Source organism: Arthrobacter sp. SAFR-044, assembly GCF_051965175.1.
Lineage (GTDB): Bacteria > Actinomycetota > Actinomycetes > Actinomycetales > Micrococcaceae > Arthrobacter.
On sequence record NZ_JBQCMK010000004.1, the window covers coordinates 130711 to 243091 of the forward strand.

Sequence of the window (112381 nt, forward strand, 5' to 3'; positions counted from 1 at the left end):
CGCCGTTCAGCCAGGAACGTGGCACAGGCGCCCGGCTCCCCAAGGTGACCAGTTGGGGCTGCAACGGAACTTTGACGCCCTGCGGCACCTCGTGGACCAAGCACGACGGCGACGGGCAGCCTGGGTGCTGAGCGTACCGGTAGTGGTCTTCCTGGCATTGACGAACGGGGCACACCTTGGCGCCGCCATCCTCCAGGGACTGGGCGGGCGCTGACGGGTTCCCACGGGACATTCGGCCCTGGAATCAGGCAGGACGTCGTTGCCAGACTGGGCGGATGCGATCCGGCATGCGATTGGTCCCTGTCCTGGTGGTTGCGGCTGTCATCTATGTCCGCTGGGTTCGCCCATGGCAGCTCACCTGGGGTGCAACGCCGGAGGAGGTTTCCAGGCAGCTGCCCGGCGATGACCTCGTGCCGAAACCAACCTTCAATGCCACCAGGGCCATCACCATCACCGCGCCGCCGGAGAGAATTTGGCCATGGCTGGTGCAGGCCGGAGTGACCCGCGGCGGCTGGTACAGCTATGACCTCCTCGATAACCTCGGCCGGCCAAGCGCACGCCGCATCATCCCGGAGCTGCAGAACCTGGCGGTGGGCGACATCGTGCCGATGAGTCCCGACGGCAAACACGGCATCCCGGTCCGCGCGATGGAACCTCCCCGGTCCATGGTCTGGGGCACGCCGGGGGACACCAGCTGGACGTGGCAGCTTGACCCCGCCGGCGCGGGCTCAACGCGGCTTATCAGCCGCATCCGCTCGCGGTACCGGTGGTTCTCACCGGCCATTGCCTTCTCTGCTCTCGTCGAGTTTGGTGACATCTGGATGATGCGCAGGATGCTGCTCAATATCCGCGAGCGTGCGGAAACTGTGCCGCAACAGGGCGGCGGGCCCGGGGGACCGGTTACGCGTTCCCGTCCTTGGCATAGAGGGCAAGGAGATCGCGGCTGAACTCGTGCGGGGATGTTTCGCACGGACTGTGCCCGCCCCTGTATACCCCTATCCGTGCGCGGATTGCCTGGGCAAACAGCCGGTGCAGCTGGAGCGGCCACAGGTCATGTTCGCCCACGGCCACGAATTTGGGAAGCGGCGCCTCCGCCAATTGGGCCCGAAGGTCGGGAACGCTTTGCATCAGGGTGTAGATATCGCGGACGGAAGCGCGGCGGGTGAAGCGGAAGCGGTAGTTGACGAACCGCTGGCGTCCTGGCGGTACGTGTGCCACCCTGCCGCTCCGGATCCCCCAAATCAGCAGGGCTGCTCCGGCCCGGCCGTTCACCCACGTGCTGAAGCGGCCGATGCGGCTCACGCCGCGGAAGCTCTGGCCAGGTTCCGGCGGGCACCCAAGGAACGTGATGGACCGGAACAGTTCGGGCCGCTGCGCGTAAGCGAGCTGGGCGATGATGCCCGCGAAGGAATAGGCCACAACGTGGGCGGGGGTGGCTGTGGTTTCCAGGACGGCCAGGAAGTCGTCCACGAACAGCTGGTAGTCATAATGCTTCCTGGGCGGCACCAGGTTCTCCGGCCCGGCGCCGGCTGACTGGTACTGGCCCGCCAGATCATAGGCCAGCGGGTAGTAGCCGGCCCCGGCGAGGTCCGGCATCATAAGCGAAAAATCCTCTTTCGACCCCGTGGCACCGGGAACCAGGACGACGCAGGGGTCATCCGGATTGCCCAGCGCCAAGGCGGCCAGCTTCCCGCTGGGAACGTCGATGGTGAACTGCACGGCGCCCGGTGGCGGGACCGACCAATCGACGTCGCCCAACCCGGCATCCAGCAGGGCGGCCGCATCCACGCGGGCAGAACCGAACTCCTCGGGGTCAACCCCGTACTCTTTCCGGCCCGGCTCCGCCATGGTCCCAAGATAGTCCAACAACCCTACATCTGGCCGCCATCGAGGATCCGCCGCGCATCCTCCTGCGCCCGGAGTGCCACGTCCGTGACCACCTCACCCTTCATATGGCCGCCCCCGGAGATGATGCTCCGGAGTTCGGTTACGGTCAGTGGCGGGCTGGCGCTGTGCGCCACGGCATGGCAGTTGTGGCAGAGCGGAACGAGGTCTGCAATGGGGTCAAGCTGGTAAGGGCCGTCAAGCATCGATGGGGGAGCCAGATGGTGGACGCCCATCACCCCCGTCCCGGCTGCACCGTAGGCGGACTCGAAAGAGAAGCCGCAGGCGGCGCAGGAGGTGCCATGGAACGCCAGGCAAGCCCGGCGCGCATCGGCATCCCGCTCGTAGCGGTTTACCTGCATGGTGCTGACGGCCTCCGGCGGAATGGTTCCGCCCGCCACCCCCGAAGGGTCCGCCGTGGAGGGCCCGTGGTCCCGCCACAGCCGGCGCAGTACAGGCACGGACGACGGCGGCAGGGTCACCAGGGACGCGCCCTTGACCCTGGTACGCAGGTCATTGGGGAGGGCCCCGGCCAGGATGCCGGGACGGATCTGCTCGCCGAGCGGCAGGAGTGAATCCAAAGCCAGCGCGAAGAACCAGCCAGCGGGGGCGGCGTCCGCGCGGGCGGCAGCCTGGTACGGCTCGGACGTCACGAACCCGTGGCCGATCAGGCCGCTGGCGGCGTCGGTCCCGCCCTCCAGGAGGAGCCATGCCTCGGTCCCCGGGCTGACGTCAGGATAAAAGTCTGTGCCCCAACGGTCCAGGAACGTGCCGGACCGGGCCACCAGCGCGACGGCGGCACCGTAGTTCCAGCGGCGCAGCAGCTGTGTGTCGCAGCCGAGAATTACTGCATGTCCACCGAACCCCAGACCACCAAAGGGTTGTCCACTCAAACCCGCCACGCGCCGTCGACCCCCAAACCCAGGCAAGGGGACTTAGATCGGTTCCTTGGCCAGCGCCTTGGTCTTTGCGGGCGTCTCGCGTCCCAGGCGTTCATCAAGCGTGACGCGCAACCGCGCGGCGGCAACCTGGACACGGTGCTCGGCCGGGGTGGCCTTTTTCTGGACGGGCTTGCCGGCGCTGTTCCGCGGAGCATGGACAAAACGGTGTTCAGGCGACGTTGCGCTCATGGTCCAACCTCCTTGGTACTGTCTTCATCCGTCACTCCATTCTCGCCTAAGTCGTGGCGGTCGTCCACGAAGGCCGGCTCCTGCCCGGAACCGGCGTCGGCCTCAGCCTCGTCCCCGTTCTCGTCGCCGGACACGCTCTTCCAGGCAATGTCGAACAGCTCGAGCTCCTCGTTGCGTGCCAGTTCGCTCCTGGCCAGGACTTCCAGCGTCGCCAACCCAAGCGCCTTGGTCCCTTCATCGGGATCCAGCGCCCGGTCCAGCGCCCACTGGGTCCGGCGCCACCATTCCGCTCGGCTGTCCGCCTCGGTCTTTTGCTGCAGGGCGTTGGCATCGGCTTCGCGGTTTTGTTCCAGTGCGGTTTTGTCCGCGGCGGTGCGCTGCTTCAGGGTGCGCCAGTTGATGTAGAAGGCCAGCAGGGCAGCGATGAGGACAGCCAGGGGTCCCAGCCCGGCCAGGATGACCCACCAGTCCGCCGGTCCGGAATGGACCACGACGTCCAGCGGGCCGGGGGAGGGAACAGGGGTCATCGGACCAGCTTAGGCGGGGGCCCGTTCGGCAGCCGGCTGACACTCGCAGCCCGTTGCATCAGCCGCCATGCCGTGAAATGAGGACCGGCCCGCGGGCGTGGTGCAAAACCGCGTGGGCGGTGGACCCGAGGGTCTCCCTGAGGATGCCGCGGCCCTGGGAGCCCACCACGACAATTCGGGCTTCTTCAGCGGCTTTGAGGATGGCGTGCGGGACCGAGCTGTCCGTGAGCACTGCACCGTCAATGCGAAGAGCGGGCGCCGCGTCAGCTGCGCGCTTCAGGGCTGACGCCAGGATGTCCTCGTCCTGGGCCGCGTCCTGTCCTTCCGGCAGCTGATAGCCGGCGGGCTGGTGCCGGACGTGGACCACCCGGAGGGGTGCCTGCCACGCCGACGCCAGGGCGCACGCATCGTCCAGTGCTGCGGGGGAACCTGAGGCATCGACGGCGGCGACGACGGGCCCGTCCGGATGGAGTTCCTGCCGGATCACGGCAACAGGGCAGGTGGCCGTGGCTGCCAGTTCCAGGCTCACGGAGCCCACGAGGAGGCCAAGGAAGCCGCCCAGCCCGCGGCTGCCCACCACGAGCATCCGTTCACCGGTGGAGATCCCGGCCAGGAGCTGTGCAGGCAGTCCATGGAGCAGGGTGCTCCTGATCTGAAGCCCGGGTACTTCCGCGGCCGCCAGCGCCACCCCGTCCTCGAGGATGGACCTGGCCGACTGTTCAAGGCCGCTGCCTGACACGCCTGGAACCGGACCAAGGTGCCGGGTCAGCAGCGGCCATAGCGAACAGTGCACCACATGGAGGGGGCAGTTGGTTGCCTGCGCGTGGCGGGCCGCCCAGCGGATGGCGGCCGCAGCCTCATCAGAGCCGTCAAAGGCCGCCACAATGGATCCTGAATTCTGCGTCATGTCACAGCGCTCCTGATCATCACGATCCCCACCGGCGGGACCTTCGGCCCTTTGGCGGCCTGCTCCTTGGTTTCATGCTGATTCTAGACAGTGGGGAGGGACATGGGCAGCATAGCGGGCCGGATCGCCGTGATGGTGCTCGCTTTGGCCGCCTTGCTGGTGGGGGTTGCGGCGCCAGGCATCGCTGTGGCACCGGTCGCTGTCATTGTGGAGGACACGGCAGGGGTGCTGGACCGGAACACCCTGGTTCCCGCCGTCGAACGAATCCAGTTCTATGAGCCCACCCGCGTTGCCGTCTTCACCTATAACGGCAAGCCGGAGGACAACCTCAATGAAGAGGTCCTGAAGTTCGCACGGTCCAGGCATCCGGAGTGGATCAGCCCCGACGGGCAGAAATGGGCTGACGGATTGTTCATCTTCGCGCTCGATCCGGTGGGCCGGCATGTGGGGACGTACATGGGGGAGGACCGGAAAGTATCGCTGGAGCAGCGCAGCGACATCCAGGACGCGTCCAAGGACCTGTTCCGTGACGCTCAGTGGACCGACGGCACCGTGGCCGGCATCCGCCGCGGCGCAGAGCTCATCAACCAGCCCTGGTACCGGTCCGCAGCTTTCCTGGTCACCGCGTGGGTCACCGCGGGAATCGCGGCCCTGGGCGCGGCCGCATGGCTGATTGTCCGCACCGTGACCAGGACGGGGTGCCGCCGGCAGATCGAACGCGGCGACCGCAGCTACTCCAACGTCAGTATGGACCTGGACGTCACGGAACTGAATGCCGGCACCATCCCCGAATCCTCCCGCTACGGCAGCCAGGTCCTGGAGAAACACCGAACCTTCCTCAGCCGGTACGCCGCCGTTACGGAGCTGTCCAATCAGGTGCACGCGTTGGGCGGGCGGGCATTGAGCAGCCGGAAGAACCTCAAGCTTGCCCGGAAGTTCGCCGACAGCGCCGCCGAGCTGGATGCGCTGGATGACGTCATCGCGGACAGCAATGCTTTACTGAACCGCGCTGACACTTGGCCCACTGCCTGGGACCGGCAGCTGGCGCCTTTCCGCAAGGACCTGGCCGGACTGGAACAGCTCCTTGCCAAACGCCACGGGCAGGGGGACTCGGCCACGGCGACGGCGTTGCGGTCCTTCCGGGACGAAAGCCTGCGGGAGATCGAGCGGTGGACCGCTGAACTGGCCGACCGGCGGATCACGCCGGAAGAGGCGCTTGACCGGCTCTATGCGGCACGTTCGCGGCTCTCGGAGCTGCTGGAGAACCATGCCGAAACAGTCATCCAGGGATTCGCCAGGAATGACCGCGAAGCACGCCTGATGCGCGAACAGATGGAAACGGCCCACGGGGGCATGGACCACCACAGGCAGCGCACCTACGAACCGAGCATCCTGGGCACGGTGTACCCGTCCTACACGTTCTTCTCCGTGGCCACCTTCAACTCCGGCTTCAATACCGGGGTCAGCAGCGTCAACTCGGCCAGGGGCGGCGGCAGCACCACCGGGTATGGCAGCAGCGGTGGCAGCTTTTCCGGTTCCGGCAGTTCTTCCGGCTTCTAGTACAACAAGACCTGCGCAGTGCCGCCGCACGCCCCCAAGGGTGCCACGCACACAGGAGCCGCCCGCACACAGGAGTGGGGCCCGTCGTTGGACGGGCCCCACTCCTTCAATGTGTGCGCGGACTATACGCCTATGGCACGGCGGGTGCCGCCGCCGAACCGACGTGGCCCGGCTTTATGCGGCTCCAACGGAGTTGAGCCTCCGGGCCCTGCGACGGACGGCGTAGCGCAGGTGCGGTGGGGAAGCGAGGAGAACGCCTTGCGGAGGCGGCGCCACGTCCTGGATTAAGCCGGTGCCTGCGCATTCACGTACCTCTTCGATGGCGGCGGCCGCCGCATGCTTGTCGGTGAACTGCCCGGAAACAGCCAGCACATGTCCGCCGGGCATCACAAGCCGGAACCGAATCTGTGCATCATCATCGACAAACAGTTCGAACGTACCTGCCATAAGCCTTGTTCTCCTCAATCATCCTGCCTCCGGTGAGGCGCGCGGTGCCCGGATCCGGCACAGCAAAAACCCAAGGCGCACAACCCCAGCGTGGTGCACCTTTCGACCTCATCCACCATCTCAAACACTCCGGCCCGCTTTTAGGGACCAAGGTCCCTGATCGCAGGCGCGCGGGAGACGCTAGTCAGCCCTGCGCGACAGGCGGATCAACGCAATTCCCGTGGCGATGAACCAAACCCACAGCAAAACGCCGTAGCCCCAATAGAAGCCGGGGGCTGCGTGGCGAAGCACTTCGCTGACCACTCCCAGTGCGCCGGTGGCAATGCCAATCCACGCGAGGTACCGGGGGAAGGATGCCTTGTCGGCCCGGAGCATCGCCAGCCCCATCAGGAGGATCCCAAGGGCGGAGAGGGCGCCAACGATGGCGGGGGTATTGTTCTCGGCAATGATGGCTTCAGCCGCGGTGGCGTAGGTCCTGCGTTCGTCCTCTGTCCCGGCAGCCATGAAGCGGTCGCTCAGATAGACCAGGTTGAGGGAGCCGCGGCTGCTCACCGGTACGGCAAGCAGCAGCGCCCACGGCAGGGCACCGAAGACCAGCGCTATCAAGGGCAGGCTTTTCCGGTAGGCCGACAGGGCCACGAAGAGGGCTGCGAAAACAAGCACGGGGAAGATGTTCGGCAGGATCCACAGGATCTGCTCGGCCACATAGCCGGCCTTGTTCGACGCGATGAACTCAAGGGTGGCCGCTCCGCCGTGAACGGGCGGGGGAGCCATGAAGTCGATCACCAGGGCAGTGATCAGCAGAAACACAAACAGGATCGACGACGCCCCCGCGACGAGGTAGAGGAGCTTCCAGCCCTGGTGGTCGCCAGCTTGGCTCGCGCCACCGGCTGCAGATGGCCCACGGGCTGCAGATGGCCCGCGCCGGACGCCTGGACGGCTGGTCATGATGGACGGTTCCCGGTCATGCCTTGACTCTGCTACCCGTCCCGCGCGCCAGATAGTGCCATTCGGCCCGGCCCAACCCTGGGTTGGTCCGGCTTCCGTGACCAAGGACCCTGGGCGGCGGAGCGGGCTTCCGGAAGACTGCTGGGTTGAATCATGATTTCGCGCCCGGAGGAAGACATGGCGACAAATACCCCGCAGCCAGGAGACGGCACGGAGGAACGGTTACGGATAGAACTGGAGGACGCCGCATCGAGGAAATGGTGGGCGCGCATCCTGTATACACTTGGTTCGCAGTACGGGCGGACACAGCTGCGGTTCGTGGGAAAGGCGGAGGACGGCCGGCGGCTCTACACCGGTGATACTTTTCCCGGACCGCCGCTGAACCCGACACCTCCCGAGGAAGCGTGGGCACCTGGTCTGCAGGCCAGCCTCGGGCGGCTGCGGCAGGAGATTGCCGGCGACGGATGGGCTGAAACCAGCCGCGGCGCGCAGCCCTGGGAACTGACGTTCAGCCGTCGCCGGGTTTCCTAGCCGCCGGGCTTCCCCGGCCCGTACCCTGTCCGGGCCGGTCCTGCAGTCCCGGCCTCAGGCGACCGGCCAGACCACCCTGGTCTGCCAGGTGGCCGGATCCGGCTGCTGTTCCGGGTCGGTCAGGTAGTACTCCCACATCGAGTCGGCAGGAGAGGCGCCGTCCGCTTCCATGCTCTTCTTTATGGCATCGTACGTGCTGCCCAGGGTGTCATAGGGACCCGTGTGGATGGCTTCATAGGCGTCGGTATCAGGAAGTGCTCCGCTGGCCACTTCGCCGGTGCCGTGGAAGTCCCCGGCGACTGGGAAGCCGGCTTCGACATCCACCGTTTCGCCGGGCATTCCATGGTAAAGCGCGAACGGCGGGCCGGCAGGGCTGCCGCCCTGTACCTGGACCGCTGCCATCACGGCACCGAAGGCCCGGCCGAAGAAGCTGGTGAGTGCGTCCATGGGAACGCGTTCACGGACGACGGCGACTGGTTGCCCGGTGATATGGATCTTTCGCGGCTGCCCATTCTCGGTCATGGCTTCAACCTTGCCACCCGGACCGCGGCGTGACAGGGCCATAGGACCCTACAGTCCAACCCTTTGATCAGCCGGCGGCGTCGTACGCTTCCAGCATCCAGCGGCGGACCTCGGCATCGAGCTGCGTGCTTTCCGTGAGCTCCAGGTGGTGCATCCAGGTTCCCGGGGCCGGATGGACAACCTGCTTGAAGCGCGGCGAGTCCAGGTTGCGGGGCAGTGCGAGGGACAGCACCAGCGGAACCGTGGATTTCACGTAAACCCCCGGCCTCCAGAGGTAGGCGTACCCGCGGCGCCGGCGGAAAGAGATCTGGCTCTTGCTGACCCGGATCTCATGGGGACCCAGTTCCGCTGCCAGCCGCTCCGCGGCCCGGTAAAGCTCCTGGGCGTCCGGTGCGCCGTCGAAGAACCGCTCCACCGTCCAGGGCATGGCTTCCATGGGAACTCCGGGTGTGTGCGGCGTGGTTTACCTTCAGCTTTCCCCGTGACCCGGCGCCCCGGCAGGGCCAAAGGTCATACGCGGGCTGCCGGGGCCAAATGCCCTAGCCCGATTGGTTGCCTCAGGGTAGGTTCAGCTTTATGCGCGATGACCATCATCATGCCCTGCCAAGGGGTGCTGGATGAGGAAGCAGGCAGCCCCGCCTGCGGCAACCGGTGGGAGCCCCCGCAGCTTTGACGCCGAGGAATCCGCCGGCTCGCCCGTTGAACATGCTTGGGGCTCCGTCAGGCGGTACCCCCTCGTCGCACTGACCTGCCTGGTGCTCCTGGCCACGTTGGTGCTGCTGCAGTTCAATCTGGAACTGCAGGTCCGCGTGCTCGCATCGGCCTACGCAGCCGTCATCGTGGTGGCCCGTGCGGCGGGCATGGTCCGGTCCCTGCGTGAGGGACGCTGGGGGATCGACCTCCTGGCCCTGACGGCGATCGCCAGCACCGTGGCGGTAGGCGAGTATCTCGCCGCCCTGGTGGTAATCCTGATGCTCACCGGCGGGGAGGCCCTGGAAAACTTTGCCCAGGGACGCGCGGCGCGTGAACTGCGGTCACTGCTGGACAGGGCGCCGCGTTTTGCCCACCGCGAAGGGGCTGGTGCAGTACTCGAGGACACCCCCATCGGCGAGGTTGCCCCGGGCGATGTGCTGGTGGTCCGGCCTTCGGAGCTGGTACCCGTTGACGGCGAACTCCTGTCCGATTCAGCCAGCCTTGACGAATCATCGCTCACCGGCGAAAGCCTGCCGGTGGAACGCACGCGGGGGCAGGCCCTGCTCAGCGGGGCGGTGAACGGCGTTGCGGCCATTCGCATGCGTGCCTCGGCCACTGCCGCCGATTCGCAATACAGCCGGATCATCGCCTTGGTTGAGGAGGCGTCCAACAGCCGGGCGCCGGTGGTCCGCCTCGCCGACCGCTACGCCGTTCCCTTCACCCTCCTTGCCCTGGCCATGGCGGGGACAGGATGGTTCCTGTCCGGCGAACCGCTGCGCTTCGCCCAGGTCCTGGTGGTGGCCACGCCCTGCCCCCTCCTCATCGCAGCGCCGGTGGCATTCCTTGCCGGTACCAGCCAGGCCGCCCACAAGGGCATCATCATCAAAAACACCCGGACCCTCGAGCAGCTTGCGAAAGCCCAGACAGCTGTCTTCGACAAGACCGGAACGCTCACGTCCGGTAGCCCCGTCCTGGACAGCATCCAGGTGGCACCGGGCTACGGCGAGGCCCTGGGCAGCCAAAGGATCCTGCAGTTGGCTGCCTCCGCGGAGCAGTACTCCTCGCATGTGCTGGCAGGCTCCGTGATCGAAGCCGCCGGGGCAGCCGGCCTGGGACTCCTGACGGTGCAAGAGGCCAGGGAGAACGCCACCCACGGCGTGGAAGCCGTCTGTGACGGCCAGCGGGTAGTGGTGGGTAAGGCCGGCCTGGTGCGCAGTTCATCAACCGGTTTCCGGGAGGCTGCAGTCCGCAGCGGCCAGCTGGCTGTATATGTGGCAGTGGATGGCAGGTACGCCGGCGCATTGGTCATGAAGGACCCGCTGCGCCGCAATGCCGTGGACACCCTGTCACGCCTTAACAGCCTGGGTGTGCGGAACACCATGCTCCTGACCGGTGACGCCCACGCCACGGCCGCGCATATCGCCGAAGAAGCGGGAATCGGCCGCATCCAGGCTGAATGCCTTCCGGAGGACAAGGTCAACGCCGTGGCCGGCATCCTGGAACGGCCGGTCCTGATGGTGGGCGACGGCGTCAACGATGCCCCGGTCCTTGCCGCAGCGGACGTGGGAATCGCAATGGGCGCCAAAGGTGCCACCGCAGCGAGTGAGTCCGCGGATGTCGTGGTCATGTTGGACGACGTCTCGAAAGTTGCCCAGGCCGTGGCCATTGGAAAGCGGACCGTGGCGGTGGCGTTGGTCAGCATCTGGACCGGGATAGGACTCAGCCTGGTGCTGATGGCCATCGCCATGACGGGGTACATTCCCGCCGTCGCCGGTGCCCTACTGCAGGAGCTGGTGGATCTGGCCACCATCCTGAACGGCCTGCGGGCTCTGCACGGCGAGGATCGGACAGGCAAAGCGGACCGGAAACAGGCAGCGCAACCAGGGCCGGCCACTTCCGCTTGATACCGCCGGAATGGCACCTGCGGAGGCCGGCGGGCATGACCTTTGGCCCTTCCCGCCGTAGTCCCCAGCCGGGATCGTGGTGTCCATGAATGCAGAAACAGGGGCCAAGCCCGTCATCGTGGGTGTTGACGGTTCCGAGTACTCCTCCGCCGCCCTCCGCTTCGCGGGCACGCTGGCAGCCCGGCTGGGCACGCGGCTCGAAGTTATCTCCTGCGTCGGGATGCCGGACTACCTGGTGATGTCACGCCTGGAGGGGGCGGACCGGCAGTTCACCGCCAGGCTTGAAGATGCTGCAGGGCGGCTGGTCGAGGATGCCCTGGGCCGGGCCTTTTCCGGCGAACGGCCGGAAAACATCGACATCACCATCAAGTTCGGCCCGCCGGCAAAGGTGCTGGTGGAGGAGAGCCGGCGTGCACAGATGCTGGTGGTGGGAAGGCACGGGGAAGGCGGCCTGCTTAAGTCGGCCATGGGCTCTGTCAGCATGGCCTGCGCAGCCCACTCCAACTGCCCCGTGCTCCTGGTAGGGCAGGAGGCGGACGCTGTGTGAGGGCCGCGGAGGGCCTGAGCTCTGAACAGGCGGCGCAACTCCTGAAGCAGGCGGGGCCCAACCAGCTTCCCACGGAAAAACCCGTATCCCAGTGGCGGAAGCTCTGGGGGGAGATGACGCACTTCTTCGCCCTCATGCTGTGGTGCGCCGCCGGGCTGGCCTTCATCGCAGACATGCCGCAACTGGCAGTGGCGATCATCGTCGTCGTCATTGTCAACGGGGTGTTCGCCCACATCCAGCAGGAACGTGCCCAGCACGCCGCCGCGAGGCTGCGGGGGCTGCTGCCCGCCGACGTCGTGGTCCGGCGGGACGGGACGGTGCGCAAGGTGCACGCCAGCGAACTGGTGGTTGAGGATGTGGTGCTGCTGGCCGCCGGGGACCGGGTGCCGGCAGACCTGGTCCTCCTGGCGGCCTCGGCCTGCGCGGTGGACGAATCGATGCTGACAGGCGAAAGCGATCCGGTGCCGAAAGCGGCCGGCGACCAGGCATGGGGCGGAACCTTCCTGGTCAATGGCTACGGGGAAGCCACCGTCTCCGCGACAGGTGCCAGGACCAGGCTGGCAGGGATCGCAGCCCTCACCAGTGGGGCGGTTCCTCCCCCCACACCGCTTTCCCTGGAACTGCGGCGGATTGTCCGGGTCACGGCCGGCATGGCCCTGGGGATTGCGGCGGTCTTCTTCCTGGCTTCGCTGCTGGTGGGTTTCCAGTGGCGCGATTCGTTCCTGTTCTCCATTGGCGTTGCCGTGGCGCTGGTCCCCGAAGGGCTCCTTCCCACCGTCACACTGTCCCTGGCCATGGGCGCCCAACGCATGGCATCACGCAATGGATTGGTCCGCAACCTTGAAGCCGTGGAAACCCTGGGCTCAACCACCTTCATCTGCACCGACAAAACAGGGACCCTGACGCAGAACCGGATGAACGCCGTCGAGGTTTTCACGCCGGAAGGGGCCATCCAGGTGACGGGCCAGGGGTACGCCCCCGAGGCGCATATCGAGGGCCGCGGCGTGGAGCTGGCAGCCCAGGCAGCGCTCGCCGCCCGTACCGCTTCCCAGGGCCGTGCTGAACTGCACGACGGAGAATGGCGCGCCCAGGGTGACCCGATGGAAGCTGCCATGGACGTCCTGGCCCGCAGGCTGACGGGTACGGTGTCCGGTCCTGCACCGTCCCGGCGTCTGCCATTCGATCCAGTGCGCCGCAGGGAGTCCGCCATTGTGGGGCCGGACCTGTTCTGCAAGGGCGCCCCCGAGACCGTCCTTCCGGTGTGTGAGTCCGTGCCGGGACCGGTCAAGGAACAGGTGGAGGTGATGGCAACACGCGGACTGCGCGTCATAGCGGTGGCACGGCGACGGCTCGGTGGAGTCCCAGAGGAATGGCAGTCCAATTCCGCAGCGGAGCTCGAGACGGGCATGGAACTCCTGGGCCTGATCGGGCTGCAGGATCCACCCCGGCCGGATGTTGGAGACGTGATCCGCGCAGCGCGGCAGGCAGGGCTGAGGGTGGCCATGATCACCGGTGACCACCCTGCCACTGCCGCCGCGATTGCCCGGCAGATCGGCCTGACCGGGACACCGCAATACGTGCTGGAGGGCGCCGACCTTCCGGAGGACGAACAAATGCTGGGAGCCCTCCTGGACCGTGACGGCGTGGTGGTCAGCCGGGTTTCACCGGAGCAGAAGCTTCGGGTGGCCAAGGCGCTGCAGTCCCGCGGGCACGTGGTGGCCATGACGGGCGACGGCGTCAATGACGGTCCTGCGCTCAGGGAGGCGGACATTGGGGTGGCCATGGGCCTGAGCGGAACCGACGTGGCGCGTGAAGCCGCCGACCTGGTCCTCCTCGATGACCATTTCGGCACCATTGTGGCCGCCATCGAACAAGGCAGGGCTACCTACGCCAACATCCACCGGTTCCTCACCTACCACCTGACCGACAACGTGGCAGAACTGACCCCCTTCGTCATCTGGGCGCTCTCCGGGGGCCACTTCCCGCTTGCCCTGGGCGTGCTGCAAATCCTGGCCCTGGACATCGGCACCGATCTGCTGCCGGCTTTGGCCCTTGGCGCCGAACCTCCGGGCAAGCGGGTCCTGGCCCGTCCGCCCGAACGCAGGCACCTGATGGACCGGCAACTGATCATTCGCGTCTTCTGCATCCTGGGCCCGGTGGAGGCGGCCATGGAAATGGCCGTTTTCTCCGCGGTCCTGGCCGGTGGCGGCTGGACCCGGGGAGAGGTTCCGGAGGCATCGCTGCTGATGGCCGCCTCCGGCGCGGCCTTCACCGCCGTCGTCCTGGGCCAGCTCGCCAACGCCTATGCCTGCCGGAGCGCCACCGTGCCCCCCTGGAAGCTGGGGTGGGGGACCAACAGGCTCCTGGTGTGGGCCGTGCTGGCTGAAGTGGCCATCCTGGCCGTGTGCCTGTACGTGCCGTCCCTCGCCGCATTGCTGGGCCAGTCCCCGCCGCCGCCGGAAGGCCTCCTCCTCGCGGTTCTCGCAGCCCCCGCCGTCCTGTTGGCGGATTGGATCCACAAATCCTTCCGGGCGCACCTGCGGCGCAGCAAGGACCAAAGCCTCTGACTGCCCCGGGAGCCCCGGGCAAGAATCGAGCCATGAGTGCCACCGCTGAATCCTCCCTTACAGACACGAACGTCATGTGGATCGAAGACACCGGGATCGCGGACATCGCCTCGGTGGGAGGGAAGAACGCTTCGCTTGGTGAGCTCAGCCGGGCACTGAAGTCCGCCGGCGTCAAGGTTCCCGAAGGGTTCGCCACCACGGCCTCCGCCTACCGCGCTTTCCTTGCCGCCAACAACCTGGAACCCCGGATCCGGAAGCACATCGAGGACCAACGCGCCGGGCGGTCGACCCTTCGCCAGGCCGGGGCGGCGATCCGGGAGCTGTTCCTGCAGGCCACCTTCCCGGCGGACATTAGCGCCGGCATCCAGGAACATTACCGGACCCTGTGCCGGCGCGCCGGGCAGGCCCAGGCAGCCGTTGCGGTCCGCAGCAGTGCCACGGCCGAGGATCTTCCGGACGCCAGCTTCGCCGGCCAGCAGGAAACCTTCCTGAACGTGGCAGGGGAACGCGGCGTCCTGGAGGCCTGCCGGCGCTGCTACGCTTCCCTTTTCACGGACCGGGCCATCAGCTACCGCGAAATGAAGGGCTACGACCACCTGGACGTTGCCCTGTCCGTGGGGGTCCAGCGGATGGTCCGTTCGGACCTCGGCGCCTCCGGGGTGATGTTCTCGATCGACACCGAATCCGGCTTTCCGGGCGTGGTGGTGATCAGCGCCGCCTGGGGGCTGGGGGAGACCGTGGTCCAGGGGACCATCAACCCGGACAAGTACCAGGTGTTCAAGCCGCTGCTGGCGGACCAGCGCTTCAGCCCGGTCATCGAACGGGAAGTGGGCGCCAAGGAACGCAAGATGGTTTACAGCCAGGGCGGGGATGCCCGGACCCGGATGGTCGAGACCACTGAGCGGGAGCAGCGCTCGCTGGTGCTGGCGGACGGGGAGGTGGTCCTGCTGGCCCGCTGGGCGGTAGCGGTGGAGGACCACTACGGGCGTCCGATGGACATGGAGTGGGCCAAGGACGGGATCACCGGCGAACTCTTCATGGTCCAGGCCAGGCCGGAAACGGTCCAGGCGCGGCGCAGCACCTCCGTCTTCCGGACCTATCATCTGGCCGGGCCCGGGCGGGTCCTGGTCACCGGCGCGGCGATCGGCGACTCGATTGCGCACGGCCGGACGTGCGTGGTCAGGGATGCGAAAGACATCGAATCATTTGTTGACGGCTCGGTGCTGGTCACCCGGATGACGGACCCGGACTGGGTGCCCGTGATGAAGCGGGCCGCGGGCATCATCACCGACCATGGCGGCCCCACCAGCCACGCCGCGATCGTCAGCCGCGAACTGGGGGTGCCCGCCGTCGTGGGGACGCGCAACGCCACCGAGGTACTTCCCGACGGCGCCCAGGTCACCTTGTCCTGCGCCGAAGGGGAGGACGGCCGCGTCTACGAGGGGCTGCTGGAGTTCTCCGTGGAGGAAGTGGACATGCAGGCACTCCCCGCTACCCGCACGGCCGTGATGATCAACATCGCCAGCCCGGCAGCCGCCTTCAAGTGGTGGCGCCTGCCCGCAGCCGGCGTGGGCCTGGCCCGGATGGAGTTCATCATCAACAACCTGGTCCGGATCCATCCCATGGCCCTGGTCCACCCGGAAAGGGTGGCGGACCCGGAGGAGGCGGCACTGATCCGGCAGCTCACCAGCGGCTACGACGACCCGCAGGAGTACTTCATTGACGTGCTGGCCACGGGAATCGCCAAGATCGCCGCGCCGTTCCATCCCAAGCCGGTGATCGTCCGGCTCAGCGACTTCAAGAGCAACGAGTACAGCCACCTGATCGGCGGCAGCGCCTTTGAGCGGCCGGAGGAGAACCCCATGCTGGGGTTCCGCGGGGCTTCCCGCTACTACAGCAGCCACTACCGGGAGGGGTTCGCCCTGGAGTGCAGGGCCCTCAAACGGGTACGGGAACAGGTGGGGTTCGGCAATGTCATTGTCATGGTTCCCTTCTGCCGCACGGTGCAGGAAGCGGACCAGGTCATCCAGGCAATGGAAGAGCACGGGCTGGTGCGCGGCGCCGAGGGGCTGCAGGTCTACATGATGTGCGAGATTCCTTCCAACGTGGTCCTGGCGGAGGAATTTGCCAAGCGCTTTGACGGCTTCTCCATCGGGTCCAACGACCTCACCCAGCTGGTGCTTGGCGTGGACCGCGACTCGGAAGAGCTTGCGGGATTGTTCGATGAGCGGGACCCTGCGGTGATGTCCATGATTGCCCAGGCGATCAGCAAGGCCCACGCCGCCGGCATCAAAATCGGCATCTGCGGGCAGGGGCCCAGCAACCATCCGGACCTGGCCGAATTCCTGGTCAGCCAGGGGATCGATTCGGTGTCCCTGAATCCGGATACCTACGTCAAGACACTGCCGGTCATTGCGGCAGCGGAAGCCGCCGCAGCCACGGTCCACGCCGCTGACCGCGCTGGCACCTGATTGCCCCTCGCCTGACAGTGCCTGGCACCCAGGGGATCAGTCCCGGGGAGCCAGGCGCCGGCGTCGTACTTTGGCTGTCCCTAACCCCTGCTGATGGGGATCTTCGACGCCCCGGTTCCCTGTCCCTGCTCGGGCAACGGAGCCCGGACTTCGAGAACGCCGTCCTTGTAGGAGGCGCTGATGTCACCCTGCTCAACGCCGCTGGGGAGGGGGATCCGGCGCATGAACGAGCCGTAGCGGAACTCGGACCGGTAGCTGTCCTTGTCCTTTTGCTCCTTCCTCTCCTGCCGTTCGCCCTTGATCGTCAGAACGCCGTTGGCAACCGTCACATCCACGTCCTTCTCCGGATCGATGCCGGGAAGTTCGGCCCGGACCACGAGCGTGTTGCCGTCCACCATCTCTTCAACCCGGATGGCCGAGGAACCCGTGTCGCCTTCGAAAAGCCTTTCGATGACATCCATCGGGGAACGGCGGCTATCGAACCATTTCATCAGGTCAGTCATTCTTTGCCTCCTGCTCATGTGGACGCCCTGCCATCGCGGTGCCCGGCATTTCCACCATCCCCTTCCCGTGACGCCGGTTCCAGAGTCCAAGGTCCCAGCCCCGGTTCGCCGGGGGCAACGGACGGGCGGCGGGTGAAACGGCCAATGAATTCAATGGCCACGCATCCCGCCGCGGCCACTGCAACCGCGGCCACCAGCAGGCCTGCGGGCGGCCACTCCACGCGAAAAAACTCCTGCGTCAACGGCACGGTAAACAGCAGGGCCAGGCCCGCATACATTCCGGCAAGGATCAGGACCTTGGTCCAGTTGAGGGGACGGGACGCCATCACCAGGATCCACGCCGCCACCAGGCCCAGGGTCACAGTGGCCGCCGACTGCCCTGCTTCCTGGCTGTAGCCACCCCAGGACTGGGCGTAGCCGCTGACCGCCAGGACGCATAGGGCCGTGCAGATGCCTGCCGGTACAGCGAAGGAAAGCGAGCGCCGGAGGAAGCCGGGCGCGTAACGCTGGCCGCCGGGCTGCAAGGCCAGGAAGAACGAAGGCAGGCCGATGGTGAGTCCGTCCAGCGCGGACAGTTGCCGGGGCAGGAACGGAAAAGCCAGCACCAGGATGCCGGTCACCACGGAGATGACCGTGGCGTAGACGGTCTTGCTGAGGAAGACCAGGGAGACACGCTCGATATTGCTGATGGCCCGGCGCCCCTCGTCCACCACCGCCGGCAGCCTCTCGAACCGCCCGTCCAGGAGTACCAGCCTGGCCACGGCCTTGGTAGCCGGCGAGGCGGAGTCCATGGCAATGCCCAGGTCCGCCTCCTTGAGGGCCAGGACATCGTTCACCCCGTCCCCGGTCATCGCCACCGTGTGCCCCCGCCGCTTCAGGGCCTGGACCAGGTCCCGTTTCTGGGACGGTGTCACACTTCCGAAAAGGTGGCAGGACTCTACGGTCTCCTCCAGCTGGAACGGGTCATGGGGCAGTCTGCGGGCGTCGTAGGCAACGCCGGTTCCAAAGCCCACGGCGCGCGCCACGGCTGCCACCGTCCGGGGATCATCGCCGGAAATGATTTTGACCGTAACGCCCTGGCGCCGGAAATAGTCGAGCGTTGCGGCGGCATCCTGCCGGATGCTCTCGCGGAAGGTCAGCAGCATGACCGGCACCAGCTCCGGCGGCAGCCCCCGGTCCGGGGCGTCGGGCCGAAGGGGCGCAGTGAGGTGAGCCAGGGCCAAGGTCCGGAGGCCGGTGGAGGCAAGGGCCGCGGCCTTGCCGTGGGCGCGGGCGCTGCCGGGGGAGCCGAGCACCGCATCGGGTGCTCCAAGGATCCAGGTGCCGGAAGCGGCTGACCCCGGCCCGAACGTTACCGAGCTCCACTTGCGGGCTGAAGAAAACGGGACCGACTCCTGGTGCTGAAGTGGAAGCTGCACCGGAAACGCAACCCCGATGGCCGCGGCGGTGCTGCTGGCGTCCGCGTTGGCGCCGAACCATTCCAGCGCCGCCCGCCAGCCGGCAGCCCGGACCGTCCCGGCATCGTGGATGGCGTCGAACACAAGGGAGCCGGAGGACAACGTGCCGGTTTTATCCAGGCACAGGACGTCCACCCTGGCCAGGACCTCCACCGCGGCAAGTTCCTGGATCAGGACATCCTGCCGGGCCAGCCGAAGGCCGCCGACGGCAAACGCCACGCTGGTCATCAGGAGCAGGCCCAGGGGGATCATGGCCATGATGCCGGCGATCGCCCCCACGGCGGCCGGGATCCACCGGCCCGATCCCAGGGCTCCAGCCCAGCCGCCCTGATCCTGCATCTGGGCATTCGTGAGCAGCAGGGCGGTGGGAAGGAGCAACCAGGTAACGACCGTAAAGACTTTTTCCAGGCCCCTGCGGATTTCAGAGGTGACGAGGGAGAACCGTCGCGCCTCGGCTGCCAGCCGGTAGGCGAAAGTGTCCGGCCCCACCCGGAGCACCCGGGCCCTGCCGCTGCCTGCAAGGATCAGTGAACCGGACAGCAGCACGGCGCCGTCCGTTTTGGGGACCGGCTCGGATTCGCCGGTCAGCAGGGATTCGTCCACCTCCAGCGGGCTTTCCCCCAGAAGCAACATGTCCGCCGTGACCTGGTCTCCGGCGTTGAGGACCACGAGGTCGTCCGGCACCAGCTCTTCGGAGGGAATGGTTTCCCTGGCGCCATCCCTGACCACCGTGTTCCTGGCGGCCTGCAAAATCGCCAGTTGGTCGAGTGACCGCTTGGCCCGGTACTCCTGGACGATGCCGATGAGGGAATTGGAGACGGCTGACAGGCCGAAGAGCGCATCACGCCACTGGCCAAGGACCAGGAGCAGGAGGAAGCATCCCCCCACTACGCCATTGAAGAGGGTGAACACGTTGGCCCGGACGATCTCACCGACACTACGGCTGGTGGCGGTGGGCACGCTGTTGATGCGGCCGGCAGCTCTCCGCTCGCGTACTTCGGCAGTTGAGAGCCCGTCCCGGGCATGGCGAAGATCCACTCCCGGGACCGGCGCCCCGTTTTCCCCAGCTATTGACATGGTGCGGCCAGGCAGCAGGCCCGGTCAGTCGTTGTGCTGCTTGTGCATGCGGGTGATCACGGTTGGGCACGGCGGCTGGCTCAGCACCGCATGCGCCGTGGACCCCAGGAAGAGTCTCTCGAAGCCGCCCTTTCCGCGGCTGCCCAGGACCAGCAGCCGGGCGCCGGCGGCTGCGCGGAGCAGGGCGTCCGCCGGCTCCAGTACGGTTTCCATCACGGTGTGCACCACAAGGTCCGGGTAGTCCTGCCGAAGGCCCGCGTCGGTTTCGGACAGCACGATCTGCTCTTCCTCGACAACATGGGTGGCAAAGCTGCTCTGCGGGAGCCCGGCCGCGATCCACCGGTTGGGGCCGGTAAAAGCGTAGAGGACCGTCAGTTCCTCGCCGAGCGCGTCAGCTTCGGCGGCTGCAAAGGCCACTGCCTGGGTTGATTCACGCGACCCATCCACGCCGACCAGGATGCCGCGGCCCTCCGACTGGCCGTCACCGATGACTGCCACGGGGCACTCGGCCGTGGCAGCAGCCTGGAGTGCCCGGTCCGTCAGGGCGCCGCGGTTGTGCCCGCTGGTCCCCAGGACAAGCATGGAGGCGTTCCTGGAATAGTCACCCAGTGCCGCACCCACACCTCCTTCGAGGAGCTGGAGCGAGACCTGCAGGCCGGGTTCGGCGGCGGTGGCCTTTTCACCGGCTTCCTTCAGCAGGCCCAGGCCTGATTCGCGCAGGACTTCGAGGTAGGGCAGGACTTCGGCTGCCATCCAGCGGTCGTCCACAACGTTCACGACGGCGAGGGGGCACTTGAGCCTGTTGGCCCGGGCTGCTGCCCACAACAGGGCGGCATTGGACGCCGAAGTGTCTGAGATGCCGACGGCGATTGGCTTGGCAGGTGCCATTGGGGACCATCCTTTGTGGTTTCTTGTGAGGGGTGACGGGTCGTAGCTGGGGGCCTAGCCTGCGGTGGGCTCCCGGGGCGGCCACCAATGGGTTGGGGCGGCGATGACGAACCTCCGGCCGCTGATGTCCTCCGGCGTGATCCGGATCAGGATGTTTTTTTGGCCCGGTTGCCAGGGGGACAGGCCCGCCTCCATGGCATCCCTGGTTTCCTCTTCGTCGGACACCACCATGGCATGGCCCTTGAGGATGACGCTCCAGGCAATGGTGCCGTACTGGTTCATGCCGTCTGCCTCGACGGCTACGGCTTTGCGGTCGGTCAGCGAGGCAAGCTTCGTTCCTTCGCCGGTGCGGATGAGCAACGTGCCGTTGGTGGGGACGAAATTCACCGGGTAGTTCTCCACGGCGGCGCCGTCGGTGAAGGCGATCCTGCAAATGGACGTTGATCGGAGGTACCGCCAGCAATCGTGGACGCCGAGTTCCTTGATTTCCGGTTCTGTCGCTGCGCTGTTCATGGCCGTAGCCTAGGGCCGGCAATGCGCCGCGGATAGGGAAGAAGGTCCCGCGCAACCGCGCCCCCGCGCGATACCAAGGTTACTGAGGGTATTTTCCGCCGTGCTCTCCTACCATTGAGTAGAAGCGTCTTCATGCTCATGTGGAGGCGGTATTGGGGGCGGAGGCCGGCACTTCCGTTTCGGGCATTTAGACCGCGCCAGGGATCCGCAGCGCCGCAGGTTCCTGCCGCAGGAGGTGGGACGTGAGCACTGAGCAGTCTTGGCATTCTCCAATGAAGGACGGGGTGGAGGATCTGCTGCGGGACTTCGCCGTCCGGGGAGACGAACTGCCGGATGACCAGGAACGGATCAACGGCTTGTTGGCTGCGGTGGTGGCCCTTGCCGAGGACCTAAGCCTGGAAGCGGTCCTGGACCGTCTGGTGCGGTCCGCCTGCGCGCTGGTGGGCGCCAGGTACGGAGCTTTGGGCGTCATCGGGGAGGACCGGCGGCTGAGCCACTTCATCACTGTGGGCATCGATGAACAGGGCATCCGTTCCATCGGCGAGCTGCCCACCGGCAACGGCGTCCTGGGCCTGCTCATCCGCGAACCAAAGCCGCTGCGTCTCCATGACCTCGGCCGGCATCCCATCACCTCCGGTTTTCCTCCCAACCACCCGCCCATGAGGACGTTCCTGGGCGTGCCCGTCCGCGTTCGGGACGAAGTCTTCGGAAACCTCTACCTGACCGAGAAGCAGGGCGGGCAGGACTTCACCGTGGAGGATGAAGGCCTTGCCGTTGCCTTGGCAGCCGCGGCCGGGGTTGCAATCCAGAACGCCCGCCTTTTTGAAAACAGCAGCCGTCGGCAGAGATGGCTGGAGGCGGGCATGGAGCTGAGCGGCCGGCTGATCATGACGTCCCAACCGGGTGAGGCGGACAACCTGGACGCCGTTGCCGACACCGCCTTGAAGGTGTCCGATTCGGCGCTTGGTGTGATAGCCGTGCCGGCGGGCGATGGAGCGCTGCGGTGCAGGTCATGCGTGGGCATCCAGGGCCTGCAGGCAGGCCACGAACTACTGGCCTCCAGTGCGGTCTCCGGTGTCATCCAGAACGGGGGGTCTTTCGTGGCACGGGACCCGCGGCAGGTTTTCGAAGACGCGATGGCGGAGAAGCTGGGCTCAGTGCTGGTGTGTTCGCTGGGGCACAGTTCCGGCGCCAACGGTGTTCTCCTGCTGGCGCGCGCCCAGGGAGGCCCTGTGTTCACCCAGGCGGAGGCGGAATCCAGTGCCATCTTCGGGAGCCGGATTGGGCTGGCACTGGATCTGGCGCGGGTGAACGCCCTGCGCGAACAGAACCTCCTTTTCACCGACCGGGAACGGATTGCCCGGGACCTTCATGACCTGGTCATCCAACGCTTATTTGCTGCCGGGCTCAGCATCCAGAGCCTGCGCCGCTACACCATGGACCCGGTAGCACACGAGCGGATCGCCGCAGTCACCACGGAACTCGACGACACCATCCGCAAGCTGCGGGACACCATCTACTCGCTCAGGACCGCGGACGAGGAACGGGAGCCGCTGACGGGCCGCATACTGCGCGTGGTCCGGGAGAGTTCCCGCAGCTACGCCGTCACGCCCAAGGTGTCCCTGGATGGACCGGTGGATTCGATCGGGGAAGACGTGGCTGTCCACCTGCTGTCGGTGGCGTCTGAGGGACTCAGCAATGCCTTGCGGCATTCCGGCAGTGAGGAAATCCAGGTCTCGGTGGCCGTGGGCCAGGACCAGGTGCAGCTTCTGGTCAGCGACAACGGCCAGGGCTTCGCCGAACCCGTGCATATCAGCGGCCTGGCGAACATGCGCCACCGCGCCGGGCAACTGGGGGGCAGCTGCACCATCGACAGCGTCCCCGGCGGGGGCACCTGCGTGAAGTGGTCCGTCCCGCTCACGTAGCCCGGGAAGGAGGGGATCAGGCAGAGTCCGCAGAGCTCTTGGTGACGTACACGGCGGCCTGCGTCCGACGCTCGAAGCCCAGCTTGGCCAGGATGGACGAAACGTAATTCTTCACGGTCTTCTCCGCCAGGAACAGGTCATCGCCAATCTGGCGGTTGGTCAACCCCTGTCCGATCAGGGCCAGCACCTTTTTCTCCTGCGCACTCAAGCCTTCCAGCCGTGGGTCGGTGGGTGCCGTGGACAGCCCTGCGAGGATCTGCTGCTCGACTCCCGGATCAAAAAGGGATTCGCCCGCAGCAGCCCTCCGGATACCGGCAAGGAGGTCATCACTCCTGATTTGTTTCAGGATGTACCCGGATGCGCCGGCCAGGACCGCGCCACGAAGGGCTTGTTCGTCGTCGTAACTGGTGAGGATCAGGCAGCGCAGGCGGGGATCAAGCGAGCGCACATCCCGGCAGACCTCAATTCCCGTGCCGTCCGGCAGCCGGCCGTCGAGGATGGCGATATCAGGATGCAGGGCGGGAATGCGTCGCGTGGCCTCGGCCGCCGATCCGCTTTCGCCCACCACAAGGAACCCTTCGCCTTCCAGCAGGTCCTTCAGCCCCTGCCGGACGAGTTCGTGGTCATCAAGGATGAAAACGCGGACCTGCCCGGAAGATCCTGCCGCTTCATCAGCCCGAGTTTCATGCATTTGCACTGAACGCTCCCAAGATCGTCACCACCGAATCCCCGCTGGGCGCGGGGCGGCCCCCGGGAAGGGCCTGGTCCCATTGTTACGTGTCCGGCGTTATGCCGGAAGGGACCAAAGTCCGCCCGGCGCCCATGTCGCCGCCGGTGTTGTGCTCGGCGCGGAGGTACTGGTTCTCCCGTGATGACCTTTGGCCCTGTTGCCCGCAGCGGTTCCGGTGCACGCTGAGGGGGGACAGCAACAGGAGGCAACGTGGCAACAGCACGGAACGGGGCAGCGGTGCCCGGCTCCGGTCAGCGTCCCAGGATCATTGTGGGGGTGGACGGATCCGAGGCATCCATCGCCGCGCTGCGGGTGGCCAGGGCCCTGTCGGAGCCGCTGGCGGCACCCGTGGAGGCCTGGGCATGCTGGGACGTTCCAGCCGGCTACGGGGTGTACCTGGCCGTGGGGATCGAGGGCTTCAAATATGCTGCCGACCATGTACTCCAGCAGACGCTGTCGGACGCTTTCGGTGAGGTACCGGCCTTCGTGCACCCCCGCCTGGTGCGGGGCAGGCCCGGTCCCGCGCTCATCGATGCCAGCCGCAACGCGTCGCTGCTGATCGTCGGCAGGAGGGGGCACGGGAACTTCGTTCCCGGATCGGTCAGTTCGGCGTGCGTGAGCCACGCACACTGCCCCGTGCTGGTGGTGCACGCCCCGGAGTCGGGAGCTGCGGATGATGCCGCGCAGGCCCAGTCCGCTGCTGTGCCTTGACGCTCGCGAACCTGCCCCCACGCTGCCGGGCCCTGGCTCTGAAACCCGGCCCGCCGCCGTCGTCCGATCGCTTGCCGCTCCTAGTGCCCGTGGTGGCCCGCCCCATGATGGTGGGCCGCGCCTTCTCCCACCAGTTGGTGTAGTCCTTCGACAGCGTGGGCGAGTGACAGGCCGGGGGATTCGACGATGAACGGCATCAGGAGCCGGTTCTCCTTGTCCAGGTGGAGGGCAAAGATCCGCTGGATGGCGCCCGCGGCCACCGCCGCAGCAACGCCATCGGCCGTCCTGAGCTCATCGACCAGGCCCACGATGACCTTGTGCTCGGCCAGCATGCCGTCCACCAGCAGCCGGGCCTCCGGCGTGCCGTGCGGCCCGCTGTAGAGGGGGCCCTCTTCTGCCAGCGCGTGCGGCACCAGCTCCTTGTCGCACCAGTCCAGCAGGGCCGCCTGCGATTCCTCCGCGCTGGGATCGCGCGATTCCACGGCCTCTGTCAGCAGGCCCACCAGCCCGTTCAGGTGCCGCAGCATGTCGGCATGGTGCGCCTCGACGGCTTGCAGTGCCCGCGACTCTGCGGAGGCATCTTTACCGGTTCCCTGCAGCTCGTTCATTCGTTGTTGCCTTCCAGTTGGGTGACGTGCCGGTTGGTGTTGCGGAGGGACCAGCGGAGGTCCTTGATTGCCCAGTAGGCCGCCCCGTTCATGACGGCAAAGCCCGCGATTCCCAGCAAGGGGACCCGGACCACCAGCCCCAGGAGCAGTACGCAGGCGCCCGCTGCGACCAGGACGAGGCCCCGCCGGAAGCGGGTACGCAGTGACGACGCAAAGGCGTCCTTGTTCAGCAGGGCCGCCAGCCTGGGATCTTCCATTTCCAGTCCGTGGCTGATCAGGTCGAGTTCGCGTTTCTCGAATTCAGAGAGTGGCATGGCCGCACCCCACTGTCCCTTGCCTTCGGACGCCACGAACTCAGGTACCCGGCTGGCCGCGCAGGACAGCCAGCCTGTTCTGGTACTCCGCGGCGTCGATCTCTCCGCGGGCGAAACGCTCAGCCAGTACGTCTTCTGCCACCCGGGGGGACTGGGGGTGGGTACTGTACGGGGAGGGTGCCCGCAGGGAACGGGCCAGCAGCACAATGCCGGTGATGATTGCTCCCCAGACCACCACCATGCTGATGCTCATCAGGACATAGCCCCACAGGCCCATGCCATCGTTCCAGCCGTACACTTCCACGACCTCCGGTCCCAATGAAGGCAGGCGCCAGCCGTCCGCTTTCGGTTCCAGTATTGGTCCCAGCCGGAGCCGGGGGGAGAGTCATTGGTCCCGTTTCAGCCCTTGGCTGCCTGGCCAGTTGGGGATACTAAAAGCCGCTGCGCCGCAGTCGCTTGTCCACGGCGACGGCCAGGGACGCGAGCAGGGCCAGGCCGAAGATGCGCAGCCACGCGTCCACGCCGATGGGGGCGGTGTGGAAGAGTTCGTTCATCAGCGGTGTGTAGGTGAGGGCCAGTTGGCCGGCCGCCTGGACCACGACGCCGAGGAGCAGCCAGCGGTTGCCGAACGGTCCGATGCGCCAGGCCGGCCGGGTCAGGGACCGGCAGCTGAAGAGGTAAAAGATTTCCACGGCCACGAACAGGTTGACGGCGGAAGTACGGGCCTGGGCAACAGATGCACCGACGGACACCTCGTGTTCAAAGAGCCACCACGCCCCGGCCACCAGGAGGACTGAAACGAGGAGGACCCGCACGGTGAGTGCCCAGGTCAGCAGGGGGCGGTCCGGTGCTCGCGGCGGACGGGACATCAGCCCTGGTTCCTTTGGCTCGAAGGCGAGCATCAGTCCAAGGGCAACGGCGGTGGTCATGTTGATCCAGAGGATCTGGGTGGGCAGGATGGGCAGCGTGGCCCCCAGCAGGATGGCCACGAGGATGACCAGCCCTTCGGCCATGTTGGTCGGCAGGGTCCAGACGATGAACTTGGTCAGGTTGTCGAAGACGTTCCGGCCTTCCTCGACGGCTGCCTCGATGGTGGCAAAGTCGTCATCGGTCAGGACGATGTCCGATGCCTCCTTGGCAACTTCCGTTCCGCTGCGTCCCATGGAAATGCCTACGTTTGCCTGGCGAAGGGCAGGCGCGTCGTTGACGCCGTCCCCGGTCATGGCGGCCACATGTCCCCGGGATTGCAGGGCATCGATGAGGCGAAGCTTCTGTTCCGGCGATACCCGGGCGAAGACCGTGGCCCGCTCCACGGCATCCGGAAACTTTTCCGCCGGGATGGCATCCAGCTCCGCGCCGGTCAGGGCTGTCCCGGCGGCCCTGTCAGCGGCCAGTCCTACTGCGGCGGCAACGGTCACCGCCGTGCGTACATGGTCCCCGGTAATCATCTTCACGCCCACGCCGGCGCGCTGGCAGGCCTTCACCGATGCCGCGGCTGCTTCCCGCGGCGGGTCGTGCATGGCGTGAAGCCCGGTCAGGGTCATCCGGCCGCGCAGCTCTGTCGCGGAGAGGGGGCGGGAGCCGGCGGGAAGGCTCAGCATGGCCGTGGCAAGGACCCGGAGCCCTTTGTCTGCGAGCGCGTGGGCGGCACCGAGCGCACTGTGCCTGCGAACGGGCCTGCCGGCGCCCTGCAGGTCCATTTCGTGGGAGCAGAGTTCCAGGACCCGTTCGACAGCGCCTTTGACAAACACGATGGCGCCGCCCTCCGGGAGCGTCGAAGCGTGCAGCGTGGCCATGAACTGCCGCTCGGACGTAAACGGCAGCTCCTCCTGCCGCGGGTTGGCTGCCAGGAAAGCCTGCACCCTGATGCCGCCTTTCCCCGCCGCCACCAGCATCGCGGCCTCGGTCGGATCGCCGCGCACCTGCCAGCCGGACCCCTCCCTGTGCACGCTGGCGTCGTTGCAGGCTGCACCGCCCAACAGGGACCAATGCAGCGCAGCATCGTGGGGACGTGGCGGCGCCGCGGGCAGGTTCCGGCCGCCCGGGTGCTGCGCGGCGGACGGGGTGATGTGTCCGTCCGGACCGTAGCCGGAGCCCGTGACGTCGTACAGGCCGGTGGGTGTCCACAGGGCACGGACCGTCATCTGGTTCTCGGTGAAGGTGCCTGTCTTGTCCGAGCAGATCACCGTGGTGCTGCCCAGCGTTTCCACCACGGGCAGCCGGCGGACCACGGCGCGGCGCCGGGCCATGCGCCGGACGCCGATGGCAAGCGTGACCGTCACGGCGGCGGGAAGTCCTTCAGGGATGGCTCCCACGGCCAGGGCGACGGCGGCAGTGAACATTTGCCCCGGTTGCTCGCCATGTGCCAGGCCGGCGAGGAACGCCACGGCGGCGAGGCCCAGGATGGCTGCGGTGAGCGTGGTGCTGAACCGGGCCAGTTTCAGGGTCAGCGGCGTGGCGACGGGCCGGACCGCACCCATGAGGCGGTGGATCTCGCCAAGTTCGGTTTCGCCGCCGATGGCCACGACGATTCCTGCGCCGGTGCCCGCGGTCACCAGGGTGCCGCTGTACAGCATGTTCCTCCGGTCCGCCACAGGCGTGATCCGGGGCAGCACCACCTCGTCCTTGGCGACGGGGTCGGACTCTCCGGTCAGCGCGGATTCGTCCACCCGGAGGGCGGACAGGCGGACCAGTCGAAGGTCCGCCGGCACCTTGTCGCCGGCTTCGAGCAGGACAAGGTCCCCGGGGACCAGGTCTTCGGAGGGGATATGCTTCCGTTCACCGCCGCGCATCACGGCGGCATGCGTGCGGACCAGTGAGTGGAGGGCGTCAAGGGCCGCTTCGGCCCGGACCTCCTGGATGAATCCGATCAGCGTGTTGACCAGGACCACCGCGAGGATGACGGCGGAATCCAGGAACTCGCCCAGGAATACGGTGACCACGGCGGCGGCCAGCAGGACGTAAACCAGCGGGTTGTTGAACTGGCGTCCGAGTTTGCGGGCGATGCCCCCGCTGCGTGACCGGGGCAGTTCGTTGGCACCGAACTGGGTGCGGCGGCGCTCCACCTCGTCCTGGCCCAAGCCCTTGGCGGCATCCGTTTCCAGCAGCAGGACTACCTCATGGACAGGGAGTCCATGGTGGGCCGGATCGTTGGCGCTTACGGACCGGCGGCCGGTTCCGGGCGGATCCGGCCGCCGGGCCTTCGCCTGGCCGTTCCGGAAGGGCCTGGTCTTCGCCATGGCTGCCACGGCCCCGCGTCAGTGACCCAGCAGGGCGTCGAGGGTGGTGAAACCGTACCCTGCAGCCGTGATGCGGTCGATGACCTGGGGGAGGGCGTCCGCGTCCAGCGTGGTCCCGTCGTCGGGGTTGGACCCGATGTGCATGAGGACGATTTCACCCGGCTGCAGCCCTGCCTGGACGCGGTCCGCCACACTCTGGACGCTGGCGCCCCCGCTGGTGCCTTTCCAGCCCAAGGTGTCCACGGTCCACCTTACGGCCACGTACCCCAGGGTGTTGACCGCCGCGATGGTGCGGGGGTCCCGTTCCCCGTACGGGAAGCGGAACAGCGGCCTGGGGTCGGCGCCGGCCGCGAGGATGGTTTGCTCGGCACCGCGCACCTGCTGGGCGATCTGGTCATCGCCCAGGCCAGTGAACCCGGGATGTGTCATGGAATGGTTCGCCACGCGGTGCCCGGCGGCCACGATCTGTGCCACCGCGGGCGGGTTGTTCGCTGCCCAGTTGCCGGTCAGGAAGAAGGTCCCGGCAACGCCCCGGGCGGTGAGCGCGGACAGGATCTTCGGCAGTCCTGCCGCGTTGGCTCCCGCGTCGAAGGTAAGGGCCACAACACGGCCGGCACCCGGAACGACCGTCAGGTCCTGGCCGCGGAGGGACTCCGGAAACGGTGCCGGCTGCGCAGGAATGCCCGGTTCCTCCGGTGCCGGTGGCTGGTCAGGTGCTTCGGTGGGCACCGGTTCGGGGACCGGCGGCACAGGAACCGGCGGCACGGTCACGGGAGGCTCCAGCGGAGTCTGGCCAGCTTCCGGTGTGTCAGTTTCCTGCGGCTCCTGCGCTGGCGGGGACCCGCCCGGGCTGGACGCGCCCGGGAGCGGCGACGAAAGCGCCGGCGACGGGGACGGAGAGGCCGACGGCGGCCCGGCCGTGGGTGCGGGAAGCAGCAGGGCAAGGACGATGGCGAGGACCGCCAGGGCGGCGGCGAGCGCTATGGCAGGCGCCCGCCGTCGTGCTTCACTGGCCGGCACCAGCGTCACCCGCCCCGGGGTTTAGTAGCCTCGTGGCCGGTGTTCCGTTCAGGAACCCTGGGAACCGCCGGCTTCGGTCACCGGCGAGTGGACCACCAGGACGGGGCAATGGGCGTGCGCCACGATGGCGGAGCTGACCGACCCCAGCAGCAGGCCGCCGAACCCGCCGTGCCCCCGGCGCCCCACCACGATCATGTCGGCGTCGCGGCTGGCATCGATCAGCGCCTCCCGGGGATGGCTGCGGACAAGGGTTGAGGTGACGTTGGCCGGCGTTTCGGTTCCGAAGGCCTGCACCATTGCATCGTCCAGCACTTTCCTGGCGCCTTCCTCGAAGCCCTCGACGCCCATCATCACGTAGCCGCTGTACATCTGCGGGTACTCCCAGCAGGCGATGGCCTGGACCTTGGCGCCCAACGGAGTAGCCATGCGCTGGGCCTGCCGGAGTGCCTGCACGGACGCCTCCGACCCGTCGACGCCGACCACGATCCTGGTTATTGGTGCCCCGGCAATGCTCATGTCTGCTCCCTCGTCGGACCCGCGTTGTCACCGCCCATCCTGCCTGCCGGCGTGCGGCGGGGCTAGGGCCGAAGGTCATGGCGCGCCGGCGGGTGGAACGCCTGCCGCCGGGACGGGCTCTCCTGGCCACCCCGGCTCCATGGCGCCCTGGTCCAGCCGGAACGGCGGATATTCGTCCCGCATCAGGGCGGTGTACACCAGGACGCGGTAGATCCAGCGGTTGATGCCCAGGATGAAATCGAACAGCGGGCGCTGGTAGCGGCCGGTGAACAGCAGGATCACGGCCGCGATCAGGACCAGCAGGCCCAGCAGGGACGGTCCGGATGCCCGTTCGTAAGTGGCGCCGATGACGTTGTCGTCTCCCTGCCACCGCCACACGGTTCCCGTGCTTCCTGCGAAGGCAGCAACCAGGAGCAGGTGCGGGATGGACAGGAGCCACCATTTCACCAGGACCAGCCCGCGTGAGAGCCGCTGCGGGTAGTCCACGTCAAAATCGGCCGGGTAATTGGCGCGCTTGAGCGTAAATGGCGGGTAGAGGTCAGTGCCTACGGCGGCGTAGGCGTAGAACGCGACACGCCAGTTCCACCGCAGGACGCCCACGTTGAAGTCGAAGAGTGCCCGCGGGTACCGGCCGGTGAAGAGGATGGCGAATCCCGCCACGATGGTGGTGATGGCGAACGCGAACCAGAGGAAGAAGAGCAGGATGAAATGCGGGATGGCCAGGAACCACTTGACCAGCCACATCCAGCGTGACAGGCCGGGATCGAGGTCGCCAAGGAGCCGTGAGGGGTAGCCGGGGCGCCCTCCAGCCACCATGGCGGTTGGCTGCGGCGGCGAAACAGCTTCTGGGACGGCCCCGGCCCCCGGATAGCCGGCTCCTGGATAGGCGGTTCCCGGGTACGCCGCTCCCGGGTACGCCGCTCCCGGGTACGCCGCTCCCGAAGAGGGCGGCGCGCCCGTCCCCGGTCCGCCCACCGGGGGACCGCCCGTCCCCGTACTGCCGCCCGCAGGGCCGCCCGCCGGGGACGCGGCGTGCCGGCCCAGGCCCGCAGCCCCAAAAATAATGAGGGGAATGCCGATCAGCAGGGCAATGATCCCTCCCACCAACAGGCCCGTGGCTGCCGGCTGGATCAGGTCCGAACGGAAGCCGGCCTGCGCCTGGACATCAACTCCGGAGGAGGCATCGGCGTTCATGACCACCACTTCCCAGGTACCCGGCGTGATGTTCCAGGTGAGCTCCTGCTGTCCCGCGCCTGACACTGAAGCGGTCCAGAAGCGCTGGTCCGCCGGTGGCGATGCCGGATTGCCGCCCGGTACGTCCCGGTATTCGGCACGGAACGGCCGCTGGCGGATGTTGAGCAGCTCGGAGTGGTGCACACCTGACAGGTACTGTTCGACGTCGGCCTGCGGGCCGATGCCGATGAACACCGGTTTGTCCGGGGTCACTGATTCAACGCGCAGCCGCAGGGTGCCGACGTCGAAGGGCAGCCTGCCGGGAACATCCTCGCCAATGGCGTCCGCCCGTGGCGAGGTCAGGGCGAAGGAACTGACGGAGAAGCGCGATGTGCCCGACGTCAGGTACCCGTCCCCTTGGACTGTTCCGACTGCTGACGCCACGGCTCCGCCCGCCAACGCGGCCAGGCCAGGGAGCGTTATCAGGATCCCGAGGATCAGCAGGATGATGGCTGCGGGCTTCTTCATGGCTTTGAACCTTCCGCGGGGAGGCGGGGCGGGGCGGTGGGAGGGGCGGCAGGTGCGGCTGCCTAGATGGCGTTCGTGGCGGCCTGGGTCCGGGTGATGATGGTGGGGCAGGGCAGGTGCTTCAGGACGCCGTGGGCGGTGGAACCGAGCAGGAGGCGTTTGAAGGCGCCCCGGCCCCGGCTGCCAACCACCAGGAGCCGGGCGCCTGCGGCGGCGTCGACGAGGGCGTCCACGGGGCCTTTGTCAGTTTCCAGCCGCTGGTGCACGGTGAGGTCTGGATAGTCTTCCTTCAGCCCTGCCACGGTTTCGGAGAGGACAACCCGGTCCTCATCCACGATGAGGTCCGCGAGCGCGCCCGGCGTCAATCCGGCGTCGATGATGGGGTCCGGCACGCTGACGGCGTACACCACCGTGAGTTCATCTCCTTCACGGTCAGCTTCGGCGGCTGCGAAGGCAACGGCCTGGGTGGCCTCGGGTGACCCGTCGACGCCCACCACCACTCCTGACCGGCCCTCGAGGTCCTGGGTTCCAACGACGGCGACAGGTACTTTGGCGGCGGTGGCCACCTGCAGTGCGCGGTCGGCAAGGGCGCCGCCGAGATGGCCGCTTCCGGAACCAATGACCATCATCGAGGTCTTCTTGGAGTACTTGGCCAGGGAACCGCCGACACTTCCGGTGAGCAGTTCCGTGGCGGGGGTGACTGGAACGGACCCCTCCAGGCGGCCGGCCGCGGTTTTGAGGAGTTCCTCGCCCGCCTGCTGGAGTGTTCCGAACCACGGATAGGGCTCGGCAACCCAGCGGTCGTCCACCACATGGAGGACCACGAGAGGCAGGCCGGCCCGGTGGGCGCGGCGGGCTGCCCACAGGACCGCGGCCTGGCTTTGGGCGGAGTCGTTGGTGCCCACACCTATGGGTTTCTGGGATGTCATGGCCGCACTTCCTGCTCGTCGTGAACTGGTTTTCCTGCCTTTCAAGACTGGCCCGGGTTCCGGCGGCCCTGTAGGGCCAAAAGTCACGGAAGCGCTGTTCAGGCGCTTTTACGCCCCCGGTTCGGCCGGAGCAAGGGGCCTGGTCCAGGGGTGTCCCTTCCCGCGAGGGTCTTGTAGATGGTCCAGCCGACGGCGGTGAGCGGCACCGCCAGCAGCGCACCGATGACGCCCGCCAGGGTGGCCCCCGCGGCCAGGGCGAGGATGATGACCAGTCCGTGGATCCGAAGGACCCGGCCCATGAACAGGGGCTGGAGGATGTGGTGCTCAAACTGGTTTGCGGCCACCAGGATCACCAGGACAATGAGCGCGGTAACCGGACCGTTTTCCACCAGGGCCACCAGCACGGCGAGGCTGCCGGCGGTGGTTGCACCGATGATGGGAATGAAGCCGCCCAGGAAGACCACCGCGGCCAGCGGAACTGCCAGGGGGACCCGCAGGACCAGGAGCCCGATCAGGACAAGCACGGCATCAATGGCGGCGATGATGAGCGTCCCGCGGACGTAACCGCCCAGCACCACTATGCTGCGTTCAGCCGCGAGCCGCGCCTTGCCCTGGCGGGTTGCGGGGAGGAATCCGATCAGGAAGGACCGGATCTTCTCGCCGTCTTTGAGGAAGAAGAACAGGATGACGGCCGTCAGGACTGAACCGGCCGCAATCTCTCCGGCAGTCCTCAGCCCTGTCAGCGCGTCCGCACCCAGGCTGCCGCCTGCAAGGAATTTCTGGAACTCGCTGCGGGCGGCATTGATCTGGTCGTTTGTCAGCGCCACGGGACCGGTGGTGATGAATTGCTGCAGTTGGCCGACTCCTGCTTCAGCCCGCGCTGCCAGGACGGAGGCCTGCTGCCTGACCAGTGCGATGATGCCTCCCACGACGCCGGCCGCTACTGCCAGGATCAGCAGGAAAGACGACAGGACGGCCAGCGCGCGGGGCCACCCCCGGGCCGCCAGCCAGCGGACCGCGGGAGCCATCGCCGAGGCCAGGATCATCGCCACTAGAACCGGGATGGTGACCAGCGGAACCCGGGTGGCCGCCGTCACCACTGCCCAGGCGAGCGCCAGCAGGGAGAGCGTCTGGACCGCCCGTATGCTTGCCCGGCCCAGGCCGTCGGTCAAAAGGAGGGACATTCTTCCCGCCAGGGACCGGGGACCGGACGGTTCTGCCGCCCCGCCGTTCGCGGGGACATTGCGTTCCATGGATTTTCTCCTTGCCTGCCGCTCGAAGCCGGCTCGAACAGCACGTCTTTGCGGTCTCTGTTACCCCTTATAGTGCGCGCTGGTTATGGTGCGCACTGGACTTCTGATTTTCCGCGATGAATAACGTCAGCGGTGGTCAGCCGGGAAATCGCAGAATGCTTGGTCAAGGTTCACATTCACCGCGCTTCGTCAGTATGCTTACTAATATCTGTCCAACGGCCAACGAGAAAGGCACCATCATGACTGAACAGAACGTCCCCGACGATGAGCTGGAAGTTGTGGAGCAGGAAGACGTGCTTCTCGACGAGACTCCCGGCGCAGCATCGTCCCTGGAACTGGACCCCGTATCGGGGGAGCCGGACAGCTACCCTGGCGCCGCCGAAAACAACCCCGACCGCTGGCAGGAGGACCCGTTGCTGCAGGATGAAGCCCTCTCCGGTGAAGAGGAAGACTTCCTGAGCGACCAGACCTTGCGGGACGAAACCGCCGAGGCGCGGTACCGCTCCGGTGATGAGCAGGTGCCTCCGGACGCCCCTACTCTGGGCGAAGCCGCAGCGGATGTCGATTTTGGCGAAGCCCCCACCGGCCTCGAGGCGGACGCCAGCGACGACGAGGAAAACTTTGGCGGCTCGCCGCTCAGTGAGTTCGAGCCTGACGACCTGGAACGCTAGCAACCCTGCCGGCCGGGCCGGACTGGCCCGGCCGGCAGGGGAGGGAGACCCATGCAATCCAAAGAACTGCTGCTGGAGGCCTTTGACCGGATCCCGGGCCTGGTACGGCAGGTGCTCGACGGGCTCGACCCCGCGCGGCTGCAGCACCGTCCGGCCGGCAACGGCAACTCCATCGCGTGGTTGATCTGGCACACCGGGCGGGTGGAGGATGCGCAGGTTGCGTCCGCTGCGGGCCTCGAACAGGTCTGGACGGCGGAAGGGTTCGTTAATAGGTTCGGCCTTCAGCTGGGGGAGCGTGACACGGGCTACGGGCACTCCAGTGAGCAGGTGGACGCCGTCAGGGCGCCCCGCGAACTCCTGCAGGAGTACTACGAGGCCGTGCACCGGCAGACCGTGAAGGTCCTGGACGACGTCGACGATCCGGGCCTGGACCGCGTGGTGGACAGGCACTGGAATCCGCCGGTCACACTTGGTGTACGGCTGGTCAGTATCCTGGGGGACTGCCTTCAGCACGTCGGCCAGGCCGCATACGCCAAGGGGCTGCATTCCGGGACGGCAGATACCAGCGGTGCGTGAACTGGTGGTGCTGGGCACCGCCTCCCAGGTACCCACCCGGACCCGGAACCACAACGGGTACTTCCTGCGCTGGGACGGCGAGGGCCTGCTTTTCGATCCCGGCGAGGGCACCCAGCGCCAGATGATCCACGCCGGGGTGGCGGCCAGCCACATCACCAGGATCTGCCTCACCCACGTGCACGGAGACCATTGCTACGGCCTGCCCGGGGTCTTGTCCAGGATGGCCCTTGACGGTGTGGCCCACCCTGTCCATTTGCACTATCCGGCGTCCGGTGACCCGGTGGTCCGCGCCCTTGTGGCGGTCAGCTCACCCGGCATCGACCTGCGGCTCCACCCGCATTCCGGCACCGGTCCCGTGGCGGAGGGCCTGGAGGTCCGGCCCTTGAAACACCGCATCGAGACGCACGGCTACCTGCTTACAGAGCCTGACGGACGCACCTTCCTGCCGGAGCGGCTCCGGGCGGCAGGAATCGGAGGCCCGGACGTGGGAAGGCTGCAGCGCGATGGCGTCCTCGGGGCAGTCAGGCTGGAAGACGTGAGCATTCCCAGGCCGGGCCAGCGCTTCGCCTTCATCATGGACACCGCGCCGTGCCCGGGCGCCGAGGAATTGGCAGACGGGGCAGACCTGCTGGTTGCCGAGTCAACGTTCAGTGACGACGACGGCGGTTTGGCGCATCAATACCTGCACCTTACCGCCGGGCAGGCCGGAGAGTTGGCCGCGTCCGGCAGGGCACGCACCTTGGTGCTTACCCACTTCTCGTCACGGTACGGGGACGACGTCCTGCTGCTGGCGGAGCAGGCGCGGGCCCGGGCTCCAGGGGTTACCGTTATCACTGCCCGCGACCTGCAGCGGATCCCGGTTCCGCGGCGCCGGCAACCGGCACGGGAGGCATCAGTCCGCACTACGGCGATAGGGTTAAACCATGACGGCAGCAGCTGAATCCACGGTCACGTTCGGTGGCCTTTTTGCCCGGGAACTGGCCGAACTTGCCGTCCCGTGGCAGGCCGAGGAAGCACCCAGCCCCGCGCTCCTCGTCCTGAATGACAAGCTGGCCATGGACCTGGGCCTTGACCCGCAATACCTGCGCAGCCCTGAGGGGGTGCGGCTCCTGGTGGGAAACCACGTTCCCGCCGGGGCCACCCCCGTGGCGCAGGCGTACGCCGGACACCAGTTCGGCGGCTACTCACCCCTGCTCGGTGACGGACGTGCCCTGCTGTTGGGGGAGGTTACGGACCATAACGGCCGCCTCCTGGACGTCCACCTCAAAGGCTCGGGGCGCACGCCTTTCGCCCGTGCCGGGGACGGCCGTGCCGTCGTCGGGCCCATGCTGCGTGAATACATCGTCAGTGAGGCCATGCACTCACTGCACATTCCCACCACCCGTTCGCTCGCCGTCGTGGCCACCGGGCGGCAGGTCCGGCGCGATGACATGCTGCCCGGCGCTGTCCTGGCGCGGGTGGCAAGCAGCCACCTTCGCGTAGGCAGCTTCCAGTACGCGCGGGCAACCGAAAATGCGGACCTTCTGAAACGGCTGGCGGACCACGCCATCAGCAGGCACTACCCGCGCGCCGCTGACGCCGCCAACCCCTACCTGGCACTGTTTGGTTCTGTCGTCTCCGCCCAGGCGGAGCTGGTGGCCCGGTGGATGCTGGTGGGATTCGTGCACGGGGTCATGAACACGGACAACATGACCATCTCCGGGGAAACCATCGATTATGGTCCGTGCGCGTTCATGGACGCCTTTAATCCGGAGGCCGTCTACAGCTCCATCGACGTCGGCGGGCGCTATGCCTACGCCAACCAACCAGTCCTGGCCGAATGGAACCTGGCCCGGCTCGCCGAGGCCATGCTGCCGCTCATCGATGAGGACCAGGAGAAGGCGGTTGCCCCGGCGGTGGAGGTGCTGCGTGGTTTCCGCGGTCAATACAGCCGGGCATGGACCAGCGGAATGACAGCCAAGCTGGGCCTGAAGAGCGGCGGGGGAACCGGCGATGAAGCCGCTGCTTCCTCTCTGGTGGACGATGCCATCGGCATCCTGAAAGACGGTCCCGTGGACTACACCCTGTTCTTCCGAAACCTGGGGAAGGCAGCCCGTGGGGAACTGCGCCCCGTGCGCGCCATGGTCCTTGACCTGGCCGCGTTCGATGCGTGGCTGGAACGGTGGCAGGCGCTCCAGCCTGACCCGGAGCTGATGGACAGCGTAAACCCCGCGTACATTCCCCGGAACAACCTTGTGGAGGAGGCGCTGTCCGCTGCCACTGGCGGAGACATGGGTCCGCTGCAGCAGCTGCTGGAGGCGGTCACTGATCCTTTCAGCGAACGGCCCGGGCTGGAACGCTACATGCAGGGCCCGCCCGAGGACTTCGGCAGCTACATGACCTTCTGCGGGACCTGACCGCGGCGGGACGCCGCTCAGCAAAACGGCAGGAGGGTGGCAGCCGGGTTTCCCGGCTGCCACCCTCCTGCTTCAGTCGGCGCCGCTAAGCGCGCCGGACAATGCGACGACTAGGCGACGCGTACTGCGGAGTAGCCGCCGAGCCAGCTGATGGAGTGCACTTGCGTATCGAAGCCGTTGACGCCGCCGCTAACAACCTGGCCGTTGCCCGCGTAAACGCCCACGTGGCCGGAGGTGATGATCAGGTCGCCGGGAGCGGGAGAGCCTACAACGGTGCCGTACTGGAAGAACTGGGTGGGGGCAAGGTCGCCCACGGACTTGCCGACGGAACGCAGCGCCTTTTCAACCATGGCAGTGCAGTCCTGCTTGACGCCCACCTGGCCGTAGGCCGAGGCGAGGATCGCTGCGCCGGTGCCCGTACCGGTGGTTGATGCCACGGGGGTAGCGGAAGCGTAGGACATGTTCATGCCGGTGTTCGCCGGTGCGGTGGCGGCTGCGGCCTGCACGGGGGCCGCTGCGGGTGCGGGTGCCGGAGCTGCGGTGTAGCCTGCACCGGGGATCTGGATCTGGTCGCCCGGGTAGATGACCGAGGACAGTCCCAGGCCGTTGGCCGACAGGACGTCGTTCAGGCCTGCGCCGTAGGCCGCAGCGATAGCGCCAAGGGTGTCGCCCGAAACCACGGTGTGGACAGTCGCGGCCGCTGCGGCGGGGGCTGCAGCAGGGGCAACGGGTGCGGAGGCGGCCTGGACGGTGGTCTGCTCAGTGGTGTCCGGGGCGGTTACACCTGCGTGGGCCGGGGCGCCGACTCCGAAGGCAATGCCGGACGCTGCAGCAACGGCGAGCGCCGGGCGGCCCAGCGAGCGGGCCTGGGACTTGGCTGTGACGGCGAGGCCCTCGAGCACAATGGAGCGGGCCGGAGTCGCGCGGTGACGGGCTGAAATGGAATTTTTTGACACGGTTGATCGCCTCTCCCATGCCTGCGGGGTGAGCTGTCGGGTTCGGGCTGGAGATACCCGGCCGGAAGCAGCTCCGCGATGAGCGGAGGGACTTTCGACTTAACCCCTAGGCCAACATGTGGCCGTGGAAACTTGGTTCCCCCGTCCCTGCCAACTGGAGCGGTTGGATCCCATGATCAGCGGCAGGGCTCGGCATGCTGACGGGAATGTCCCGTCTGAGAGGGACACCAGACGACCATAACCCACCCTCAACGCCATTGTCACATTTAGATAACATACGAGGTCCTTCTCTCGAATTGCGCAAACGTCTGGACGTTACCCCGGTTCCCGGGCCGACCTCGGCTGATACTTCACCTTCCTGCCTGGTAACAAAGCGGACACGAAATTCTGTTTCATCCTGAGCGCGTGGCGGTCGGCTTCGGGACTGGGCCCCTGTTTGTGACCATCGCAACCCGTTGCCGCTACGCTCCCACGTGCCCGCCTGGAACCACCCGGTATCCCTGAACCGGCACCGGCTGACTCACGCGTTAGGCTGTCTCCATGCAGGATTTCGAACGGTTCCGTGCGCTGCTCGAAGAGGAGCGGGCGCGGCGCCTGGCACTGTTGCCGGCACTGCGGGCGGACATCGAGGCTGCGAACTCGGCGCGCCAGGATTCCAATGTCGACGACGAGCACGATCCCGAGGGCGCCACCATCGCCTTCGAACTCTCGCAGGCCTCCGCGCTCCTGAAACAAAGTTCGGCGGGCCTGGACCAGATTGAAGCGGCCCTTGCCCGGCTGGCGGCGGGATCCTATGGAACCTGTGCCGTGTGCGGGGAGCCTATCGCCGAGGGAAGGCTGGAAGCCCGGCCGTGGACCCCGTTCTGCATCCTGCACGCGGCGTCCGGGCGCGGGCGATGACGGGTGCGGCGGACGTGGTGTCCGCGGCGGCGGATTTCGTGGACCGTACGCTGCAGAACGAGGGCACCTGGTACCATGCGGACGACGTCGGGGCACGGCTGGAAGGGATGCTGGCCTCTTATGGTTCGTCTGTGGGGGCCGTCCGCGGGACTGTCCGTGATGCGCTGCGGAAATTCAAGGACCTGGACCATGACGGCACGGTCATGCTGGCCTCCGCTTTATGGGGTCAGCCGAGGCCCGGTTCCCGGCCGGTGTTCGAGCGCCGCCTGGCAGCGGTGGTGCTCCTGCAGACAAGGGTGCAGTTGCTCCGGCATTCTGACTTGACCCGCCTGGAGGGCTTCCTTCGCTCCGCACAGGCAGTGGAGCTGGCCGAGCCCCTTCTCGCCGACGTCCTGGTCCCATTGCTGGCGGGGCTGGGGGAGCGTGAACGGCAACGGGCGGGCGTTGTCCTGGCACGGTGGCAGGAAGACCCGGATCCCCGGCTGCGGGCGGCGGCCCTTGCCCTTGAAAAGGACTTGCCCATTGGAAACGTACCGAGGAGATCTCCATGAATGAGCCGTTTGACCTTGAGCGTTTTGTTGCTGCCCAAAACACCGGTGGAACGTATGAGCAGGCGCTGGGTGAGCTGCAGGTCGGCAGGAAGTCCGGACACTGGATGTGGTTCGTCTTCCCGCAGATCGCCGGGCTGGGGCAGAGTGCCACGTCCAGAAAGTACGCCATTTCCTCCCTGGCGGAGGCCCGCGCCTATCTGGACCATGAAGTGCTGGGCCCGCGGCTCCTGGAGTGCGCGCTGGTCCTGGCAAACCACGCCGACCAGTCCGCCGAAGAGATCTTCGGCGGCATCGACGCCAAGAAGCTCCGCTCCTCAATGACACTGTTTCTCCGGGCGGCGCCCGGAGAAACAGTGTTCAAGACCGTCCTGGCCCAGTTCTTCAATGGAGAGCCGGACCCGGCCACTGACGAGCTCCTGGCCGGCCAGGACGCGGCCGGCTGACCGCCGGCTGTTGTCCGGGGAGCCCGGGGCGCGCTACGGCGTGGGGCTGCCGCCATTGACGTTCAGCGTCTCACCCACCACGTAGCTGGACTCTGGCGAGGCCAGGAAGACGTAGGCAGGGGCGAGCTCGGCAGGCTGGCCCGCCCGGCCCAGGGGAGTGGACTGGCCGAACTCCGGCAGCTCCTCCTTGGGCTGGCCGCTGCTGACCTGCAGGGGCGTCCAGATGGGGCCCGGCGCCACGGCGTTCACCCGGATTCCCTTGGGCGCCAGCTGCTGGGCCAATCCCTTGGTGAAGTTGTTGATGCTGGCCTTGGTGGTGGCGTAGTCCACCAGGGTGGGGGACGGGTTGTAGGCCTGGATGGACGTGGTGTTGATGATGGTCGAGCCGGCCGGCATATGCGGCACCGCGGCCTTGGTCACCCAGAACATGGCGTAGACGTTGGTCTTCAGGGTGTGGTCGAACTGCTCGTCACTGATGTCCTGCAGGTCCTCCTGAGCAACCTGTTTCCCTGCGTTGTTGACCAGGATGTCAACCCCGCCCAGGACCGCCACTGCCGTGTCCACCAGGTCCCGGCATGCCGCGGAGTCCTTGAGGTCGCCCGGTACCTTGACGGCCTTGCGGCCGGCCGCCTCAATGATTCCGGCAATGCGGGAGGCATCCTCCTCTTCCTGCGGCAGGTAGGAAAGCACGACGTCGGCGCCCTCCCTGGCGAAGGCGATCGCCGTTGCCGCCCCGATGCCTGAGTCCGCGCCGGTCACGATGGCCCGGCGGCCTTCCAGCCGCCCGGTGCCCCGGTAGGTCTCTTCGCCCAGGTCCGCCTTGGGCGAAAGCTCCGCATCGAGGCCCGGCTCCGGCTGGTGCTGCTTGGGCGGGGAGATCTTTTCGTAGGCCGTCACGGCATTACGGAAGGTGTACTGGTCAGTCATGGTGGTACTCCTGTTCGTGCGGGACAGGGGCGGGTGCATCGCCCGTATTTTGAAGCAGCCCGCGGTCGACGAAAGGCAACCGCCAAAAAACTAAGCATGCTTACGGTTCCTAGCCTAGGCAAAAGCTCCCCGCCCTGCCAAGCCGTTCCGTGCTGTCAGTCGCGGTGGACCTCCACCAGCCGCACGTCCGCCAGGTGGCCGCCGTCGACAACGGCCTCCATGTAGGTGCAGGCCGGCTGGCGGCGGCGGTCGGTGGGCGACCCCGGATTCAGCAGCCGCAGCCCGCTGGGTGACACCGTGTCCCAGGGGATGTGGCTGTGGCCGAACACCAGGACGTCAGCGTCGGAGTACAGCGCCTCGCACCGCAGTTCACGGCCCTTCGCCTGGCCGGTCTCGTGGACCATGGCAAAGCGGACACCATCCAGGACTGCGGTGGCAGTCGCGGGCAGCCGCCGGCGCAGTTCGGGGCCGTCATTGTTGCCAAAGACGGCCACCAGGCGCCTGCTCCGGTGTTCGAACTCGTCCAGCAGTGCCGGCTCCACCCAGTCACCCGCGTGGAACACCACGTCCGCGTGTTCGACGGCGTCCCACACCTGCGCGGGCAAGCTCCTGGCCCGTTTCGGGACGTGGGTATCGGCGATCAGGACCAGATTCATTGGCATACCCGAATCCTGCCACGGAGCCCTGTTCCTGTGCGGCGGGGAGTCGTACTCTGGGGGCTGGGAGGTGATTGCCATGGAGGCAGCCCAAGGCGACCGCATCGTGGTGCACGGGAGGACGGTAGGTTCCTCCGACCGGCACGGGGTGATCCTGGAGGTCCGTGGCGAGGGCGGAAGCCCGCCCTACGTTGTCCGCTTTGACGACGGGCACGAAACCGTCATGTATCCCGGCGGCGATTTCGCCGTCGACCACGCACACAACACCTGACAGGCCTGCAACTGGCCGCGTCACCTGTCAGACTGGAGCAATGGATCAATTTCCGGCCGCCGGCATGTCCTCCACTCCACCGCAGCGCACAGGTCCCCGCGACCCGGGCGACGCGTGGGTGGAGGGGGACCGCGGCCGGTACTGGGGCCGGTTCGGCGCGGCCGGCGTCCTTGCCTGGGACCCCGCCAAAGGCGTGCTCCTGCAGCACCGTGCGGTCTGGAGCCACAACGGCGGAACCTGGGGCCTGCCCGGCGGCGCCCTGCACCAGGGCGAGGAAGCAGTTGACGGCGCCCTCCGCGAAGCCTACGAGGAGGCAGCCGTCCCGTCGGAGAGCGTGGAAGTGCTGTTCACCTCCGTCCTGGACCACGGCTACTGGTCCTACACCACCGTGGTGGTGCGGGTACGGAACTCCTTCGAGCCGGTGATCAGCGACCCCGAAAGCATTGCCCTGCTCTGGATCCCGGTGGCAGAGGTGGAAGCCCTGGACCTGCACCCCGGTTTCGCGGCGGCCTGGCCGGACCTGCTGGCACAGCTGGACACCGACGAACCCTGGTAGGCCGGCGCCGGCCTCCTCGGGGAGCCTCCAGCTAGTAGCCCTCGCCGTATTCGGCGGTCACCAGGATGGGCAGGTGGTCCGAATTCCCGCGCGGCAGCGTTTCCACGCTGGCGATGTCCAGGCCCAGTGACGTGGCGAAGTCAAAGTGGCCCTTGAACACCTTGTACCTGGTGTAGGTCCGCCGGTTGCTCAGGGAGAGGGCGTACCCGGAGTTCTTCATGTGCATGTCCAGGTTCTTGGTGAAGAACGGGTAATTGAAGTCGCCCACCATCAGGGTCATCAGGCCCTTGCCCATGCTCAGCAGTTCCGCGTGGGCTGCATGGATCTGCTTCCGCCGCAGCGAGTTCGACGCCGTCAGCGGGGCCGCATGGAACGAACCGATCACCAGCTCGTGCTGCGTTTCGGTGTCCATCACCCTGGTGCCGATAAGCCGCTCATGGGCCGGGGCCAGGACCCGGTCGTGCATGGATTTCTTCAGCGCGAAGGACTGCGTGTCCAGTGCGGTGAAACGGCTGGTGCGGTAGTAGATGGCCAGGCCCAGCCGGTTGCCCTTGGTGGCATCCGCCAGGTGCAGCGGACCCAGCGTTTCCGGGAGGTCGCTGGCGTCCACTTCCTGGAGGCACAGCGCATCGATGTCATGGTTCCGGGCCAGGGCGAGGAGCTCGCCACTGGCGTTGTGCTTGCGGAGGTTGTAGCTGATGACGCGCATGAAACACCTCTTTTGAGGGTTGCTGACAGGACCAGTTCCTTACTCTAGTCCGGTTGGCGCCTGCACCCTCCTACATTTCGTTGCCCGCGCCGCCGCGCCGTGCCGTGTGGGCGGGGGATAGAGTTAGTGGCAATTCACTGAATTTCCGTAAGGGGCCAGCCTTGACTGCAGACATGCCTGAACTCGCCGAAGGCAATTTCTACTACCAGGACCTGGGCGGCGGACGGTTCCGCTCCACCATCCACGCGCAGGGCGCCTGGAACGTCCACGAACAGCACATGGCCCCGGCGTCGGGCCTCATGGCAGATGTCCTTGAACGGCACCAGCCGCGGGAAGACATGCGGATGGCCCGCATCAGCTACGAGATCCTTGGACTGATTCCGGGCGGGGAGTTCCGGATCGAGACCACCACGCTGCGGCCCGGCAGGACCATCGAACTGGTGCAGGCGGAACTGGTGGCCGGCGGCCGCACCGCCATCCGCGCGGCCGGGTGGCGCATGCTGACCAGTGACACCGCTGAAGTTGCCGCCGTCGAGGATGCAGCGATTCCGGGGCCGGATGAGTGCAAGCCGTACGACGGCGCCGCCGTCTGGCCCGGTGGCTACATCCGCTCCCTTGAGATGAGGGTGGCCGAGGGGCACCGCCCCGGGGCCGGCAAAGTGTGGCTGCGCACGGAGCACCCACTGACCGACCGCGCCGACAGCGGCGACCTGGCGCGGCTCATGGGCCTGGTGGACACGGCCAACGGCATCGCCGCCCGGGTTCCGCCGGGGAAGGGCAGCTACGCGTTTCCCAACCTGGACCTGCAGATCCACATGTACCGCAGGCCCCGGGGGGAATGGCTGGGGCTGGACAACGCGGTGTCGTTCGGCAGCGACGGCATCGGGCTGACCTCCACCGTGCTGCACGACTGGCAGGGACCGTTCGGCCGGGCTGAACAGATCCTGACCCTCCGAAAGTCCTGACCCTGCGCAAGTCCTGACGCTGCAACCAGTCCCGACCCTGCGCGAATCCTCACCCCATGCGACTCTGGTGCGGGCATGTATCGCTGAGTATCGTTGTATATCGTTCGCGATTGACGAAGGAGTTCATCATGCGTGCTTCATACCCTGCTGGCGGCTTCGGCGGGAACAACCTGGACGGCATGTGGCAAGCCGTCGAGGAGCTGCGTTCCCGGTTTGAAAAGCGGGCGGGAACCCGCGCCGGGAAAGGTGAGGTGCGGACGGCGGTACTGGCCTTGCTGGCTGAGCGGCCCATGCACGGCTACCAGATCATCCGTGAGATCGAGGAGCGCAGCGGCGGCAGCTGGAAGCCGAGCGCAGGTTCGGTCTACCCCACACTGCAGCTGCTGGCGGACGAAGGATCGATCACCGCCGAGGAATCGAACGGCCGCAAAATCTACTCGCTGACCGAGGCCGGCCGGGAGGAAGTGGCGGCGCACCATGGCGCTGCGCCATGGGATCCGGCGGCCACGGCGGCCGGTGGCTTTGCGTCCCTCCCCAAGGCCGGGATCGAGCTGGCCCAGGCCGCCGCGATGGTGGGCCGTACGGGGTCCCAGGAGCAGGTGCACCAGGCAGCAGCGGTGCTGGACGAGGCCCGCCGCCGCCTGTACGCCATCCTCGCCCAGGACTGAACCGGGTGGCGTCCACGGTCCAGGACAGGGCCGATGCCCCGCTGCCCCTGCGGGAGCACCGCGGGCGCTACCGGCGGATCCTGCGCTTCGCCGCATGGAACCTGGCCGCCACGTGGTGGTTCGAACTGTTCCTGCCGCGCATAGGACTTGCCCGGGTGGCCGCCCGGACGCGTTCACGGCGGATGCAGCGCTTTGCCCAGCGGTTCCATGACCTGGCCGTGGAGCTCGGCGGCCTCATGATCAAGGTGGGCCAGTTCCTGTCCTCCCGGCTCGATGTCCTTCCGCCGGAGATCACCAAAGAGCTGGAGGGGCTGCAGGATGAGGTGCCGCCCGTCGACTTCCCGGCCATCTCCGCCCTGGCCGCCCGGGAGCTGGGAACGCCCCTGGAGCGCGTCTTCGCCGCCCTGGACCCCACGCCCATAGCCGCCGCTTCCCTGGGCCAGGCCCACCGGGGACGCCTGAATGCCTTTGACGCCGGGGACACCGGACTGGACGCCGTGGTCCTGAAAGTCCAGCGTCCGGGCATCGGCGGGATTGTCGACGTCGACCTTGCCGCCCTGCGCAGGGTTGCCGGCTGGCTCAGCCACATCCGGCTCGTTTCCCGCCGCGCCGACATGCCGGCGCTGGTTGAGGAATTCGCGCAAATCAGCCTGCTGGAAATCGACTACCTGCACGAGGCACTCAATGCCGAGCGCTTCGCTGCGGATTTCGCCGGCGACGGCCGCGTGGAAGTCCCGGGCGTGGTGTGGGAACGGACCACCCGCCGTGTTCTCACCCTGGAGGATGTCACGGCCATCAAGATCACTGACGTCCGGGCGCTCCGTGCCGCCGGCATTGATCCCGCCGCGGTTGCACCGGTGTTCGCGGCCATCATGTTCGACCAGCTCTTTACCAACGGCTTCTTCCATGCCGACCCCCATCCGGGGAACATCTTCGTCACTCCGGCCGCCCCAGGCAGCGGGGGACTGCCCTGGAAGCTGACGTTCATCGACTTCGGCATGATGGGCGAGGTAACAGCCTCCACGCGCAGCGGCCTGCGGAAACTGCTGATTGCGGCCGCCGCCCGGGACGGGAAGGGCCTGGTGGCCGCCATCAACGATGTGGGCGTCCTGATGCCATCGGCCGACAGCGCGGGCCTGGAGCGTGCCATGACGCAGCTCTTTGCCCGGTTCGGCGGCATGGGCTTTGCCGAGCTGCGCGAGGTGGACCCGCGCGAGTTCCGTGATTTTGCAGTGGAGTTCGGTGACGTGGTCCGGTCGCTGCCGTTCCAGCTGCCGGAGAACTTCCTCCTGATCATCCGTGCCATGTCCCTGACATCCGGGGTTTGCAGCGCCCTGGACGAGCGTTTCAACCTTTGGGATTCGGTGGAGCCCTACGCCGCGCAGCTGCTGCGGAACGAGCGGGGCAACGTGGTGCAGGACGTAGCCCGGCAGGCCATCGACGCCGCCGGTGTTGCCTTCCGCCTTCCCGGCCGGCTGGATGCCCTGGCCGGCAGGCTGGAGGAAGGGTCGCTGCAGGTTGCGGTCCCGCGGCTGGAGCGCCAGGCTGCACGGCTGGACCGGGCCGTCCGCCGCTCAGCGTCCGCCCTGGTCTTTGGTGCCGTGCTGCTCGCAGGGGCTGTTGTCCGCCCTGACGACCTCGTGCTGGGCAATGTGCTGATGACCGCATCGGCCGTGCCGCTGCTGCACGCCCTGTGGGTGGGGCGCCGGGGGCGTTAAGGCGGCTGCCGCCGTCGGGCGTACCCTAAGGGTGGCCTGCCCGTCCGCGGGCTGTGAACCCGCCGCCACGTAAGCCTGCCGGCGCTGAAACCTGCCGTCACTGAAAACAGGGAGCTTTGCAACATGCACCACACCGGTACCGGATCCAGCACGCTCACCGTGGTGCGGCAGGACGTGTCGCTGGGCGCGGGCCGCGACCTCGAGTTCGGCCTGGAGCTGCTGGCAAGGGCAAGGAACGGCGCCATCGGTCCCACCCTGCGGCTCTACCGGCCCGCACCCACCGTGGCGTTCGGGCAGCGGGACACCCGGCTGCCCGGCTTCGAGGCCGCAGCCCAGGCCTGCCGGGAGAACGGCTTCGAACCCTTGGTCCGGAGGGCGGGCGGACGCGCTGCCGCCTACCACCGGGGCACGCTGGTGGTGGACCACATCGAACCGGACACGGATGCCGTGGCCGGGTCCAAGGCCCGGTTCGGCTACTTTGGCGAGCTGTTTGCGCAGGCACTGCGGAGCGTCGGGGTGCAGGCGGCCGTGGGCGAAATCCCCGGTGAATACTGTCCCGGCGAATTCAGCGTCCATGGAACAGATCCGGCGGACAGCTCCCGGAAGGTGAAACTGGTGGGCACTGCCCAGAGGGTGGTCTCCGGCGGCTGGCTCTTCAGCTCGGTGATCGTGGTGGAGGACTCCGCCCCGATCCGCAAGGTTCTCACCGACAGCTACGCGGCGCTGGGCCTGGACTGGGATCCTGCCACCGCCGGCGCCGCCAACGACCTGGTGCCCGGCCTGGACGTCGCCGCCGTCGAGCAGGCCCTCCTTAAAACGTATGCGGGCCATGCCACCCTGGAAACTGCTTCCTTCAGCAGCCTGGGGGCATGACCCGCATCAGTTGCGCGGTGCGGCCGGTCAGGCAGCCAGGCGGCTCTTGACCTCGGCGGCGGACGGGTTGGTGGCGGCGGTGCCGTCGGGGAAGAGGACGGTGGGGACTGTGCGGTTGCCCCCATTGAGCTGCTCCACGAGTTCGGCCGTGCCGTCCACCTCTTCGATGTTGATTTCGGTGTAGCCGATGCCCTGTGCGTCCAGCTGCTTCTTCAGCCGGTTGCAGTAGCCGCACCAGGTGGTGGAAAACATGGTGATGGTGCCGGATTCGGGAGTGAAGTCCACAGGGATCTCCTAAACGTCGCTTGAAAGGTTTCCTTACTGTCAACCGTAGCGTGGCCGCCGGTATTCCCCGGTGCCGGGTGGCTGTTGAGGCGCCTGGATGACAGTTTGTGGCGCGCGGTGGCAAGCTGGTGCCATGTGTGGACGCTACGTAATGGCACGTGCCGTGGGGGACCTCCTGGCTGAGTTCGACGCCGAACTGGAAGAAGAGGTGAGCATCCCGCCGTCGTGGAACGTGGCACCCACTGACGCCGTCCCCATCGTGCTGGAGCGGCTGGTGGAGGACGTTGCCGCGCCACGGCAGGTGCGCCAGCTGCACGTGGCGCGCTGGGGCCTGGTCCCGTCCTGGGCAAAGGATCCCGGGATCGGTTCACGGATGATCAATGCCCGGAGCGAATCGGTGCTGGAAAAGCCGGCCTTCCGGAAGGCTGTGCAGTCCCGCCGCTGTGCCGTCCCGGCCGACGGCTACTACGAATGGAAGCAAGGTCCCGGGAAGTCGAAGCAGCCCTACTACGTGCACCCGAGTGCGGACCGGGGGCTGGTCTTCGCCGGCCTCTATGAGTGGTGGAAGGACCCGTCCGTGCCGGAGGGGGAGCCGGGACGCTGGCTGCTGTCCACCTCGATCCTCACGGCCGACACGCCTCCGCCCGGGACTGAATCCACGATCTTCGGGAAACTGACCGAGCTGCATGACAGGGTGCCGCTGCCCATGGACAAGGCCACGACGGAGGCCTGGCTGGACCCCCGGGCGGATGATGCCGCCGGACTCGTGGACCTGGTGAGGTCGGGGGTCAAGGACGCCGCCGCCGACTGGCAGGTCGAATCCGTGGGCAAGGAAGTAGGCAATGTCCGCAACAACGGCCCTGAACTGATCCGCCCGGTGGAAGCCCTGTTCTAGCAGCTGCCGCCAAGGCTGCTGCACGTCAGACGGTGACCCTGCCGGCGTCGTCCACTGCCCAGGTGGGGTTGTACGCCACTTCCCAGCGGAACCCGTCAGGGTCGGCAAAATACCCTGTATAGCCGCCCCACGCCTTGGTGACGGGCTCGGCAACGATGGCAGCACCCGCCGCAGCTGCCTGCTCCATGACGCTGTCCACTTCCTGCGGGCTTCCGAGGTTGTGGCTGAGCGTGATGCCGGGGACGCCGGCGGGAGGGCTGGTACCGGCTTCGGCCTGCATCTGGTGGATGTCCCAGAGGGAGAGCACAAGCCCGTGGTTCACCTGGATGAACAGGACTTCCCCGGCAACCTCGCGGTGGACGGGCCAGCCAAGGCCGTCAACGTAGAAGGCTCGCGAGGCCTCAACACTGCGGACACCGAGGGAGATAAAGTCGACTCTGGGCTCCATGCTTCGATACTGTCAGATGATGGCGACAATTCAAGGAAACGATAGGGATGCCCGGGCCGACAGGGAACAGCTCGCTGCCGTCCGGGTTGCTGTTGACGAGGTGGATGAGCAGATTGTCACCCTCATCGCCCGCCGTGAACGGCTGATCAGGATCGCCGGCACGCTGAAGGGTGATGACGCAGAGGTGCGTGCCCCCGGCCGGGTGGAGCGGATCATTGAACACGTGCGGGCCGCTGCCGAGAAAAAAGACATTGACCCGGACATCGTGGAGTCAACCTACCGGGCCATGATCTCCGCGTTCATTGAACTTGAACTGCGGATCCATAAAGAAAACAGCTGAGGAAGCTTAGGGCGCTTCCTCCACCGGCACCCCGTGCTGGAACTCCCGTCCGTCCGCCTCGCTGAAGGCGGACAGGACATGCCCCTGCCCGAGTCCGTTCAAGGCCGTCAGGGGAAAGCTGCCGGTGATGCTGTTCCCTGAATGGGAAACTCCGGACAGGTCGTAATCCTCTTCGATTCCCTGGTCCCGGTTGAACGAGTAGCAGGCAATGGCCTCCCCGTTCATGAACTCAATGCACAGCCGGCGCTGTGCCGAATAATCCGGCGAGGCTCCCATCAACCCCACCACGTAGGCGCCGGAAACCGGTATGGTGCCGTCGATATCGAACGTGGCAACCAGGGTGGAGTCCTGGGTCTTGATGCTGGCCTGCTTCAGGAGTGCGTCATCGGTACTCATGCCAACATCCTGCTCCCTGCCGCACGCCCCGTCCACCCCCGCCTATGTTTTGCTGCCAACCCGGCGTAGACTGGCTTTATTCGAACACATATTCGAATTCCTGCAATGGGGAGTATCGGTAGGGAGGTGCGCATGGGCATGTTCAGCGAGTCCGTTGACGTGGTGTGCTCCGCTGCCGGACAGCCGGAATCGCTGATATGGGCAGGGGCGTCCTACACCGTCTGCGCCGAACCAGTCCGGTGGTACGAACGCCGGCAATGGTGGGCGGAGGACAGCAGGGCCCCGCTGGGAAGCGGACAGGGCGTAGTGGACCACGAAATCTGGCGCGTCCAGGTCCTGCCGGCCCGGATGGCCTCCCGTCCCGCAGCGCCGGTAGAACCGGCCGGCGCAGAACCCCTCACCCTTGACCTGACGCGCCAGATCCGCAGCAACCGTTGGCGGCTGCTGCGGATCCATGACGCCCTCCGCCACAGAACTGCCTGACCAGACCAGCATGGGCTTTACCCACCTTCACGTTTCCACGGCGTTCAGCGCCCATTACGGCGTTTCATGGCCAGAGGAACTGGCCATGGCTGCCGCTGCCGACGGCGCCACGGCCCTTGCCTGCACCGACCGGGACGGCCTGTACGGCACCATCAAGCACCTCAAGGCCTGCATGGCTGCAGGCATCGACCCCATCGTGGGGGTGGACCTTGCAGTATTCGACGACGACGGCGACCACCGAACGCAGGTAGCAGGCAGGGTGGTGGTGCTGGCCCGAGGCCAAAACAACGGTGCCGGATACCGTGCGCTGTGCCGGCTGGTTTCCGACGCCCACGCCAGGACCTCGGGGAAAGCCGGCGGAGCGGTACCCGTTGCTGTCACCCGCGCCGAACTGGCTTCCCGCACCCTGGACCCCCAAACCCTTAAGCCGGTGCTCACCATACTGCTCGGCCCTGATTCAGATGTGGGCCGTGCCATGGGCGGACGGCGCTACCTGCGGCCCCGGACCCTGTTCAAGCAGTGGCTGGACGCAATGCCCGCCGGAACCGTGGTGGCGGAAATCGTCTCCCAGCTCAGCGCACCGGGTACCCCATTGAGCACGGCGCACGCTGTGCGCATGCTCAGGCTCGCCGAGGAACACCAGGTGCCGGCTGTCCTGGCCAATGCGGTGAGGTACTGCGCTGCGGACGGAGCACCAACCGCTGATGTCCTGGATTCTGCCCGGACATTGAAGTCCCTGCCCGAACTGGCAGGGGAACCACTGCTGCAACCCACCGGCCAGGGGTGGCTGAAAACCCCTGGGCAAATGCTGGCGCTTGGCAAGGAAATCATTTCCGCCGCCGGTTATGGTGCCGCAGACCTCAAGCAGCTGATGGCACAGACAGAAGCGCTCGCCGATCTCTGCCGGATTGACCCCACTACAGACATGGGATGGAAACAGCCAGTGGTGCCCGAAGCATCCGTTATCGGCATCACCCAGGATCCGCACGCTGAACTCATCCAGCGCTGCCATGCGGGAATCGGCAGGCGGTTCCCGGGAATCGGCGGCAAAGCGGAGAAGGACATGCTGGCCCGCCTGGACCATGAGTTGGGGATTATCAACAATCTGGGCTTCTCCTCCTACTTCCTGACCGTTGCGGAGGTATCCCGAATGATCCAGGACATGGGGGTCAGGGCGGCAGCCAGGGGGTCCGGAGCGTCCAGCCTGGTCAATTACCTGATCGACGTCAGCCATGTGAATCCCCTCCAGCACGACCTCATTTTCGAACGTTTTCTCTCCAATGACCGCGCCACCCTTCCAGACATCGATATCGACGTCGAAAGCGCTGAGCGCCATAACGTCTACCGCCGGATCTTCGAACGCTTCGGCTCTGAACGGGTCACCCTGATGAGCATGCAGAACGGGTACCGTGCCCGTGGTGCAGTGCGCGACGCCGGGCTGGCGCTGGGCATGGACGACGGCGAGGTGGGGGAGATCGCCAAACAGTTGTGGCGGTTCTCGGCGCGGAAATTCCGCGAAGCGCTGCAGGAAAAACCTGAACTGCGCGAGTTTGCCGGACGGGTAGAGCAACGCGACGCACATGGAAACCAGCAACTGGACCTGCTGGTGGACCTGACCGAACGGCTCGACCGGCTGCCCCGCCACATTTCCATGCACCCCTGCGGCGTCATCCTGGGTGATGCCACCCTCCTGGACCGTACACCGGTACAGCCAAGTGGGCTGGGCCTGCCCATGAGCCAGTTCGATAAACATGACATGGACTCCATGGGCATGCTCAAACTCGATGTCCTGGGTGTCCGCATGCAAAGCGCCATGGCTTTTGCGGTCAGGGAAATCATCAGGATCCACCCCTCCAAAGAAGAAGTGGTCAAGGCAGGGAACCACCCGGCTGGTCCGGAAGGTTCCGGCCCGGATTACATTGCCGCCAATGGCCAGATAGACCTCAACGCCGTCCCCCTTGACGACGAAGCAACCTATGAGCTGATCAGAAGCACGCACACCCTTGGCTGCTTCCAGATCGAATCCCCCGGACAGCGGGAACTGATCGGCAAGATGGCGCCGCGGGAGTTCAACGACCTCATCATCGATATTTCACTCTTCCGCCCGGGACCGATGAAGTCGGACATGGTCCGCCCCTTCCTGGAACACCGGCATGGGTTCGCCCCTGAGAGCTACCCGCACCCGGACCTCAAACCGGTGCTGCAGGAAACCCATGGGGTCACCGTCTTCCACGAGCAAATCCTGAAAACCCTTCACGTCATGACCGGCTGCGGTCTGGCCAAAGCCGACGAGTTCCGCCGGGCGCTCAGCAGCGAGGCCGGAGAAGCGCAGGTGGAGGAGTACTTCCGGCGCCACGCCAAAGCCAAGGGATACACCCCTGAGGTGGTGGACAAGGTCTGGGGGACGTTGAAGTCCTTTGCCAGCTTCGGTTTCTGCAAAGCCCACGGTGCGGCTTTCGCCGTCCCCACCTACCAGTCCGCCTGGCTCAAGACACACCACCCCGAAGCCTTCCTTGCAGGCCTTTGGGAGCACGACCCCGGTATGTACCCCAAACGGCTGCTGGTGGCCGAAGCGCGCCGGCTGGGCATTCCCATCCTTCCCCTGGACATCAACCGGAGCAAAGCCGAATACCGGGTGGAATGGATTGAATCAGGAAAGGACTCAGGGAAGCTGGGAATCCGGCTCAGCCTGAACGGGATCTACGGCCTGTCTGCTGCAGAACTGAAGCGGATCGTCGTCGGACAGCCTTACGATTCACTGGCGGATCTCCGGGCGCGCTCGCGGCTCAGTAAACCAAGCATCAGGCGCCTTGCGCAGTTGGGTGCTTTTGATTCCCTGCACCGCGAAGCCGGAGGCCCTGCCAACCGCGCGGACCTGGTGCACCATTTGCAGCAGCTTCAATCAGCCCATGGCGCGCGGAAAGGCGTGGAGGTCCTGGAGGGGCAGTTGTCCCTCCCCTTGGGTGACGTTGAACTGCGCAATATCAAACCTGGACTTCCCGCTCCAACAGTGGTGGAGAATGTCAGGGCGGAACTTGACCTCATGGCCATCGATGTCAGCACCCATCTGATGGACAGCCACCGGCCCCTGCTGGAAAGGCTCGGTGTCACCACCGCCGATAAGCTCCTCAACCTGCGCAACGGGACCGAAGTGCTGGTGGCAGGGGTGCGGGTGGCCACCCAGACTCCTCCCATGCGCGGCGGCAGGAGGGTGGTGTTCATCAGCATCGACGACGGCACCGGCTGCGTGGATTCGGTCTTCTTCCACGAGGCCCAGGAAAGCGCCGGGCCGCTCCTGTTTGGAACCCGCCTGCTGCTGATCCGCGGGACCACCCGAAGGACTGGTCCGCGGGGCATCAGCATCAGTGCGAGCATGGCGTGGGACCTGGCCCGGACGGAGAGCCTGCCCTTCCCGGAGTTCCCCCGGGAGTCCACGCCGGTGTTCAGCCCGGAGGCCTCCGGGGATGGTCCGCATCCCCTGGACGGCATCAGCAGGACGCTCGCGATCACCGGTTTCAACGGGTGACTGCTGTTCCCCTGCCCCCGTGTGCCGCGTTGGTCGGCCCTTACCTGAACCGATAGCATTGACGGTGGCTGGCTGTGGTCCCCGTATGCCACAAGCTATGAAGCCTTAACTTTGAATAGGAGACACCCGTGTCAGATGCCCAGCAGATCACCCTTCTCGTCGATGGCGAAGAGACCAAGGTGACTACCGGGACCACCGGTGCGGAACTCTTCTTTGAGCGCCGTGACGTTGTTGTTGCCCGCGTCAACGGCGAGCTGAAGGACTTGGACCAGGAACTTCCCGAAGGCGCAGAGGTGGAAGCCGTCACCATTGATTCGGCCGACGGCCTGAATGTCCTGCGCCATTCCACCGCCCACGTGATGGCCCAGGCTGTGCAGCAGCTGCGCCCCGACGCCAAACTCGGCATCGGACCCTACATCACCGACGGTTTCTACTTCGACTTCGATGTTGCCGAACCGTTCACCCCCGAGGACCTCAAGACCCTCGAAAAGATGATGCAGAAGATCATCAACCAGAACCAGAAGTTCGTCCGCCGAGTGGTCAGCGAGGACGAGGCCCGCGAAGCCATGAAGAACGAGCCCTACAAGCTTGAGCTGCTGGGCAAGAAGAACGATGCCGCCGAAGCCGGGGAAGGCGTGAACGTTGAGGTCGGCGCCGGCGACATCACCATCTACGACAATGTGGAGCGCAAGGAAGGCACCACCGTCTGGTGCGACCTCTGCCGTGGCCCGCACCTGCCCAACACCAAGCTCATCTCCAACGCCTTCGCCCTGACCCGCTCGTCGTCGGCCTACTGGTTGGGCAACCAGAAAAACCAGCAGCTGCAGCGCATCTACGGAACCGCCTGGCCCACCAAGGAAGCCCTGAAGGCCTACCAGGAGCGCATTGCCGAGGCCGAGCGCCGCGACCACCGCAAGCTGGGCTCCGAGCTGGACCTGTTCTCCTTCCCGGACGAGCTGGGTTCCGGCCTGCCCGTCTTCCACCCCAAGGGCGGCATCATCCGCAAGGAGATGGAGGACTACTCGCGCCAACGCCACGTCGAGGCCGGCTACGAGTTTGTCTACACCCCGCACATCACCAAGGGCCACCTGTACGAGGTCTCGGGACACCTTGACTGGTACAAGGACGGCATGTTCCCCGCCATGCACGTGGACGCCGAACTCAACGAGGACGGCACCGTGCGCAAGCCCGGCCAGGACTACTACCTGAAGCCGATGAACTGCCCCATGCACAACCTCATCTTCCGCGCCCGCGGCCGGTCCTACCGTGAACTGCCCCTGCGGCTGTTCGAATTTGGTTCCGTCTACCGGTACGAGAAATCCGGCGTAGTGCACGGCCTCACCCGGGTCCGGGGGATGACGCAGGACGACGCCCACATCTACTGCACCCGTGAGCAGATGAAGGACGAACTCACCAAGACCCTGAACTTCGTCCTGGACCTGCTCAAGGACTACGGGCTGAACGACTTCTACCTCGAGCTGTCCACCAAGGACCCCGAGAAGTACGTCGGCGACGACGCCACCTGGGAGGAAGCCACCAGGACCCTCTCCGAAGTAGCCCAAGAGTCAGGGCTGGAACTGGTGCCCGATCCGGGCGGAGCCGCCTTCTACGGTCCCAAGATTTCCGTGCAGGCCAAGGACGCCCTGGGCCGTACCTGGCAGATGTCCACCATCCAGCTGGACTTCAACCTGCCGGAACGCTTCGAGCTGGAATTCCAGGCCGCCGATGGCAGCCGGCAGCGTCCGGTCATGATCCACCGCGCGCTCTTCGGATCGGTGGAACGCTTCATGGGCGTCCTCACCGAGCACTACGCCGGCGCGTTCCCCGCATGGCTGGCTCCGGTACAGGTGGTGGGCATCCCCGTCGCGGAGGCGTTCAACGATTACATGTTCGACGTCGTTGGCCAGCTTAAGGCGGCGGGCATCCGTGCCGAGGTGGATACGTCCTCGGACCGCTTCCCCAAGAAGATCCGCACCGCCAGCAAGGACAAGATCCCGTTCGTGCTGATCGCCGGCGGCGACGACGCAGAGGCCGGTGCTGTTTCGTTCCGCTTCCGCGACGGAAGCCAGGACAACGGCGTGCCCGTGGCGGAAGCGGTCAAGCGAATCACCGAAGCCGTCCGCAACCGGACCAGCTAGCCGAACGGAAGCAGCACAGTGCAGGAGAACACAGGCGCAGGATATCCAGGCGATGCCGGCGTTACCGACGACTTTGCCCTCGCCGGTGTCCCGGACGCCTTCCAGCGCCTGTGGACTCCGCACCGCATGGCCTACATCAAGGGCGGGCAGCACCAGTTCAAGAACGAGAATGACTGCCCGTTCTGCGTCGGCCCCGGCCGCACTGACGAAGAGGCGCTCATCGTCCACCGCGGACGGACCTGCTACGTGGTGCTGAACCTGTTCCCCTACAACCCGGGCCACCTGCTGGTCTGCCCCTACCGGCACATTCCGGACTACACAGACCTCACTGTTGAAGAAACAGCAGAGTTCGCCGAGCTGACCCAGACGGCCATGCGGGTCCTGCGGAAGGTGTCCAATCCCGGCGGCTTTAACCTGGGCATGAACCAGGGTGTGGTGGGCGGTGCAGGAATCTCCGCCCACCTGCACCAGCACATTGTGCCGCGCTGGGGCGGGGACGGTAACTTCTTCCCCATCATCGCCCAGACCAAAGCCATCACCCAGACCCTTGATGAGGTCCGGCAGCAGGTGGCTGACGCCTGGCCCGGGGAGTCGGATGCTGAATAGGCATGCCCGCGGCTTCTTCACCGCACTGTTTACCCCGTTGGCCCGCTGGCTACTCAGGATCGGTGTCTCCCCGGATGCGGTGACCATCCTTGGAACCGCCGGGGTTGCCGCGGGAGCCCTCATCTTCTACCCCCTGGGCCAGCTCTTCTGGGGAACCGTCTTCATTACCGCATTCATCTTTTCCGATGTCCTGGACGGCATCATGGCCCGGATGCAGGATGTAAAGAGCCGTTGGGGGAACTTCCTCGATTCCACCCTGGACCGCATCGCCGACGGCGCCCTCTTCGCCGGCGTATCCGTGTGGTTCTTCACGGGTGGAAACGACACCGCCATCGCCGTCTGCGCCCTGCTGTGCCTGGTCCTGGGCATGGTTGTCTCATACGCCCGCGCCAAGGCAGAATCGCTCGGGTTCACCGCCAACGTCGGGATCGCTGAGCGGGCCGAACGCCTGGTCTCGGTGCTGGTGATCACCGGCCTGACCGGACTGGGGCTGCCGACGGTGGTGCTCCTGGCCACCCTTGTCCTCCTGGCAGCGGCGAGCCTGGTCACCGTGGTGCAGCGCGTGCTTTCGGTGCGCCGGCAGGCCCTTGCGGAGCCAACGCCCGCTGATTAAGCATGATTAAGCCTGCCGCGCGGCGGGGGTCTAGTATATAAGTGCCCGGTCAAGCGACCCGGCAACCCGTGCGTGCACCTCCGGCAGCTGCCGCCGCATGCCCGGCGAAGATCATCTGTCTACCCATAGGGGTTTTTGTGTCTACACCTGATGTAAGCAACGAGGCCGGTTCGTCCGCGAACAGCGTCACGGGCAGCAGCCGCGTGAAGCGTGGCATGGCCGAGATGCTCAAGGGCGGCGTCATCATGGACGTCGTCAACGTCGAGCAGGCCCGCATCGCCGAAGACGCCGGTGCCGTGGCGGTCATGGCGCTGGAGCGTGTTCCGGCCGATATCCGCGCCCAGGGCGGCGTGTCCCGCATGTCCGATCCCGACATGATCGACCAGATCATCGACGCCGTGTCCATCCCGGTCATGGCCAAGGCCCGCATCGGCCACTTCGTCGAGGCCCAGGTCCTGCAGTCCCTCGGCGTTGACTACATCGACGAGTCCGAGGTCCTCACCCCGGCCGACTACGTCAACCACATCGACAAGTGGAACTTCAAGGTTCCCTTCGTCTGTGGTGCCACCAACCTTGGTGAGGCCCTGCGCCGCATCAACGAGGGCGCTGCCATGATCCGCTCCAAGGGCGAAGCCGGCACCGGCGATGTCTCCAACGCCACCGGCCACATGCGCAAGATCCGCTCCGAGATCGCCAAGCTTGCCGCGCTGCCCGAGGACGAGCTCTACGTCGCGGCCAAGGAACTTCAGGCCCCGTACGAACTGGTCAAGGAAGTCGCCGCGGCCGGCAAGCTCCCCGTGGTGCTCTTCACCGCTGGCGGCATCGCGACCCCCTCTGACGCGGCCATGATGATGCAGCTCGGCGCCGACGGCGTGTTCGTCGGTTCCGGCATCTTCAAGTCCGGCAACCCCGCCCAGCGTGCCGCCGCCGTCGTTAAGGCCACCACCTTCTTCGACGACCCCGACGTCATCGCCAAGGCCTCCCGCGGGCTGGGCGAAGCCATGGTGGGCATCAACGTCGATGAGATCCCCCAGCCGCACCGTCTCGCTGAGCGCGGCTGGTAATTTCCGCCTTCTGTGACGCGCCGGACGGCGCGATCCTCTGCGTGCTATTCCCCGCGCCCCGTTGGCGGCTTTGTCGCTGGTCGGGGCGCGGGGCCCCTTTTACGCACGCTGCCGGACCGCACCGTCCGGCGCTTCGGTTTTGGCTTCACTGACTTGACCACGACGCCGGTTCCTCACCTTCTTGGTGGGGGACCGGCGTCGTTCTTTTAAATCGATTGCTCCGTACCTGTCGTTTTCGGGCCTCAAAACGACGTTTACTCAGCAATCGATGGGGTTTTACTCGAGGCCGCGGCGCTTTAGCAGGGGGTCCAACCTGGCTTCGCGGCCCCTCAGGATGCGGAAGGATTCCAGGGGGTCCCGGCTGTTGCCGCGGCTGAGCAGCTCCTGCCGGAAGCGTTCCCCGTTGGCGGGGGACAGGCCGCCGTTTTCCTTGAACCAGTCCACGGTTTCCGCGTCCAGGACCTCGCTCCAGATGTAGGAATAGTAGCCCGCCGCGTAGCCGGCCCCGGCGAAGATGTGCTGGAAGTAGCCCGTGCGGTAGCGGGGTGGGATCAGCGGGTGGGCAATCCCTGCCGCGGCCAGCGCCTTTGCCTCAAACTCCAGGGCATCGTCGGGAACGTCGCCCGGCTCCAGCGTGTGCCAGGCGAGATCCAGGAGGGCTGCGCCCAGGTACTCCGTGGTGGCAAACCCTTCACCCCAGAGCCGGGACTCCTCCAGCCGGTCCACAACGCCCTGCGGCAGTGGCTCACTGGTGATGTGGTGGCGTGCGTAGTTGGACAGCACCTCCGGCCACATGATCCACATCTCGTTCACCTGCGACGGATACTCCACAAAGTCCCGGGGCACCGCAGTACCGGAAAAGCGCGGATAGGTGACATTGGAGAACAAGCCGTGCAGTGCATGGCCGAACTCGTGGAAAAGCGTGCGCAGCTCGTCCAAGGTGAGGAGGGTTGGTTCACCCGCGGGCGGCTTGGAGATGTTGAGCGTATTGGTCACCACGGGCCGGGTGCCCAGCAGCGAAGCCTGGTCCACGAGCGAGTTCATCCACGCTCCGCCGCGCTTGGACTCGCGTGCATAGTAGTCGCCCAGGAACAGCCCCAGGCCGGTTCCGTCCCCGTCGCGGACCTCCCAGATGCGAACGTCCGGGTGATAGGCCTTGAGGTCGGGCCGCTCGTGGAAGGTAACCCCATAGAGGGCAGTGGCTGCAAAGAACACTCCGTCCGTGATGACCCGGTCCAGTTCAAAAAAGGGACGCAGGGCCTGTTCGTCGACGTCGTACTTCTCCCGCCGCACCTTTGCCGAAAAGTAAGCCCAGTCCCATGCTTCCAGCGGATGCCCGGCGACGTCGGCCAGGGCTGCCGCCTCGGCGTCGGCATTGCGCACGGCCGCCGGCGCCATCCGGCTCAGCATTGTCCGGACTGCCTCGAAGTCCGGCGCCGTCTGCCGGTCGGCCACAAGTTCCGCGTAGTTGGCGAAACCCAGCAGTTGGGCCTTCTCGGCCCGCAGCCCCGCCATCTCCCTGGCCAGGTCCAGGACATCCAGGCTGCCGCCGCCACTGCCCCTGGCCACTGATGCTTCAAACAGGCGACGGCGGACGTCCCGGTTCTCGAGCGCCGCCAGTGCCGGCTGGTTGCCGGGCTGGACCAGGGTGAGCAGGTATTTGCCGTCATGCCCGGCGGCGCGTGCAGCTTCCCCGGCACTGGCGACGTCGTCTGCCGTCAGGCCGGCCAGGTCGGCCGCGTCCTCCAGCAGCAGCGCCGCGGACTTCATCCCTTCCTTGGCCCGCTGGCCGAACTCAGTACCCAACCGGGCCAGCTCGGCGTTGATGGCACGCAGCCGCTCCTGGCCCGGTGCATCGAGCTGGATGCCGGACTGGCGGAACTCCTTGAGGTATTCCTCCACCAGGCGGGCCGACTCGGGATCCAGGCCACCCGTATCAATGGCCGCAAACCGCTCATATAGGACCCTGTTGAGGAACACCTCGTCCTGATGGGCCGGGAAGCGCGGCGAGAGCTCCGTTTCAAGTTTCCGGATCTCGGCGGACGCATCCGCCGACACCACGGTATAAAACGCCGCCGCGGCCCTGTTGAGGAGTTGCCCGGAGCGCTCCATGGCGAGTGCCGTGTTGTCGAACGTGGCCGGTTCGGCGTTGCTGGTGATGGCCTGGATCTCACTCAGGTGCTCAGCCAGTCCTGCTTCGATGGCGGCGCCGTACTGGCCTGCTGCGAGGCCCTCGAAAGGTGGAAGGCCGTAGGGCAGGGGACTGGCGGCAAGGAGGGGGTTGGTCATGGGGTAAACCTTTCACAGCAGGGCGCGGTTCTCAACGAAGGAAATGGTGCTGGCTCCCAGACGACATCCCTACAATTGCCGCTATGGGGTCCGGTCCGGGCCGCATTCTGCGCGCACTGCATGGAACGCGCACGGTACGGCAGCGACGAAGGGGCCCTGGTCCATGAGCAAGCAAGGCACGACGCCGGCAGCTGCTTTCCTGGGAGTACCGTCCCGGTGGGTGGGACCGGGCGCTGTCGTGGTCCTGGTGGTGGCATACGGCATCTTTTGGTATGTGGCGCGGCCGCAGGGTGAACCCGTCCTCAGGCATGTGGGCCAGCTGTTCGGCGGGGAGTCGGTGCTGCTGTACTCGATCGCCCTGGTCCTGGTCAGTACCCTCCCGCACGTTGAGCCGGTGTTTGGCGGCATTGACCACGCCGCCATCTGGCACCGCAGGGCTGCCGTCACGGCAACCGTCCTGTTGCTGCCGCACATCGAACTTGCGTCCAACCCGGAGGCAACCAGCGTGGGAAAGACGCTGGCAGTGGCGGCCATTTCCGGCCTTGCCGCGCTGGTGGTGTGGGCGGTGCTGCCACGCTGGCGGACCATGCTTCCGGCGCCGGTCCGCCGCGTGGTCGTTGCCGCGCTGCAGGCAAAGGGGGTCCGCCTGGCGGCGCGGTTGCTGGGTGGCTATGAGCGCTGGCGCGGCTTTCACCGCCTCACCGGCCTGTTCGTGGCCGCCGGCTTCCTGCACGGGCTGCTCGATGCCAGTGCGTTTGAGGCTGCGCCCGTCCTGAGGTGGAGCTACGTGGCCATCGGCGGAACGGGCCTGGCGTTCTACGTTTACCGGGAGCTGCTGGCGCGCCGTTTCCTGCCCCATCACGACTACCAGGTTGCAGGGGTCCGTCCGGTTGCGGCGGACTTGGTGGAGGTTGCACTACGTCCCCTGGGCCGCCCGCTGGCGTTCAAACCCGGCCAGTTCGCCATGGTTTACCTCGAAACAGCCCAAGGCTGGCAGCGGCACCCCTTTTCCATTTCGGGTCCAGCAGGGGAGGGTGGGATCAGCATCACGGTCAAGGCACTCGGGGACCACACCACAAGGCTTCCCGACGTGGTCCAGCCCGGCATGCCTGCTGTAGTCGGCGGCCCCTACGGCCGTTTTGACCGGAACAAGGGCACTGCCCACCAGGTCTGGATCGCCGGCGGGGTGGGGATCACTCCCTTCCTGAGCTGGTTGCGGTCACTGGACGAAGGGCCGGCCGGCGGGCTGCACGAAGATGTCCACTTCTTCGTCACCTCGGCGGGCCCGTCGCCTTTTGCCGATGAAATCACCGCCATCGCCGGGAACCAGCCGCGGCTTACGGTCCACCTGGTTGACACCGAAAGGGACGGACGGCTGACCCCGGACATGGTCCTGGCCGCGGTGGGCACCGAGCCACGCCTGCTGTCGGTATTCATGGGTGGTCCGGACGCCATGTTGCGGCAGTTCCGCAAAGCCTTTCGGGCAGCGGGTGTCCGAAGGCTCAACATCCACCGGGAGTACTTCCAGTGGCGCTGATCCTGCCGGCAGGGCTCAGCGGGGCCGGCGCGCGGCGTGCTCCCGTGCCAGGACTGCGTAAGTGTCGTCCGGGGTGCCGGGGGAGAAGCTGCCGAACTTGCGCTCCGCAGCTGTACGGATGAGGAAGTCGGCGATGGCAGGGTTCTTGGGAAGCAGCGAGCCGTGCAGGTAGCTGGCAACGATGTTCCGGTACCGTGCCCCCTCATGGCCGTCATTGCTGTTGTTTCCCGTTCCCTTGGCCACGGCCCCAAGCGGCCGAACCCCGCTGCCCAGGGTTGTCTGGCCGCTGTGGTTTTCGTAGCCGAGGACGTCGCCGAACTCCGTGGTTGACACCTTGACGTTGCCGATCAGGCGCTCATCGGTGCCGTGGGTTTCCACGTCGAGTACGCCGATACCCGGGATGACGGCGCCCGTGCGGGTCTTGAAGAACCGCCCGAAGAGCTGGTAAAGGCCGCAGATGACCAGCATGGGCGCGCCGTCCTCGGCCAGTTCCTTGAGTTGGCCGGCGCGGGCCTGCAGGTCGTCCTGGATCACCAGCTGCCCGCTGTCCTGGCCACCGCCGCCCACAATGATGTCCACGCCGTCAGGGAAGGGATCGCCCACGTTGTACTCGAGCAGTTCGGGGGTGTACCCGTGCCACTGGATCCGGCGCTGCAGGACCAGCGCGTTGCCCCAGTCGCCATAGATGTTCATGTCGCGCGGGTACAGCTGGACCACGCGGAGGGTGCCCTTGGACTGGTGGCCAGCTTCCGCTGCTTCTGCCGGACTCACGAGACAACCTCCACGGTGGTGATTTTGGACAGCTCGCGGCGGATGGCAAGCATGGCGGTGTAGGTGCAGAAAATCCGCTTGGGTTTGCCGCGCCCTTCCCGGATGAAGGCGGCAAGGGCGTCGGGAATGTCGGTATCCACAGCGCCAACGGGGACTTCGTCGTATTGCAGCCGCAGCGCCATGTCGTAGGCCCGGGACCCGGTCAGCAGCTCCACCCCGCCCTCGCGGAGCGAATCGAATTCCACGTCCCACAGCCAGGACATGTCCCGGCCATCGGCGTAGTTGTCGTTGATGGCGATCATGGTGGCGTAGCCGCCGGCGGGGAAGGACTTCAGCCCCAGCCGGAAACCGCTGGGGTTCTTGACCAGCACCAGGTCCAGGGGCAGGCCGTCCACGGTCAGGCTTTCGCCGCGGCCGAAGGCGGGCGCCACCTGCGACAGCGCCTGCAGCAGGGTCTCGTGGTTCGCGGTGGCGGCGCCGCCACCGCAAATGCTGCGGGCCAGCGTGAGGGCAGCGGCTGCATTGAAGATGTTGTAGACGCCGCGCAGCTTCATCGCCGTGGTGACCGTACCGCCGTCGTACTCAAACTCGGCGCTGTCAGCGCCCACCTTGCGGAGGACGACGTCGGCCTGCGGCTTTGCGGGCAGGCCCGCCGGAGCGGGGCTGCCGGGAGCGGCGCGCATGTCGTCGTCGTTCGGAAAGGTGCCCAGCAAGGAATCGTCCAGGCCGAAGTACCTGACTTCCTGTCCAGTGAGCGTGTCGGCGATCCTGGCAACCCGCGGGTCCTCACGGTTCAGGACCACCGTTCCGGTGGTCTTCGCCGCGATGTGCTGCAGGAGCTGTGCCGTTTTGTCGATCTCGCCAAAGCGGTCCAGTTGGTCGCGGAGCACGTTGAGCAGCAGGCAGTAGCGGGGCGGAACGCTGTTCACGAAATGGACGGCGTGGGCCTCGTCAAGTTCCAGGACGGCAACGTCCGCGTCCAGCCTGCCGCGCCAGTCCACCTCGCCCAGGAGTGCGGCCGCCACCCCCCGCGTGAAGTTGCTGCCGGTCCGGTTGGTGAAGACCTTCAGGCCCTGGCTTTCCAGCAGTTCGACCACCATTTTGGTGGTGGTGGTCTTTCCGTTGGTGCCGCTGACCACGGCCACGCCGTGGGGCAGGGTGGTGAGCGTCCGCCGCATGAAGCCGGGGTCGATTTTCTCGACCACCAGGCCCGGAAGTGCGGAGCCGCCGCCCCGCAGCCGGGATACCCTGCGGACCAGCTTGCCGAGCGGAACACTGAAGAAGACCATGTTTCGAATATATCCCAGCAGCGGCATGCAACCTTTGCCCGCGGCCCAGGTGCGGCAGCAGCCGGAGGGCCGGGACCGTATGCTGGAGGGATGACAAATCCCTCTTCTGCTGATCCTGCGCGCGTGGGCTCAGGCCTGCGGATTGGTGTCCTGGCCCTGCAGGGAGACTTCCGCGAACACCTGCGTGCCGCGGAAGCCACCGGCGCGCAGGGCGTTGCCGTCCGCCGCCCGGAGGAGCTGGACGGCCTGGACGGCCTCATCATTCCCGGCGGCGAATCCACCGCCATCGATAAACTGGCGCGGGCCTTCGACCTGGCCGACCCGCTGCGCAAGTACATCGCCGAGGGGCTCCCCGTCTATGGTTCCTGCGCGGGAATGATCCTGCTTGCGGCGGACATCGCAGATCCGGCCACCGACCTGTCCGGCGCCCCCCAGCAAACGTTCGGCGGCCTGGACATCACCGTCCGGCGCAATGCCTTCGGCCGGCAGCGCGAATCCTTCGAAACCGACCTGGACTTCAAGGGACTTGACTTCAGCGCCACCGAATCAGGCGTGGAACCAGTGCACGCCGTCTTCATCCGCGGCCCCTGGGTGGAGCGGGTGGGCCCGGACGTGGAGGTCCTCGCGCAGGTGGAACCGGCAGAACCCGGTCAGGCGTCGCACGCCGTACCGCTCCCCGGGGCGGCTAGAATTGTCGCAGTGCGTTCCGGCCAGCTGCTGGCCACCTCCTTCCACCCGGAAGTGACCGGCGAGAAACGCGTACACGAACTTTTTATCCGCATGATCAGAGGAGAAGCGTAAAGCATGTCAGGCCACTCCAAATGGGCAACGACCAAGCACAAAAAGGCGATCATTGACAGCCGCCGCGCAAAGTCGTTCGCCAAGCTGATCAAGAACATCGAAGTTGCCGCCCGCATGGGCGGACCGGACCTCGCCGGCAACCCCGGCCTGGAACTTGCCGTAACCAAGGCCAAGAAGACCTCGGTCCCCAACGACAACATCGACCGCGCCATCAAGCGCGGCGCCGGCCTCACCGGCGAAGTGGTGGACTACGCCGAAATCATGTACGAGGCCAGGGGCCCCCAGGGCTCCGCCCTGCTGATCGAGTGCCTCACCGACAACAAAAACCGGGCCGCCTCCGAAGTCCGCCTCGCCATCTCCCGCAACGGCGGAACCATCGCCGACCCAGGTTCGGTCAGCTACCTCTTCACCCGCAAGGGCGTGGTGAACCTGCCCAAGAACGGCCTGAGCGAGGACGACGTCCTGATGGCCGTCCTGGATGCGGGCGCGGAGGAAGTCAAGGACAACGGCGAGACCTTCGAGATCCACTCGGAACCGGGCGACCTCCAGGCCATCCGTGAAGCGCTGGCGGAAGCCGGCATTGAATACGACACGGATGAAGTTGAGTTCGTTCCCTCCATGCAGGTGGAACTCGATGTCGACGGCGCCCGGAAGTTCCTGAAGCTGGCAGACGCCCTGGAGGAACTCGACGACGTGCAGAACGTCTACAGCAACGCCGACCTCAGCGACGAAGTCCAGGCCGCCCTGGAATCCGAGTGACGTCCCGCCTTGCCTGCTAGTCCGCAGGAGTTGAAGCCGGGGTTCCGGGCCGGGGCGGAGCACAAGTGACGCTCCGCGTCCTTGGCGTTGATCCCGGCCTCACCCGTTGCGGCATCGGCGTGGTGGATGTTGAGCGCAACCGCCGGGCCAGCATGGTGGCGGTAGGGGTGGTGGGCACATCGCCGGACGAGACCCTTGACCGGCGCCTGCTGGTGATCGCCACGGCCATCGACGAGTGGCTGGACCGCTACGAACCGCAGGTCCTCGCCGTCGAACGCGTCTTTTCGCAGCTCAACGTCAGCACGGTGATGGGCGTCGCCCAGGCGTCAGGTGTGGTCATCGCCGCGGCGGCCCGCCGGGGAATCCCGGTGGCGCTGCACACGCCGTCGGAAGTCAAAGCCGCGGTGACCGGAAGCGGGTCCTCGAACAAGGACGCCGTGACCAAACTGGTGACCAAGATCCTCCGCCTTGACGCTCCGCCGCGTCCCGCCGACGCAGCCGATGCGCTGGCGCTGGCCATCACCCATGCGTGGCGGGCCGGGAGCGGCGCTGCCGTGGCCACCACGGGACCGGGCAGTTCATCCCTGACGCCTGCCCAGCGGGCATGGGCGGAAGCAGAAGCGAAAGCGCGCCGCGCACGCTGATTGTCGCTGCCGCTTGCTAGGGTATTCGTAGATATGTTCGGATAGCCGGGCTCTCACTTTGGAGGCCCGCAGTACAACGGGAGCCCGGCCTTGATCAGTTTCCTCCGCGGAACCGTAGCGCACCTTGGCCTGTCAACGGCCGTGATAGACCTCAACGGTGCCGGGATGAGCGTCAACGCCACCCCGCAGACCCTGAGCCGGCTGCGCGTGGGTGACGAAGGCCAGCTGTTCACCTCACTGATTGTCCGGGAGGACTCGCTGACGCTCTTTGGCTTCGCCTCCGATGACGAACGCGAGGTTTTTGACATCCTCCTGAGCGTCAGCGGCGTTGGTCCGCGGCTGGCCCTTGCCGTCCTTGCTGTCCACGATCCCGAAGCGATCAGGGTGGCAGCGCACACCGGCGACAGCAAGACCTTCACCAAGGTTCCCGGCATCGGGCCCAAAGTGGCAGGGAGGATCGTGCTGGAGCTGGCCGGGAAGCTCGTCCCGCAGGGGACCCCTGCAGCAGCCGGTGCCGCCACTCCTGCCGAAGCCTCCTGGAAACCCCAGGTGGTGGCGGCCATGACCAGCCTGGGCTGGTCCGAGAAAGATGCCTCTGCCAGCATCGACAAGGCCCTTGCCGACGACCCGGAAGTATCCTTCCGCGGCAACGTCCCGGAAATCCTGCGGACCACCCTCCGATGGCTGGGCCAGGACGGCGCACGCGCAGGCAACCGCGTAGGTACCCGTGGCTGAACCGTCACTGGTCGCCGCGGGGGAGGAGCCGGAGGAGCGTGCCATCGAGGCGGCCCTGCGGCCCAAGAACCTGGATGACTTCGTTGGCCAGCACCGGGTGCGCAAGCAGCTGTCGCTGGTGCTGCAGGCATCCCGCATGAGGGGACGCACCGCAGACCACGTCCTGTTTTCCGGTCCGCCGGGCCTCGGCAAGACCACCCTCGCCATGATCGTGGCCGCCGAGATGAACGCTCCGCTGCGCCTCAGCAGCGGGCCCGCCATCCAGCATGCCGGCGACCTCGCGGCCATCCTGTCCTCGCTGTCCGAGGGCGAGGTCCTGTTCCTTGACGAGATCCACCGCATGTCCCGCCCGGCCGAGGAAATGCTGTACATGGCCATGGAGGACTTCCGCGTCGACATCGTGGTGGGCAAGGGCGCCGGGGCCACGGCCATTCCCCTGGAGTTGCCGCCGTTCACCCTGGTGGGCGCCACCACCCGTGCCGGGCTGCTTCCGGGTCCACTGCGTGACCGGTTCGGCTTCACCGGGCACCTGGAGTTCTACTCCGTCCCGGAGCTGGAACTGGTCCTGCGCCGTTCAGCCGGGCTGCTGGACCTGAAGGTCAACTCCGCCGGCTTCGCCGAAATCGCAGGCCGTTCGCGCGGCACCCCACGCATCGCCAACCGCCTGCTGCGCCGGGTCCGGGACTGGGCACTGGTTCACGGAGTCGAACAAATCGATGCGAGGACCGCGTCCGCCGCCCTCGACATGTACGAAGTGGATAAGAAAGGGCTGGACCGGCTGGACCGCGCCGTCCTCGACGCCCTTATCACCAAGTTCGGCGGCGGCCCCGTCGGCCTGTCCACCCTAGCCATCGCCGTGGGCGAGGAAACCGAAACGGTGGAAACCGTGGCGGAGCCCTTCCTGGTCCGGGAAGGACTGCTGGGCCGCACGCCCCGCGGCAGGATCGCCATGGCGCCGGCCTGGGCCCACATGGGGTATGCCATCCCGTCCGGAGTCTTCGCGCAGGAGCAGCTGGACCTTTTCGAGCCCGGCGCGGAGACCTCCGAGGCAGGGGACTGGGCCCCGGAGAGCCAATAGCAGGCTCCGTTCAGCTTTTCCCTTTAGACTGGTATGACGCCCGGCACGTTCGGGTCTTTGTTTCGCGGGTGGCCCTGACGCCCCCGTCGCTTGGGGAAGGAAATGTCAGGCGTTCTGCCTGCGCCACCAGCCGCCCCGGCCGAAGCGAAGCCAACGTCGCTGGAAAACCAGCTGCACCACGCAAAAGAACGGAATTCCCCTTGGATCCAATGTCAATTCTCCTGTTCGTCATGCTCGGCGTGTTCATCTTCATGATGTTCCGCCGCAACAAGAAGACGCAGCAGCAGCAGGCAGAGCTCCAGTCGAAGTTTGGCCCGGGCGTGGAGGTCATGACCAGCTTTGGCCTTTTCGGCCGGATCGTGGACATCGACGACGCCGATAACAAGGTCACCCTTGAACTTTCCCCCGGCAACCTGGCCACCGTCCACCGCCAGGCCGTCACCAAGGTCGTCGAGCCTGCCGCGGATGTTACTGCCGAGCCCGCCGCTGATTCCCCGGTTGTACCGGACGACGCGTCCTCACTGACCACTCCGGAGACCGGCAGCAGCGCGACCAGCGCCGAGACTCCGGAAGAAACCCTGAAGCGCCTCAACGACGAGGGCAAGAAGGACAGCTAGGCCCGCCGGCCCCTTTCCTCCCTCTACCGCTGCGGACCACCGCCGGCGCAGGTAACAACCCGCGCCGGCGGTTCTTCCGCGAATAAGAGAAAGATCGACAATGGCACGAACTGGCCGCAAGAAACCAGGGCTCCGCGTCCTGGTCTGGCTTGGCGTACTCCTGGCAGCGTTGACTGCCGTCCTGGCCGGCGGCACCATCGCCGGGCAGGCCAGCTGGGCGCCCAAACTGGCCCTGGACCTTGAGGGCGGCACGCAGATGATCCTGGCGCCCAAGGTGGAGGGCGGTTCGGACATCAACGAACAGCAGCTCAACCAGGCCGTGGCGATCATCCGCCAGCGCGTTGACGGCTCCGGCGTCTCCGAAGCGGAAATCAGCACCCAGTCAGGGCGCAACGTGGTGGTCAGCCTCCCCGGCACGCCCTCTGCCGAAACCCGGAACCTCATCCAGGCGTCCGCGGACATGAACTTCCGCCCCGTCCTCCTCAACGGCGACGGGGCAGCCGTGCCCCCGGAATCGCGGACCCCGGAGGACCAGCTGCCCAAGCCGACAGCTGAGCCGGCCAACAGCAGTGACACCAACTGGATCACCCCTGAGATCTACAAGCAGTTCGAGGCCCTGGACTGTAACAGCCCCGCGGCCGAAAAATCGCAGCGGTCAGATCCCACCAAGCCGCTGGTAACCTGCGAGCCTGCCACGGACAAGTCCCCGGCCATCAAGTACATCCTGGGTCCCGTGGAGGTGAAGGGCAGCAACATCGTCACCTCGTCCTTCCAGCTGCAGCAGGGTGCGCAGGGAGCCGTGACCAACGACTGGGCCGTCAACATCCAGTTCGACGCCGAAGGCACGGCCAAGTTCAAAGCGGTCACCGAACGCCTCAACCAGTTCTACGTGGCCGCCGGCGGCGAGTCGGGCACCGACCCCAAGTCCCAGTTCGCCATTGTGCTGGATGACCAGGTCATCTCCGCCCCGCGGTCGCTGGCCGTCATCACCGACGGACGTCCGCAGATCACCGGCGGCTTCACCGAGCAGACCGCCAAGGCGCTGTCCGACCAGTTGAAGTTCGGCGCCCTTCCCATCAGCTTCGACATCCAGAGCGAACAGCAGATCTCCGCCACGCTCGGTGGTGAACAGCTGCGCATGGGCCTGCTGGCCGGCCTGATCGGCCTGCTGTTGGTGGTGGTCTACTCGCTGTTCCAATACCGCGCCCTGGGCTTCGTCACCATTGCCTCGCTGGTGGTGGCGGGTGCCCTGACGTACCTGGCCATCGCGATCCTGGGCTGGACGGAGAACTACCGGCTGTCCCTGGCAGGCGTTGCAGGCATCATCGTGGCCATCGGCCAGACCGCAGACTCCTTCATCGTCTACTTCGAGCGCATCCGTGATGAACTGCGCGAAGGGCGCGGCCTGGTGTCCGCCGTCGAAAACGGCTGGAAGCGCGCCAAGCGCACTGTTCTTGCCTCCAAGGCCGTCAACCTCCTGGCCGCCCTGGTCCTGTACTTCGTGGCCGTGGGCAACGTCCGTGGCTTTGCCTTCACCCTGGGCCTGACCGCCATCGCCGACCTCATCGTGGTGTTCATGTTCACCCACCCCACGCTGCAGCTGCTGGCCCGCACCCGGTTCTTCGGTGAAGGCCACAAGTTCTCCGGCCTGGACCCCGAACGGCTGGGCGCCGTGCCGCTCTACCGCGGTGCCGGCCGGGTCCGCACTCCCGATGACAAGCCCGTGGTGGTCCGTACCAAGAACACCGGAGCAGCGGCCGAGGCCGAACGCCGCCTGACCATCGCTGAACGGCGCCTGGCAGAGAAGCAGGAACAGCTGGCCGGCTCGTCCAAGACCTCCGCGAAGGAGAACAAGTAATGTCAGGCTTCGCTACGTTCGGCAACGAGCTCTACACCGGGAAGCGTTCCTACGACTTTGTAGGGGCCAAGAAGATCTGGTTCATCATCGCCGCGGTGGGAGTGGCGCTGTCCATCCTCATCCCGGTGGCCAAAGGCGGCTTCAACCTCGGCATCGAATTCCGCGGAGGCTCCGAATTCACGGTCTCGAACGTCAAGACCACGGACACCACCATCGGCGAAAAAGCCGTGACTGACGTGGTCGCCGGCAGTGTTCCGCGCGTTGCGAACGTGGCCGGCAACACCATGCGCATCCAGACGGACAAGCTGACGGACGACGAGACCCTCCGGATCAAGCAGGGCCTCACGGGCGCTTACGGTGTCACCGACAACGAGGTGACCTCGACGTTCGTTGGCCCCACCTGGGGTGCCGACGTGACCAAGCAGGCGCTGATCGGCCTGGTGGTGTTCGTCCTGCTCGCGGCCGTGTTGATGGCCCTGTACTTCCGCACCTGGAAAATGTCCCTCTCGGCGTTGGCCGGCATGGCTGCGACCATGTTCATCACGGCCGGCGTGTATGCGCTCAGTGACTTCGAGGTCACGCCATCGGCCATCATCGGATTCCTGACGGTCCTGAGCTACTCCCTGTACGACACCGTGGTGGTCTTCGACAAAATCCGGGAAAACACCACCGGAATCGACGCATCCACACGCCGGACGTTCGGCGAGGAAGTCAACCTCGCCGTCAACCAGACCCTGGTGCGTTCCATTAACACCATGATGGTGGCAATCCTCCCCGTGGGCGCCATCCTGTTCATCGGTGCCGGGCTCCTGGGCGCCGGAACGCTGCGGGACCTGTCCCTGGCACTGTTCGTCGGGATCCTCATCGGCACCGCCGCGACTATCTTCGTCGCAGCGCCGATGTACGCCTGGCTCCGCCAGGGCGAACCGGACCTGGTCAAGCAGGCCCGGCGTGTCCAGCAGCGGCGTGCCGGATCAGCGGAACGGGCAGTTCCGGCATCGCCGGCTAAAGCCTGACGGGCAGTACCAGCCAGTCCTCAGCCCATCGAAGGCCGGGCAACGCAGACTCTGCGTTGCCCGGCCTTCGGCTGTCCGCGCCCGGTTATAAAAGTGGCTGGCCGGGGGAATAGACTGGAGTAATTAAACGGTGGTGAGGGGTGCTTCATTGGAAGAACGTTCGGCGTCGGCGCCAACGGCACAGGAAGAAAAAAGTCCTGCCGGTGTACAAGCCGGTGCGGCATCCCCCGCGCGCCCGGGTTCCCTGGTTCCTGTTGATAATACAGGGTCCCGAGCCACGTTTCCCGGCCGCAGGGAGCGGACCCGGTCCCGGCTCGCACGCCTGACCGGACGTGGAGCGGCCACCTATTCGCCCATCCTTGAGCCGCTGCTGCGGACTGTCCGCGCCAATAATCCCAAAGAGGACTTTGACCTCATCCAGCGCGCCTTCGACGTAGCTGAGCGGAGCCACCGCGGACAGAAGCGCAAGAGCGGCGACCCGTACATCACCCATCCGGTGGCCGTGGCCACCATCCTCGCCGAACTTGGCCTCAGCGGCACCACCCTGGCGGCGGCCCTGCTGCACGACACCGTTGAGGACACCCCCTACACCCTCGCTGACCTGAAGCGGGACTTCGGGCCGGAAGTGGCCATGCTGGTGGACGGCGTGACCAAACTGGACAAGGTCAGCTTCGGCGAGGCCGCCCAGTCGGAGACGGTCCGCAAGATGGTCGTGGCCATGGCCAAGGACATCCGTGTCCTCATGATCAAACTGGCCGACCGGCTCCACAACGCCCGCACCTGGCGCTTCGTCTCCGCAGAATCGTCTGCCCGCAAGGCCCGTGAAACCCTGGAAATCTTCGCTCCTCTGGCGCACCGCCTGGGCATGAACACCATCAAGTGGGAGCTCGAGGACCTGTCCTTCGCGGCTCTCTACCCCAAGGTGTACGAAGAAATCGTGAGAATGGTGGGGGACCGGACCCCCGAGCGGGAAAAGAGCCTGGGCGTCATCCGCGACCAGATCACCGAGGACCTGCGGGCCGCCAAGATCAAGGCCACCATCACCGGACGGCCCAAGCACTATTACTCCATTTACCAAAAAATGATTGTCCGCGACAAGGACTTCGACGACATCAACGACCTCATGGGTGTCCGTGTCCTGGTGGACTCCGTCCGGGACTGCTACGCCGCCCTGGGCACCATGCATTCGCGCTGGAACCCCCTGCCCGGCAGGTTCAAGGACTACATCGCGATGCCCAAGTTCAACATGTACCAGTCCCTGCACACCACCGTGATCGGCCCCGGCGGCAAACCGGTTGAGATCCAGATCCGCACGCACGAGATGCACCGTCGGGCTGAGTACGGCGTGGCGGCCCACTGGAAATACAAGGACCAGCCCAACCGCACCGCCGTTGGTCCCGGAAGCCCCCGCGACGGCGACATGGGATGGCTGCGTTCCCTGGTGGACTGGCAGCAGGAAACCTCGGATCCCGGCGAGTTCCTGGATTCGTTGCGCTTCGAAATCAACGCCCGTGAAGTGTTCGTGTTCACGCCCAAGGGCGAAGTCATGGCGCTGCCGGCGGGATCAACGCCCGTGGACTTTGCCTACGCGGTCCACACCGAGGTGGGCCACCGCACCATCGGCGCCAGGGTCAACGGCAAACTGGTCCCGCTCAACAGTGAGCTGAACCACGGCGACTGGGTGGAAATCTTCACCTCCAAAGCCGAGGGCGCCGGGCCCAGCCAGGACTGGCAGCACTTCGTCAAGAGCGCCCGGGCACGCAACAAGATCCGCCAGTGGTTCAGCAAGGAGCGCCGCGAGGAGGCGATTGACCGCGGCAAGGAGTTGTTGACCCGTGCCATGCGGAAACAGAACCTGCCACTGCAGCGGCTGATGACGCATGAGGCACTGGCCGCCGTGGCTGAGGATTTCAAATACGCGGACATCTCCGGCCTGTACGCGGGCGTGGGCGACGGCCATACATCGGCGCAGTCGGTCATGGAAAAGCTCATCGAAAGCCTGGGCGGCAACGAGAGCGCCGATGATGACGTCGAAGAGATCAGTATCCCCACCCAGGTCAGCAAGGCCCGCTTCTCCGACTCCGGTGTTGTGGTCCGCGGCGTGGGCGACGTCTGGGTGAAGCTGGCCCGCTGCTGCACGCCCGTTCCACCGGACCCGATCCTTGGCTTTGTGACCAGGGGATCCGGCGTCTCCGTGCACCGCACGGACTGCACCAACATCTCCGACCTGAAGGACCAGCCGGACCGGATTGTGGATGTGGACTGGGCCCCCACCCAGTCGAGCGTCTTCCTGGTGGAAATCCAGGTGGAGGCCCTGGACCGCAAGTCCCTGCTCTCGGACGTGACACGGGTCCTGTCGGACAACCACGTCAATATCCTCGCGGCCAGCGTCCACACCTCCACGGACAGGGTGGCCATCTCAAAGTTCGCTTTCGAGATGGGTGACCCCAAGTACCTCAGCCACGTCCTGAGCGCCGTCCGCAGGATCGACGGAGTCTTCGACGTCTACCGCACCACCGGAAACAAACGCCGGAGCTAGCAGGGCCAGCTTCTCCAACGCAGCACGCTTGTGCGGCACCCGTGGTGTCGCCTCGATAGCCCGTACCAGCAGCCGCAACCGCACGTCCTGCTGCGGGCGGGCCAGCAAACCGGCGAGGGCTGGCACGGCCCGCTGCGATTCCACGTGCAGGGCGATATCAAGGGCGGTCCGCAAGGGGCTGGAAACCATCAGACCGCCCAGGCTGATCACATCGAACGGCCCCAGCTTCACTTCGTGCAGCGTGCAGCCCCGCGTATTCCGCAGGCTGGACACCCGCCGCTTCGCGTCCACCAGCAGGGCCAGCCTGTCCGGTTCGGCAGCGCAGCCGTAGATCCATGCCGCCGTCATCCGTCCCGCCACAACGCGTTGCCGGATGGCCGCCGGCACAGCCCCGGCTGCGGCCCTTGCCCGCAGCTGCGGGGATGCCGGTAAACCTGGAAGGGTGTAGCCGTCCTGGTGGAAGCGGGCCAGCAGTCCGTCGGCTGCCAGTGACTGGAGTTCCGGACCGGCGAAGGGCATCCCAGGTGCGTACAGTTCGGGAAAGCGCGGCACCGCGGACGCCTCCGCTCCACTTGCCGGGCAGCCCGGCCCGGGGATGGCGGCGGAGGGTTCCCGGCCCGGGCCGGCGGCCGGGGAAGATGGAGGTGTGCCCATCCATCCATCCTGCCCGGACCGTGGTTAACAGGCACAGGCCCGGTCCGGGTTATGTGGATAACCGGACCGGGCCTGCGACCATCACTTCAGGGAAGGAAGGTCAGGACAACTCGCTGGCAGAACGCTGGATCTGGTCCAGCCACGCCTGGCGGGCCTCGAGGGCTTCCTGCGCAGCCTTGATCTTCCGCTGGTCACCGCTCTTCTCGGCCTCGGCGAGGTCTTCCTGAAGTCCGGCAATGGCGGACTCCAGCTGCGACAGCGCGCTGTTGGTGCGTGCCTTGCGCTCCGGGTTGGACCGCTGCCACTGCTCTTCCTCGGCATGGCGGACTGCGTCTTCCACCTTCCGGAGCCCGGCCTCGATCCGGCCCATGTCCGCGCGGGGTACCTTGCCGGCCTCTTCCCAGCGGTCGCGGACGGACTGGAGTGCCTTCTTGGCGGCTGCCAGGTCCTTCACCGGCAGGATGCCGTTGGCCTCGGCCAGCAGCGACTCTTTCACGGTGAGGTTCGCAGCGTATTCCTGGTCGATCTCGTCGTTGGCAGCCTGCCGGGACGTGAAGAAAACATCCTGCGCGGCGCGGAACCGTGCCCACAGGGCGTCATCATCCTTGCGGCTTGCCCGCGGCGATGCCTTCCACTGGTCCATCAGGCGGCGGTACTCGCCGGCGGCGTAGCCCCAGTCCGTGGACGTGGACAGGGCCTCGGCCTCGGCGATCAGCTTTTCCTTGGCAGTCTTGGCCGCAGAATTGTTGCTGTCCAGCTGGGAGAAATACGCCCGGCGGTGACGGTCGAAGACGGTGCGGGCCGCCCGGAAGCGCTTCCAGAGGGCGTCCTCGTTGCTGCGGCCCAGCCGCACGCCGCTCTTCTGGGCTGCCTTCCAGTTCTCGAAGAGCTCGTTCATCCGGGCGCTGGAGGTCTTCCACTGGGTCTGGGCGGGATCCTGGCCGGAAATCTGCTCTGCCTCGGCAACAATCGCCTCACGCGCTGCAAGCTCGGAAGCGCGCACGGCATCGTGCTCGGCCTTTTCGACTCTCTCCAGCTCGGCGATCTCGCCGGCAAGCTTGTCCAGGCGCGCCTCGGCTGCGCGGAGGTCGCCCACCATGTTCCGTTCAGCGAGCTGCTCGCGCAGGTGCGTGACCGTCTTCTGCATGTCGGTGCTGGGAGCCTTGGAGCTGACGCGCTGCTCGAGGAGCACGATCTGGGCCACGACGTCGTCGTACTTCCGGGCAAAGTAGATCAGCGCCTCATCGCCGCTCACACCGGGGTACTGTCCCACGGGGTGCTCGCCGCCGTCGATATTCAGGTAGACGTGGCCGTCCCCTTCCACCCGGGCCCACTTGGAGGCCTCGGCCACCGACGTGCTGGGCGCGGCGGGAACCGGAGCGGCAGCGGGGGCAGCGGCTGCAGGCTTGGGACGTGACGCGAAGGCAGCAGGCGACGGGGCGGACGGCCGGGGCCCGGGAGCCGGTGGGGCTGCTGGGGCTGACGCGGACGGTTCGGCGGCAGTGGTTCCACCGGCCTGGTCTTCTGCCGTATGACCGGCGCCGGCCTCTTCCGGGGCACCTTCTTCCGGGGCACCCTCTTGCGCAGCGCCCTCTTCGGAAGCGGTGGCTTCGGGGTTCACAGGTGCCTGCTCGGCTTGTGCAGCAGTATCGGTAGCGTCGCTGGCGGCCGGAACCGTTGAGTCGGTTGCGCCTGTTGCTGTTTCGTCGGATTTCTGACTGTCTGTCACCGCTAAAAGTCTTTCGCTTGGAGGGAAATACTCACGTACTGCACCGCGGCCTTGCCGGCCCGGCTCCTACTTCAGAGAAAACGAGTCTATCGTGACTGGTTGTTTTGGCGCGCCGTCCGTGTCGCTGGCTCCCGGCGTGATGCCTGCGGCAGCAATGTTCGCCACCACGTCAAGCCCCGAGGTCACTTTGCCCACCACGGTGTAGCCGCCCGCAGCGTCTGCCGGGATGGCTGTGTCCTTGTAGACAATGAAGAACTGTGTCCCGTTGCCGTAGGCATTGTTGCCGGTACGGGCCACGGCGATGGTGCCGGCGGGGTACATGTTGTCAGCGGGGGTGTTCTCCAGCGGACCCCATGTGTAGTTGGGGTCACCCTGGCCGTCGCCAGTGGGTGAACCGCACTGCAGTACGCCGAATTGTTCCCCGGTGGTGAGGCGGTGGCACGTCTTGCCGTTGAAGTAGCCTTCGTCGCTGAGGGACTTGAAGACGGCGGCGGCCTGCGGAGCCTTGGTTCCGTCCACCTCCACGCCGAGCGGGCTGCCGTTCAGCAGCAGTTGGCCAGTGAACGTCTTGCCCGCGGCGGTGTCCGCGGCCGGGATGTTCGGCCCGTTGGTTGCCGCAGCGGATGGAGTGGCGGACGCGCTGGCCGAAGCGGATGGCTCCGTCAGCCCTGCCTGCGCGGCCGCATACTCGTCCTCGGTCGGGTTCCCGGCGAACGCCGTGAGTTGAAGGACGACGGCGAGCACAACGGCGGCGGTTCCCGCACCGGCGGCCACGAAGTTGTCGCGCTTGCGCCGCTTCTCCTGGTCGCGCCGGAGGTCACGCTTGGCTTCCATTTGCTGGATGCGCCGTCTCGTTTCGCGGGCACTGCGTGGACTGGCCGGCAAGGGTCCTCCTCATCGTCGGGCTGCTGGTGCCCCGGGGTTGGCCGCGGCGCGCAGGAAATACAAGCCAGGCCGTGCAGGTCCGCCGCATTAGAGATGCACACGGATGACGCATAAACTGGCTGCCGCACATAGTTTATGCATGGCTGGCTGTGCTGCCGCCGAACCCCGTCTTTGAACGGTGTGGCCGCCAGTGCCGCCGCGCCTTCCATCCCTAAGGAGAACCTTCCCCATGGCACGCACAGCCTCCCTGTCCGGATTCCCCGAGTGGCTTCCCGAGGAGCGGCTGGTGGAGCTGCATGTGCTCGATACCCTGCGCCGGATCTTTGAGCTGCACGGGTTCACCTCGATCGAAACCCGGGCAGTGGAGACGGTGGGCCAGCTGCTCCGCAAGGGGGAGATCGACAAGGAAGTGTACGGACTCAGCCGGCTCCAGGAGGACGAGAGCGACAACCCCGTCAAGGGCGGCAAGGCGGATCCCAACGCGCTGGCCCTGCATTTTGACCTGACGGTTCCCTTTGCCCGCTACGTCGTGGAAAACGCCGGCTACCTCGCTTTCCCGTTCCGCCGCTACCAAATCCAGAAGGTGTGGCGCGGCGAGCGGCCCCAGGAAGGCCGGGCCCGCGAGTTCACGCAGGCGGACATCGACGTGGTGGGCGACGGCGAGCTTCCGTTCCGTTACGACGTCGAGATTGCGCTGGTCATCGCCGAGGCCCTCAGTGCCCTGCCCATCCCCGACTTCCGGCTCCGGATCAACAACCGCAAGCTCGCCGAAGGGTTCTACCGCGGCATCGGCCTCGATGACACTGCAGGCGTGCTCCGGAGTATCGACAAGCTTGAAAAGATCGGTCCCGCCAAGGTGGCCGAACTGCTGAAGAGCGAACTGGGCGCTTCTGATGACCAGGCCGCCAAGGCGCTGCAGCTTGCAGCCATCCGCACGGAAGACACGTCCTTCGTGGCGCAGGTCCGGGCCTTGGGCGTCAGCAACGATCTCCTGGATGAAGGCCTGGACGAACTCGAACAGGTCATCGACGCCGCCGTCCAGCGGGCTCCCGGCAAGGTCCTGGCAGACCTCAGCATCGCCCGCGGACTGGACTATTACACGGGCACCGTGGTGGAAACCGTGCTGGTGGGCCACGAACAGCTTGGCTCCATCTGCTCCGGCGGCCGGTACGACGCCCTGGCGTCCAAAGGCAACCGGAAGTTCCCGGGCGTCGGCCTGTCCATCGGCGTCACCCGCCTGGTTTCCCGGATCCTGAGCCAGGACCTGGCCAAAGCCTCCCGCTCGGTTCCCACCGCAGTGCTGGTGGCCCTGAACCACGACGACAGCTGGGGCGGTGCCCAGGACGTCGCCGCCCTGCTGCGCAGCCGGGGGATTCCCACCGAAGTGGCGGCCAAGGCCGAGAAGTTCGGCAAGCAGATCAAGTTCGCCGACCGGCGGGGGATCCCGTTCGTCTGGTTCACTGACGAGGACGGCACGCACCAGGTCAAGGACATCCGCACCGGCGAACAGGTGCTGGCCGCCCCCGAAACCTGGATGCCGCCGGTGGAGGACCTGACGGTGCAGGTGGAGACAACCGCGACCGCAGCAGCTTCGGTCTAGCCGGACACTTAGGGCCTGGGCTGGTGCTGCCGGAAACGCAGCACCAGCCAGCGCCCGGCCAGACCGGCCCCGAGAACGGCTGCCATGGTCAGGACCGAGGCCGCCGGCAAGGTGAAGGCCAGGACGATGCATCCCAGGAAACCCACGGCGTTCAGCCAGCGGGGAGCGTAGCCGGGGTGGCTCGCCAGGGTGAAGGCGGACGCGTTCGCCACTGCGTAATACACCAGCACGCCGAAGCTTGAGAAGCCCACCACCGTCATCACGTTGGTGGTCAGCAGCAGCAGGATGACGACGGCGGCCACGGCAAGTTCCGCCACGAACGGAACGGTATGGGTGCCGCCCAGCCTTGCCAGCGGGCCTGGAAGGTCACCTTCCCGCGCCATGGCGAGGGTGGTCCGCCCCACGCCCGTGATCAGCGCGAGGAGGGCGCCCAGGCACGCGGCGGCTGCGCCCGCCTGCACCAGTGGCGCGGCAACGGCCAGGCGGGAATCCAGAACAGCGTCCAGCAGCGGTGTTCCGGACAGGGCAAGCCGCCCTCCGAGGTGGGCCAACAGGAGCACTGCCAGCAGCAGATATATCGCAAAAGCGCCCGCCAGGGCCGCCAAAATGGCCCGGGGGATGGTCCGCGCCGGATTCCTGACCTCTTCGCCCAGCGTGGCGATCCGGGCATAACCGGCGAACGCGAAAAACATGAGGCCGGCCGCCGGCAGGACACCCGCCGGATTACCCGACGGCGGCCCGGCAAGTTCCGCCCCGGCGTGCGGGCCCAGCACGGCGGCGATGGCAACGAACACCAGCGTTGCCAGGACCATGCACAGCAGGATCCGCGTCAGCAGGGCGGTCCGGGTGATACCGAGCAGATTAACAGCTGTGAGCGCCACGACGGCGGCCACAGCGACCGGGACCTCATAATCCCGGGACACATAGCTGCCGAACGTCAACGCCATGGCCGCGCAGGAGGCCGTCTTGCCTGTGACGAAACCCCAGCCGGCCAAGAAGCCCGGCCACTCGCCGAGCTGTTTCCGGCCGTACACGTAGGTTCCGCCGCTGGTGGGATACCTGGCGGCGAGGGCGGCAGACGCCACGGCGTTGCAGTATGCCACCACTCCCGCGACAAGTACCGACAGGACCAGCAGGTTTCCGGCCAGCGCGGCGGCCGGAGCGAAGACCACAAATACCCCGGCGCCGAGCATGGACCCGAGCCCGATGGCGGTGGCGTCGAAGGTCCCGAGCCTGCGCTGCAGCTGCTGCGGTTCGCCCATGCGGCGGCATTCTCCTTCCAGCGGGTAAACTCGGACGGGATCGTTCCCGCAACGATCATATTGAACTTCCCACTGTTTTCCCGCAGAAAGGCGTGCTGTGCTGCGCACACATGACCTCGGATCCCTTCGTTCCGAGCACATTGGACAAACCGTAACCCTGGCCGGCTGGGTGGGCCGCCGTCGTGATCACGGTGGTGTGGCATTCGTTGACCTTCGCGATGCTTCCGGCGTGGCCCAGGTGGTGGTCCGCGAGGAAGAAGTGTTCCACGGACTGCGCAACGAGTACGTCCTGCAGGTCACGGGAACCGTGTCCAAGCGTCCGGAAGGCAACGAGAACCCCGCGCTGGCCACCGGCGGGATCGAGGTCATCGCCGAGGACGTCACCATCCTCAACACCTCCGACCCCCTGCCGTTCCAGATTGACGAACACGTCGAGGTGGGCGAGGAAGCCCGCCTCAAGCACCGCTACCTGGACCTGCGCCGTCCCGGCCCCAGCCGCAACCTGCGCCTCCGCTCCGAAGCCAACCGGGTGGCGCGCGACCTGCTCCACCAGGAGGGCTTCGTGGAGATCGAAACGCCCACGCTGACGCGTTCGACGCCGGAAGGCGCCCGTGACTTCCTGGTTCCGGCACGCCTGGCGCCGGGTTCCTGGTACGCCCTTCCGCAGTCCCCGCAGCTCTTCAAGCAGCTGCTGCAGGTGGGCGGGTTCGAGAAGTACTACCAGATTGCACGCTGCTACCGGGACGAGGACTTCCGTGCGGACCGCCAGCCGGAATTCACCCAGCTGGACATCGAGGCCAGCTTCGTTGACCAGGACGACATCATCCGGCTGGGCGAGAACATCGTCAAGGCAGTGTGGCAGCTCATCGGCGCCGACATCCCCACCCCCATCCAGCGGATCACCTACGCCGACGCCATGGCACGCTACGGCTCGGACAAGCCGGACCTCCGCTTTGGCCAGGAACTGACCGAGCTCACCGAATTCTTCAAAGACACCAACTTCGGCGTGTTCAAGGCCCCCTATGTGGGTGCCGTGGTCATGCCCGGCGGTGCTTCCCAGGCACGCCGCGCCCTGGACGCCTGGCAGGAATGGGCCAAGCAGCGCGGCGCCAAGGGCCTTGCCTACGTCCTGTACAAGGAGGACGGCGAGCTCGCGGGCCCGGTGGCGAAGAACCTCACCGAGATCGAACGTGCGGGACTGGCCGACGCCGTGGGCGCCAAGCCCGGCGACTGCATTTTCTTCGCCGCGGGGGAGAAGACCCCGTCGCGGGCCCTCCTGGGTGCTGCCCGGGTGGAAATCGGCCACCGCACCGGCCTGATCGATCCCACCGACTGGGCTTTCTGCTGGGTGGTGGACGCGCCCATGTTCGAGCCCGCCGCCGCTGCCGTTGCCTCCGGCGATGTCGCTGTCGGCGGAGGCCAGTGGACCGCCGTGCACCACGCCTTCACCTCGCCCAAGCCGGAATTCCTTGACACGTTCGACAAGGATCCCGAGTCGGCACTCTCCTACGCCTACGACATTGTCTGCAACGGCAACGAAATCGGCGGCGGTTCCATCCGTATCCACCAGCGCGACGTGCAGGAGCGCGTCTTCGAACTGATGGGCCTGGACAAGGAAGACGCGCAGACCAAGTTCGGGTTCCTGCTGGAGGGCTTCAAGTACGGCGCACCCCCGCACGGCGGTATCGCCTTCGGCTGGGACCGTGTGGTGTCGCTGCTGGCAGGAGTCGAGTCCATCCGCGACGTCATCGCCTTCCCGAAGTCCGGCGGCGGCCACGACCCCCTCACGGAAGCTCCGGCCCCCATCACGCCCCAGCAGCGCAAGGAGGCCGGCGTGGACTTCAAGCCCGAGGCCAAAAAGCCGGACGCGAAGAAACCCGAAGACAAGCAGTAGTACACGGCCAGCGGCCCCAGGCCGCAATCATTGGAGGTTCCCCGGTCCGCCCGGGGGACCTCCTGCCGTTAAGGAAGGACAGCCCTGTGGCCACACCGAACCGGGTCCAGCCCGTACCCTCCGGCCTTGAAGCCGCCATGGACGCAGCGTGGCCCGCTCTGGAACGCCATGATGCCGGAGGCTGGATGCTTCGGGCCGCCGCAGGCGTCACCCAGAGGGCCAACTCCATCTGGCCACGCAGTGCACCTTCCAGTGACAAACAGTGCAGTGACGAACAGTGCAGCGACGACCTCCCGGGCCTGCTCAGGGATGCCAGGGCCTGGTACCGCAGCCGCCGGCTGCCGGTCATCTTCCAGCTCTTCGACACCCCAGCAGCGTCTGCGCTTCACCAGCTGCTGGACTTGGAGGGCTTCAGCCGCCAGTCCGAAACCCTGGTCATGACCCGCAGCGCGATGGACACACGGATTCCCGCAGGCGCCAGGCCGGCGGTGGAACTCTCATCGGAGCCGTCAGGGGAATGGCTGCGGGTCTGGTGGCAAGTGGACGGCCGCGGCGGGGAGGACTCCCTGTCCGTCGCCGAAACCATCCTCAAGGGCTGTCCCTCGGTGTATGCCCTGGTTCGTGACGGCGATGGCCGGGCCGCCGCCGTCGGGCGCCTTGCCCTTCCCACCCGCAGCCGGAAGGGCGGCCTGTACTGCATGGCCACCCTGCCGCAAGCCCGTCGGCAGGGCTTTGCGGCTGTCATCGTTCAGGCCCTGCTGCAGGCCGGTAGCGAGCAGGGCATAGACGGCTTCTGGCTGCTGGTCACAGCGGCGAACCATGGCGCCCAGGAACTTTATGCGAAGGCCGGTTTCCGAGAAACCTGCCGCTACCTGTACCGGCAGGAACGCCCCCGGCGCGCACCCACTGGTTGCTGACAACAAGGACGGCCGGCTAAACCGCCGGATCCGTCACCGTAACCCGCACCGAGCAGGCATCTGCCGCGGCCTTCTTCAACACGGCTGCGCGGGGCTCGGCGACGTCCAGGTAGGGGAGGCGGGGCAGGCGGGCGTAATCACGCAGGGCGGGGTCCTGGAGGACCAGGTCAGCCAGGGCCCTGTCGCCGCCGGGCACCACGTACTCGAAAGCTGCCGTGCGGAAGACTTCCGCCGCCTGCTGTGCCACGGCCGCCACCAGGGCGTCCGCCTGGTTGGAACGGCGGCGGGCAAACCGCTGCTGGGACTGCCCGCCCGCCGCAGTGCGGGACTGCACATACCGGGTCCCTGCCTTGGACGCCAGGAGCATGCCTTCACTTGCCACGGCGACGCCGTAACCGCCCCGGCGCACCAGGAGCAGCCCCAGCCGGCGCGGCTGCGATGCCAGGGATGCGAGACGCTCCAGCGGACCGCTGCCCCGGCCAGGACGTCCGTCTGCCCGCCACGGCGCCTGCAGGAGCGCCTCGGTGCCGTCGCCTGCCACAAGGCGGAGGCCGTCTTCGCCATCCTGCAACCGGTAGCCGCCGTGGGAAGAACCGAAACGCTCAGCCCAGCCGGACAGCCGGGGACCGGACACGAAGGCAGTCCGGACCGAGGTCGGGCTCCCGGCGGAAGCAGAGGCAGGCATGGGGCCTTCCTTGGGGCGTTGGGGAAAAGCAGCGGTGGACTGGAAGTAGCCTATCTATGTGGATGATCTCTTCGGCAACGGGCCAGAAAACGACGACGACGATGGTCCCGTCGCGGGGGAAACCCCCGGTTCCCGGGGGCAGGGTGCCCGGGGTCCGGGTTCGCGCGGTGCGGCTTCGCCGCGGAGTCCGCTTGCCGTACGCATGCGGCCCCGCACCCTGGACGAAGTGGTGGGCCAGCAGCACCTGCTTGGCCAGGGGTCGCCGCTGCGGCAGCTGGCAGCCGGGGCAGGCGCTGATGCCGCCGGTCCGGCCGGACCCAGCTCCCTGATCCTCTGGGGCCCTCCCGGCACCGGTAAGACCACCCTGGCGCACGTGATTGCGCGCGGGCCCGGCCGGAAGTTCGTTGAGCTGTCCGCCATCACCGCCGGCGTCAAAGACGTCCGCCGCGTCATGGACGACGCCCTGACGGCCCGAGACCTGTACAAAACGACCACCGTGCTGTTCCTCGATGAAATCCACCGCTTCAACAAGGCACAGCAGGACGCCCTGCTGCCCGGCGTCGAAAACCGCTGGGTGGTCCTGGTGGCTGCCACCACCGAAAATCCCTCCTTCTCTGTTGTCTCGCCGCTGCTGTCCCGCTCCCTGCTCCTCACGCTCAAGCCCTTGACCGACGCCGACATCGAGGGCCTCCTCGTGCGGGCCGTGGAGGACCCGCGCGGGCTGGGCGGCAAGGTCCGGCTCAGCGATGACGCGCTGGAACACCTGGTCCGGCTGTCCGGCGGCGACGCCCGCCGGGCGCTTACCGCCCTGGAGGCCGCGGCCGGCGTCGCTTTTGGTGACGCGGACGACGTCGAACGTTCAGTGGGGGAGGAAGGCGCACCTTCCGAACCTGCCTCCGAGGAGCCGGTCACCGTGGAGCTGCGCCACACCGAGCGCGCCCTGGATGCGGCCGCCGTCCGCTATGACCGCGCCGGCGACCAGCATTACGACGTAACCAGCGCCTTCATCAAATCAATCAGGGGATCGGACGTGGACGCGGCCCTGCACTACCTGGCCCGGATGCTCGAGGCGGGGGAGGACCCCCGGTTCGTGGCCCGGAGGATCGTCATCTCCGCGGCGGAGGACGTAGGCATGGCAGACCCCACGGCGCTGCAGACCGCCGTGGCAGCAGCCCAGGCGGTGCAGCTGATCGGCATGCCCGAGGGCCGGATCATCCTGGCCGAGGCCGTGGTCCACCTCGCCACCGCCCCGAAGTCGAACGCCGCCTACATGGGCATCAACAAAGCGATCGCGGACGTGCGGGCCGGCCTCGGCGTCGGAATTCCAGCGCACCTTCGCGATGCCCACTATCCGGGATCCAAGCAACTGGGCCACGGCGTCGGCTATAAGTACGCCCACGACGCGCCGCACGCGGTGGCCACCCAGCAGTACCCGCCGGATGACCTGGTGGGCCGGGACTACTACCAGCCCACCGGCAACGGCGCTGAACGGGACATTGCCCAACGGCTGGAGCGCCTGCGGAGAATTGTCCGGGGCAAGTAGGGGCGTGGTAAGCTGAATCTTTGTCTGGCAAGGCGCGGACGCACAATCTCCCCAATTCAGGTTGGCAAGGTTATGCCCTGTGCCCAGTAGCAAAAGGCAGCGGTTGGCCGATGCTCTCCATCGTGGAGGCCAGTAACACTGACACACCGCAGATATTGGAAGGACACAAGTGGCTAACAACACTCGTGCTCGCCGTCAGGCCCGCCTCTCGCGGTCCCTCGGCATTGCTCTGACCCCCAAGGCCGCCAAGTACATGGAGCGCCGCCCGTACGGCCCCGGTGAGCATGGCCGTGCCCGCAAGAAGCAGGACTCCGACTACGCCGTACGCCTGCGCGAAAAGCAGCGCCTGCGCGCCCAGTACGGCATCCGCGAAGCACAGATGACCCGTGCCTTCGAGGAAGCCCGCCGCACCAAGGGCCTGACCGGTGAGAACCTCATCGAACTGCTCGAAATGCGCCTTGACGCCCTGGTCCTGCGTGCCGGCTTCGCCCGCACCATCGCCCAGGCCCGCCAGCTGGTTGTGCACCGCCACATCATGGTTGACGGCGTCCGCGTTGACCGTCCGTCGTTCCGCGTCGGCGAGGGCCAGCTGGTCCACGTCCACAGCCGCAGCGAGACCATGGTTCCGCTCCAGGTTGCCGCAGCCGGCGCCCACCGCGACGTCCTGCCTGCCGTTCCGGCCTACCTGGACGTCAAGCTGGAAGCCCTGCAGGCCCGCCTGGTCCGCCGCCCCAAGCGTTCCGAGATCCCGGTGACCTGCGAAGAGCAGCTCGTCGTCGAATTCTACGCACGCTAAATCCCAGCAGCGTACCCAAAGAAGCCCGTGGCAAGCGCCGCGGGCTTCTTTGTATGTAAGGTACTTGGGGGACATCTGCGCAGCGCCCCTTGCGGGCGTACGCAGGATGGAACCCACCCACGGAATTTCGAGGAGATGAACGTCTATGTCTGGTGGCGATATTGCCGGCCTGATCGCTGCCGGGGTGTTCGCGCTCCTGGTCCTGCTGCTTGCGGTCCCCATCCTGAAGCTTGGAAAAGTCCTCGATGAGGTACGGACCACCATCAGGTCCCTCAGCGACGGCGCGACGCCCCTGATGGACGAGGTCACGGCAACCGTTTCCACCACCAACCAGCAGCTGAAGAAGGTGGACGGCATCTCGTCGAACGTCTCGGATGCGTCCGCCAACATCTCCGCACTGTCCTCGCTGGTCGCTGCAACCGTTGGTTCGCCGCTGATCAAGGTTGCCGCCTTCAGCTACGGCGTCCGCAGTGCCTTCGCCAACCGCCGGAAGCCCGCCGCCGGGCGCCGCAGCCGCTAGATCCGAAAAGAATAAACATGAAAAGAATTGTCTGGATGGGAATCGGCGTGGCCATCGGCGTCATTGCCTTCCGAAAAGTGAGCCAGGCGCAGGCCACCCTAGGGCCGGAGGGCCTCAACCGCACGGTGGGACGGCTGGCCGACGGGGTCTACGACTTCGCCGACGCCGTCCGCGCAGGAATGCGGGAACGGGAAACCGACCTGAGGACCGCCCTGGGCATCGAGTCCGCGGAAGTGGTCCGCCGCTAAGCCCGAACGGGCATGTCACTGGCAGCAAGCCGACAACCGGCAGGACCCCCTACCCGGGATCCCGCCACCTGAACGAAATTCCCGTGCCGCCCGGCGGCGCGGACCAAGAAGGGTAAGTAAACAGCTCATGAAGTCGCAGGAGATCACAAAGCGCTGGGTGGACTTTTTTGTCAGCAAGGGCCACACGGCGGTTCCCTCCGCATCGCTGGTCTCCAGCGACCCCTCGCTGCTGTTCACGGTGGCCGGGATGGTCCCGTTCATTCCCTACCTCACCGCCCGCGAGGAAGCGCCCTACTCCCGCGCCACCAGTGTCCAGAAGTGCATCCGCACCGGCGACATCGAGGAAGTGGGCAAGACTGCCCGCCACGGCACCTTCTTCCAGATGTGCGGCAACTTCTCCTTCGGCGACTACTTCAAGGAAGACGCCATCAAGTTCGCTTGGGAGCTGCTCACCAAGAGCGTTGACGACGGCGGCTACGGCCTTCCGCCCGAGCGGCTGTGGGTGACGGTCTACGAGGAGGACGACGAAGCCGAGGAACTGTGGCTGAAAAACACCGGCGTCCCCGCTGAGCGCATCCAGCGCATGGGCAAGTCGGACAACTACTGGTCAACAGGCCAGCCCGGCCCGGCCGGTCCCTGCTCCGAGATCTACTACGACCGTGGACCGGCCTACGGCGTCGAAGGCGGGCCGCTGGCTGACGAGAACCGCTACGTCGAAATCTGGAACCTGGTGTTCATGCAGTACCAGATCGAAAACGTGCGCTCCAAGGTCGACTTCGACATTGTGGGCGAGCTGCCCAAGAAGAACATCGACACCGGCCTGGGCATGGAACGCCTCGCGATGATCCTGCAGGGCGTCGAGAACATGTACGAGACCGACCAGGTCCGTCCCGTGATCGACAAGGCTGCGGAACTCTCCGGCAAGGACTACACCTCGGCGGAAACCGAGGACGACCCCCACCACACGGATGATGTCCGGATGCGCGTTGTGGCCGACCACATCCGCTCGGCATTGATGCTGATCTCCGACGGTGTGACCCCTTCCAACGAGGGGCGCGGCTACGTCCTGCGCCGCCTGATCCGCCGTGCCGTCCGTTCCATGCGCCTCCTGGGCGTTGAGCAGGCCTGCCTGCCGGAGCTGCTGCCGGCCTCCCGCGACGCCATGAAGGGCGTGTACCCCGTGGTGGCCACCGACTTCGACCGGATCAGCCGCATTGCCTACGCCGAAGAGAAGGCGTTCCTGCGTACCATTGCGTCCGGCACTGCCCGGCTTGAGGACGCAGTCAAGGAATCCAAGGCAGCCAACAAGCCGCTGTCCGGCGAGGATGCCTTCACCCTGCATGACACCTACGGCTTCCCGATCGACCTCACCCTTGAGATGGCCGAAGAGGCCGGCCTGAAGGTGGACGAAGCAGCGTTCCGCAGCCTCATGCAGGAACAGCGCCAGCGCGCCCAGGCCGATGCCAAGGGCAAGAAGGGCGGCCACGCCGACGTCAGTGTCTTCCAGGAGATCCTGGGCCAGGGCGAGACCGTCTTCACCGGCTACACCGAACTCGAAGGCGAGTCACGCGTCCGCGGGCTGCTCAGCGCCGGCCGGCAGGTCCAGCAGGCGGCCACCGGCGACGAGATCGAACTCGTGCTCGCCGAAACCCCGTTCTACGCCGAGGCCGGTGGCCAGGCCGCGGACACCGGCCTGATCACCGGCGACGGCTTCGTCGTCGAGGTCCTCGACGTCCAGCGCCCCGTGAAGGGACTGAGCGTGCACAAGGCGATCGTCCGCGAAGGTGAAATCGGCGCCGACTCCCTGGTGCGCGCCGCCGTCGACCGTGAACGCCGGCACGCCGCGGAGCAGGCGCACACCGGCACGCACATCGTGCACGCTGCCCTGCACCAGATCCTCGGGCCGGAAGCCACCCAGCGCGGTTCCTTCAACAAGGCCGGCTACCTGCGCTTCGACTTCGCCTGGGGCGAGGGCCTGAGCACGGCCACGCGGTCCGAGATCGAAGAGGTTTCCAACCTTGCCATCCGCAACCACTACACGGTGGAGACGAAGATCATGGCGCTGGCCGAGGCCAAGGCCATGGGTGCCATGGCGCTCTTCGGCGAGAACTACGGCAGCGAAGTGCGCGTCGTGGAGATCGACGGCGCGTGGTCGCGCGAGCTGTGCGGCGGCACGCATGTCGCCAACACCTCGCTGATCGGCAGCCTGTCCCTCCTGGGCGAGCAGTCCGTAGGTTCAGGAAACCGCCGCGTGGAGGCGTTCGTTGGCATGGAGGCGTTCCGCCACCTTGCGGCTGAGCGCGCCCTGGTGACCGAGCTGACCGACCTGCTGAAGGTTCCGTCCGGCCAGCTCGCGGACAGGATCTCCGCCACCCTGGCCAAGCTCAAGGCCACCGAAAAGGAACTGGACCGCCTCCGCAAGGAACAGCTGGCCGCTGTTGCCGCCCAGCTGGTGGACAGCGCCAAGGATGCCGCCGGCGTCCGGGTGGTGGCCCACGATGCAGGAAACGTCAGCGGGGCCGACGACCTGCGCGGCCTGGCCCTTGACCTCCGTAACCGCCTCGGTTCCGCGGCTGCCGCCGTGGCCGTGGCCGGCGTCGCCAACGACCGCCCCCTGATCCTGGTGGCCACGAACGAGGCAGCCAGGGAGGCCGGCGTCAAGGCCGGTGCCCTGGTCCGGGTTGCTGCCGGCGTGCTCGGTGGCGGTGGCGGCGGCAAGGATGACGTTGCCCAGGGCGGCGGAACCGATGCCGGAAAGGTCGGCGCTGCGCTGGCCGCCGTCGTCGACGCCATCTCCAGGCGATAATCCAGCCATGACCGATGCTGTTGCTGCCGGCGGCTACCCCCAGGGCGTGAAGCTGGGGGTAGACGTCGGCACCGTCCGCGTGGGCGTGGCCATCTGCGACCGGGACTCGATCCTGGCCACGCCCTACAAGACCCTTGACCGGAACGCCAGGAAAAACTCGGACGTGCGCGTCATCGCCAAGCTGGCGGAGGAGCTGGGCGCCGTGCAGGTCATTGTTGGCCTGCCCAGGACCATGAAGGGCGAGGAACACGCCTCGGCCAGGATGGCCACGGACTACGCCCTGCTCCTTGCGGCCGAGCTTGCCGGCCGTGGCCTGGCAGTTCCGGTCAACCTGGTGGACGAACGCCTCAGCAGCGTTTCGGCCCACCGGAACCTGCATGAAGCTGGCATGAGCAGCAGGGATCACCGTAAAGTAGTTGATCAGGTCGCGGCGGCCGGTATTCTTCAGCACGCCATCGACATGCAGAAAGCCAGGGGAGCGGATGTCGGCTCACGCGTGACAGCGCCATCCCCGTCCGTGGACCTGGGGGCCGGTGGGGTGGACCAGCCCGTCCGCGCCGTCCCCGCCGACACGGCCCAATCTTCAGATAATGGAAGGCAACAGTGAGCCCTGCCAACATTGACGACACCTCCGGACCGCTGGATCCCGGGGCCGCAAGGCCGCTGACCCGCAAGGAACTGCGGGCCCGGGAGAAGAGCCTCAATACCGGAGGCCACGATGCCGTGCCCGAGCAGGCCTATGAATCCGGCGATGTCCCGCCGGAGCCCGCATCGCCCCCGGCTGCCGCGTCTCCCGCAGCCGAATCAACATACGCTCCGCTTCCCGCCGCCGGTGATGTTCCGGCCGCGCCGGAAGCGCCCCCGTCCATCCAGGAGCACGACGGCGTCCAGCACCACCCGGACGACGTCCACTATGCAGGCGGGCACCACGACCTGGTGGACCACGACGCCGTTGGGCACCACGACGACCTGGCGCACCACGACACCGTTGAGCACCACGACCTTGTGGACCATGACGACCTGGCGCACCACGACGTCGTCCCGGAAGAACACCATGCCGACGCGCACCTTCACCACGAGCCCGTCATGCACCACCAGGAAGGCGTGCACGACGACCATGCGTACCACTCTGCCGGGTACCACGAGGATCCCCATGCGCACGGCCCGCACCAGGACGCGGGCCACGAACTGCTTCCAGGTTCATCGGCAGCGCCGGTAGTGCGGCCGTCCAAAAAGGTGCGGCGCCGCCGCAGGCTGCTGGCACTGTTCCTGACACTGGCCGTCTTTGTGACCGCAGTAGCCGTGGGCGCCCAGTTCCTCAAGCCACTCCTGGGCAGCGGCAAGCCCTCTGACTTCCCCGGTCCCGGCTCCGGTGAGGTGCACGTGACCGTAGCCAGCGGCGAAGGAACCAGGTCCGTAGCCACCGAACTGGAAAACCAGCGGGTCGTCGCCAACGCTGACACTTTCATGCAGGCATTCCACGCTTCAGGGGCAACATTGTCTCCGGGCGACTACGTCTTCAAGAACGAAATGAAGAACGCGGATGCCGTCAATATCCTGGTTGGCAAGGACAAGACCAAAGTCATCTACTTTGCCCTAAGCGCGGGCCTGCGCATCAGCGAGTCCTTGCAGGCGATCTCCGAGGGATCCGGAGTGTCCATGCAGCAGTTGCAGGCGCTTAGCAACCAACCCGCCCAGTTCGGCCTGCCCGCCAATGCCAAGAACCTTGAAGGCTACCTGGCGCCCGGCGAGTACCGGTTCCCCCTCGGCACCCCCGCCAAGGACATCCTGCAGGCCCTGGTGAAGGCCACAACCGATGAGCTGGTTTCACAGGGCATCACCGACCCTGCCAAGCAGTACGAGGCCGTCATTGTGGCAAGCATCGTCCAAGCCGAGGGTGGCCAGGCCGACTACGGCGACGTGGCCGGCGCCATCTACAACCGCCTCAAGCCCAACGACCAGACCGGCGGCTTCCTGCAGGTTGACTCCGCCGTCACCTACGGCCTTGGCACCCGCAGCTTCAACTTCACCGATGAGCAGCGGCAGGACAAGTCCAACCCGTACAACACCTACGCAAACCCCGGCCTGCCCCCAGGACCCATCGGCTCACCCGGCAAGACCGCCATCGACGCGGCCGCCCGGCCAAAGACCAATGACTACCTGTACTGGGTGACCATCAACCTGGACACCAAGGAAACGAAGTTCGCCAAGACGCTTGCCGAACACAACGCCTACGTGGAGCAGTACAACGCGTGGTGCCAGGCCAACGCGGGCCGCTGCACATGAGCCTGCGGGCCGCCGTCCTGGGCCACCCCATCAGCCACTCAAAGTCCCCGGCGCTGCACCTCTCAGCCTATGGGAAGCTGGGCGCGGGCATCAGCTACACAGCCATCGACGTGACGGAGGCGTTGCTGCCGTCCTTCATGCGCCAGATACGGAACCAGCCGGGCTGGCGGGGGCTCTCGGTGACCATGCCGCTGAAGACGGCCATGCTGGGCGAGGTGGACGAGGTACGGGGTGTGGCACGCACCCTCGGCGTGGTGAACACCGTCACGTTCGAGGAATCCGCCGGCAGCGTGAAGACCGTGGGCTCCAACACGGACGTGACGGGCATCGTCAACGCCCTGTGCCACGCCGGCACGCAGGCAGCACCGTCTGCCGTCGTCCTCGGCGGTGGTGGAACAGCGGCATCAGCCGTTGCAGCCCTGAAGGAGCTGGGCACCGGGACCGTGCAGGTCTTTGTCCGCGATGCCTCCCGGACAGCAGACGTCCGCTCCGCCGCGGACAGCCTGGGCGTGGACCTCGACGTCCGTCCGCTGGCAGGTGCCGCCGGCCCCACGGCGGAGGCCGACGTCGTCATTTCCACACTGCCGCCCCGCGCGGCAGACGGGCTCGCCGCGGAAATTGCGGCGTTGAAGACCAGGACGCCCGGCGTCCTCCTCGACGTCGCCTACGACCCGTGGCCGAGCCTCATCGCCTCCGTATGGCAGGCCGGTGGCGGCGCCGTGGTGCCCGGTCTGGAAATGCTCCTGTACCAGGCGGTGGAACAGGTGCGGCTCTTCACCCGGCGCGGGGAAGACGTTAATGCAGCTGTCATAGATGTGATGTGTGACGCAGTCGGCCTTGCCCGGCGGGCGTTGTGACCGCCCTACGTGGCAGGATGGAAATTATGCGTTGGTTGACTGCCGGTGAATCCCATGGCCCGGCTCTGATGGGAATTATTGAAGGCGTCCCCGCCGGTGTTGAAATCACCGGGGGCCACATCGCAGACTCCCTGGCACGCCGCCGGCTTGGCTATGGACGCGGTGCGCGGATGAAATTCGAGCAGGACGTGGTCACGATCCTCGGCGGCGTCCGGCACGGCCTGACCCAGGGCGGTCCCGTCGCCATCCAGGTGGCGAACAGCGAATGGCCCAAGTGGGAGCAGATCATGTCCGCCGACCCGGTGGAGCCCGAACTCCTCGCCGACCAGGCACGGAACGCGCCCCTGACCCGGCCGCGTCCTGGGCACGCCGACTTCACGGGCATGCAGAAATACGGCTTCGATGAGGCCCGGCCGGTGCTGGAGCGTGCAAGCGCCCGCGAAACGGCCACCCGCGTGGCGCTCGGCACGGTGGCCGCACAGTTCCTCAAGCACCTCGGCATTGAACTCGTCAGCCACACCGTGTCCATCGCCAGCGTGACCGTCCCGGAGGGCCGCCCGCTGCCTGTGCCCGGTGACGTCATTGCCCTGGACTCTGATCCTTTGCGCTGCTTCGACCGCGAAACTTCGGACGCCATGGTGGCCGAGGTGGACGCCGCGCACAAAGAAGGCGAAACCCTGGGCGGCGTGGTGGAAGTCCTCGCTTACGGGCTGCCGCCGGGACTGGGCAGCTACGTGCACTGGGACCGCCGGCTGGACGGCCGGCTGGCCGCGGCACTCATGGGCATCCAGGCCATCAAGGGGGTGGAGGTCGGCGACGGCTTCCTCACTGCCGCCCGCCGTGGCTCCGCCGCGCACGACGAGATCGTCAGGGACGGCGAAGGCCGCATTGTCCGGGCCAGCAACCGCGCAGGCGGCATCGAGGGCGGCATGAGCATCGGTGACGTCCTCCGGGTGCGCGCAGCCATGAAGCCCATCGCCACCGTTCCGCGTGCCCTGCGGACCATCGACGTCAGCACCGGCGAACCGGCCAAGGCACACCACCAGCGCTCCGACGTCTGTGCGGTTCCGGCTGCCGGTGTGGTGGCCGAGGCCATGGTGGCCCTGGTACTCGCTGAGGCCGTCATCGAGAAGTTCGGTGGTGACTCAGTGGTGGAAACCGCGCGCAACATCAAGGGTTACCTGGACAACATCCCGGCATCCCTGGACTCGATCGGCCAGTAGTGCCCCACCGCAGCAGTCCCGGGCCCCTCGGCGGCCGGCCGATAGTGCTCATCGGTCCCATGGCCGTGGGCAAATCGGCCATCGGCCAGCAGCTCGCCCAGCAGTTGGGGGCCCGGTTCATCGACACCGACGCGGTGATCGTTGCCGGCCATGGATCGATCGCCGATATCTTCGCAGGGCGCGGCGAGCACGCGTTCCGGGAGATCGAGGCCCGGACCGTGGCTGATGCCGTAGAGGAAGCAGAAGGGACCTCCACCGTTATCTCGCTGGGCGGCGGCGCGGTACTTGACTCGGGCACGCAGCAGCTCATCAGCCGCTGCACCGTTGTGTACCTGGAGTGCGACGCCGATACCGTGGTTGACAGGATCGCCCGGAACTCCGGCCGTCCGCTCCTCGCGGGCGACGCCATGGGCCGGTGGACGGCCATGTTCGCCACCCGCAGGCCGGTCTACGAGAGGCTGGCCGACATTACCCTGGACGTCCGCCACGGCTCGGTATCCGAGCTCGGCGGCCGGCTGGAAGCAGCACTGCGGAACCACGCAGCTGCCAAACAGGAAGTTGAAAAGTGAACACGCAATCAACAGTCATCAACGTCACCGGCGAAGGTGCCGGCAACAACTACGGCGTCGTCGTCGGGCGCGGCCTGCTTGGTGACCTTCCCGGGCTGCTGGGCGAGCGGGTCCGCCGGGTCCTGGTGATCCACCCCCGCGCCCTGCGCCTCACCGGTGATACTGTCCGCGACGAACTCGCCGCCGCCGGCTTCACGTCCCTCACCGCCGAAATTCCGGACGCGGAAGAGGGCAAGCACATCCAGGTGGCCGCATTCTGCTGGCAGGTCCTGGGCCAGAACGACTTCACGCGTTCGGACGCCATTGTTGCCGTGGGCGGGGGAGCAGTCACCGACCTTGCCGGCTTCGTCGCCGCCACCTGGTTGCGCGGCGTCAAGGTCATCCACATGCCCACCAGCCTCCTGGGCATGGTGGACGCCTCCGTGGGCGGCAAGACCGGCATCAACACTGCCGAAGGAAAGAACCTGGTGGGGTCCTTCCACCCGCCCGCCGCCGTCCTGGCGGACCTGGACACCCTGGACACGCTGCCGAAGAACGAGATCATTTCCGGCCTGGCCGAGGTGATCAAGTGTGGTTTCATCGCTGATCCGGCCATTCTGGACCTGGTGGAAAAGGACCCGGCCGCAGTGGTGGACGCCCGGTCCGAGGCGCTCCGCGAGCTGATCGAGCGGGCCATCGCCGTGAAGGCGCAGGTGGTCTCCGAGGACCTCAAGGAGTCCGGGCTGCGGGAAATCCTGAACTACGGCCACACCCTGGGCCACGCCATCGAACTGGTGGAACGCTACTCCTGGCGGCACGGCGCCGCGGTGTCCGTGGGCATGATGTTCGCCGCGGAACTTGCCCGCAGCGTGGGGCGGCTCAGCGATGCCGACGCCGACCGGCACCGGAGCATCCTGGACGGGCTGGGGCTTCCGGTCACTTACCGGCGGGACCGCTGGCAGGGGCTGCTGGACGGCATGCGCCGCGACAAGAAGTCCCGCGGCGACCTGCTGCGCTTCGTTGTCCTGGACGGCATCGCCAAACCGGGAATCCTCGACGTCCCGGACACGTCGCTGCTGTTTGCGGCCTACCAGGAAATTGCTTCCTGATGCAGGGCGATATAAGCGGAACCGCCGACTGGCCCGAGGCCGGGTTCCCGGGCATCCGGATCAACCCGGATTCCCTGCGGCCGCAGATCGTGAACGAGGACGCCGTCCGGGACGCCCTGGCCGCCTCCACTGATCCCGCCGACCCGATCTTCGTGCTGCTGGTTGAGGGCCACGCGTCCGACGCTGCCGAACTGCTGGCCGAAGCCCGGTTCAAGGATCCGGAGTCATTCCGGCTGCGCGTGTTCGAGGCGGAGGTGCTGAGCGTCTCCCACCGGATGGACCGCGCCATCGAACTGTTCCGGCAGCTGGTGGCCGAGGTGCATGGAACCTCACGGGAAGCGCTGGCACTGCAATACCTGGGGCGGACGCAGTATGCCGCGGGACAGACCGCCGCGGCCGTTGAGTCCTTCTCCAAGGCCTTGGACCTGAGGGTGGCGCAGTCCGCAGATGCCGCCCAGATCTACTCTTCCACCGTGGCCCTGCAGCGGGCCCGGGACGTCCTGGACCTGGCCTGCTGATCCGGCGGGCAGTGTGCCCGGAAAGGCCGGCCGGGATTTACCGGTAGAATGGTTGTGGAATTTTTGCATCCACGCGATTTTTGACAAACACGTGCAGGCGGGCCGTTTCGGCGTGCCCGCCCGGTATACAGCATCTGACCACGCGGCCAGACAAAGAAACCAGAGGAAACCAGTGGCAACCACTAACGACATTAAGAACGGAACGGTCCTGAAGCTCGAGGGCCAGCTCTGGAACGTCATCGAATTCCAGCACGTCAAGCCCGGCAAGGGCGGTGCCTTTGTCCGGACCAAGATGCGGAACGTGATGTCCGGCAAGGTTGTTGACAAGACGTTCAACGCCGGGCTCAAGATCGAAACGGCAACCGTTGACCGCCGCGACTACCAGTACCTGTACCAGGACGGCGCGGACTTCGTCTTCATGGACACCTCCGATTATGACCAGATCACCGTGTCCGGTGCCACGGTTGGCGACGCCACCAACTTCATGCTCGAGAACCAGATGGTCAACATCGCCATCCACGACGGCAACCCCCTTTACATCGAACTGCCGCCGAGCGTTGTCCTCGAAATCACCTACACGGAGCCGGGCCTGCAGGGCGACCGCTCCTCGGCCGGCACCAAGCCCGCCACCCTGGAAACCGGCTACGAAATCCAGGTCCCGCTGTTCATCGAGAACAACACCAAGGTCAAGGTGGACACCCGCGACGGCAGCTACCTGGGCCGGGTTTCTGAGTAGTGAGCGCCCGCGGTAAAGCCCGCAGCAGGGCACTGGATGTTCTTTTCGAAGCGGAGCAGCGCTCTGTTTCGGCGTTCGACGTGCTCCGGGCACGCCGGGAAAAGACCGACCAGGTGGTCAACCCCTACACCCTGGAAATCGTCGAAGGGGTCGTGTCCCAGCAGGCGGCCATCGATGAGTTCCTTGAGACCTACTCACAGGGCTGGACCCTGGAGCGCATGCCGTCCGTAGACCGCATCATCCTGCGCATCGGCACCTGGGAGCTTTTGTACAACGACGACGTCCCTGACGGCGTGGCGGTCAGCGAGGCTGTTGCGCTGGCCAAGACCTTGTCCACGGATGAGTCTCCGCAGTTCATCAACGGCCTCCTGGGCCGGCTGCAGCAGCTGAAGCCTTCGCTGCTCGCCTAGCCTCCCCGCAGGTCAACGCGAAAGGGCCCCGCCGCCGGCGGGGCCCTTTCGCGTTCCCACGGGTTCCGGTTCAGCCGGCAACGGCCGCCCGCAGTGAGAGGATGCGCTGGAGCTGCTGCCTTTCCTCGGCCTGGTGCAGTGGCACGTCCCGTCCGCTCAGGATGCGCTGCCGGGTATTGGCAAGCTGGGTGGCTGCCTTCAGGAACTGCTTCATCTGCCGCTTCCGGCCGGAGTTCGCAGCCCAGGCCAGGGCAGTTCTCCGGCCGCCCACAGTGGCCATCAGCTGGACCTCGGCCGGCGTAAACCAGCCCGCCGCCGAATACTCCATCAGCCGTTGGCGCGTCAGCCGCTTCTCGGCCACCCGCAGGAAGATGATGCCGCCCACGGCCAGAACGAAGATGGGCACCTGGACCACGATGTAGTCCAGCAGGAAGCCCTGGCCCATGCTGTTCCACCTGTTGTGCAGGAACATGGCCGGCAGCAGTCCCACGAAGAACGCGCCCACGGAGGCGCCGGTGTGCCAGCGCCGGGCGGCGAAACCCATGACAAGGCCGGTGGTGCCGGTGAAGATGGCATGTGCGAACGGGGACATGACCCCACGGAGGAAGAAGACCTGGGCGAAGTCGCTGGCCGGTGACGCGGACTCCGCAATGGCCCGGCCGAAATAGAGGATGTTCTCCGTGAAGGCGAATCCGCCGGCGATGGTGAATGCGAACACCACGCCGTCCACGGGGCCGTCGAACTGCCGCCGCGCCGCGAGGAGGAGGATCAGCAGGCCAAGCGACTTCGCAAATTCCTCGACGACGGGGGCCTGCACTGTTGCCATGTAAGTCTGCAGGTCGGGCTGGTCGGTGAACTGGAATGCAATGACGAAGAATGGCTGGATCAGCAGGGTGACGGCGACGGAGACCGCCGCGCCCCACGTGAAGGCGAAGAACAACAGGCGTTTCGGCTCCGGCTCCCACCGGTCGATGATGTGGACCGCCGTCAGGACCAACGCCAGCGGGACCAGGGATGCCAGGAAACCAATCAGGAACCCTGCGGCCCCGGTATTGGACAGAAGGAACGGCACCACCAGGAACAGGCTCAGGAAGGCAAGCACGCCGCCGGCCAGCGACAGCCCCACCAGCCCGCCGCGGGTGCGCGACGCGTGGAGCACCGTTCCCGGGGCCTGGGCAGGCACCATGACGGCCAGCGGCTGGCCCTGGTGACCCGGGGCAGCCCGGTAATGTTCCGGGTGCACGTGGCCCATCCAGGTGGGGTTGGCCTGCTGGGGCAGGGGGCGGTTGTCGCCGCGGTAGGGGTCGTTGGGGAGCCCGGAGGGAGGTTGCTGCGGGTACGTCGGCATACCCGAAAGCCTAAGCGGGTGCTGCCGCGCCACCAAGGATCGCGGTGTCCAGGCCTCACGAATGTGATCAGCACCGCGTTGTCCGGGCACGGGCCCGGCAGGAACCGTGTGGTAATTTTGAAGAGCAAACATTCCTTTTTTAATTCCGTCCTGTGAGGCGGGGAAAGGGGAGACGAGCGTTGACATCTGTCACCAGCGCACCGGTTCCAGCCAGGGTTGTCCTCAGCCAGGCGGACATTGACCGGGCCCTCACTCGTATCGCCCACGAGATCCTCGAAGCCAACAAGGGATCCCGGGACCTGGTCCTGTTGGGCATTCCCCGCCGCGGTTACCCGCTGGCTGTCCGGCTGGCTGAAAAAATTGCTGCCGCAGACAACACTGTTGATGCCGCTGCCATCGTTGGCCAGCTTGACGTCACCATGTTTCGTGACGACCTCTCGCACCAGGGAACGCGGCCGCCGTACCCCACAAGGATGCCCCGGACCGGCATCGACAACAAGGTAGTGGTGCTGATCGACGACGTCCTGTACTCGGGGCGGACCATCCGGGCCGCCCTTGACGCCCTCGTTGACCTGGGCCGTCCCCGGATCGTCCGGCTCGCTGTCCTGATTGACCGGGGCCACCGCGAACTTCCCATCCGCGCAGACCACGTCGGCAAGAACCTGCCCACATCCTCGGCCGAAAAGGTCCGGGTCCGGCTGGAAGAAACGGACATGTCCGACGCCGGAACACCGGTCAACGAAGTCGTGATCGAAGGCGGCGCATGAAACACCTCCTGTCCACAGAAGACCTCAGCCGTTCCAACGCCATCCGCATCCTGGATACCGCCGAGGAAATGTCGGCGGTGGGGGAGCGGGAAGTGAAGAAGCTCCCGGCGCTGCGCGGCCGCACCGTGGTCAACCTCTTCTTCGAGGACTCCACCCGCACCCGCATCTCGTTCGAGGCCGCGGCCAAGCGGCTGTCCGCCGATGTGATCAACTTCGCGGCGAAGGGATCATCAGTTTCCAAGGGAGAGTCCCTCAAGGACACTGCCCAGACGCTGTCCGCCATGGGCGCAGACGCCGTCGTCATCCGGCACTGGGCCTCCGGCGCGCCTCACCGGCTGGCTGCCACCGACTGGATCGATGCCGCCGTCATCAACGCGGGCGACGGCACCCATGAGCACCCCACCCAGGCCCTGCTCGATGCCTTCACCATGCGCCGGCACTGGGCCCGTCTCTCCGGCACCGGTTCCGAGGGAACGGACCTCAAGGGCATGCGGGTGGCCATCGCAGGCGACGTCCTGCACTCCCGCGTGGCACGCTCCAACGTGTGGCTGCTCCGGACCCTTGGCGCGGAAGTCACCCTGGTGGCCCCGCCCACCCTGCTGCCGGTCGGCGTCGACAAATGGCCCTGCAGCGTCAGCTACGACCTGGACCAAACCCTGGCCAACGGCGTTGACGCCATGATGATGCTTCGGGTCCAGGGCGAACGCATGAACGCATCGTTCTTCCCCAGCACCCGCGAATACTCGCGCCGCTGGGGCTTTGACGACAACCGGCTCCGCGCCCTCGACGACCTGGGCATGACGGACACCATCATCATGCACCCGGGCCCCATGAACCGTGGCCTGGAAATCAGCTCAGCAGCCGCGGACTCACCCCGCTCCACCGTCCTGGCCCAGGTCCGCAACGGCGTGTCCGTGCGGATGGCCGCACTGTACCTGCTGCTCTCCGGGGATACCCGGGAACCAGCCGCAACCCGGGCACCGGCCTACGCCGCCGCCCCGTCCACCAAGGAGAGCAACTGATGGCAGGCAACACCGGAACGTACCTCATCCAGGGCGCCGCCATCCTGGGCGGTGACCCCACCGACCTTCTGGTCCGCGACGGCATCATCGCCGAGATCGGCCATGGCCTGTCCGCTGACGGTGCCACCGTTATCGACGCCGCCGGCCTGGTGGCCCTGCCCGGCATGGTGGACGTCCACACCCACCTCCGCGAACCGGGCCGCGAGGACGCCGAGACGGTGGAGACCGGCACACGTGCCGCAGCGCTGGGCGGATACACCGCGGTCCACGCCATGGCCAACAGCACCCCTGTGGCCGACACCGCGGGGGTCGTGGAGCAGGTTTACACGCTGGGCCGCGCGGCCGGGTGGGTTGACGTGCGCCCGGTAGGGGCAGTCACCGTCGGGCTCGCGGGGGAGCAGCTGGCGGAGCTGGGCGCCATGGCCGACTCCCGCGCCCGGGTACGGATGTTCTCCGACGACGGCATTTGCGTCCACGATCCCGTGCTGATGCGCCGCGCGCTGGAATACGTCAAGGCGTTCGACGGCGTGGTGGCCCAGCATGCGCAGGAACCGCGCCTCACCGCCGGGGCACAGATGAACGAGGGCGACGTCTCCGCCGTCCTGGGCCTCACCGGCTGGCCCGCCGTGGCCGAGGAAAGCATCATCGCCCGCGATGTCCTGCTGGCCCAGCACGTCGGTTCCCGCCTGCACGTGTGCCACGTGTCCACGGCAGGCTCGGTGGAGATCATCCGCTGGGCCAAGGAACGCGGCATCGACGTCACGGCCGAGGTCACCCCGCACCACCTGCTGCTGACCGACGACCTGGTGCGCAGCTACGACCCCGTCTTCAAGGTCAACCCGCCCCTGCGCACCGACGCCGACGTCCAGGCATTGCGGGCAGGCCTGGCAGACGGAACGATCGACGTTGTGGGTACCGACCACGCACCGCACCCCAGCGAGCACAAGGAATGTGAGTGGGCGCAGGCCGCCATGGGCATGACCGGGCTGGAAACGGCCCTGTCAGTGGTCCAGCACGCCATGATCGAGACCGGCCTGATGACGTGGGCGGACTTCGCGCGCGTCACGTCCACCGCGGCCGCGAAGATTGGCCGGTTGAGCGACCAGGGCCGGCCCCTCGAAGCCGGGGAACCCGCCAACCTCATCCTGGTGGATCCTGCCGCACGCTGGACCGTGGACCCCTTCCAGATGGCCACCATGGGCCGCAACTCGCCGTTCAAAGGCAGGGAACTCCCGGGCAAGGTAGTGGCCACCTTCTTCAAGGGGCACCCCACCGTCCTTGCCGGAGCCCTCAACACCCCCCACCCGGACTCCGCCGCAACCCCCGCAGGCGCTGCCTGATGGACAAGATCCTTCCCGGACTTGCCATGCTGGCGGTGGTCGCCGTCGTGTTTGTCCTCCTCGCAGTCGGCTGGCGCAACCGCCTGAAGCGCCAGTCCGACGTCGACCAGCTGCCCCAGGTGCCTGCCGCCCCGGGCGAGCCCACCGCAACCGCCGAGGGTCAATACGTGGCCACCACGACGGCCGGCGACTGGCTTGACCGGATCGCGGTGCACGGGCTGGGCATCCGCACCAACTCCACCCTTGAGGTGTACCCGCACGGCGTCCTCTATGGGCGCTCCGGTGCCCCTGCCCTGTACATCCCCGCAGCATCCCTCACGGAAGTCCGGCAGGACAGCGGCATGGCCGGGAAGTTCGTTGAAAAGGACGGCCTCCTGGTGCTCGGATGGACGCACGGCACGCATGACCTGGACACCGGCTTCCGTACCCGCCGCGCCGCGGACAAGGACGTGCTGTACCAGGCCCTTCAGGATTTGATTTCGTCAGCCCCAGCGGCTGGTGCCACCAGTGGAAAGTAAGACAGTGAAAGCGAATACATTGACAGCAACCACCTCCGCTCCAGTATCGGCCCCAGCTGCGCTGGTGCTCGAAGACGGGCGCATTTTCCGCGGCACCAGCTACGGCGCCACCGGCACTGCCCTGGGCGAGGCCGTCTTCGCCACCGGCATGACCGGCTACCAGGAGACCATCACCGATCCGTCGTACGCCCGCCAGCTGGTGGTGCAGACGGCCCCGCACATCGGCAACACCGGCGTGAACGATGACGACGCCGAGTCCCGGCGCATCTGGGTGGCCGGCTACATTGTCCGCGACGCCGCGCGCCGCCCCTCCAACTGGCGGTCCGAGCGGTCGCTGGACGAGGAGCTCGTGGCCCAGGGCATCGTCGGTATCCAGGGTGTGGACACCCGTGCCATCACCCGGCACCTGCGTGAGCATAAGACCATGCGCGCCGGTATCTTCTCCGGTGAGGCGGCGCAGGGAACGGACAAGGAACTGCTCGACGCTGTCCTGGCCAGTGCCCCCATGGAGGGTTCGCGCCTGGCGGAAGAAGTCAGCGTCGACGAAGCCTACGTGGTGGAACCGAAGGACCACGGCTGGGAGGGCGAGCCCCGCTTCAGCATCGCGGCGATCGACCTCGGCATCAAGGCCATGACTCCGGTCCGGTTCGCCGAGCGCGGCGTCCGCGTCCACGTGCTCCCGGCCACCGCCACCCTCGAGGACGTCAAGGCCGTCAACCCGGACGGCTTCTTCATGTCCAACGGCCCGGGCGACCCCGCCACCGCCGACGCCCAGGTCAAGCTCCTGCGCTCCGTCCTGGATGAGAAGCTGCCCTACTTCGGCATCTGCTTCGGCAACCAGATCCTGGGCCGTGCCCTCGGCTTTGGCACCTACAAGCTCCGCTACGGCCACCGCGGCATCAACCAGCCCGTCATGGACCGCCGCACCGGCAAGGTGGAAATCACCTCCCAGAACCACGGCTTCGCCGTGGATGCACCGCTCGACGGCGCCACCCAGGCTCCGGAGGCACGTTACGGCCGGGTGGAAGTGAGCCACATCAGCCTGAACGACGACGTCGTGGAAGGCCTCGCCTGCCTGGACATCCCGGCCTTCTCCGTCCAGTACCACCCCGAAGCGGCAGCCGGTCCGCACGACGCCGCCTACCTTTTCGACCGGTTCATCGACCTCATGGAGGGCACGCGGGACGGCCGGAACGCCAACCTGTCCAAGGAATCGGTGGACTCCGCCCACCCCGCCGGCGCTGAACACAAAAACGACAACAAGACTGAGGACAAGAAGTAATGCCGAAACGTACAGACCTCAAGAGCGTCCTCGTCATTGGTTCCGGCCCGATCGTCATCGGCCAGGCCGCCGAATTCGACTACTCCGGCACCCAGGCCCTGCGCGTCCTCAAGGAGGAAGGCCTGCGCGTCATCCTCGTGAACTCCAACCCGGCCACCATCATGACCGACCCCGAGTTCGCCGACGCCACCTATGTTGAACCCATCACCCCCGAGGTGGTGGAGAAAATCATCGCCAAGGAACGTCCCGACGCCGTGCTGCCCACCCTGGGTGGCCAGACCGCACTGAACACCGCCATCGCGCTGGACAAGAACGGTGTCCTGGAGAAGTACAACGTGGAACTCATTGGCGCCAACATCGCCGCGATCGAGCTCGGCGAGGACCGCGAGAAGTTCAAAGGCGTTGTTGAGCGCTGCGGCGCCGAGTCCGCCCGCAGCCACATCATCCACACCATGGACGAGGCCCTCACGGCGGCCGTGGACCTTGGCTACCCCATGGTGGTCCGCCCGTCGTTCACCATGGGCGGCCTGGGCTCCGGCCTGGCCTACAACGAGGATGACCTGCGCCGCATCGTCGGCCAGGGCCTGCAGTACAGCCCCACCAGCGAGGTGTTGCTCGAAGAGAGCATCCTGGGCTGGAAGGAATATGAACTCGAGATGATGCGGGACAAGAACGACAACGTGGTTGTCGTCTGCTCCATCGAGAACTTCGACCCCGTGGGCGTGCACACCGGCGACTCCATCACTGTTGCCCCGGCGCTGACCCTGACTGACCGCGAGTACCAGAAGCTGCGCGACGTTGCCATCGCCGTCATCCGCGAGGTGGGCGTTGACACCGGCGGCTGCAACATCCAGTTCGCCATCGACCCCGCCACCGGCCGCGTGGTGGTCATCGAAATGAACCCCCGCGTTTCCCGCTCCTCGGCGCTGGCGTCCAAGGCAACCGGCTTCGCCATCGCCAAGATCGCTACCAAGCTCTCCCTCGGCTACACCCTGGATGAGATCCCCAACGACATCACCCAGAAGACCCCCGCGTCCTTCGAACCCACCCTGGACTACGTGGTGGTCAAGGTTCCGCGGTTCGCGTTCGAGAAGTTCCCGGCGGCGGACAACACCCTCACCACCACCATGAAGTCCGTGGGCGAGGCCATGGCCATGGGCCGGAACTTCACCGAAGCCCTGCAGAAGGCCCTCCGCTCCCTCGAGCAGAAGGGATCACAGCTGGACTTCAGCTCCGTGCCGGAGTACGAGGTCGAGGAGCTGATCGAGAAGGCCAAGCGCCCCACCACGGAACGCCTGCACCAGGTCCAGCGCGCCCTGCTGGGCGGCGCCACCGTGGAACAGCTCTTCGAAGCCACCAAGATCGACCCCTGGTTCCTCGACCAGCTCCAGCTGCTCAACGAGATTTCGCACGAGATCCGCCATGCCGGCGCCCTCACCAAGGAGATGCTGCAGCGCGCCAAGCGCCACGGCTTCTCCGACGAGCAGATCGGCACCCTCACGCACAACCCCGAGGCAGTGGTCCGCGGCGTGCGCCAGGCCCTGGGCATCCGCCCCGTCTACAAGACCGTGGACACCTGCGCCGCGGAGTTCGCCGCGTACACGCCCTACCACTACTCGGCCTACGACGAGGAGGACGAGGTTGCGCTGCACTCCAAGCCGTCCATCCTGATCCTCGGTTCGGGCCCCAACCGCATCGGCCAGGGCATCGAGTTCGACTACTCCTGCGTCCACGCCTCCATGGCGCTGCGCAAGGCCGGCTACGAGACCGTCATGGTCAACTGCAACCCGGAAACCGTCTCCACCGACTACGACGTCTCCACCCGCCTGTACTTCGAGCCGCTCACGCTCGAGGACGTCCTGGAGGTCATCGCGGCCGAGGAACGCACCGGCGGCGTCATGGGTGTGTTCGTCCAGCTCGGCGGCCAGACCCCGCTGAAGCTGGCCCAGCAGCTGGCCGACGCCGGCGTCCCCATCCTGGGCACCTCCCCGGAAGCCATCGACCTGGCGGAACACCGCGGCGCCTTCTCCCGCGTGCTGGACAAGGCCGGCCTGGTGTCGCCCAAGAACGGCACCGCCGTCTCCTTCGAGGATGCCAAGACGATTGCTGACGAGATCGGCTATCCGGTCCTGGTCCGCCCGTCCTACGTCCTGGGCGGCCGCGGCATGGAGATCGTCTACGACGAGCCCAACCTCTCCCGCTACATCGCCAATGCCACGGAAATCACCCCGGACCACCCGGTACTGATCGACCGGTTCCTGGAGGACGCCGTCGAAATCGACGTCGACGCCCTTTTCGACGGTACCGACATGTACCTGGGCGGCATCATGGAGCACATCGAGGAAGCCGGCATCCACTCCGGCGACTCCGCATGCGTCCTGCCGCCCATCACCCTGGGGAGCAACGTCGTCGAACGTGTCCGCGTGGCCACCCGCGCCATCGCTGAAGGCGTGGGCGTGCGCGGCCTCATCAACATCCAGTTCGCGCTGGCCTCCGACGTGCTCTACGTCCTGGAAGCCAACCCCCGAGCCTCGCGGACCGTGCCGTTCGTGTCCAAGGCCACGGGCGTCCAGATGGCCAAGGCCGCAGCCCTCATCGGCACCGGCGTGACCATCAACCAGCTCCGCAGCGCCTACAAGATGCTGCCGGAAACCGGCGACGGCTCAACCCTTCCGCTGGACGCCCCCGTGGCCGTCAAGGAAGCCGTACTGCCGTTCAGCCGGTTCCGCACCCTCGAAGGCAAGGTGGTGGACTCCCTGCTCGGCCCGGAAATGCGCTCCACCGGCGAAGTGATGGGCATCGACAAGCACTTCGACACCGCCTTCGCCAAGAGCCAGGCCGGTGCCAACAACGCCCTGCCCACCGAGGGCAAGGTGTTCGTCTCCGTGGCCAACCGCGACAAGCGTTCCGTGATCATGGGCGTCAAGCGGCTCTCCGACCTCGGCTTCGAGATCATCTCCACCGGCGGCACCGCCGACGTCCTGCGCCGCAACGGCATCCAGGCCACCCCGGTGCGCAAGGTTGCCGAGGGCAGCAGCGCCGAGGGCGAGGGCACCATCGCCGACCTCATCGTTGCCGGCGAGATCGACATGGTCTTCAACACGCCCTCCGGCGGCGAAGCCCGCAGCGACGGCTACGAGCTCCGTGCCGCGGCAACGTCAATCGGCATTCCCTGCATCACCACCGTGGCTGAGTTCAACGCCGCCGTCCAGGCCATTGAGGCCATGCGCACGTACGAGTGGTCCGTCACCAGCCTGCAGGAGCACGCCGCGGCTCTGGCGGAATCGCAGAAGGCGGCCCTGCAGCATGCCTGAGCAGGTACCCGGTATCCTTGCAGCCAGCGCCGGCCGGGAGTCCTTTGGCTCCCGGCTCGGCGCGGCCATGGCCGCCCGTGGTCCCCTCTGCGTGGGCATTGATCCGCACCCGGCGCTGCTGAAGAGCTGGGGGCTGGACGACGACGCCGCCGGGCTGCGGCGCTTCTCGCTGACCGTCCTGGAGGCAGTGGCTGCGCTCGTTGCCGCGGTCAAGCCGCAGGTGGCACTTTACGAGCGCCACGGTTCTGCCGGCATGGCGGTGCTGGAGGAAATCCTCGCCACGGCCCGGGACGAGTCCGTGCTCAGCATCGCCGACGCCAAGCGCGGCGACATCGGATCCACGATGGCCGCCTACGCGGACGCCTGGCTGCGCGACGAGTCTCCGCTCGCGGCGGACTCCGTCACGCTGAGCCCCTACCTCGGCTTCGAGTCATTGCGCCCCGCGCTGGACCTCGCGGCGGAAACCGGGCGCGGCGTATTCGTGCTGGCACTGACGTCCAACCCGGAGGGCGCCTCGGTCCAGCACGTGGGCGGAAAGGATTCCGTGGCCCGCAGGATCACGGAGTCCGCGGCAGCGGAGAACTCGCGGTACCCCGGAAGCCTCGGGTCTGTGGGCCTGGTGGTGGGCGCCACCGTCGGCAGCGCCCTGGCAGACCTGGAACTGGACCTGGCTGCCGTCCGCGGCCCCATCCTGGCGCCGGGGCTCGGCGCCCAGGGGGCAACGCCGGCTGACCTTCGGGCCACCTTCGGCGCTGCCTACAAACTTGTCCTGGGAACCTCCAGCCGCGACATCCTGTCGGCCGGACCGGAAACCCGAAGCCTGCGCGAGGCCGCCCTGCGGACGCTGGACGGACTGCGGGGCGAATAGGCCCACAATTGCCCGGATGCATTGATTCAGGCTGCACCAGAGGGTAGTTTCAGGACAGGTCCAAGGGCGGCCGCCCTTGGATGAATCCGCCGACTTCGGGGGTGTCCGTGATGGTCCTGCGACCTCTATCTGCGTCTGAACGGGCGGACGCCCTGGGCAAGGCGGCAGCAGCCAGGGCCACCCGTGCCGCTGCCAAGGAGAGCCTCCGGAACGGTGACAGGTCCGCGGCGGACATCATCAGCTCCGCGCTGGAGGACGACGCGCTGGCCCGCATGCGGGTTTCGGAACTGCTCGAAGCCCTCCCCGGCATCGGGAAGGTGCGGGCCGCCGCGATCATGCAGCAGCTGGGCATCGCCGCGTCGCGCAGGGTCCGGGGCCTGGGCGTCCACCAGCGCCGGGCGCTGGTAGATTTTATAGACGAGCACTGAGGCAGGCGGCGCCTGCTCTTCCCCCAACCGTGGCAAAAGGAATACGTGAGCAAGAAACCCGGACTGACAGTCCTCGCAGGTCCGACGGCTGTTGGCAAAGGCACCGTGTCCACCTATATCCGGGACAACTACCCCGAGGTTTGGCTTTCCGTCTCAGCCACCACCCGCGCGCCCCGGCCGGGGGAGGTGGATGGCGTCCACTACTTCTTCAAGACCAAGGAGGAGTTTGAGCAGCTCATTGCCGATGGCGAACTCCTGGAGTGGGCCGTGGTCCACGGCCAGAACACGTACGGCACCCTGAAGAGCACCGTCAACGCGGCCATCGCCGAGGGCCGTTCGGTCCTGCTGGAAATCGACCTCCAGGGCGCGCGGCAGGTCAAAGCGGCCGTTCCGGACGCCCAGTTCGTCTTCCTCGCCCCGCCCACCTGGGACGAGATGGTGCGCCGGCTGGTGGGCCGCGGCACCGAAACCCCCGAAGAACAGCAGCGGCGCCTGGAAACCGCTAAACTGGAACTTGCTGCTGAACCGGAGTTCGACCACACCGTCATCAACGACGACGTCCGCCGGGCAGCGGACGAGCTTGTTTCACTCATGGGGCTGACACCGCATCCACACCTGCCGGAACCGTCAGCCCGCTAGGAATTTGGAGAATTCGTGTCCACGAACCTTGAAGGCATCATCAACCCGCCGATCGACTCGCTGCTTGAGGCAGCCGACTCCAAGTACGGCCTGGTGATCTTCGGTGCCAAGCGCGCTCGTCAGATCAACGCCTACTACGCCCAGCTGCACGAGGGCCTCTTCGAGTACGTGGGACCCCTCGTTGACACCAAGCTGAACGAAAAGTCGCTCTCGATCGCACTGCGCGAGATCAACGAAGGCAAGCTGGTTTCAACGCCGATCGAAGCCGCAGAGTAATCTTGCCGCTGAACTGACTTGCTGTTGACGGAGATCACGTGCGCATAGTCCTCGGAGTCGGGGGAGGGATCGCCGCCTACAAGGTGGCATCGCTCCTCCGGCTTTTTACTGAAGCCGGCCATGACGTCACGGTGATCCCCACGGAGGCGTCCACCCGCTTCATTGGCACCGCCACCTGGGAGGCGCTGTCCGGAAACCCGGTCAGCAACAGCGTCTTCGACGACGTGCACCTGGTCAACCACGTCCGCCTTGGCCATGAGGCGGACCTGGTGGTCGTGGCACCGGCCACGGCTGACCTCCTGGCGAAGGCTGCCACCGGCCAGGCCGCGGACCTGCTGACCAACACGCTGCTGATGGCGCACGGCCCCGTGCTGTTCGCCCCCGCTATGCACACCGAAATGTGGCAGCACGCCGCAACCCGCGCCAACGTTGAAACGCTCCGCGGCCGCGGCACCGCTGTCCTGGAGCCCGCCTCCGGCAGGTTGACGGGCGCAGACTCAGGCCCGGGCAGGCTCCCGGAACCGCAGGTGATCTTCGACGCAGCCATGGCGCTGGTCCAGGGACAGTCCGATTACCAGTTGCCGCTTGCAGGCCGCACCGTGACCATCAGCGCCGGCGGCACCCGCGAACCGCTGGACCCCGTACGGTTCCTGGGCAACCGGTCTTCCGGCAAGCAGGGCGTGGCCCTGGCGGTCGCTGCCCGGAACGCCGGCGCCACCGTGCGGTTGCTGGCCGCCCACATGGACGTTCCGCCGCCGGCGGGGGTGGAGGTGGTGCGCGTGGAGACCGCCCTGCAACTCCGGGAAGCTGCGCTGGACGCCGCTGCGGACTCCGACGTCGTCATTATGTCCGCAGCCGTGGCGGACTTCCGCCCGGCCGCTGTCTCGGACACCAAGATCAAAAAACGGGACGACACCGCAGACCCCGTCATCACCCTGGTCCGCAACCCGGACATCCTGCAGGAGCTCGTGGAACAGCGCAATGCCGGGGATTCGGCTTCCGGGCAACTCATCGTCGGTTTCGCCGCGGAAACCGGGGACAGCCAGGGCGACGTCCTGGAGTATGCGGAGGCAAAACTCCAGCGCAAAGGCTGCGACCTGCTGGTGGTCAACCACGTGGGAACGGACAAGGTCTTCGGGCAGGACTCCAACTCGGTGGTCATCCTGTCCCGCTCCGGCTCCGAACCACAGGAAGCGTCGGGAACCAAGACTGAGGTTGCCGAAGCGATCATTACCCGCATCAGCTTTGAACTGAACCGGGTTTCGCCCCGGACCTGAGTGTTCCGCACCACGTTTGCTTCGCGGGAAGACATCTCCCGCCGGGCCGGCGTGCTCCAACCAGTAAGGTAGTTGAGTGACTTTACCGCTGCACCTTCCCCAGTCCCATGGGGCCACGCCCTCCGCGCTCCGGCTCTTTACGTCCGAGTCGGTCACTGAAGGCCATCCGGACAAGATCTGCGACCAGATCAGCGACGCCATCCTTGATGCGCTGCTGGCCGCAGACCCCGAGTCCCGCGTAGCCGTCGAGACCATGGCCACCACCGGTCTTGTGCACGTGGCGGGCGAAGTCACCACCGATGCCTACGTCGAAATCCCGCAAATTGTCCGCGAGACCATCCTGGGTATCGGCTACGATTCCTCAGCCAACGGCTTTGACGGCGCCCGCTGCGGCGTGTCGGTGTCCATCGGCCAGCAGTCAAATGACATCGCCGGCGGCGTCTTCAACTCACTGGAAGCCCGCGAGGGCCGCCAGGTGGACGACTACGACCTCCAGGGCGCCGGCGACCAGGGCCTGATGTTCGGCTACGCCAGCGACGAGACCCCTTCCTATATGCCCACGCCCATCTGGCTGGCCCACCGGCTCTCCGAACGCCTGACCGACGTCCGCAAGAAGGGCCAGCTGGCCTACCTCCGCCCGGACGGCAAGACCCAGGTCACCGTGGGCTACGACAAGGACGTTCCGGTATCCGTTGAAACCGTGGTCATTTCCAGCCAGCACGCCGAGGGTGCAAGTCTTGACCAGCTGCGCGCCGACCTCGCCGCCGTCGTGATTGAACCCGTCCTGGCTGCCGCCAACCTGGACATTTCCCGCGCCGCCAACATCCTGAATCCTGCCGGTGAATTCGTCATCGGCGGGCCTGTGGGCGACGCCGGCCTCACCGGCCGCAAGATCATCGTTGACACCTACGGCGGCATGGCACGGCACGGTGGCGGCGCCTTCTCCGGCAAGGATCCGTCCAAGGTGGACCGCTCCGCCGCGTATGCAATGCGCTGGGTTGCCAAGAACGTGGTGGCCGCGGGACTGGCCAAGCGCGCCGAGATCCAGATCGCCTACGCCATCGGCCAGGCCCGGCCCGTGGGAACCTACGTGGAGACGTTCGGCACCGAGACCGTTGATCCGGCCCGGATCAGCGAAGCCATTGCGGAAATCTTCGACCTCCGTCCGCGGGCCATCATCGACGCCCTCGACCTGAAGCGGCCCATCTACGCCAAGACTGCTGCCCACGGGCACTTTGGCCGCGACGAGCCCGACTTCACGTGGGAACGCCTCGACCGCGTCGACGATTTGAAGGCGTTCTTCAACGCCTAGCCACGGACCCGCCGGAGGCCCGATGGTTCATGCCGCAGGCCCAATGTCAGTGCCCGGTGCTTGGCTGGTCGTGTCCAACCGGGAGCTGAACGGAGGTAGCCGCCATGGTTGCTGACAGTTCCGTCCAGCCGTCCCTGCTGCAGGGCTTCCCGGCGCGCAAAACGCCCGGCGGCGTTACC

The 112381-nt window shown here is 66.7% G+C and carries 110 protein-coding genes and 1 riboswitch (2 of these 111 running past the window's edge); of the genes, 71 read left to right on the top strand and 39 right to left on the bottom strand.

Translation table 11 applies throughout. The annotated features are described in order from the left end of the window. On the top strand, positions 1-214 hold the end of the coding sequence (locus ACTHQS_RS07940) for a nuclease-related domain-containing protein (protein ID WP_440167599.1). Its footprint begins 572 nt before the window's first position; only the last 214 of its 786 coding nucleotides appear in the window; its start codon lies off the left edge, out of view; it ends in the stop codon at positions 212-214. A gap of 61 nt (positions 215-275) precedes the next feature. Then, positions 276-947: a hypothetical protein gene (locus ACTHQS_RS07945; protein ID WP_440167601.1), complete on the top strand. Its 672-nt coding sequence runs from the start codon at positions 276-278 to the stop codon at positions 945-947. On the opposite strand, the gene ACTHQS_RS07950 is transcribed toward ACTHQS_RS07945, so the two are convergent. From ACTHQS_RS07950 to ACTHQS_RS07970, 5 genes are read right to left on the bottom strand one after another with little or no spacing between them, the layout of a single operon-like run. Further along, positions 901-1848, bottom strand: coding sequence for an alpha/beta fold hydrolase (locus ACTHQS_RS07950; protein ID WP_440167603.1), 948 nt, complete (start codon positions 1846-1848; stop codon positions 901-903). The genes ACTHQS_RS07945 and ACTHQS_RS07950 overlap by 47 nt on opposite strands. 23 nt (positions 1849-1871) lie before the next feature. Beyond that, the gene (locus ACTHQS_RS07955) at positions 1872-2777 is read right to left on the bottom strand and encodes an HNH endonuclease (RefSeq protein WP_440167605.1); all 906 of its coding nucleotides are present in this window, start codon (positions 2775-2777) and stop codon (positions 1872-1874) included. Positions 2778-2819: 42 nt separating this feature from the next. Next, the gene (locus tag ACTHQS_RS07960; protein ID WP_440167607.1) at positions 2820-3014 is read right to left on the bottom strand and encodes a hypothetical protein; all 195 of its coding nucleotides are present in this window, start codon (positions 3012-3014) and stop codon (positions 2820-2822) included. Beyond that, a complete protein-coding gene (locus tag ACTHQS_RS07965; RefSeq protein WP_440167609.1) occupies positions 3011-3541 on the bottom strand; it encodes a hypothetical protein in 531 nt (176 codons plus the stop codon). The genes ACTHQS_RS07960 and ACTHQS_RS07965 overlap by 4 nt, the downstream gene beginning before the upstream one ends. A gap of 58 nt (positions 3542-3599) precedes the next feature. Next, positions 3600-4448, bottom strand: a complete 849-nt coding sequence (locus tag ACTHQS_RS07970) for a universal stress protein (protein ID WP_440167610.1) — start codon at positions 4446-4448, stop codon at positions 3600-3602. A gap of 102 nt (positions 4449-4550) precedes the next feature. Here ACTHQS_RS07970 and ACTHQS_RS07975 point away from each other — a divergent pair, with 102 nt between their 5' ends. Then, entirely contained in the window at positions 4551-6008 is a 1458-nt protein-coding gene (locus ACTHQS_RS07975) for a DUF5129 domain-containing protein (protein ID WP_440167612.1), read from the top strand. Between the two features lie 174 nt (positions 6009-6182). On the opposite strand, the gene ACTHQS_RS07980 is transcribed toward ACTHQS_RS07975, so the two are convergent. Both ACTHQS_RS07980 and ACTHQS_RS07985 read right to left on the bottom strand, forming a co-directional pair. Next, on the bottom strand, positions 6183-6455 hold the full coding sequence (locus ACTHQS_RS07980; RefSeq protein ID WP_440167614.1) for a YegP family protein: 273 nt from the start codon (positions 6453-6455) through the stop codon (positions 6183-6185). A gap of 180 nt (positions 6456-6635) precedes the next feature. Further along, positions 6636-7403 carry a DUF4386 family protein gene (locus ACTHQS_RS07985; protein ID WP_440167616.1) on the bottom strand — a complete coding sequence of 256 codons (768 nt, stop codon included), beginning with the start codon at positions 7401-7403 and terminating at the stop codon, positions 6636-6638. Positions 7404-7580: 177 nt separating this feature from the next. Between ACTHQS_RS07985 and ACTHQS_RS07990 the strand changes: the two genes are divergently transcribed. After that, entirely contained in the window at positions 7581-7934 is a 354-nt protein-coding gene (locus tag ACTHQS_RS07990; RefSeq protein ID WP_440167618.1) for a hypothetical protein, read from the top strand. Positions 7935-7988: 54 nt separating this feature from the next. Here the strand turns inward: ACTHQS_RS07990 and ACTHQS_RS07995 are convergent, their stop codons facing one another. Beyond that, complete coding sequence (locus tag ACTHQS_RS07995; protein WP_440167619.1) at positions 7989-8456, bottom strand: GyrI-like domain-containing protein; 468 nt, start codon at positions 8454-8456, stop codon at positions 7989-7991. Between the two features lie 67 nt (positions 8457-8523). Beyond that, a complete protein-coding gene (locus ACTHQS_RS08000) occupies positions 8524-8892 on the bottom strand; it encodes a DUF5655 domain-containing protein (RefSeq protein ID WP_440167620.1) in 369 nt (122 codons plus the stop codon). Positions 8893-9073: 181 nt separating this feature from the next. Here ACTHQS_RS08000 and ACTHQS_RS08005 point away from each other — a divergent pair, with 181 nt between their 5' ends. The 4 genes from ACTHQS_RS08005 to ppsA all read left to right on the top strand — a co-directional run bounded on the left by ACTHQS_RS08005 (position 9074) and on the right by ppsA (position 16638). Continuing rightward, positions 9074-11053: a heavy metal translocating P-type ATPase gene (locus ACTHQS_RS08005; protein ID WP_440167623.1), complete on the top strand. Its 1980-nt coding sequence runs from the start codon at positions 9074-9076 to the stop codon at positions 11051-11053. Between the two features lie 85 nt (positions 11054-11138). Then, positions 11139-11600, top strand: a complete 462-nt coding sequence (locus ACTHQS_RS08010) for a universal stress protein (protein WP_440167625.1) — start codon at positions 11139-11141, stop codon at positions 11598-11600. Further along, positions 11597-14167, top strand: a complete 2571-nt coding sequence (locus tag ACTHQS_RS08015) for a cation-translocating P-type ATPase (RefSeq protein WP_440167627.1) — start codon at positions 11597-11599, stop codon at positions 14165-14167. The genes ACTHQS_RS08010 and ACTHQS_RS08015 overlap by 4 nt, the downstream gene beginning before the upstream one ends. A gap of 32 nt (positions 14168-14199) precedes the next feature. Further along, on the top strand, positions 14200-16638 hold the full coding sequence (gene ppsA / locus ACTHQS_RS08020) for a phosphoenolpyruvate synthase (RefSeq protein ID WP_440167629.1): 2439 nt from the start codon (positions 14200-14202) through the stop codon (positions 16636-16638). A gap of 80 nt (positions 16639-16718) precedes the next feature. On the opposite strand, the gene ACTHQS_RS08025 is transcribed toward ppsA, so the two are convergent. Genes ACTHQS_RS08025 through ACTHQS_RS08040 form a run of 4 tightly spaced genes read right to left on the bottom strand, consistent with a single transcriptional unit; the run spans position 16719 to position 21076 of the window. Beyond that, positions 16719-17141 carry an Hsp20/alpha crystallin family protein gene (locus ACTHQS_RS08025; protein WP_440167630.1) on the bottom strand — a complete coding sequence of 141 codons (423 nt, stop codon included), beginning with the start codon at positions 17139-17141 and terminating at the stop codon, positions 16719-16721. 14 nt (positions 17142-17155) lie between these two features. Continuing rightward, positions 17156-19675 carry an HAD-IC family P-type ATPase gene (locus ACTHQS_RS08030; RefSeq protein WP_440167631.1) on the bottom strand — a complete coding sequence of 840 codons (2520 nt, stop codon included), beginning with the start codon at positions 19673-19675 and terminating at the stop codon, positions 17156-17158. Between the two features lie 24 nt (positions 19676-19699). Continuing rightward, the gene (locus ACTHQS_RS08035) at positions 19700-20563 is read right to left on the bottom strand and encodes a universal stress protein (RefSeq protein WP_440167633.1); all 864 of its coding nucleotides are present in this window, start codon (positions 20561-20563) and stop codon (positions 19700-19702) included. A gap of 54 nt (positions 20564-20617) precedes the next feature. Further along, positions 20618-21076, bottom strand: coding sequence for a pyridoxamine 5'-phosphate oxidase family protein (locus tag ACTHQS_RS08040; protein ID WP_440167636.1), 459 nt, complete (start codon positions 21074-21076; stop codon positions 20618-20620). A gap of 272 nt (positions 21077-21348) precedes the next feature. Between ACTHQS_RS08040 and ACTHQS_RS08045 the strand changes: the two genes are divergently transcribed. After that, positions 21349-23001, top strand: coding sequence for a GAF domain-containing protein (locus tag ACTHQS_RS08045; RefSeq protein WP_440168006.1), 1653 nt, complete (start codon positions 21349-21351; stop codon positions 22999-23001). Between the two features lie 16 nt (positions 23002-23017). Here the strand turns inward: ACTHQS_RS08045 and ACTHQS_RS08050 are convergent, their stop codons facing one another. After that, positions 23018-23692, bottom strand: coding sequence for a response regulator (locus ACTHQS_RS08050; protein ID WP_440167638.1), 675 nt, complete (start codon positions 23690-23692; stop codon positions 23018-23020). A gap of 249 nt (positions 23693-23941) precedes the next feature. On the opposite strand from ACTHQS_RS08050, the gene ACTHQS_RS08055 reads away from it, so the two are divergent. Further along, on the top strand, positions 23942-24442 hold the full coding sequence (locus tag ACTHQS_RS08055) for a universal stress protein (protein WP_440167640.1): 501 nt from the start codon (positions 23942-23944) through the stop codon (positions 24440-24442). An 80-nt stretch (positions 24443-24522) separates the two neighbouring features. Here the strand turns inward: ACTHQS_RS08055 and ACTHQS_RS08060 are convergent, their stop codons facing one another. The 9 genes from ACTHQS_RS08060 to ACTHQS_RS08100 form a co-directional block, all read right to left on the bottom strand. Beyond that, positions 24523-25050: a hemerythrin domain-containing protein gene (locus tag ACTHQS_RS08060; protein WP_440167642.1), complete on the bottom strand. Its 528-nt coding sequence runs from the start codon at positions 25048-25050 to the stop codon at positions 24523-24525. Next, a complete protein-coding gene (locus ACTHQS_RS08065; RefSeq protein ID WP_440167643.1) occupies positions 25047-25364 on the bottom strand; it encodes a DUF3040 domain-containing protein in 318 nt (105 codons plus the stop codon). Before ACTHQS_RS08065 ends, ACTHQS_RS08060 begins: the two co-directional genes overlap by 4 nt. 40 nt (positions 25365-25404) lie before the next feature. Then, complete coding sequence (locus ACTHQS_RS08070; RefSeq protein WP_440167645.1) at positions 25405-25668, bottom strand: SHOCT domain-containing protein; 264 nt, start codon at positions 25666-25668, stop codon at positions 25405-25407. Between the two features lie 127 nt (positions 25669-25795). Continuing rightward, positions 25796-28603, bottom strand: a complete 2808-nt coding sequence (locus ACTHQS_RS08075; protein WP_440167647.1) for an HAD-IC family P-type ATPase — start codon at positions 28601-28603, stop codon at positions 25796-25798. A gap of 18 nt (positions 28604-28621) precedes the next feature. After that, positions 28622-29623 (bottom strand): polysaccharide deacetylase family protein, encoded by a 1002-nt coding sequence (locus ACTHQS_RS08080; RefSeq protein ID WP_440167649.1) that lies wholly within the window; start codon positions 29621-29623, stop codon positions 28622-28624. A 48-nt stretch (positions 29624-29671) separates the two neighbouring features. Further along, positions 29672-30139, bottom strand: coding sequence for a universal stress protein (locus ACTHQS_RS08085; protein WP_440167651.1), 468 nt, complete (start codon positions 30137-30139; stop codon positions 29672-29674). Between the two features lie 75 nt (positions 30140-30214). Beyond that, positions 30215-31840, bottom strand: a complete 1626-nt coding sequence (locus ACTHQS_RS08090; protein ID WP_440167653.1) for a DUF4389 domain-containing protein — start codon at positions 31838-31840, stop codon at positions 30215-30217. A gap of 62 nt (positions 31841-31902) precedes the next feature. Further along, positions 31903-32769 (bottom strand): universal stress protein, encoded by an 867-nt coding sequence (locus ACTHQS_RS08095; protein WP_440167654.1) that lies wholly within the window; start codon positions 32767-32769, stop codon positions 31903-31905. Between the two features lie 98 nt (positions 32770-32867). Then, complete coding sequence (locus ACTHQS_RS08100; RefSeq protein ID WP_440167656.1) at positions 32868-34022, bottom strand: AI-2E family transporter; 1155 nt, start codon at positions 34020-34022, stop codon at positions 32868-32870. A gap of 239 nt (positions 34023-34261) precedes the next feature. On the opposite strand from ACTHQS_RS08100, the gene ACTHQS_RS08105 reads away from it, so the two are divergent. Genes ACTHQS_RS08105 through ACTHQS_RS08120 form a run of 4 tightly spaced genes read left to right on the top strand, consistent with a single transcriptional unit; the run spans position 34262 to position 37665 of the window. Then, the gene (locus ACTHQS_RS08105) at positions 34262-34693 is read left to right on the top strand and encodes a hypothetical protein (RefSeq protein ID WP_440167657.1); all 432 of its coding nucleotides are present in this window, start codon (positions 34262-34264) and stop codon (positions 34691-34693) included. Between the two features lie 51 nt (positions 34694-34744). Beyond that, a complete protein-coding gene (locus tag ACTHQS_RS08110; RefSeq protein WP_440167658.1) occupies positions 34745-35269 on the top strand; it encodes a mycothiol transferase in 525 nt (174 codons plus the stop codon). Beyond that, positions 35262-36209, top strand: coding sequence for a ribonuclease Z (locus ACTHQS_RS08115; RefSeq protein ID WP_440167659.1), 948 nt, complete (start codon positions 35262-35264; stop codon positions 36207-36209). The genes ACTHQS_RS08110 and ACTHQS_RS08115 overlap by 8 nt, the downstream gene beginning before the upstream one ends. Beyond that, the gene (locus ACTHQS_RS08120; protein ID WP_440167661.1) at positions 36193-37665 is read left to right on the top strand and encodes a protein adenylyltransferase SelO; all 1473 of its coding nucleotides are present in this window, start codon (positions 36193-36195) and stop codon (positions 37663-37665) included. The genes ACTHQS_RS08115 and ACTHQS_RS08120 overlap by 17 nt, the downstream gene beginning before the upstream one ends. 110 nt (positions 37666-37775) lie before the next feature. Here the strand turns inward: ACTHQS_RS08120 and ACTHQS_RS08125 are convergent, their stop codons facing one another. Next, positions 37776-38621: a LysM peptidoglycan-binding domain-containing protein gene (locus ACTHQS_RS08125; RefSeq protein WP_440167663.1), complete on the bottom strand. Its 846-nt coding sequence runs from the start codon at positions 38619-38621 to the stop codon at positions 37776-37778. A gap of 3 nt (positions 38622-38624) precedes the next feature. Beyond that, positions 38625-38796, bottom strand: a riboswitch (cyclic di-AMP (ydaO/yuaA leader). Positions 38797-39161: 365 nt separating this feature from the next. Here ACTHQS_RS08125 and ACTHQS_RS08130 point away from each other — a divergent pair. Genes ACTHQS_RS08130 through ACTHQS_RS08140 form a run of 3 tightly spaced genes read left to right on the top strand, consistent with a single transcriptional unit; the run spans position 39162 to position 40515 of the window. Next, a complete protein-coding gene (locus tag ACTHQS_RS08130) occupies positions 39162-39521 on the top strand; it encodes a TraR/DksA family transcriptional regulator (protein ID WP_440167664.1) in 360 nt (119 codons plus the stop codon). Next, entirely contained in the window at positions 39518-40072 is a 555-nt protein-coding gene (locus tag ACTHQS_RS08135; protein WP_440168008.1) for a DNA alkylation repair protein, read from the top strand. The genes ACTHQS_RS08130 and ACTHQS_RS08135 overlap by 4 nt, the downstream gene beginning before the upstream one ends. Next, positions 40069-40515 (top strand): DUF1810 domain-containing protein, encoded by a 447-nt coding sequence (locus ACTHQS_RS08140; RefSeq protein WP_440167665.1) that lies wholly within the window; start codon positions 40069-40071, stop codon positions 40513-40515. The genes ACTHQS_RS08135 and ACTHQS_RS08140 overlap by 4 nt, the downstream gene beginning before the upstream one ends. A gap of 33 nt (positions 40516-40548) precedes the next feature. Here ACTHQS_RS08140 and ACTHQS_RS08145 read toward each other — a convergent pair whose 3' ends face one another. Together ACTHQS_RS08145 and ACTHQS_RS08150 are read right to left on the bottom strand one after the other, a co-directional pair. Further along, on the bottom strand, positions 40549-41442 hold the full coding sequence (locus tag ACTHQS_RS08145; RefSeq protein WP_440167666.1) for a glucose 1-dehydrogenase: 894 nt from the start codon (positions 41440-41442) through the stop codon (positions 40549-40551). A gap of 155 nt (positions 41443-41597) precedes the next feature. After that, positions 41598-42104: a metallophosphoesterase family protein gene (locus ACTHQS_RS08150; RefSeq protein ID WP_440167668.1), complete on the bottom strand. Its 507-nt coding sequence runs from the start codon at positions 42102-42104 to the stop codon at positions 41598-41600. A gap of 73 nt (positions 42105-42177) precedes the next feature. Here ACTHQS_RS08150 and ACTHQS_RS08155 point away from each other — a divergent pair, with 73 nt between their 5' ends. Together ACTHQS_RS08155 and ACTHQS_RS08160 are read left to right on the top strand one after the other, a co-directional pair. After that, a complete protein-coding gene (locus ACTHQS_RS08155) occupies positions 42178-42369 on the top strand; it encodes a DUF1918 domain-containing protein (protein ID WP_440167669.1) in 192 nt (63 codons plus the stop codon). A 40-nt stretch (positions 42370-42409) separates the two neighbouring features. Further along, complete coding sequence (locus ACTHQS_RS08160) at positions 42410-42925, top strand: NUDIX domain-containing protein (protein WP_440167670.1); 516 nt, start codon at positions 42410-42412, stop codon at positions 42923-42925. Positions 42926-42956: 31 nt separating this feature from the next. On the opposite strand, the gene ACTHQS_RS08165 is transcribed toward ACTHQS_RS08160, so the two are convergent. After that, complete coding sequence (locus tag ACTHQS_RS08165) at positions 42957-43634, bottom strand: endonuclease/exonuclease/phosphatase family protein (RefSeq protein ID WP_440167672.1); 678 nt, start codon at positions 43632-43634, stop codon at positions 42957-42959. A 161-nt stretch (positions 43635-43795) separates the two neighbouring features. On the opposite strand from ACTHQS_RS08165, the gene ACTHQS_RS08170 reads away from it, so the two are divergent. The 4 genes from ACTHQS_RS08170 (at position 43796) to ACTHQS_RS08185 (ending at position 47858) form a co-directional block, all read left to right on the top strand. Continuing rightward, positions 43796-44599, top strand: a complete 804-nt coding sequence (locus tag ACTHQS_RS08170) for a thioesterase family protein (RefSeq protein WP_440167673.1) — start codon at positions 43796-43798, stop codon at positions 44597-44599. Between the two features lie 128 nt (positions 44600-44727). Further along, positions 44728-45267 (top strand): PadR family transcriptional regulator, encoded by a 540-nt coding sequence (locus ACTHQS_RS08175; protein ID WP_440167675.1) that lies wholly within the window; start codon positions 44728-44730, stop codon positions 45265-45267. A gap of 5 nt (positions 45268-45272) precedes the next feature. Then, positions 45273-46985: an ABC1 kinase family protein gene (locus tag ACTHQS_RS08180; RefSeq protein ID WP_440167677.1), complete on the top strand. Its 1713-nt coding sequence runs from the start codon at positions 45273-45275 to the stop codon at positions 46983-46985. A gap of 123 nt (positions 46986-47108) precedes the next feature. Continuing rightward, positions 47109-47858 carry a lipoate--protein ligase family protein gene (locus ACTHQS_RS08185; RefSeq protein WP_440167679.1) on the top strand — a complete coding sequence of 250 codons (750 nt, stop codon included), beginning with the start codon at positions 47109-47111 and terminating at the stop codon, positions 47856-47858. Positions 47859-47885: 27 nt separating this feature from the next. On the opposite strand, the gene ACTHQS_RS08190 is transcribed toward ACTHQS_RS08185, so the two are convergent. After that, positions 47886-48143, bottom strand: coding sequence for a mycoredoxin (locus ACTHQS_RS08190; RefSeq protein WP_141941622.1), 258 nt, complete (start codon positions 48141-48143; stop codon positions 47886-47888). Positions 48144-48276: 133 nt separating this feature from the next. On the opposite strand from ACTHQS_RS08190, the gene ACTHQS_RS08195 reads away from it, so the two are divergent. Then, positions 48277-49038, top strand: coding sequence for an SOS response-associated peptidase (locus ACTHQS_RS08195; protein WP_440167680.1), 762 nt, complete (start codon positions 48277-48279; stop codon positions 49036-49038). 25 nt (positions 49039-49063) lie between these two features. Here the strand turns inward: ACTHQS_RS08195 and ACTHQS_RS08200 are convergent, their stop codons facing one another. After that, entirely contained in the window at positions 49064-49486 is a 423-nt protein-coding gene (locus tag ACTHQS_RS08200) for a VOC family protein (RefSeq protein ID WP_440167682.1), read from the bottom strand. Positions 49487-49502: 16 nt separating this feature from the next. Here ACTHQS_RS08200 and ACTHQS_RS08205 point away from each other — a divergent pair, with 16 nt between their 5' ends. Next, positions 49503-49826 (top strand): chorismate mutase, encoded by a 324-nt coding sequence (locus ACTHQS_RS08205; protein WP_159631877.1) that lies wholly within the window; start codon positions 49503-49505, stop codon positions 49824-49826. A gap of 6 nt (positions 49827-49832) precedes the next feature. Here the strand turns inward: ACTHQS_RS08205 and ACTHQS_RS08210 are convergent, their stop codons facing one another. Beyond that, positions 49833-50222, bottom strand: a complete 390-nt coding sequence (locus ACTHQS_RS08210) for a hypothetical protein (RefSeq protein WP_440167684.1) — start codon at positions 50220-50222, stop codon at positions 49833-49835. A 132-nt stretch (positions 50223-50354) separates the two neighbouring features. On the opposite strand from ACTHQS_RS08210, the gene ACTHQS_RS08215 reads away from it, so the two are divergent. From ACTHQS_RS08215 to pdxS, 6 genes are all read left to right on the top strand, one after another. Then, positions 50355-50705, top strand: coding sequence for a DUF6504 family protein (locus ACTHQS_RS08215; RefSeq protein ID WP_440167686.1), 351 nt, complete (start codon positions 50355-50357; stop codon positions 50703-50705). A 10-nt stretch (positions 50706-50715) separates the two neighbouring features. Next, positions 50716-54231, top strand: coding sequence for a DNA polymerase III subunit alpha (locus tag ACTHQS_RS08220; protein ID WP_440168009.1), 3516 nt, complete (start codon positions 50716-50718; stop codon positions 54229-54231). 128 nt (positions 54232-54359) lie between these two features. After that, positions 54360-56369, top strand: a complete 2010-nt coding sequence (gene thrS / locus ACTHQS_RS08225) for a threonine--tRNA ligase (protein WP_440167687.1) — start codon at positions 54360-54362, stop codon at positions 56367-56369. 18 nt (positions 56370-56387) lie between these two features. Then, positions 56388-56975 carry an HIT family protein gene (locus ACTHQS_RS08230; protein WP_440167689.1) on the top strand — a complete coding sequence of 196 codons (588 nt, stop codon included), beginning with the start codon at positions 56388-56390 and terminating at the stop codon, positions 56973-56975. Continuing rightward, positions 56965-57588: a phosphatidylinositol phosphate synthase gene (gene pgsA / locus ACTHQS_RS08235; RefSeq protein WP_440167691.1), complete on the top strand. Its 624-nt coding sequence runs from the start codon at positions 56965-56967 to the stop codon at positions 57586-57588. Before ACTHQS_RS08230 ends, pgsA begins: the two co-directional genes overlap by 11 nt. Positions 57589-57725: 137 nt before the next feature. Then, positions 57726-58652 carry a pyridoxal 5'-phosphate synthase lyase subunit PdxS gene (gene pdxS / locus ACTHQS_RS08240; RefSeq protein WP_440167692.1) on the top strand — a complete coding sequence of 309 codons (927 nt, stop codon included), beginning with the start codon at positions 57726-57728 and terminating at the stop codon, positions 58650-58652. 276 nt (positions 58653-58928) lie between these two features. On the opposite strand, the gene ACTHQS_RS08245 is transcribed toward pdxS, so the two are convergent. After that, a complete protein-coding gene (locus tag ACTHQS_RS08245; protein WP_440167694.1) occupies positions 58929-60941 on the bottom strand; it encodes a M3 family metallopeptidase in 2013 nt (670 codons plus the stop codon). A 163-nt stretch (positions 60942-61104) separates the two neighbouring features. On the opposite strand from ACTHQS_RS08245, the gene ACTHQS_RS08250 reads away from it, so the two are divergent. Further along, entirely contained in the window at positions 61105-62478 is a 1374-nt protein-coding gene (locus ACTHQS_RS08250) for a ferredoxin reductase family protein (protein ID WP_440167696.1), read from the top strand. A gap of 15 nt (positions 62479-62493) precedes the next feature. Here the strand turns inward: ACTHQS_RS08250 and ACTHQS_RS08255 are convergent, their stop codons facing one another. Both ACTHQS_RS08255 and ACTHQS_RS08260 read right to left on the bottom strand, forming a co-directional pair. Continuing rightward, entirely contained in the window at positions 62494-63249 is a 756-nt protein-coding gene (locus ACTHQS_RS08255; protein ID WP_440167698.1) for a type 1 glutamine amidotransferase, read from the bottom strand. Beyond that, on the bottom strand, positions 63246-64538 hold the full coding sequence (locus ACTHQS_RS08260) for a MurT ligase domain-containing protein (protein WP_440167700.1): 1293 nt from the start codon (positions 64536-64538) through the stop codon (positions 63246-63248). Before ACTHQS_RS08260 ends, ACTHQS_RS08255 begins: the two co-directional genes overlap by 4 nt. A gap of 90 nt (positions 64539-64628) precedes the next feature. On the opposite strand from ACTHQS_RS08260, the gene pdxT reads away from it, so the two are divergent. The 9 genes from pdxT (at position 64629) to ACTHQS_RS08305 (ending at position 74585) form a co-directional block, all read left to right on the top strand. Next, entirely contained in the window at positions 64629-65339 is a 711-nt protein-coding gene (gene pdxT, locus ACTHQS_RS08265) for a pyridoxal 5'-phosphate synthase glutaminase subunit PdxT (RefSeq protein ID WP_440167701.1), read from the top strand. 3 nt (positions 65340-65342) lie between these two features. Continuing rightward, positions 65343-66098, top strand: coding sequence for a YebC/PmpR family DNA-binding transcriptional regulator (locus tag ACTHQS_RS08270; RefSeq protein WP_440167703.1), 756 nt, complete (start codon positions 65343-65345; stop codon positions 66096-66098). Between the two features lie 65 nt (positions 66099-66163). Next, positions 66164-66742: a crossover junction endodeoxyribonuclease RuvC gene (ruvC, locus tag ACTHQS_RS08275; protein ID WP_440167705.1), complete on the top strand. Its 579-nt coding sequence runs from the start codon at positions 66164-66166 to the stop codon at positions 66740-66742. Positions 66743-66832: 90 nt separating this feature from the next. Further along, positions 66833-67477 carry a Holliday junction branch migration protein RuvA gene (ruvA, locus tag ACTHQS_RS08280; RefSeq protein WP_440167707.1) on the top strand — a complete coding sequence of 215 codons (645 nt, stop codon included), beginning with the start codon at positions 66833-66835 and terminating at the stop codon, positions 67475-67477. Continuing rightward, on the top strand, positions 67470-68555 hold the full coding sequence (ruvB, locus tag ACTHQS_RS08285) for a Holliday junction branch migration DNA helicase RuvB (RefSeq protein ID WP_440167709.1): 1086 nt from the start codon (positions 67470-67472) through the stop codon (positions 68553-68555). Before ruvA ends, ruvB begins: the two co-directional genes overlap by 8 nt. A gap of 209 nt (positions 68556-68764) precedes the next feature. Continuing rightward, entirely contained in the window at positions 68765-69172 is a 408-nt protein-coding gene (yajC, locus tag ACTHQS_RS08290) for a preprotein translocase subunit YajC (RefSeq protein ID WP_440167711.1), read from the top strand. Between the two features lie 100 nt (positions 69173-69272). Beyond that, the gene (secD, locus tag ACTHQS_RS08295) at positions 69273-71030 is read left to right on the top strand and encodes a protein translocase subunit SecD (protein ID WP_440167713.1); all 1758 of its coding nucleotides are present in this window, start codon (positions 69273-69275) and stop codon (positions 71028-71030) included. Beyond that, positions 71030-72046, top strand: coding sequence for a protein translocase subunit SecF (gene secF, locus ACTHQS_RS08300; protein ID WP_440167715.1), 1017 nt, complete (start codon positions 71030-71032; stop codon positions 72044-72046). Before secD ends, secF begins: the two co-directional genes overlap by 1 nt. Before the next feature lie 148 nt (positions 72047-72194). Further along, complete coding sequence (locus tag ACTHQS_RS08305) at positions 72195-74585, top strand: RelA/SpoT family protein (RefSeq protein ID WP_440167716.1); 2391 nt, start codon at positions 72195-72197, stop codon at positions 74583-74585. Here ACTHQS_RS08305 and ACTHQS_RS08310 read toward each other — a convergent pair. The 3 genes from ACTHQS_RS08310 to ACTHQS_RS08320 all read right to left on the bottom strand — a co-directional run bounded on the left by ACTHQS_RS08310 (position 74466) and on the right by ACTHQS_RS08320 (position 77853). After that, a complete protein-coding gene (locus ACTHQS_RS08310; RefSeq protein WP_440167718.1) occupies positions 74466-75239 on the bottom strand; it encodes a hypothetical protein in 774 nt (257 codons plus the stop codon). The two genes, ACTHQS_RS08305 and ACTHQS_RS08310, sit on opposite strands and share 120 nt — an antisense overlap. 100 nt (positions 75240-75339) lie before the next feature. After that, positions 75340-76968, bottom strand: a complete 1629-nt coding sequence (locus tag ACTHQS_RS08315) for a DUF349 domain-containing protein (RefSeq protein ID WP_440167720.1) — start codon at positions 76966-76968, stop codon at positions 75340-75342. A gap of 66 nt (positions 76969-77034) precedes the next feature. Then, entirely contained in the window at positions 77035-77853 is an 819-nt protein-coding gene (locus ACTHQS_RS08320) for a peptidylprolyl isomerase (RefSeq protein WP_440167722.1), read from the bottom strand. A gap of 229 nt (positions 77854-78082) precedes the next feature. Here ACTHQS_RS08320 and hisS point away from each other — a divergent pair, with 229 nt between their 5' ends. Further along, the gene (gene hisS / locus ACTHQS_RS08325) at positions 78083-79453 is read left to right on the top strand and encodes a histidine--tRNA ligase (protein WP_440167724.1); all 1371 of its coding nucleotides are present in this window, start codon (positions 78083-78085) and stop codon (positions 79451-79453) included. Positions 79454-79461: 8 nt separating this feature from the next. Here the strand turns inward: hisS and ACTHQS_RS08330 are convergent, their stop codons facing one another. Continuing rightward, on the bottom strand, positions 79462-80715 hold the full coding sequence (locus ACTHQS_RS08330; protein ID WP_440167726.1) for an APC family permease: 1254 nt from the start codon (positions 80713-80715) through the stop codon (positions 79462-79464). Between the two features lie 97 nt (positions 80716-80812). Here ACTHQS_RS08330 and aspS point away from each other — a divergent pair, with 97 nt between their 5' ends. Then, positions 80813-82609 (top strand): aspartate--tRNA ligase, encoded by a 1797-nt coding sequence (aspS, locus tag ACTHQS_RS08335; RefSeq protein ID WP_440167728.1) that lies wholly within the window; start codon positions 80813-80815, stop codon positions 82607-82609. A 137-nt stretch (positions 82610-82746) separates the two neighbouring features. Then, complete coding sequence (locus ACTHQS_RS08340; protein WP_440168010.1) at positions 82747-83526, top strand: GNAT family N-acetyltransferase; 780 nt, start codon at positions 82747-82749, stop codon at positions 83524-83526. A gap of 16 nt (positions 83527-83542) precedes the next feature. On the opposite strand, the gene ACTHQS_RS08345 is transcribed toward ACTHQS_RS08340, so the two are convergent. Continuing rightward, on the bottom strand, positions 83543-84211 hold the full coding sequence (locus ACTHQS_RS08345) for an acVLRF1 family peptidyl-tRNA hydrolase (protein WP_440167730.1): 669 nt from the start codon (positions 84209-84211) through the stop codon (positions 83543-83545). Between the two features lie 58 nt (positions 84212-84269). On the opposite strand from ACTHQS_RS08345, the gene ACTHQS_RS08350 reads away from it, so the two are divergent. The 14 genes from ACTHQS_RS08350 to nusB all read left to right on the top strand — a co-directional run bounded on the left by ACTHQS_RS08350 (position 84270) and on the right by nusB (position 97811). After that, positions 84270-85754 (top strand): replication-associated recombination protein A, encoded by a 1485-nt coding sequence (locus ACTHQS_RS08350; RefSeq protein WP_440167732.1) that lies wholly within the window; start codon positions 84270-84272, stop codon positions 85752-85754. A 169-nt stretch (positions 85755-85923) separates the two neighbouring features. Further along, positions 85924-86550: a 30S ribosomal protein S4 gene (rpsD, locus tag ACTHQS_RS08355; RefSeq protein WP_009357431.1), complete on the top strand. Its 627-nt coding sequence runs from the start codon at positions 85924-85926 to the stop codon at positions 86548-86550. Positions 86551-86695: 145 nt separating this feature from the next. Then, positions 86696-87070: a DUF948 domain-containing protein gene (locus tag ACTHQS_RS08360; RefSeq protein ID WP_440167734.1), complete on the top strand. Its 375-nt coding sequence runs from the start codon at positions 86696-86698 to the stop codon at positions 87068-87070. 17 nt (positions 87071-87087) lie between these two features. Continuing rightward, positions 87088-87318, top strand: coding sequence for a DUF6167 family protein (locus tag ACTHQS_RS08365; RefSeq protein WP_440167736.1), 231 nt, complete (start codon positions 87088-87090; stop codon positions 87316-87318). 127 nt (positions 87319-87445) lie between these two features. After that, positions 87446-90124, top strand: a complete 2679-nt coding sequence (gene alaS / locus ACTHQS_RS08370) for an alanine--tRNA ligase (RefSeq protein WP_440167737.1) — start codon at positions 87446-87448, stop codon at positions 90122-90124. Positions 90125-90131: 7 nt separating this feature from the next. After that, positions 90132-90731, top strand: coding sequence for a Holliday junction resolvase RuvX (gene ruvX / locus ACTHQS_RS08375; RefSeq protein WP_440167739.1), 600 nt, complete (start codon positions 90132-90134; stop codon positions 90729-90731). Beyond that, positions 90728-92410, top strand: coding sequence for an endolytic transglycosylase MltG (gene mltG, locus ACTHQS_RS08380; protein WP_440167741.1), 1683 nt, complete (start codon positions 90728-90730; stop codon positions 92408-92410). Before ruvX ends, mltG begins: the two co-directional genes overlap by 4 nt. Further along, positions 92407-93267 carry a shikimate dehydrogenase gene (locus tag ACTHQS_RS08385; protein WP_440168012.1) on the top strand — a complete coding sequence of 287 codons (861 nt, stop codon included), beginning with the start codon at positions 92407-92409 and terminating at the stop codon, positions 93265-93267. Before mltG ends, ACTHQS_RS08385 begins: the two co-directional genes overlap by 4 nt. A 23-nt stretch (positions 93268-93290) precedes the next feature. Continuing rightward, on the top strand, positions 93291-94490 hold the full coding sequence (gene aroC / locus ACTHQS_RS08390; RefSeq protein ID WP_440168013.1) for a chorismate synthase: 1200 nt from the start codon (positions 93291-93293) through the stop codon (positions 94488-94490). After that, positions 94490-95059, top strand: coding sequence for a shikimate kinase (locus ACTHQS_RS08395; protein ID WP_440167743.1), 570 nt, complete (start codon positions 94490-94492; stop codon positions 95057-95059). The genes aroC and ACTHQS_RS08395 overlap by 1 nt, the downstream gene beginning before the upstream one ends. Then, positions 95056-96147 (top strand): 3-dehydroquinate synthase, encoded by a 1092-nt coding sequence (gene aroB, locus ACTHQS_RS08400; RefSeq protein ID WP_440167745.1) that lies wholly within the window; start codon positions 95056-95058, stop codon positions 96145-96147. Before ACTHQS_RS08395 ends, aroB begins: the two co-directional genes overlap by 4 nt. After that, positions 96147-96665: a tetratricopeptide repeat protein gene (locus tag ACTHQS_RS08405; protein WP_440167747.1), complete on the top strand. Its 519-nt coding sequence runs from the start codon at positions 96147-96149 to the stop codon at positions 96663-96665. The genes aroB and ACTHQS_RS08405 overlap by 1 nt, the downstream gene beginning before the upstream one ends. 172 nt (positions 96666-96837) lie before the next feature. After that, on the top strand, positions 96838-97401 hold the full coding sequence (efp, locus tag ACTHQS_RS08410) for an elongation factor P (protein ID WP_141160347.1): 564 nt from the start codon (positions 96838-96840) through the stop codon (positions 97399-97401). Continuing rightward, a complete protein-coding gene (gene nusB / locus ACTHQS_RS08415; protein WP_141160348.1) occupies positions 97401-97811 on the top strand; it encodes a transcription antitermination factor NusB in 411 nt (136 codons plus the stop codon). The genes efp and nusB overlap by 1 nt, the downstream gene beginning before the upstream one ends. A 70-nt stretch (positions 97812-97881) precedes the next feature. On the opposite strand, the gene ACTHQS_RS08420 is transcribed toward nusB, so the two are convergent. Continuing rightward, positions 97882-99159 (bottom strand): PrsW family intramembrane metalloprotease, encoded by a 1278-nt coding sequence (locus tag ACTHQS_RS08420; RefSeq protein WP_440167750.1) that lies wholly within the window; start codon positions 99157-99159, stop codon positions 97882-97884. Positions 99160-99338: 179 nt separating this feature from the next. On the opposite strand from ACTHQS_RS08420, the gene pyrR reads away from it, so the two are divergent. From pyrR to ACTHQS_RS08485, 13 genes are all read left to right on the top strand, one after another. Then, on the top strand, positions 99339-99926 hold the full coding sequence (gene pyrR, locus ACTHQS_RS08425; protein ID WP_440167752.1) for a bifunctional pyr operon transcriptional regulator/uracil phosphoribosyltransferase PyrR: 588 nt from the start codon (positions 99339-99341) through the stop codon (positions 99924-99926). After that, complete coding sequence (locus tag ACTHQS_RS08430; protein WP_440167754.1) at positions 99923-100948, top strand: aspartate carbamoyltransferase catalytic subunit; 1026 nt, start codon at positions 99923-99925, stop codon at positions 100946-100948. Before pyrR ends, ACTHQS_RS08430 begins: the two co-directional genes overlap by 4 nt. Then, entirely contained in the window at positions 100948-102288 is a 1341-nt protein-coding gene (locus tag ACTHQS_RS08435; RefSeq protein ID WP_440167755.1) for a dihydroorotase, read from the top strand. The genes ACTHQS_RS08430 and ACTHQS_RS08435 overlap by 1 nt, the downstream gene beginning before the upstream one ends. Further along, positions 102288-102806 (top strand): PH-like domain-containing protein, encoded by a 519-nt coding sequence (locus tag ACTHQS_RS08440; protein WP_440167757.1) that lies wholly within the window; start codon positions 102288-102290, stop codon positions 102804-102806. The genes ACTHQS_RS08435 and ACTHQS_RS08440 overlap by 1 nt, the downstream gene beginning before the upstream one ends. Further along, positions 102787-104088, top strand: a complete 1302-nt coding sequence (carA, locus tag ACTHQS_RS08445; RefSeq protein WP_440167759.1) for a glutamine-hydrolyzing carbamoyl-phosphate synthase small subunit — start codon at positions 102787-102789, stop codon at positions 104086-104088. The genes ACTHQS_RS08440 and carA overlap by 20 nt, the downstream gene beginning before the upstream one ends. Next, entirely contained in the window at positions 104088-107402 is a 3315-nt protein-coding gene (carB, locus tag ACTHQS_RS08450; protein WP_440167761.1) for a carbamoyl-phosphate synthase large subunit, read from the top strand. The genes carA and carB overlap by 1 nt, the downstream gene beginning before the upstream one ends. Beyond that, complete coding sequence (gene pyrF, locus ACTHQS_RS08455) at positions 107395-108270, top strand: orotidine-5'-phosphate decarboxylase (RefSeq protein WP_440167762.1); 876 nt, start codon at positions 107395-107397, stop codon at positions 108268-108270. The genes carB and pyrF overlap by 8 nt, the downstream gene beginning before the upstream one ends. Positions 108271-108380: 110 nt before the next feature. Next, complete coding sequence (mihF, locus tag ACTHQS_RS08460) at positions 108381-108698, top strand: integration host factor, actinobacterial type (protein WP_201302514.1); 318 nt, start codon at positions 108381-108383, stop codon at positions 108696-108698. A gap of 45 nt (positions 108699-108743) precedes the next feature. Continuing rightward, positions 108744-109337, top strand: a complete 594-nt coding sequence (gene gmk / locus ACTHQS_RS08465; protein ID WP_440167764.1) for a guanylate kinase — start codon at positions 108744-108746, stop codon at positions 109335-109337. Between the two features lie 15 nt (positions 109338-109352). Further along, entirely contained in the window at positions 109353-109613 is a 261-nt protein-coding gene (gene rpoZ, locus ACTHQS_RS08470) for a DNA-directed RNA polymerase subunit omega (RefSeq protein WP_003800778.1), read from the top strand. 38 nt (positions 109614-109651) lie between these two features. Continuing rightward, positions 109652-110890, top strand: coding sequence for a bifunctional phosphopantothenoylcysteine decarboxylase/phosphopantothenate--cysteine ligase CoaBC (coaBC, locus tag ACTHQS_RS08475; protein WP_440167766.1), 1239 nt, complete (start codon positions 109652-109654; stop codon positions 110888-110890). A gap of 76 nt (positions 110891-110966) precedes the next feature. Next, on the top strand, positions 110967-112202 hold the full coding sequence (gene metK / locus ACTHQS_RS08480; RefSeq protein ID WP_440167768.1) for a methionine adenosyltransferase: 1236 nt from the start codon (positions 110967-110969) through the stop codon (positions 112200-112202). 104 nt (positions 112203-112306) lie between these two features. Continuing rightward, positions 112307-112381, top strand: the 5' end (the start) of a protein-coding gene (locus ACTHQS_RS08485; RefSeq protein WP_440167770.1) for a primosomal protein N'. 2010 nt of this gene lie beyond the right edge of the window; 75 of the gene's 2085 nt are visible here — the first part of the coding sequence; it begins with the start codon at positions 112307-112309; the stop codon falls past the right edge of the window.

Bases quoted from the DNA above. Each gene is read 5' to 3' on its own strand.
- ACTHQS_RS08085 (WP_440167651.1), bottom strand. From the start codon at position 30,139: ATGAGCATTGCCGGGGCACCAATAACCAGGATCGTGGTCGGCGTCGAC.
- ACTHQS_RS07980 (WP_440167614.1), bottom strand. From the start codon at position 6,455: ATGGCAGGTACGTTCGAACTGTTTGTCGATGATGATGCACAGATTCGG.
- ACTHQS_RS08065 (WP_440167643.1), bottom strand. From the start codon at position 25,364: ATGCCACTCTCTGAATTCGAGAAACGCGAACTCGACCTGATCAGCCAC.
- ACTHQS_RS07945 (WP_440167601.1), top strand. From the start codon at position 276: ATGCGATCCGGCATGCGATTGGTCCCTGTCCTGGTGGTTGCGGCTGTC.
- ACTHQS_RS07960 (WP_440167607.1), bottom strand. From the start codon at position 3,014: ATGAGCGCAACGTCGCCTGAACACCGTTTTGTCCATGCTCCGCGGAAC.
- carB (WP_440167761.1), top strand. From the start codon at position 104,088: ATGCCGAAACGTACAGACCTCAAGAGCGTCCTCGTCATTGGTTCCGGC.
- ACTHQS_RS07975 (WP_440167612.1), top strand. From the start codon at position 4,551: ATGGGCAGCATAGCGGGCCGGATCGCCGTGATGGTGCTCGCTTTGGCC.
- ACTHQS_RS08095 (WP_440167654.1), bottom strand. From the start codon at position 32,769: ATGACATCCCAGAAACCCATAGGTGTGGGCACCAACGACTCCGCCCAA.
- ACTHQS_RS08005 (WP_440167623.1), top strand. From the start codon at position 9,074: ATGAGGAAGCAGGCAGCCCCGCCTGCGGCAACCGGTGGGAGCCCCCGC.
- ACTHQS_RS08100 (WP_440167656.1), bottom strand. From the start codon at position 34,022: ATGGAACGCAATGTCCCCGCGAACGGCGGGGCGGCAGAACCGTCCGGT.
- ACTHQS_RS08430 (WP_440167754.1), top strand. From the start codon at position 99,923: ATGAAACACCTCCTGTCCACAGAAGACCTCAGCCGTTCCAACGCCATC.
- ACTHQS_RS08330 (WP_440167726.1), bottom strand. From the start codon at position 80,715: ATGGGCGAACCGCAGCAGCTGCAGCGCAGGCTCGGGACCTTCGACGCC.
- pdxT (WP_440167701.1), top strand. From the start codon at position 64,629: ATGACAAATCCCTCTTCTGCTGATCCTGCGCGCGTGGGCTCAGGCCTG.
- ACTHQS_RS08105 (WP_440167657.1), top strand. From the start codon at position 34,262: ATGACTGAACAGAACGTCCCCGACGATGAGCTGGAAGTTGTGGAGCAG.
- ACTHQS_RS08120 (WP_440167661.1), top strand. From the start codon at position 36,193: ATGACGGCAGCAGCTGAATCCACGGTCACGTTCGGTGGCCTTTTTGCC.
- mihF (WP_201302514.1), top strand. From the start codon at position 108,381: ATGGTCCTGCGACCTCTATCTGCGTCTGAACGGGCGGACGCCCTGGGC.
- ACTHQS_RS08270 (WP_440167703.1), top strand. From the start codon at position 65,343: ATGTCAGGCCACTCCAAATGGGCAACGACCAAGCACAAAAAGGCGATC.
- ACTHQS_RS08260 (WP_440167700.1), bottom strand. From the start codon at position 64,538: ATGGTCTTCTTCAGTGTTCCGCTCGGCAAGCTGGTCCGCAGGGTATCC.
- ACTHQS_RS08215 (WP_440167686.1), top strand. From the start codon at position 50,355: ATGGGCATGTTCAGCGAGTCCGTTGACGTGGTGTGCTCCGCTGCCGGA.
- ACTHQS_RS08405 (WP_440167747.1), top strand. From the start codon at position 96,147: ATGCAGGGCGATATAAGCGGAACCGCCGACTGGCCCGAGGCCGGGTTC.
- ACTHQS_RS08075 (WP_440167647.1), bottom strand. From the start codon at position 28,603: ATGGCGAAGACCAGGCCCTTCCGGAACGGCCAGGCGAAGGCCCGGCGG.
- ACTHQS_RS08090 (WP_440167653.1), bottom strand. From the start codon at position 31,840: ATGAAGAAGCCCGCAGCCATCATCCTGCTGATCCTCGGGATCCTGATA.
- ppsA (WP_440167629.1), top strand. From the start codon at position 14,200: ATGAGTGCCACCGCTGAATCCTCCCTTACAGACACGAACGTCATGTGG.
- ACTHQS_RS08010 (WP_440167625.1), top strand. From the start codon at position 11,139: ATGAATGCAGAAACAGGGGCCAAGCCCGTCATCGTGGGTGTTGACGGT.
- ACTHQS_RS08160 (WP_440167670.1), top strand. From the start codon at position 42,410: ATGGATCAATTTCCGGCCGCCGGCATGTCCTCCACTCCACCGCAGCGC.
- ACTHQS_RS08185 (WP_440167679.1), top strand. From the start codon at position 47,109: ATGCACCACACCGGTACCGGATCCAGCACGCTCACCGTGGTGCGGCAG.
- ACTHQS_RS08155 (WP_440167669.1), top strand. From the start codon at position 42,178: ATGGAGGCAGCCCAAGGCGACCGCATCGTGGTGCACGGGAGGACGGTA.
- ACTHQS_RS08210 (WP_440167684.1), bottom strand. From the start codon at position 50,222: ATGAGTACCGATGACGCACTCCTGAAGCAGGCCAGCATCAAGACCCAG.
- ACTHQS_RS08345 (WP_440167730.1), bottom strand. From the start codon at position 84,211: ATGCCTGCCTCTGCTTCCGCCGGGAGCCCGACCTCGGTCCGGACTGCC.
- yajC (WP_440167711.1), top strand. From the start codon at position 68,765: ATGTCAATTCTCCTGTTCGTCATGCTCGGCGTGTTCATCTTCATGATG.
- ACTHQS_RS08245 (WP_440167694.1), bottom strand. From the start codon at position 60,941: ATGACCAACCCCCTCCTTGCCGCCAGTCCCCTGCCCTACGGCCTTCCA.
- ACTHQS_RS08110 (WP_440167658.1), top strand. From the start codon at position 34,745: ATGCAATCCAAAGAACTGCTGCTGGAGGCCTTTGACCGGATCCCGGGC.
- ACTHQS_RS08420 (WP_440167750.1), bottom strand. From the start codon at position 99,159: ATGCCGACGTACCCGCAGCAACCTCCCTCCGGGCTCCCCAACGACCCC.
- ACTHQS_RS08250 (WP_440167696.1), top strand. From the start codon at position 61,105: ATGAGCAAGCAAGGCACGACGCCGGCAGCTGCTTTCCTGGGAGTACCG.
- ACTHQS_RS08440 (WP_440167757.1), top strand. From the start codon at position 102,288: ATGGACAAGATCCTTCCCGGACTTGCCATGCTGGCGGTGGTCGCCGTC.
- ACTHQS_RS08030 (WP_440167631.1), bottom strand. From the start codon at position 19,675: ATGTCAATAGCTGGGGAAAACGGGGCGCCGGTCCCGGGAGTGGATCTT.
- ACTHQS_RS08365 (WP_440167736.1), top strand. From the start codon at position 87,088: ATGAAAAGAATTGTCTGGATGGGAATCGGCGTGGCCATCGGCGTCATT.
- ACTHQS_RS07970 (WP_440167610.1), bottom strand. From the start codon at position 4,448: ATGACGCAGAATTCAGGATCCATTGTGGCGGCCTTTGACGGCTCTGAT.
- ACTHQS_RS08000 (WP_440167620.1), bottom strand. From the start codon at position 8,892: ATGGAAGCCATGCCCTGGACGGTGGAGCGGTTCTTCGACGGCGCACCG.
- ACTHQS_RS08195 (WP_440167680.1), top strand. From the start codon at position 48,277: ATGTGTGGACGCTACGTAATGGCACGTGCCGTGGGGGACCTCCTGGCT.
- ACTHQS_RS08310 (WP_440167718.1), bottom strand. From the start codon at position 75,239: ATGGGCACACCTCCATCTTCCCCGGCCGCCGGCCCGGGCCGGGAACCC.
- pyrF (WP_440167762.1), top strand. From the start codon at position 107,395: ATGCCTGAGCAGGTACCCGGTATCCTTGCAGCCAGCGCCGGCCGGGAG.
- hisS (WP_440167724.1), top strand. From the start codon at position 78,083: ATGGCACGCACAGCCTCCCTGTCCGGATTCCCCGAGTGGCTTCCCGAG.
- pgsA (WP_440167691.1), top strand. From the start codon at position 56,965: ATGCTGAATAGGCATGCCCGCGGCTTCTTCACCGCACTGTTTACCCCG.
- ACTHQS_RS08340 (WP_440168010.1), top strand. From the start codon at position 82,747: ATGGACGCAGCGTGGCCCGCTCTGGAACGCCATGATGCCGGAGGCTGG.
- ACTHQS_RS08165 (WP_440167672.1), bottom strand. From the start codon at position 43,634: ATGCGCGTCATCAGCTACAACCTCCGCAAGCACAACGCCAGTGGCGAG.
- ruvX (WP_440167739.1), top strand. From the start codon at position 90,132: ATGACCGATGCTGTTGCTGCCGGCGGCTACCCCCAGGGCGTGAAGCTG.
- ACTHQS_RS08385 (WP_440168012.1), top strand. From the start codon at position 92,407: ATGAGCCTGCGGGCCGCCGTCCTGGGCCACCCCATCAGCCACTCAAAG.
- ACTHQS_RS08145 (WP_440167666.1), bottom strand. From the start codon at position 41,442: ATGACTGACCAGTACACCTTCCGTAATGCCGTGACGGCCTACGAAAAG.
- ACTHQS_RS08025 (WP_440167630.1), bottom strand. From the start codon at position 17,141: ATGACTGACCTGATGAAATGGTTCGATAGCCGCCGTTCCCCGATGGAT.
- ACTHQS_RS08130 (WP_440167664.1), top strand. From the start codon at position 39,162: ATGCAGGATTTCGAACGGTTCCGTGCGCTGCTCGAAGAGGAGCGGGCG.
- ACTHQS_RS08220 (WP_440168009.1), top strand. From the start codon at position 50,716: ATGGGCTTTACCCACCTTCACGTTTCCACGGCGTTCAGCGCCCATTAC.
- ACTHQS_RS07965 (WP_440167609.1), bottom strand. From the start codon at position 3,541: ATGACCCCTGTTCCCTCCCCCGGCCCGCTGGACGTCGTGGTCCATTCC.
- ACTHQS_RS08035 (WP_440167633.1), bottom strand. From the start codon at position 20,563: ATGGCACCTGCCAAGCCAATCGCCGTCGGCATCTCAGACACTTCGGCG.
- ACTHQS_RS08045 (WP_440168006.1), top strand. From the start codon at position 21,349: ATGAAGGACGGGGTGGAGGATCTGCTGCGGGACTTCGCCGTCCGGGGA.
- ACTHQS_RS08175 (WP_440167675.1), top strand. From the start codon at position 44,728: ATGCGTGCTTCATACCCTGCTGGCGGCTTCGGCGGGAACAACCTGGAC.
- ACTHQS_RS07990 (WP_440167618.1), top strand. From the start codon at position 7,581: ATGGCGACAAATACCCCGCAGCCAGGAGACGGCACGGAGGAACGGTTA.
- secF (WP_440167715.1), top strand. From the start codon at position 71,030: ATGTCAGGCTTCGCTACGTTCGGCAACGAGCTCTACACCGGGAAGCGT.
- alaS (WP_440167737.1), top strand. From the start codon at position 87,446: ATGAAGTCGCAGGAGATCACAAAGCGCTGGGTGGACTTTTTTGTCAGC.
- ACTHQS_RS07950 (WP_440167603.1), bottom strand. From the start codon at position 1,848: ATGGCGGAGCCGGGCCGGAAAGAGTACGGGGTTGACCCCGAGGAGTTC.
- ACTHQS_RS08360 (WP_440167734.1), top strand. From the start codon at position 86,696: ATGTCTGGTGGCGATATTGCCGGCCTGATCGCTGCCGGGGTGTTCGCG.
- ACTHQS_RS07995 (WP_440167619.1), bottom strand. From the start codon at position 8,456: ATGACCGAGAATGGGCAGCCGCGAAAGATCCATATCACCGGGCAACCA.
- ACTHQS_RS08150 (WP_440167668.1), bottom strand. From the start codon at position 42,104: ATGCCAATGAATCTGGTCCTGATCGCCGATACCCACGTCCCGAAACGG.
- ACTHQS_RS08060 (WP_440167642.1), bottom strand. From the start codon at position 25,050: ATGAACGAGCTGCAGGGAACCGGTAAAGATGCCTCCGCAGAGTCGCGG.
- ACTHQS_RS08205 (WP_159631877.1), top strand. From the start codon at position 49,503: ATGATGGCGACAATTCAAGGAAACGATAGGGATGCCCGGGCCGACAGG.
- ACTHQS_RS08050 (WP_440167638.1), bottom strand. From the start codon at position 23,692: ATGCATGAAACTCGGGCTGATGAAGCGGCAGGATCTTCCGGGCAGGTC.
- ACTHQS_RS07985 (WP_440167616.1), bottom strand. From the start codon at position 7,403: ATGACCAGCCGTCCAGGCGTCCGGCGCGGGCCATCTGCAGCCCGTGGG.
- ACTHQS_RS08135 (WP_440168008.1), top strand. From the start codon at position 39,518: ATGACGGGTGCGGCGGACGTGGTGTCCGCGGCGGCGGATTTCGTGGAC.
- ACTHQS_RS08140 (WP_440167665.1), top strand. From the start codon at position 40,069: ATGAATGAGCCGTTTGACCTTGAGCGTTTTGTTGCTGCCCAAAACACC.
- ACTHQS_RS08435 (WP_440167755.1), top strand. From the start codon at position 100,948: ATGGCAGGCAACACCGGAACGTACCTCATCCAGGGCGCCGCCATCCTG.
- secD (WP_440167713.1), top strand. From the start codon at position 69,273: ATGGCACGAACTGGCCGCAAGAAACCAGGGCTCCGCGTCCTGGTCTGG.
- ACTHQS_RS08040 (WP_440167636.1), bottom strand. From the start codon at position 21,076: ATGAACAGCGCAGCGACAGAACCGGAAATCAAGGAACTCGGCGTCCAC.
- ACTHQS_RS08200 (WP_440167682.1), bottom strand. From the start codon at position 49,486: ATGGAGCCCAGAGTCGACTTTATCTCCCTCGGTGTCCGCAGTGTTGAG.